Raw genomic sequence first — 113,797 nt, forward strand, 5'->3', positions numbered from 1 at the left:
CGCCCCGGTGGCCGTGCTGCTGCCGCCGCCAGGCGCCGCCGCCCCGCCGCGCGTGCTGCAGGCCGCGCCCCCGGCCGGCGGGGGGCGGCTGAACCTCGATGTCGTCGACTACGACGAGGCGGGGGCCATGCGCTTCGCCGGCACGGCGCCGCCGGGCGGCCGCCTGCGGCTGTATGTGGACCAGCACCACGCCGGCGACGCCGCGGCGGATGCCGCCGGGCGCTGGATGCTCAGCCCGCAGCCGGTGCCGGAGCCTGGCCGGCACACCCTGCGGGTGGACCAGATCGGGTCGCAGGGCAGGGTGCTGGCGCGGCTGGAGCTGCCGTTCCAGCGTGAGGCCGCCGGGGTGGCGGCCGTGGGCGCGGTGGGCCGCATGGTGGTGCAGCCCGGCCACAACCTGTGGCGCATCGCGCGGGAAACCTATGGGCGCGGCATCCGCTATACCGTCATCCAACAGGCCAACGCCGACCAGATCCGGGACCCGGCCCGGATCTATCCCGGCCAGGTCTTCGCGCTTCCCTCTCCCTGAACCGGGGGGCGGCACCGGTTGTTCCGGGGCCCGCCCCGGACCATAACCGGCGGTACCATGGCGTTTATCGAAAGCATCCGGCTTGTGCTGGCCAAGCCGCACCCGGCCGGAAAGCCCTTCATCTACGGCGGCGCGGGCGTCGCGGTGGCCGGCGGCATCGCCATCGGCACCTCGGTGTTCTGGCTGGCCGCGGCCTTCACCGCCTTCTGCCTGTTCTTCTTCCGGGACCCGGACCGCGTCACGCCCACCCGCGCCGGCACGCTGGTGGCGCCGGCGGATGGCCGCGTGGTCATGGTCGGCCCCGCCGCGCCGCCGGAGGAGCTGGGCCTCGGCCCCGCGCCGCGCTGGCGGGTGGCGATCTTTCTTTCGGTGTTCGACGTGCACGTCAACCGCAGCCCGTTCGAGGGCGTTGTGACGCGCGTGGCCTATCGCCCGGGGAAATTCCTGAATGCCAGCCTGGACAAGGCCAGCACCGACAACGAGCGCAACGCGCTGGCGCTCCGCCTGCCGGGCGGGCAGGAGATCGCGGTGGTGCAGATCGCCGGGCTGATCGCGCGCCGCATCCTGTGCGACAAGCGCGAAGGCGACCGGCTGGAGCGCGGCGAGCGCTTTGGCATGATCCGCTTCGGCAGCCGCGTCGACCTTTACCTGCCCGAAGGGGTGCGGCCCCTGGTCGCCGAGCACCAGATCATGGTGGGCGGCGAAACGGTGATCGCGGTCATGGACACCACTGAAACGGCACCGCCGGTGCTCAAGACCGATACGGGATTCTGATGAACGCTGCTTCTGGAACCTCTCGACGCCGCTTCCGCTTCTCGCCCCGGCGGCGCCCCCGTTTCCAGGGGCAGTCCTTCAACAAGCTGATCCCCAACATCATGACCATGCTCGGCCTGTGTGCCGGGCTGATGGCCATGCGCTTCGCGCTGGACGGGCGGTGGGAGCCGGCGGCGACCATGATCATGGTCGCCGCCGTGATCGACGGCCTGGACGGCCGGCTGGCCCGGCTGCTCAAGGCCACCAGCCGCTTCGGCGCCGAGTTCGACAGCCTGTCCGACTTTCTGTCCTTCGGCGTCGCGCCCTGCATGATCCTTTATATGTGGAGCATGGAGGCCTGGCGCGGGCTGGGTTTCGTGCCCTGCGTGCTGTTCGCGGTCTGCATGTCGCTGCGGCTGGCGCGGTTCAATGCCTCGCTGGATGTCGGGCTGGCGCCCAAGCCGGCCTACGCCCAAAGCTTCTTCACCGGCGTGCCGGCGCCGGCCGGCGCCGGGCTGGTGCTGTTTCCGCTGTTCCTGTCCATGGCGTTCCAGGGCTGGGGCTGGGTGCACATGGCGCAGGGCCTGCGCCATCCGGCCTTTGTGGGCCTGATCCTGGTGGTGGTGGCGCTGATGCTGGTCAGCACGCTGCCCACCTGGTCCTTCAAGAACTTCAAGGTGCGGCGGGAGGCGGTGCTGCCGCTGCTGATCTCCGTCGGCGCCTATGCCGCGCTGCTGGTGGGCGAGCCCTGGGCGGCGCTGGCCGCCGCCGGGCTGATCTACATGGGTATGCTGCCCTTTTCCGTGCGCTCCTACCTCCGCCTGAAGCGCGAGGCGGAGGAGCTGATGGAGCCGGTGCCGGATGCCGCTCCCCACGCTGACACGTCCGAAACTGCCGCGTCCGAGAAGACCACTGGCACGCCGCCGGCGGGCCCGCCCGTGTTCACGCCGTGAGCCGCCGCGCGGACACGGGCAGTTGAGCTTGGCTGTCCCTGGCGCCACGCGGCGCCGGGCGGCAGTATCCCGCCGGTCCGAACCGCCCGCAGCAGGTCTCATGCTTCCCGTTTCCCGTGCCGCCTTTCCGCCGCCGCCCGCCGCCAACGACCGCCAGGGGCTGGTGCGCTGGCGGCTGGAAGCTTGGCCGGAACCGACCTCGCCGGGGCGGCGAAAGGCCTCGGCACGCCCGGCTCTGCGCCGGGTGGCGCTGCGCGGTGCCCTGCTGGCCCTGGTGGCATCGCTGGTGCACTGGGCCTCGCACGGCGCTCCGCGGCGGCCGCCGGCGTGACGCCCCCCACCGCATGACCCTGCTGGTCGCCTGGATGCCGGCGGCGCTGCTGGCGCTGCTCGGGCTGCTGGCCGCGCTAGGGGCGGCCGGTCATGGTCGCGCGGTGCAGGCGGGCGTGGCGCTGGTGTCCGCCGGTTGTCTGGGCCTCGCGGTGGCCGTGCTGGCGGGTGGCCCCGCGCCGGCCGTGCTGCTGCCCTTTGGCCCGCCCTGGTCGCCGCTGAGCCTCGGGCTTGACGGGCTGGCCGCGTGGTTTCTGCTGCTGCTGGGGCTGGCCGGGCTGGCCGCCGCCCTGGCCAGCTGGGCCGCCGCCGACACCGCGCCGCGCCGCCTGATGCTGTGGCCGCTGCTGCTGGCCGGCCTGGCCCTGACCTTGTTCGCTGCCGACCTGTTCGGCCTTTTGCTGGGCTTCACGCTGGCCGGGCTGGCAGGCCATGCCCTGCTGTCCGCCGAGGGCGCCTGGGCCGAGGACGCCGCGCTGGCCCGGCTGGATTTTTCCGCCACGCTGCTGGCCGCTTCCGCCCTGGCCGTGGTGGCCGGGCTGCTGGCCGGCCTGACCGGCGACCTCAGCTTCGCCGGGCTGCGCGCGCTGCCGCCGGCGGGCGGCACGGCGCTGGCGGTGCTGCTGCTGGTGCTGCCGGCGGCGGCCGCGCGGGCGGTGCTGCCGCTCCTGGCGCCGCTGCGGCCCGGCCCGGCGCTGCTGCTGGTGGGCGGCGCCATGCCGCCGGTCGCGGTTTATCTGGCGGCGCGGCTGCTGCTGGATCTCGGCGGGCCGGCGCAACCGCTGTGGTGGGGGGCGCCGCTGCTGGCGGCCGGTGCCGTCGCCGCCGTGTGGGGCGCGCTCCGGGCGCTGGCCCGGCAGGAGCTGGCGCCGATCCTGGCGGGCGTGGCGCTGGCGCATCTCGGGCTGGTGGCCATGGCGCTGGGGCTGTCCGCCGCGCTGCGCGCCGCCGACCTCGGCACGCTGGCGGCGGTGGCGGCGGGGGCCGCGTTGCTGTTGCTGCTGGCGCAGGCCCTGTTTCTGGCCTCGCTGTGGCTGGCCGCCGCCCTGGTGACCGAGGGCACCGGCGGTGCCCGCCACCTGGACCGGCTGGGCGGGCTGGTGCATGCCATGCCGCGCGTCGCCTGGGCGGCGCTGGCCGCCGTCGGCGCCGCCGCGCTGCTGCCGCCGCTGTCCGGCTATGCCGGGGCCTGGATGCTGGCGCAGGCCTTGTTCGCCGCCTGGCGGGTGGGCGAGCCGCTGTTCCAGCTGCTGGCCGTCTTCGCCGTGGCGGCGCTGGGCCTGTCCGGCGCGGTGCTGGCGGCGGCTTTGCTGCGGCTCTGGGGCCTGACCTTTCTGGGCCGGCCGCGCACTCCGCGCACCCTGGGCTCGCCGGACGCCGCGCCGTTGCCGCTGGGCCTGTTGTTGGCTTTGGCCGCGCTGGGCCTGGTGGTGGGGCTGCTGCCGGGACTGCTGCTGCGCCTGGCGGCACCTGGGCTGCAGCTGCTGGCAGGCCATGCCGGCGCGCCGGAGCTGGGCCTGTACGAGTTGAGCGCCGGCCCCGCCGCCGCCGGCTACCTGCCCTTGGCCGTGGCGGTCGGGCTGGTGCTCGCGCTGGCGGTGCTGGGGGCCGTGCTGCACCACCTGTCGCCCCGCCCGGCCACCCGCGTGGCGCCGTGGGACGACGGCTTCATCGCGCCGCCGCCGCACCTGCCGTTCGGCGACCCGGCCACCCAGCCCGGCACGGCGGCCCTCGCCATCCCCATGCGCCCGCCCTTGCCGCGCCTGCGGCCCTGGCCGGGCTGGCCGGCCCTGCCGGGCGTGCTGCGCCTGCCGCCGCCGCGCCCCGGCACGGTCCGGCGCGCGCTGCGCCTGTGCCTTGGCACCGTGGCGGCGCTGCTGGTGCTGCTGGTGTGGCTGGGCGGCGGCGCATGACGCCCGACCCGCTGACCCCCGGGCCGATCCTGGCGCAGCTGCTGCACCTGCTGCTGATGCTGGCCGCCGCCGTGTTGCTGCCAGGCTTCATCGAACTGTTGCGCGCCCGGTTGCAGCGCCGCCAGGGCGCGCCCGCCTGGCAGCCGGCGCGCGACTGGCTGCGCCTGTTGCGCAAGCAGCCGGTGCTGGCCGAGCACGCCTCGCCCATTGCCGCGCTGGCGCCTTATGCCGGCTGCGCCGCGATGCTGGTGGCGGCCATGCTGGTGCCGGGCTTCGTGCATGGCATGGCCCTGTCCGGCGCGTCGGACCTGCTGCTGCTGGCCGGGCTGCTGGGGCTGGCGCGGCTGGCGCAGGCCCTGGCGGCGCTGGACGCCGGCACCGCCGCCGGCGGGCGCGCCGCCGCCCGCGCCATGGGGCAGGCGGGCTTCGCGCTGCCCGCGCTGCTGCTGGTGGCCATGGGCTGCTTCGTGATGTCCGGCACCACGGCGCCCGACGCCATTGGCAGCGCCCTGCAGGACGCCAGCGCCGCGCCGCGCCTGCCGCTGGCGCTGCTGCTGCCCGCCCTGGCCGCCGTGGCCCTGGCCGATGCCGGCCTGCTGGGCGAGCCGCTCGGCATCCCCGAGGCGTCCGGCCGCCATCTGGCGCTGTGGCAGGCCGAGGCCGCGCTGCGGCTGGTGGTGTGGCTGGCCCTGCTGGCCGGCCTGTTTCTACCCTTCGGCGTGGCGGGGGCCGGAGCCGGGCCGGCGGGCTGGGCGCTGTCCTTGCCGCTGTGGCTGTGCAAGCTGGTGGTGCTGGCCGGCTTTCTGGCCCTGGCCGGGGCGCGCATCGCCCGGCTGCGCGATGCCCGGTTGCTGGAGCTGCTGGGCGCCGGCGCGCTGCTGGCCCTGCTGGGCGTCGCCTGGCTGTTTCTGTCCGCGGGGGTGGCATGATCCCGGACCTGCCCGCCACCGTCGCCCCGCTGCTGGGCGGGCTGGTGCTGCTGCTGTCCTTCACGCTGGTGCTGCGCCGTCAGGTGGTGGGTGCGATCGACGCGCTGGCCGGGCAGGGCCTGCTGCTGGTGCTGATCGCGCTGTGCCATGCCTATGAGCGCAGCTCCGCCACCCTGGTGCTGGTGGCGGCGCTGCTGGCCGCCGGGCAGGCGCTGCTGTTGCCGCTGGCCCTGCGCGAATGGGTGCGCCGTCAGGGGCTGCGGCGCGAGCCCGGCGCCGGCCCGACCCGCCGCACCCTGCCGGGGCTGGTCGCCGCCGTCGGGCTGGTTTTGCTGGCCGCGCTGGCCTTGCGCCCCGTCACCGGCGGCGGCGCCATGCAACTGCGCGAAGGGCTGGTGCTGGCGCTGTCCGTGGTGCTGGTGGGCCTTTTGGCCATGGCCGCGCGCAAGGGCCCGCTGGGCCAGGCCATTGGCCTGTCGTCGCTGACCAACGGCGCCCTGCTGGGGGCCCTGGCGGTGCCAGACCTGCCGCTGCTGCCGGCCGTGGCCATTGTCGCCATGGCGGTGCCCTTTGCCGCCGTGGCGGGTTTTCTCACGCTGCGGCCACAGGCGGGGAGGGACCCGCAATGACCGGCATCGCGCTGTCGCCCGCCGTGCTGGACTGGCTGGCCTCGCCCTGGCCGCCCGTGCTGCTGCCGCTGGTGGGCGCGCTGCTGCTGGCCGCCATCGGCTCCGCCCGCCTCGGGGCACGCGTGGCGGTGGCCGTGGCGGCGCTCAGCCTGTGCGGCGTGGCGCTGCTGGGCTTCGTGCCGTTGCAGGGCGACCCGGGCCTGCTGCGCCCCGACCCGCTGAACATGTTGCTGCTGCTGCCCGCGGGGTTGGTGGCGCTGGGCGGCGCCGTGGCGGTGCTGCTGCTGCCGTTGCCCGAAGGCGCCGGCCGCGCCTGGAATGCCGCCACCCTGGCGCTGCTGGGGCTGACCAACCTGGCCCTGCTGGCCGATGACCTCGCCCTGGCCTGGATGGCGCTGGCCTTGTGCGGCCCGGTGCTGGCGCTGCTGGTGGCCATGAAGCGCGGCGCCCCCGCGCTGGCCGCCGCCTGGAAGCTGGTGCTACTGTGCGGCGCCGCTTCCGGCCTGGGGCTGCTGGGCGTGGTGGTCATCGCCATGGCGGCGCAGCCGGTGGCGGGCGAGGCCGCGCTGTCCTTCGAAACGCTGATGCGCGTGTCGCGCGAAGCCGAGCCCGGCCCGCTGCTGCTGGGCTTTCTGTTTATCCTCGCCGGGCACGGCACGCTGGCGGCGCTGGTGCCGGTGCACCTGTGGCTGCCCGCCGCCATGGCGGCGGCGCCGACCCCGCTGCTCGCCATCCCGGTGGCGCTGCTGGGCAATGCGGCGCTGCACGCTGTGCTGCGGGCCCGCGCCGTGGCCACGCTCAGCCCGTCCTGGCTGCCGCCGGGGGCGCTGCTGCTGGCGGCGGGCCTGGCCGGCATGGGCATGGCCGCCTGGATGCTGTGGCGGTCGCGCGACACCGGTCGTTTTCTGGCGGCCTGCGCCCTGGGCCAGACCGGCCTGGCGGCGGTGGCCTTTGGCCTGGGCGGGCCGGCGGTGATGGCGGGCGTGCTGCAGATGGCCGCCGCCCTGCTGGCGCTGGCCGCCGCCGCCTTGGGGCTGGACCGCGCCACCCGGCTGCGTGGCGGCCGCGGGCTGGCGCGCCTCGGCGGGCTGGCGTCCAGCGACCCGCGGCTGGCCTGGGCGCTGGCCGCGGCGCTGGGCGCCATGGCCGGCCTGCCGCCGCTGGCGCCGTTCGTGGCTGAGTTCCTGCTGGTGCAGCAGGCGGTGGCACGGTTGCCCTGGCTGGCCTTGCCGCTGGGCGTGGCGCTGGTGCTGCTGGCCGGTGCCACCTTGTCGCGCACCCGGCGCCTGTGCTTCGGGCCGCCGCCCGGCCATGCCGCCGTGGCAACCGGCGGCGGGGGGGTGCTGCTGCTGATACTGCTGCTTCTGCTCGCCTTGCTGGGCCTGGGCCTGTTTCTGCCGACACCCTTGGCCGCGCTGCTGGCCGAAGCCGCGCAGGTGGCGCCATGACCGCCGCCGGGCTGATCCGCGCCGCGCCGTTGGCCGGCCCGCAGCGCCACCAGCTGGACCCCGCCGACTGGGCCACGCTGGCCGAGGCATTGCGGCACGACCACGCCCTGGACTTCCTGGGCCTGTGGGGCAGCCCCGGCGCCGTGCATGCCGCGTTTCGCGAAGGCGCCGCCCTGCTGCTGACCAGCGTGCCCGCCCCGGACGGCCACTACGCCGCGCTGTCGCCCGCCCGGCCGGCCGCGAGCTGGCACGAACGCGCGGTGGCCGACCTGTTCGGGCTCTTGGCCGAAGGCGGCACCGACCACCGCCCCTGGCTGGACCACGGCCGCTGGCTGCTTGCCACGCCGATGGACGAGCGCCCGCGCCGCGCCGGTGGCGAGCCGCCGCAGCCCGAATGGCGCCCGCCCCCGGGCGAGGACCTGCACCAGTACCCGCTCGGCCCCGTGCTGCCCGGCTTCGGCCCGGCGCACCTGCGGCTGCACCTGCGGGGCGAGCGGGTGCAAACGCTGGAAGCCCTGCTGGGCTACGGCCATGTCGGCCTGCTGGGCGCCATGCTGGGCCGGTCGCCGCGTGCCGCCGCGCGGCTGGTGGGGCGCATCTCGGCCGATGCCGCCGTGGCGCATGGCTGGGCCTTTGCCCGCGCCGCCGAAGCCGCCACGGGCGCCGAGCCGCCGCCGCGCGCCGTGCTGCTGCGTGCCGTCATGGCCGAGCTGGAACGGCTGGCCTGCCACCTGTCGGATTGGGGGCACACCGTGGGCATGGCCGGGCTCGCGGTCGCGCGGTCGCGTTGCGTGATTCTGCGGGAAGGGCTTTTGCGGGCGCAGGAGGTGGCCTTCGGCAGCCGCCTGCTGCTGGATGCCGTGGTGCCCGGCGGCGTGGCCACCGACCTGTCGCCGGATGGCGAGGCCGCGCTGGCCCACGCCATGGCGGCGGTGGAACAGGCGCTGCCCATGCTGCAATCGCTGCAGGACCGCCATGTGGGGCTGCAGGACCGGCTGGCCGGCGCGGCACCCCTGGCAGGAGCCCGTGCCATGGCGCTGGCCACGGGCGGCATTGCCGGCCGCGCCGCCGGGCGTGACGTCGACCTGCGGCGGGACATGCCCTACGGGCCTTACCCGCGCTTCGCCTTTGCCATGCCCACCGCTACCATCGGCGACGCCGAGGCCCGGCTGCGGCTGCGGCTGCGCGAGATGCCGGAAAGCCTGGGGCTGATCCGTGCCGCCCTGGCCCGCCTGGAGCCGGGGGCGCTGCTGGCGCCGTTGCCGGTCGGCGCCGGCGAGGGGGCGGCCATGGTGGAAGGCCCGCGCGGCGACGTGCTGCACTGGCTGGCGTTGGACGACCAGGGGCTGATCGGCGCCGCCTTTCCGCGCGATGCTGCATGGGGCCACCTGCCGGTGCTGGAAAGCGTCATGGCCGGGCGGCCTTTCGGCGAATGGCCGGTCGCGCTGGCGTCGCTCAACCCCTGTCTGGAAGGCGCCGACCTGTGACCCTTCGCCTGGCGCCATCGCTGGACCCGGCCCCGGTGCCGCACCCCGACACGGTGGCGGCGCTGGCCGCGCGGGTGGAAGCCGCCGGCCGCATTCGCCTGGGGCGCAGTCTGGCGGTGATGCTGCTGCGCCCTGGCGGCTGCGCCGGCTGCGCGGGGGAAGGCCGCGCGCTGGCGGATGCCCCCTATGACATGGCGCGCTTCGGCCTGCGCTTTGTCGATTCGCCGCGCGAAGCCGACGTGCTGCTGGTGGCCGGGCCCGCCACCCGCAACATGACCGAGGCGCTGGGCCGCTGCTGGTCGGCCATGGCGGAGCCGCGCTGGGTGGTGGCGGTGGGCGATTGCGCCGCCGGCACCGGACCCTTCGAGGGTAGCTACGCGCTGGAAGCGGGCGGCGTCGGCGCGGTGCTGCCGCTAGACCTGGTGGTGCCCGGCTGCCCGCCGGCGCCGACCCTGATTCTGGAAGCGCTGCTGGCGCTGATGGAAGCCCAGGCCTGACGGAAGGGACGTGGCGGGGGAAGGCGTTCCGCGAAACGCCTTCCCCCGTCTCGTTTCCGGCTTAGTTCGAGAAGGCGGGCATTCCGGCAAAGGTGTTGCAGGCAGCCAGCTCACCCTTTTCCAGCCCGGTGCGGAACCAGCGGGCCCGTTCGGCCGAGGAGCCGTGGGTGAAGCTTTCCGGCCGCACCCGCTGCCCGGCTTCGCGCTGCAGCTTGTCGTCGCCCACGGCGGCGGCGGCGTTCATGCCTTCCTCGATGTCGCCCTGCTCCAGGATCCGCCGGGCATCATTGGCCTGCTTGGCCCAAAGCCCGGCAAAGCAATCGGCCTGCAGCTCGATCCTTACCTGCATGGCGTTGGCGTCAGGGCCACCGGCACCGTTCTCGACGCGCTGCGCCTGCTGCAGGATGCCCAGCTGGTTCTGCACGTGGTGGCCGACCTCGTGGGCGATGATGTAGGCCGCGGCGAAGTCGCCCTTGGCACCGAGCCGCTGCTGCAGCTGCGCCATGAAGTCGAGGTCGATGTAGACCTTGCGGTCGGACGGACAATAGAACGGGCCGACCTGCGCCTGGGCGCCGCCGCAGCCGGACTGCGTCGCGCCGCTGTACAGCACCAGCGTCGGGTCCTGGTACTGGCGCCCCAGCCGGCTGAACTGCGCGCGCCACACCTGTTCGGTTTCGCCCAGCACCTGGGCGGCGAAGCGGCGGCCGGCATCGGCGTCCGGCGCCGGGCGGCCCTGCTGGGTGGTTTGCTGCTGCTGCTGGGGCGCGGGGCTGCCGCCGCCGCCGCCCAGGATGATGGACGGGTCGACGCCAAGGAACAGGCAGACCAGCAGGATGGCGACGCCGCCGATGCCGCCGACCGCGATGCCGCCGCCACGGCGCCCGCCGCCAAAGCCGCCGCCCTGGCCGCGCCGGTCTTCGACGTTTCCGCTTTCTGGTCCATCCAGCCGCATCGCTTTGCCCTCCTGTGGCGATACCGGGCTCGCCCGGGCAGGGCGGCAACGCGGTGCCTCAGGTCAAGGTTGCGTCGCCGGGGCGGCCCCATGAAAAAGGGGCCGGCCGGATTGCTCCGGCCAGCCCCAGGTGCCGCCCTTCACGAGGAGGGGCGGCGATCGGCGGCGCGCCTGCCGGGAAGAGGCGGCCGCCGAATTCCGAAGTCAGCCCTGCGTCGCGGCGCGGTGCGCGCGGCGGGCGTGCGTGGCCTGGTGGCGGCGCGCCGGGGCGGGGTGCGCGCGGTGGTGGCGTGCGGCGCGGTGGGCGCGCGGCTGCGTCGTGCTGCTTTCGGCCACATCCGAACGGGCCGGCTGGGCGGCGGCGGGCGCGGCGGTCAGCGCCAGCGGCGCGCCCAGGGCGAGAACGGCAAGAAACAGGTGGATGGGGCGGAACATGCCGTGAATTCCTTGGTGGCGGGCGGCTCTGGGGATGGCGGCCACCGCACCACGCCACCATGCGGCCCGGCATCTCTCGCCGGCATGGGCCAGCGCTGAACTTATGGTAATTCTGCTGCGCTGAAGCCTATAAAAGGCACAGCAGCTGCAATTCCCGCCGCATCGCTTCCGGCATCAGCTCGGCGCCCGTGGCCTCGGCGCCGCCGCGCAGATCGGCCGGCGCGTCATCGACCGGCAGATAGCGCCAGCCCTGGAACGGCTTCATGCGCCGTGCTTCCACCGGCACCAGCGTGGGGTGCAGGATCAGCGCGCAACGCGGCGTGCCATCGGCGCCGGGCTGGCTTTGGATGTCCAGCAGCTGCTGGCGGGCGCACAGCAGGCCGGCGATCACCCAGAAGATGGAGCCGCCGTTCAGCAGCTCCTCCGCGCGCTTGGGCATCATCCGCGTCACGTGCCGCAGCGGCGGGTCGCTGCTGGCCCGTTGTTGCTGGATGGCGCGCAACGCCGCGAGGTCGCGCGGGCCGACGGACAGCTTGATGAGGTGCAGCACGGCGGGCATGTGCCGTCGCCCCCGCCGGCCCGCAAGAGCCCGCGCGTTTCACGACCGCTTAACCGCGCCGTGCGCAGGATGGCCTTCCTGACCGACGGAGTGCCGGATGCGCCTGTTCCTCAACCTGTCCGTGGGCATGAAGCTCGCCCTGTCCGCCGTTCTGGCGCTGCTGCTGCTGGGCGGGCTTGGCCTGCGAACGCAGGCGCGGATGCAGGAGGTGATCGCGCTGGATGCCGTGCAGCGCAGCACCGGCACCGCCGACGACGCGCTGCGCGACGCGCGGACCGAGGCGGTGCGGGCGGATGGCTACAGCCTGGCGGCCGTCAACGCGCAGGCGCCTGGGCCGGCGGCGCAGGCGAGCGCCGCGGCGGTGCGCCGGCTGGACGCCTTGCAGGACCTGGCCCGCCGCGCCGCCGCTCTGGCGCCGACGCCCGGGGCCCGCGCTTCCGTGGAAGCCTCGCTGCCGCTGGCGACACACTATGCCGAGGTGCAGGGGCAGGCGATGGCCGCGCGGCAGCGGCTGCTGGAACTGCGCGACGCCCGCTTCTTTCCGAGCCTCGGCGCCTATGACCAGCGCTTCGAGGGGGTGACCAACAGCCTGGTCTTCGAGGTGGAAGGCGCCGAGCGGCAGCAGGACCTGCGCGACCGGCTGATGGCCTTCCACGGTGCGGTGGGCGAGATGCGCACCGCGATCCAGCGCTTTCTGGCGACCGAGGAGCCCGACCAGGCCCGCCGCGTGCGCCGCGCCGCCGCGCAGTTCCGCGTGCATGGCCGCGGCGCCACCGCCGTGCCCATGTCCCCCCGCCTGCGCGAGGATCTGGACGCGCTGCTCAAGGCCGGCGACGCCATCGCCGCCGCGGCCGCCGAGCTGGTGACGCAGACCGAGGCGGCGGCGGTGCACCGCGCTGATGCGGTTGTGCCGGCGCGCGACGGGCTGGAGCAGGCGCTGGCCGCGGCGTCCGGCGAGATGGCGGAAGCGGCGGCGCAGGGGATGGACGCCGGCCGGCGCGCGCTGGCCAGCGTGCGGGACGAACTGCTGGTCGCCTCGGCCGCCATCGTGCTGCTGCTGTTGTTGTCGGCCTGGGCCACCACGCGGGCGGTGGGCGCGCCGCTGCGCCGCCTGGCGCCGCTGCTGGCGCGCATCGCCGGGGGCGACACCGCCATGCCCGTGCCCGACCGGAACCGGCGGGACGAGATCGGCCGCATCGCCCAGGCGGTGGAGGAGCTGCGCGGCCGGGTGGCGGAAGCCTTCGCGCAGAAGCAGATGATCGAGCAGATGCCGGTGGGCGTGATGCGCGCCGACCCCAAGGACGACTTCCGCATCGCCTTCATGAACCCCGAGATGCGGCGCATCCTGGACAGCGTGCCGCAGATCCTGCCCTGCCCGCCGGGCGAGGTGCTGGGGCAAAGCATCGACATCTTCCACCGCGACCCGTCCCACCAGCGCGCCCTGCTGGCCGACGGTTCCCGCCTGCCGTTCCGCGCCCGCATCACCGTGGCGGGCGAGGTGATGGACCTCAACGTGTCCGCCATCCGGGACGGGCAGGGCGCTTATGTGGGGCCGATGATGGTCTGGACCATGGTGACCGAGCAGGCGCGGCTGGCCGACACCTTCGAGGCCGAGCTGGGCGGCGCGGTCGGCGGGGTGGCCACGCAGACCGCGACGCTGCAGGACGCCGCCCGCCGGCTGGCCGAGGCGGCCGCGACCTCGGGCCGCGAGGCGATGCTGGTGGCGGATGCCGCCGGCCGGGCGGATGCGGACGTGCAGTCGGTGGCGGCGGCGGCCGAGCAGATGGCCGCCTCCATCACCGAGATCACCCGCCGCGTCGGCGAATCCGCCGAGGTGGCCGGCCGCGCGGTGCAGGAAGCCCAGGCGACGGACGAGACCATGCGCGGGCTGTCCGACAGCGCGGCGCGGATCGGCGACGTGGTGCGGCTGATCGGCGACATCGCGGGGCAAACCAACCTGCTGGCTCTGAACGCCACGATCGAGGCGGCGCGGGCGGGCGAGGCCGGCAAGGGCTTCGCCGTGGTGGCCAGCGAGGTCAAGAACCTGGCCGGGCAGACCGCCCGCGCGACGGAGGAGATCGGCCAGCAGATCGCCGGCATGCAGGCCGCGACCAGCCGCGCGGTGGAAGCGATCCGCGGCATCGGCAGCACGGTGGAGCGGACGGCGGAGATCGCCACCGCCATCGCCGCCGCCGTGGAGGAGCAGGGCGCCGCGACGCAGGAGATTGCCCGCAGCGCCGCGCAGGTGGCGGAGGCGACCGGCACGGTCAGCCAGCGCATCGGGCTGGTGCGCCAGGTGGCGGCCGACACGGGCGAGGCCGCCGGCGGCATGCTGGGCGCGGTGGAAGCGCTGGCCGGCCAGTCCGGCGTGCTGCGGGACCGTTCCGCGACCTTCCTCAAGGCGATCCGCGCCTGAGCGCGCGCTTGCCGGGCCCGGGCGCTTGGGGGTAGTGCCCCGGCACGCCCGGGCCGCGTGCCCGGCACGGAAAGGGATGCGCAGCATGGGCTACAAGGTCGCGGTCGTCGGCGCCACCGGCAATGTGGGGCGCGAGATGCTCAAGACGCTGGCGGAGCGGGCCTTCCCGGTGAGCGAGGTCGTGGCGCTGGCCTCGGGCCGCTCGGCGGGGCAGGAGATCTCCTTCGGCGAGAAGACGGTGCTCAAGGTCCAGAGCCTGGACAAGTTCGACTTCAAGGGCACCCACATCGCCCTGTTCTCGCCCGGGGCCTCCGTTTCGGCGATCCATGCGCCGCGCGCGGCGGCAGCGGGCTGCGTGGTGATCGACAACACTTCCCAGTTCCGCATGGACCACGACGTGCCGCTGGTGGTGCCGGAGGTGAACCCGCAGGCGCTGAGGCACTTCGCCAAGCGCCGCATCATCGCCAATCCGAACTGCTCCACCATCCAGATGGTGGTGGCGCTGAAGCCGTTGCACGACGTGGCGCGCATCAAGCGGGTGGTGGTCGCGACCTACCAGTCCGTGTCCGGCGCGGGCAAGGAGGCGATGGACGAGCTGTTCACCCAGACCCGCGGCATCTACGTCAACGACGCGGCGACGCCCGAGATCTTCACCAAGCCCATCGCCTTCAACTGCATCCCGCACATCGACCGGTTCATGGACGACGGCTTCACCAAGGAGGAGTGGAAGATGGCGGTCGAGACCCGCAAGATCCTCGACCCCGACATCCAGGTGGTGGCCACCGCCGTGCGCGTGCCAGCCTTTATCGGCCATGGCGAGGCGATCAACGTCGAGTTCGAGAGCGCCATCAGCGTGGAGCAGGCCTTCGAGGCGCTGCAGGACGCGCCGGGCCTGACCGTGCTCGACCGGCGCGAGGACGGCGGCTACGCCACCCAGGTGGACGTGGCGGGCGAGGACAGCGTCTTCGTGTCCCGCCTGCGCGCCGATCCCACGGTGCCGCACGGGCTGGCCTTCTGGTGCGTCGGCGACAACCTGCGCAAGGGCGCCGCGCTGAACGCCGTGCAGATCGCCGAGGAAATGGTGCGCCAGGGGCTGCTGGCTTCCGTGTCCGCCTGAACCGCCCCCCGGGGCCCGCTTTCGCCTGTGGTGCGCGGCGGGTCCCGGGCATCTTCGCGTGCCTGGATCGGGGCTTTCCGCCGTCAACTCGCGAAAGCGTGTAGAATTACGGCGCTAAAGCCTTGGTATGACCCCAATTTCTTCCGCATCCGCAGCCAAGGTTGTGGCGTTGACGGGGCGCACGGCTGAACAGCAGGCGTGAGCGACCGGCGTCACAGCAAGGGATGAGCGACATGCGGATCACGATGGGCAAACTCGGTACGGCGGCGGCGCTGGCGATGGTGCTGGGCACCGCGGCCTGCTCCAACCCCTATGACCCCGGCCAGCGCGCGGTGGGCGGCGGGCTGCTCGGCGCCGGTGCCGGTGCTGCGGTGTCCGGCATCACCGGCGGCAACGTCGGCACCGGGGCCCTGGTGGGTGGCGCGCTGGGCGCCGTCGGTGGCGCGGTGACCACGCCGTCCGCCCCGGCCTATGGCCCGAACGGCGGCTATCCGCCGCGTGGCTACCAGCGCGGCTACGGCTACTAAGTTCCCGCGCGCGGGGGAAAGGCCGGCCGGGGCACGCCCCGGCCGGCCTTTCTGCGTTGCGCCCGGCGCATTGCGGCACCGATCTTTGCCCCGCGCGCGTTGACGCTCGACGGCAACGCACCATAAAAGCCCTGTGACACTTCGCCGTCCGCCGCTGCCCCGGCGGGCCGGCCATGTGCCCCTGAATGAGGCGGAGCGGGATCGGTCCATGTCCAAAAGCAAAGATGCGCGCGAGGCCCTGATGACCGGCGTCCGCACCGACGGAACCCGGGTGGCGCGGCCCTTGTCGCCGCACCTGCAGGTCTACGACATGGTGCAGATGACCTCCGGCCTGTCCGTGCTGAACCGCGCCACCGGCATCGCCTGGACGGTGGGCATGGCGTTTCTGGTGTGGTGGCTGGCCGCCGCCGCCGCCGGGCCGCAGGCCTATGCCAACGCCGCCTGGTTCTTCGGCTCCTTTCTGGGCGTTATCGTCCTGGGCGGGCTGACCGCGGTGGCGTGGTTCCACACCTTCGCCGGCATCCGCCACATGTACTGGGACACCGGCTACGGCTTCGGGCTGCCCGAGATGCTGAAGACCGGCTGGGCCACCCTGATCGCCACCGGGGTCATGACCGCCCTGACGTGGCTCATCGCCCTGATCTCCTGGTAAGCGCGGAGCACCCGACCATGAGCGAACCCTCCGGCACCGTCCGCCTGCAATCCCCGCTCGGCCGCGTGCGCGGCCTGGGCTCCGCCAAGGGCGGCACGCACCACTGGTGGATGCAGCGCGTCACGGCCATGGCGCTGCTGCCGCTGACCCTCTGGTTTGTGCTGTCCGTGGCGCGCCACACGGGGTCCAGCCACGCGCAGATCGTGGAATGGATCGGCCGGCCGTTCAATGCGGTGTTGCTGCTGTCATTCGTCGCCATATCCTTCCAGCACGCCGCATCCGGCATGCAGGTGGTGCTGGAAGACTACGTGCGGGGCGAGGTTCCGCGCATGGTGTCCATCATGGTGGTGAAGGCGCTGTGCTGGATCCTGGGCCTGCTGGCCGTGCTGTCCGTGCTGCGCATCGCGCTGTGAGGCGTGGCCGGCCTGGGGCCGGCAAAGGCGATTGAAGATTCTCTGGTGGCGGCGCCCCCTGGCGCAGGCCGCCGCCTTGAAGTGAACGGATCGGGACCGATGAACGCGATCACCATGCCCTCCTCGGGCGCATACCGCATTGTCGACCATACCTACGACGTCGTCGTCGTGGGCGCGGGTGGCGCCGGTTTGCGCGCCACCTTCGGGATGGGCGCGGCGGGGCTGAAAACGGCCTGCATCACCAAGGTCTTCCCCACCCGCAGCCACACCGTGGCGGCGCAGGGCGGCGTCGGCGCCAGCCTTGGCAACATGGGCGAGGACAACTGGCGCTGGCACATGTACGACACCGTCAAGGGGTCGGACTGGCTGGGCGACCAGGACGCCATCGAATACATGTGCCGCGAGGCGGTGCCCGCGATCATCGAGCTGGAGCACTTCGGCGTGCCCTTCTCGCGCACCGAGGACGGCAAGATTTACCAGCGGCCCTTCGGCGGCCACATGCAGGACTATGGCAAGACGCCGGCGATGCGCGCCTGCGCCGCCGCCGACCGCACCGGCCATGCCATCCTGCACACGCTGTACCAGCAGAGCCTGAAGCATAACTGCGAGTTCTTCGTGGAATACTTCGCGCTCGACCTGATCATGGACGAGGACGGCGCTTGCCGCGGCGTCATGGCCTGGAACCTGGAAGACGGCACCATGCACCGCTTCCGGGCCCAGACGGTGGTGATGGCGACCGGCGGCTACGGCCGCGCCTACTTCTCCTGCACCTCGGCGCATACCTGCACGGGCGATGGCGGCGGCATGGTGCTGCGCGCCGGCCTGCCGCTGCAGGACAACGAGTTCGTGCAGTTCCACCCCACCGGCATCTACGGCTCCGGCTGCCTGGTGACCGAGGGCGCGCGCGGCGAAGGCGGCTACCTGACCAACTCGGAAGGTGAGCGCTTCATGGAGCGCTACGCCCCCACCGCCAAGGATCTGGCGTCGCGCGACGTCGTGTCCCGCGCCATGTCCATGGAGATCCGCGAGGGCCGCGGCGTCGGCCCGCACAAGGATCACATCCACCTGCACCTGGAGCACCTGGGCGGCGAGCTGCTGCACGAGCGGCTACCCGGCATTTCCGAGACGGCGAAGATCTTCGCCGGCGTGGACGTGACCAAGGAGCCGATCCCGATGCTGCCGACCGTGCACTACAACATGGGCGGCATCCCCACGAACATCCATTGCGAGGTTCTGCGCCCCACCGCGACCGACCAGGATGCCACCGTCCCCGGCCTGATGGCGGTGGGCGAGGCGGCCTGCGTGTCCGTGCACGGCGCCAACCGCCTGGGCACCAACTCGCTGCTCGACCTTGTGGTGTTCGGCCGCGCCGCCGCGCTGCGCGCCGCCGACACGCTGAAGCCCGGCGCCACGCAGCAGCCGCTGCCGGCCAAGGCGGGCGAGATGTCGCTGGACCGGCTGGACCGCGTGCGCCACGCCAAGGGCTCGACCTCGGTCGCGGAGCTGCGGCTGAACATGCAGCGCACCATGCAGACCCATGCCGCCGTGTTCCGCACCTCCGAGCTGCTGCAGGAGGGCGTGCAGAAGATGGACAAGGTCGCCGCCGGCTACAGCGACATCAGGATCGCCGACCGCTCGCTGATCTGGAACAGCGACCTGGCCGAGGCGATGGAGCTGGACAACCTGATCGGCAACGCGCTGACCACCGTGGTCGGTGCCGAGGCCCGCAAGGAAAGCCGCGGTGCCCACGCCCAGGAAGACTACCCCGAGCGCGACGACGCCAACTGGATGAAGCACACGCTCGCCAAGGTGGACGGCAACTACAAGGTCAGCCTCGACTACCGTGACGTGAAGATGCGGACCCTCACCAACGAGGTCCAGGTCTTCCCGCCCAAGCCGCGCGTTTACTGAGGAAGGAGCGGGACCATGGCCACTTTCACGCTGCCCAAGAACTCGACCATCGGCACCGGCCAGACCTACCGGGCCGAAGCCGGGGCCAAGAACGTCAAGTCGTTCAAGATCTACCGCTGGGACCCGGACACCGGCGAGAACCCGCGCTACGACACCTATGAGATCGACCTCGACAAGTGCGGGCCGATGGTCTTGGACGCGCTGATCAAGATCAAGAACGAGGTCGACACCACGCTGACCTTCCGTCGCTCCTGCCGCGAGGGCATCTGCGGTTCCTGCTCGATGAACATCGACGGCATGAACACGCTGGCCTGCCTGAAGCCGATCGAGGACGTCAAGAAGGCCGACGTGCGCATCACGCCGCTGCCGCACATGCCGGTGGTCAAGGACCTGGTACCGGACCTGTCGCAGATCTACGCGCAGCTCCGCTCCGTCGAGCCCTGGCTGAAGTCCGACACGGCGCCGCCGCCGGATGGCGAGCGCCTGCAGTCCAAGGAGGAGCGCGCCAAGCTCGACGGGCTGTGGGAATGCATCCTGTGCTTCTGCTGCTCCACCTCCTGCCCGTCCTACTGGTGGAATGGCGACCGCTACCTCGGCCCGGCCGTGCTGTTGCAGGCCTATCGCTGGATCGCCGATTCGCGCGACGAGGCGACGGGCGAGCGCCTGGACAACCTGGAAGATCCGTTCCGGCTGTACCGCTGCCACACCATCATGAACTGCACCGCCGCCTGCCCGAAGGGCCTCAACCCCGCCCAGGCGATCGGCTCCATCAAGCAGCTGATGGTCGAGCGCCAGGGCTGATTCGCCCGGCGTGACGGAACAGGGCCCGCCGGTGCGAACCGGCGGGCCTTTTTCGTGCCGGCGGCGCTTGGCGAAGCACCCTGGCACCGCCGCGGCCAATCCCATTTGGCTAACATCCTGTTCCGAAAAGAGAACGACCGCCGGGTTTGGGCCGGTTTCGGCACTGCGGCAAGCCGGGGCGTGGCTGCGATTCCTGAGGATTGGCAAGCACTTCCCGGGTGATCTTCAGCTCACACGGTTGCCCTGGCGGGTGTGAAAGGCTATGCCGCGAAGCCATGGACGGCTCCTCCACGCCCACCAAGACCGCCGAAGGCCCGTTGCCGGCCTATCGTGCCCGCGTGGCGTCGGGCGCGTTGCGCACTGACCCGGCGCAGGCGCTGGCGGCCGAAACCCTGCAGGACCTGTGGCGCCGCCTGCGCGGTTACGACCCGAATGTGGAGGAGGCCGCCAAGGCCAGCGGCGGCGGCGGCTTCATGGCCCGCTTTTTCCGCCGCAAGCCGGTGGACGAGGCGCCGGGCCACGCGCCCCAGGGCCTCTACATGGTCGGCGAGGTCGGTCGCGGAAAGTCCATGCTGATGGACCTGTTCTTCGATTGTGCCGACGTGCCGCGCAAGCGCCGCATCCACTTCCACCAGTTCATGCAGGACTGCCACGCCCGCATCCACGCGTGGCGCAAGGCGAACCCCGGTGAGACCGACCCCATCCCGCCGCTGGCCGAGGCCATCGCAGGCGAGGCCGCGCTGCTGTGCTTCGACGAGTTCCAGGTCCACGACATCACCGACGCGATGATCCTGGGGCGGCTGTTCGAGGCGCTGTTCGCGCGCGGCGTCGTGGTGGTCGCCACCTCCAACACCGCGCCGGCCGACCTGTTCAAGGGCAAGCCGGGGCGCGACGCCTTTCTGCCCTTCATTCACTTGATCCAGCAGAAGGTGGCCGTGCTGCACCTGCAGTCGGCGCAGGATTACCGGCGCGACCGCATCCATGGCCTGCCCACCTGGCACGTGCCGGCGGATGGCCGGGCCGAGCGGGCGCTGGACAGTGCCTTTCTGGAGCTGACCGGCCAGCGGCATGGCGAGCCACGGACGCTGGCGTTGCTGGGCCGTTCCATCAGCGTGCCGCAGGCCGTGGGCGGCGTGGCGCGGGCGGATTTCGACGCCTTGTGCGGCAAGCCGCTGGGGCCGGCCGACTACCTGGCGCTGTCCACGCATTTCCACACCCTGGTGCTGGATGGCGTGCCACGCCTCGGGCCCGACAATTTCGACAAGGCGCGACGCTTCATCACGCTGGTCGATACGCTTTACGAGCACCGCTGCAAGCTGGTGGCGTCGGCCGCCGCCGTGCCGGATCAGCTCTACGAACAGGGGGAGAACGCGGCGATGTTTCAGCGCACCGCCTCTCGCCTGGAAGAGATGCAGAGCCAGGATTACCTGCGCCTGCCGCACCTCACCTGAGGGGGTTGAGGGGCTGAGGGGGCGCGCCCGCCGGGGGGAAATCGGCTGGCGTGCCTGGTTTGGGGATTATTGGGGGAGTTTGTCATGCGTTTGATTCCGTTGGCCCTGCTGGGCCTGTTCGCCGTTGCCGCCGCTGTTCCGTCGGCCTCCGCCGCCAGCCCGCGCGACCGGGGCGCCGCCGCCAAGGTGGTGAAGCCCGCCGCGCGGGCCGCGGCACCCGTGGTGTCCCGCGGCACCACCGCCCGCGCCCCGGCGCCGCGCCTGGTGTCGCGCGCCGCCGCGGCGCCGGCGTTGCGCAACGGCCCCGTGGTGCGCGGCCGCACGGCCGTGACCGTGTCGTCCGGCTCTCGTGCCCGGCAAACCGCCAAGGCGACCGGCCGCAGCATCCAGCAGCAGCCGCAGGTGGCCCGCGGCAGCATCCGCGGCGGCGCCTATGAGGAGGTGGCCGAGGCGCCGGCGCGCTTCACCGGCCGTGGCGCCCGCTACACCTCCTGGCAGTCCGGCCTGCCGGCCGCCAGCGGCGACCAGCGCGACTGCCCGGCGGGCACCATGTCCACCCTGGCGCGCGGGCATGCTGACGTGGTCCGCTGCATGCCCCTCTGACCGGGGGAGCGGCGCCGCCAGCGGCGCCGTTTTCGCTGCACCGCACCGAATCGCGGTGCCCCCCGCCTTGTCGGGGCTGGCGGAGGGGAGTAGGAAGCCCGCGCGAGATTCCGGATTTCCGTCCTCTACCCCGCAAGTCCCGGGAAGGAAAAAGCCTATGGCCCGCAAGAAGATTGCGCTGATCGGCGCTGGCAACATCGGTGGCACGCTGGCCCACCTGATCGGCCTCAAGGAACTGGGCGACGTCGTGATGTTCGACGTGTTCGGCGGCGTCGCCGCCGGCAAGGCGCTCGACATCATGCAGTCCAGCCCAGTCGATGGCTTTGACAGCCACATGACGGGCGGCAGCGACTACGCCGCCATCGCGGGCGCCGACGTGGTGATCGTCACCGCCGGCTTCCCCCGCATGCCGGGCATGAGCCGCGACGACCTGCTCACCAAGAACGCCGGCGTGATGGGCCAGGTGGCCGAGGGCATCAAGCAGCATGCCCCGGACGCCTTCGTGATCTGCATCACCAACCCGCTGGACGTCATGGTCTGGGCGCTGCAGCAGAAGTCGGGCCTGCCCGCCAACAAGGTCGTCGGCATGGCCGGCGTGCTGGACAGCGCGCGCTTCCGCACCTTCCTGGCCGAGGAGTTCAAGGTCTCGGTCGAGGACGTCACCGCCTTCGTGCTGGGCGGCCACGGCGACACCATGGTGCCGCTGACGCGCTATTCCACGGTCGCCGGCATCCCGGTGCCGGACCTGATCAAGATGGGCTGGACCACGCAGGAGCGGATCGACGCCATCGTCAACCGCACCGCGAATGGCGGCGGCGAGATCGTCAAGCTGCTGGAAAAGGGCTCCGCCTTCTACGCGCCGGCCGCCTCGGCCGTGGCGATGGCCGAGAGCTACCTGAAGGACAAGAAGCGCGTCCTGCCCTGCGCCGTGATGCTGAACGGCGAATACGGCATGAACGACTTCTATGTCGGCGTGCCCGTCGTGATCGGCGCCGGCGGCGTGGAGAAGATCGTCGAGGTGGAGTTCACCGGCGACGAGAAGGCCGCCTTCGACAAGTCCTGCGACGCGGTGAAGAAGCTGGTGTCGGACTTCAAGGCGCTCGGCGTCTGACGCTCCCTGGGCCGGGGCGTTCGCGCCCCGGCCGGTTTTCCGGCCGGACACGCGGCCCCAGCTCCAGACAAAGGGTGAGCGGATGAATATCCATGAATATCAGGGCAAAGAGCTGCTGAAGCGCTACGGCGTCGCGGTGCTCGAAGGCCATGTCGCCTGGAATGCCGCCGAGGCGGAAGAGGCGGCAAAGAAGCTGCCCGGCCCGGTCTATGTGGTGAAGTCGCAGATCCACGCCGGTGGCCGCGGCGCCGGCCGCTTCAAGGAAGACCCGAACGGCAAGGGCGGCGTCCGCGTCGTCAAGTCGGTCGAGGACGTGAAGGCGGCCGCCGAGGCGATGATCGGCAAGACGCTGGTGACCAAGCAGACCGGCGAGGCCGGCAAGCAGGTGTCCCGCGTCTATGTCGAGGACGGCTGCGACATCAAGCGCGAGCTGTACCTGTCCCTCTTGGTCGACCGCGACACCTCGCGCATCGTCATCATGGCCTCGACCGAGGGTGGCATGGAGATCGAGGAGGTGGCCGAGAACCACCCCGAGAAGATCCTCAAGGCCGTGGTCGACCCGGCCTCCGGCGTGTCGGGCTTCCATGCCCGCAAGCTGGCCTTCGGGCTGGGCCTGGAAGGCAAGCAGGTCGCGTCCTTCACCAAGTTCGTCTTGGCGCTGTACAAGGCCTTCATCGAGCTGGACTGCGCCATCGTCGAGATCAACCCGATCGTCGTGACCGGCGCGGGCGAGATCATGGCGCTGGACGCCAAGGTCTCCTTCGACGACAGCGCGCTGTTCCGCCACAAGGACCTGGAGGCGCTCCGTGACGACACGGAGATGGACCCCAAGGAGCTGGAAGCGGTCAAGAACGACCTGAACTACGTGGCCCTCGACGGCGAGATCGGCTGCATGGTGAACGGCGCCGGGCTGGCGATGGCCACCATGGACATCATCAAGCTCTACGGCTCCTCGCCCGCCAACTTCCTGGACGTCGGCGGCACCGCGACTGCGGCCCGCGTCACCGAGGCGTTCCGGATCATCACCTCCGACAGCAACGTCAAGGCGATCCTGGTCAACATCTTCGGCGGCATCGCCAAGTGCGACATGATCGCCAACGGCATCGTGGAAGCCGCCAAGACGCTGACCCTGTCGGTGCCGCTGGTGGTGCGCCTGGAAGGCACCAACGTCGACCTCGGCAAGAAGATCCTGGCCGAGTCCGGCTTGGCCATCATCCCGGCCGACAACCTGGCCGACGCCGCCGAGAAGGTCGTCGCCGCCGTGAAGGGAGCCAAGTAAGATGGCCATCCTCGTCGACGCCAACACCAAGGTCATGACCCAGGGCTTCACCGGCTCGCAGGGCACCTTCCACGCCGAGCAGGGCATCGCTTACGGCTCGAACTATGTCGGCGGCGTGACGCCGGGCAAGGGTGGCCAGACCCACCTGAACCTGCCGGTCTTCGACACCGTCGCCGAATGCGTGGAGAAGACGGGCGCCAATGCCTCCGTCATCTACGTGCCGCCGCCCTTCGCCGCCGACTCCATCCTGGAGGCGATCGACGCCGAGGTGCCGCTGATCATCTGCATCACCGAGGGCATCCCGGTGATCGACATGATCAAGGTCAAGCGCGCGCTGTCGGGCTCCAAGTCCCGCCTGGTGGGTCCGAACTGCCCGGGCGTGATCACGCCCGGCGCTTGCAAGATCGGCATCATGCCGGGCCACATCCACAAGCCCGGCTCGGTCGGCATCGTGTCCCGCTCGGGCACGCTGACCTATGAGGCGGTGGCGCAGACCACGGCGGCCGGCCTCGGCCAGTCCACCTGCGTCGGCATCGGCGGCGACCCGGTGAAGGGCATGGACTTCACCGAAGTGCTGGAGATGTTCCTGGCCGACCCCGACACCAAGCAGATCGTGATGATCGGCGAGATCGGCGGCCAGAGCGAGATCCAGGCGGCCGAGTTCCTGGCCCGCGAGAACAAGAAGGGCTCCAGCACCTACAAGCCCGTGGTCGGCTTCATTGCCGGTGCGACCGCCCCTCCGGGCCGCCGCATGGGCCATGCCGGCGCCGTGATCTCGGGCGGCAAGGACACGGCCGAGGCCAAGATGTCGGCGATGCGCGAGGCCGGCGTGCACGTGGCCGACAGCCCGGCGGCGCTGGGCTCGACCATGGTCAAGGCCATCGCCGGCTGATGACCCTGGCGATGCGACATGGCGGCACCCCCGCCCGCCGGCCCTTCGGGGCCGCGCGATGCGGATTGCTGCCATGACGCCGCCATACATTCTATGTTCATGCACGCCGCCCCTATATCAGGGGCGGCGCTGCATTTTGTGACGTCCATGTTAGAGAAAGCCGCCCCGACCTGAAGGCAGGCGAGGCGAGGAGGAGCTGATGGCCGGTATCGATATCCTGGCGAGTGCGATGACGGGGGCGAACGCCACCTTCCTCGCCGATCTCTATGCCCGCTGGGTGGATCAGCCGGACAGCGTGGACGCCTCCTTCCAGGAGCTGTTCGCGGCGCTGAACGACGACGCCCGGGCCGTGATGCAGAACGCTTCCGGCGCCTCCTGGGCCCCGCGCCCGCGTGGCGGCTTCGCGCCCGAGCCCGAGGCGCCCAAGCCCGATCCCAAGGCCAAGCCGGGCGCCGCGCCCGCGGCCAAGCCCGCCGACCCCGCCGCCGGCCGCCAGCAGGTGCTGGATTCGATCCGCGCCCTGATGCTGATCCGCGCCTACCGCGTGCGCGGCCACCTGGAAGCGCAGCTCGACCCGCTGCACCTGCAGGTCGCCAAGCCGCATCCCGAGCTGGACCCCAAGACCTACGGCTTCTCGGACGCCGACCTCGACCGGCCGATCTTCATCGACCGCGTACTGGGCCGCGAATCCGCCACGCTGCGCGAGATCATCGCCACCTGCCGCGCCAGCTACTGCGGCTCGATCGGCGTCGAGTTCATGCACATCCAGGACCCCGAGCAGAAGGCCTGGATCCAGCAGAAGGTCGAGGGCGCGCCCTGGCTGCAGGGCTTCGACGGCGCCGCCAAGCGCGGCATCCTGCAGCAGCTGACCGAGGCCGAGGGCTTCGAGGCCTTCTGCGCCCGCAAGTATGTCGGCACCAAGCGCTTCGGCCTTGAAGGTGGCGAGGTCACCATTCCCGCCGTGCAGACGGTGATCGAGGCCGCGGCCAATGGCGGCGTGGGCGAGATCGTCATCGGCATGGCCCATCGTGGCCGGCTGAACGTGCTGGTGAATGTGGTGAAGAAGCCCTTCACCCGCATCTTCGCCGAGTTCAAGGGCATCTCCGCCAACCCGGACGACGTCCAGGGCTCGGGCGACGTGAAGTACCACCTCGGCACCTCCACGGACATCGAGATCAACGGCCGGCAGGTGCACCTGTCGCTGCAGCCCAACCCGTCGCACCTCGAGGTCGTGGACCCGGTGGTGGTGGGCAAGGTGCGCGCGCGCCAGGACATGTCGGGCGACACCAAGGGCCGCCGCAGCGTCATGGGCATCCTGCTGCACGGCGATGCCGCCTTCGCCGGCCAGGGCGTGGTCTACGAGACCCTGGCGATGAGCCAGCTCATCGGCTACCGCACCGGCGGCACGGTGCATGTGGTGACCAACAACCAGATCGGCTTCACCACCGTCCCCGCCCATGCCTATTCCGGCCTGTACTGCACCGACGTCGCCAAGTCCGTGCAGGCGCCGATCCTGCATGTGAACGGCGACGACCCCGAGGCGGTGGTGTTCTGCGCCCGCATGGCGGCCGAATACCGCATGCAATTCGCGTCCGACATCGTGCTCGACATCGTCTGCTACCGCCGCCACGGGCACAACGAGACGGACGAGCCGGCCTTCACCCAGCCGACCATGTACGCCCGCATCAAGGAAACCAAGACCACCCGCACCCTTTACGCGGAGCGTCTGGCGGCCTCGGGCGCCGTGCCGGCCGACGACAGCAAGGCCATGCTGGACAGCTTCAACGCCCAGTTGGAAGACGCCTACCAGGCCGCGCAGACCTTCAAGCCCAACAAGGCGGACTGGCTGGAAGGCCACTGGTCCGGCTTGAAGGCCGCGGGCTCGGAGGAAAGCGAGGTCGAGGACGGCACCGCCGTGGCGCTGGACACCCTGCGCGAGGTGGGCGCCGCGCTCGCCCGCGTGCCGGAAGGCTTCACCGCCAATTCCAAGATCGTCCGCCAGCTTGAAGCCAAGAAGAACGCCATCGAGACGGGCGAGGGCATCGACTGGGCGACCGGCGAGGCGCTAGCCTTCGGCACCCTGCTGCTGGAAGGCCACCGCATCCGCCTGTCGGGCGAGGACGTGCAGCGCGGCACCTTCTCGCACCGCCATTGCGTGCTGATCGACCAGCAGACGCAGGCGGAATACATGCCGCTGAACAACATCCGCGACGGCCAGAAGCGGATGGAAGCCTTCAACTCGCTGCTCAGCGAGATGGGCGTGCTGGGCTTCGACTACGGCTACACCCTGGCGGACCCGCAGACCCTGACGCTGTGGGAAGGCCAGTTCGGCGACTTCGCCAATGGTGCGCAGGTGGTGATCGACCAGTTCATCGCCTCGGCCGAGACGAAGTGGCTGCGTATGTCCGGGCTGGTGATGCTCTTGCCGCATGGCTACGAGGGGCAGGGGCCGGAGCATTCCTCCGCCCGCCTGGAGCGCTACCTGCAGCTTTGCGCCGAGCGCAACATGGCGGTCTGCAACTTCACGACGCCGGCGAACTACTATCACGCGCTGCGCCGCCAGCTGAAGCGCAACTACCGCAAGCCGCTGATCGTCATGACGCCCAAGTCGCTGCTGCGGCACAAGCTGGCGGTCAGCTCGCTGGCCGATTTCGCGCCCGGCAGCCACTTCCAGACCGTGATCCCCGAGGTAGACGCCATCGCGGCGCCGGAGCAGGTGAAGCGCGTCGTGCTGTGCACCGGCAAGGTCTACTACGACCTGCTGCAGGAGCGTCGCGACAAGGGCGTCAAGGACGTGGCGATCGTCCGCATGGAGCAGATGTATCCCTTCCCCAAGGCGACGCTGTCCCGCGTGCTAGCCGAGTACAAGAACGCCGAGGTGGTGTGGTGCCAGGAGGAGCCCGAGAACATGGGCGCCTGGACCTTCCTGGACCGGCGGATCGAGAAGGTCCTGCGCGACCTCGGCAACAAGGCGCAGCGGCCCGTGTATGTGGGCCGCGAGGAAGCGGCGAGCCCGGCCACCGGCTCCGCCAAGGTCCATCAGCAGCAGCAGGAAGCCCTGGTGCGCTCCGCGCTCGGCCTGTCCTAAAGTTCATCCGAGCAAGCACCCGGTAAAGAGGCGATACGATAGATGACTGAGATCCTGGTCCCCACCCTGGGCGAAAGCGTTTCCACGGCCACCGTGGCGAAGTGGATGAAGAAGGCCGGCGATGCCGTCGCCGCCGACGAGCCGCTGGTGGAGCTGGAAACCGACAAGGTGACGGTGGAGGTGAACGCCCCCGCCGCCGGCGTGCTGGAAGCCATCGCGGCGGATGAGGGCGCCGAGGTCGAGCCGGGCGCGCTGCTCGGCACCATCGCCGCCGGCAGCGGCGCGGGGGCTGCCAAGCCGGCCGCCGCGGCGCCCGCCGCCCCGGCCGCGCCCGCCGCCGCCCCGGCCCCCAAGGTGGAGGCGCCGCGCGCCGCCACCGGCCCCGTGTCGGTGCCGGGCGGTGGCCATGCGCCGCTGCCGGCGGCCGCCAAGATGATGGCGGAGAACAAGGTTTCGGCCGAGCAGGTCGGCACCGGCACCGCCAAGGATGGCCGCATCAGCAAGGGCGACGTGCAGGACTTCCTGGCCCGCCCGGCTTCCGCCGCCGCCGCCAAGCCCGCCGCCGCCAAGGCCCCCCGCGCGCTGGAAGGCGGCGAGGAGCGGGTGAAGATGACGCGCCTGCGCAAGGTCATCGCCACCCGGCTGAAGGAGGCGCAGAACACCGCCGCCATGCTGACCACCTTCAACGAGGTGGACATGACGGCCGTGATGGGCCTGCGCTCGGAATACAAGGACGCCTTCGAGAAGAAGCTGGGCGCCAAGCTCGGCTTCATGTCCTTCTTCGTGAAGGCCTGCGTGGCCGCGCTGAAGGAATACCCGGCGGTGAACGCCGAGATCGACGGCGACGACATCGTCTACAAGAACTTTGTGCACATGGGCATCGCCGTGGGCGGGCCGAATGGCCTGGTCGTGCCGGTGCTCAAGAACGCCGACCAGATGGGCTTCGCCGAGATCGAGAAGACCATCGCCGGCTTCGGCAAGAAGGCGCGTGACGGCCAGCTGAAGCTGGAGGAGCTGTCCGGCGGTTCCTTCACCATCACCAACGGCGGCATCTACGGCTCGCTGCTGTCCACCCCGATCCTGAACCCGCCGCAGTCGGGCATCCTGGGCATGCACTCCATCAAGGAGCGCGCCATGGTGGTGAACGGCAAGATCGAGGTGCGGCCGATGATGTACCTGGCGCTGTCCTACGATCACCGCATCGTCGACGGCAAGGAGGCGGTGTCCTTCCTGGTGCGCGTCAAGGAAAGCCTGGAAGACCCGCGGCGCCTGCTGCTGGACCTGTAAGGCCCACCTTCCTTCCCATGGAAGGCCAGGCGGCGAGGATCGCGCGACATGCGGTCCTCGCCGTTTTTTTGTTGCCGGGTCTCCTCCGGCTGGGGGCGGTCGTGCTGCTCCGGCCCGGTCAGGCGCCGGCGCTGGAACTCACGCCCGTGAACCTGCTGTTCGGTGCCCGGGTCGCCTGAGAAGCCTTTCACAAATGCCGCCGGCAGGGGCTCTGGACCAGCGCGGTGCTGCTGCTCGTCAGCTTGGCGCTGCCCGGGCTGGCCCTGCTGCAGGATGCTTGGGGCAGGCCGGAAGACCGCGCGGCACGGAGCCTGGTGCCCGAGGCGCTGGGCACCGTCGCCGGGCTGTGGTTGGTCGCCGCCCTGGGCGCGGTGCCCGCGGCGCGGGACGGGCGCCGCCGCCGCGCGGCCTGACCGCCGTGCCATGCCGGGCGCGCGACGCTTTTCCCGGCCCGCCGCGCGCCTCGCCCCTTGCCCCCCGGGCGTGACCGGGCCAGTTTCCCGGCGACCTCATCTGTCAGGCGGGAACACGTCCTCATGTCCGAAAGCTTCGACGTCATTGTCATCGGTGCCGGCCCCGGCGGCTATGTCTGCGCCATCCGCGCGGCGCAGCTGGGCCTCAAGGTCGCCTGCGTCGAGAAGCGGGAAACGCTGGGCGGCACCTGCCTGAACGTCGGCTGCATCCCCTCCAAGGCGCTGCTGCAGTCGTCCGAGGCCTTTGACGAGACCCAGCACAAGTTCGCCGACTTCGGCATCAAGCTGGAGGGCGTGACCCTGGACCTGGCCCGCATGCAGGCCCGCAAGGGCGAGGTGGTGACGGCCAACACCAAGGGCGTCGAGTTCCTGTTCAAGAAGAACAAGGTCACTTGGCTGAAGGGCGCGGCCAAGATCACCGCCCCGGGCAAGGTCGAGGTTGCCGGCCAGTCCTATGACGCCAAGAACATCGTCATCGCCACGGGCTCGGACAGCATGCCGCTCAAGGGTGTCGAGGTGGACGAGAAGCAGATCGTCACCTCCACCGGCGCGCTGGAAGTGGATGCGGTGCCCAAGCACCTCGTGGTCATCGGCGGCGGCGTGATCGGGCTGGAGCTGGGCTCCGTGTGGCGCCGGCTCGGCGCCGAGGTGACGGTGATCGAGTTCCTGGACCGCATCGTGCCGACCATGGACAACGAGGTCGGCAAGCAGTTCGAGCGCGTGCTGTCCAAGCAGGGCATCAAGTTCAAGCTGAAGTCCAAGGTCACCGCCGCCGCCAAGGGCGCCGATGGCGTGACCCTGACGGTGGAGCCCGCCGCCGGCGGTGCCGCCGAGGAGATCAAGGCCGACGTGGTGCTGCTGTCCATCGGCCGCCGCGCCTATACCGAGGGCCTGGGCCTGGATGCCGTTGGCGTCGCGGTGGATGAGCGCGGCCGGGTCAAGACGGACGCCCACTTCGCCACCAACGTGCCGGGCATCTACGCCATCGGCGACGTGATCACCGGCCCCATGCTCGCCCACAAGGCCGAGGACGAGGGCGTGGCGCTGGCCGAGATGCTGGTCGGCCAGCATGGCCACGTGAACTACGGTGTCATCCCGAGCATCGTCTACACCTGGCCGGAAGTGGCCTCGGTCGGCGAGACGGAGGAGGAGCTGAAGGCGCGCGGCCAGGAATACAAGTCCGGCAAGTTTCCCTTCATGGCCAATGGCCGCGCCCGCGCAATGGGCGACACGGACGGCTTCGTGAAGATCCTGGCCGACAAGGCGACCGACCGCGTGCTGGGCTGCCACATCATCGGGCCGGATGCCGGCACGCTGATCGCGGAAGTGGCGATCGCCATGGAGTTCGGCGCCAGCGCCGAGGACGTGGCCCGCACCTGCCACGCGCACCCGACGCTGAACGAGGCGGTCAAGGAAGCGGCCCTCGCGGTGGACGGGCGGGCGCTGCACGTCTGATGCGGGCCAGGGGGCGCCGCCCCCTGGACCCCCGCCGGGGTGGTTGAACCACCCCGGACCCCGGCGTCTGTTTTGTCTTTCCCCCGAGGGTCGATGACCCTCGGGGACTGGGCGTTCAGTTCCGGCGACTCTTTTTTAAGAAAACTCAGCGGGCGCCCCCGCTCATCCTGAAAGCCCGAAATCTGCTTTCAGATGCCGGGGTCCGGGGTGGCTCAGCCATCCCGGCGGGTGGGTCCAGGGAGGGCAGCGCCCTTCCTGGCCACGTCATCCACTTCGCGGATGCGCCTTCTGCCATGTCGCCAGCAGCCCCACCGCGTCCACCGAGGTGTAGCGCTGCGTGGTGGACAGGCTGGCATGCCCCAGCAGTTCCTGGATCGCCCGCAGGTCGGCGCCCGCTCCCAGCAGGTGCGTGGCGAAGGAATGCCGCAGGGCGTGCGGCGTGGCATGTTCCGGCAGCCCGGCGAGGCGGCGGTAGGTTTGCAGCGCCCGCTGTGCCACGGCGGCGTTCAGCCGGTCACCGCGAGCGCCGACGAACAGCGGCGCATCCGGCGTGGCGCCGCCACGGCTGCTGAGATAGGCGGCGATGGCCTCCGCCACCGCCGGCAGCACCGGCACAACGCGCTGCTTGCCACCCTTGCCCAGCACCCGCAGTCCGGTGCCGGCGGTGGGGGCATCGCGCACGTTCAAAGCCAGGGCTTCGGAGATGCGCAGGCCGCAGCCGTAGAGCAGGGTGAACAGGGCGGTGTCGCGCAGGGCCAGGCCGACGGTGTTCTCCACGTCGCCGGTATGGGCGGCGACGTCGCGGGCCTCGGCTTCGCGCAGCGCGCGTGGGGCGGGGGGCTTCAGGCGGGGGCCACGCAGGCCGGCGATGGCGTCCGGCCGGATGCCGTGGTGGCGGGACAGGAAGCGCAGAAAGGCCCGCACGGCGGAAAGCTGCCGGGCGCGGGTGGCATTGCCGGCGCCTACAAAAGCACGGGCGGCCAGGAACGCGCGCAGGTCGGCGGGGCGCAGCTCGTTCAGGCTGGCGAGATCCGCCTCGGCGCCATGGTGCCGCGCCAGGAACTGCAGCAGGTCGGTCAGGTCGGCGCCATAAGCGGCCAGGGTGTGCGGGCTGGCGCGGCGCTCTTTCTCCATCCAGGCCAGAAAGGCAGCGCGGGCCTCGAAGCCGGTCACGGGCGTGCCAGCCGGGCCGCCAGGGCGGCGGCCAGAAAGCGCAGGCTGGCGGCGCAGCCCTGGGGCAGCGCGGCGCCCGCGCGGGCGCCCAGCACCAGCAGGGCGGGCGGGCCGGGCAGGGGCAGCCGCGCCAGGGCGTCGCGGGCGATCAGCGCGGCGGCCTCGCCATGCAGCAGGGCGGCATCGGTGGGCGCGTCGCGCAAGGCGGTGTCGCGGCCGGGGGGCAGCAGGCGGGCGATGCTGCCGGCGGGCAGGGTCAGGCGGTGCCGGGCAGGGGTGTCCTCGCTGGCCAGCACGCAATGCTCCAGCCCCAGCAGGGCGGGCCATTCCTGGGCCACGGCCTCGGCGGCGTCGGGCGCGGCGATCAGGGCCAGCACCGCCTGCTGCGCGCGCTGGGCGAAGCCGCCGCCGGCGCGGGCGCTGGCGGCGAAGCTCTGGGTGGCGGCGCGCTCGGCCGCGATCATCGCGGCCATGTGGTCGGCCAGCCCTTCGCCATGGATGCGGCGAGGGGGGGTGAGCAGCCGGTACAGCTCCGGCCGCTCCGCCAGGAAGTCGGGGTTGGCGCGCAGCCAGGCGGCAACCTGCTCCGCGCCATCCATCACAGGATGGACTGGCCGGTCTTCTGCCAGTCGGCCAGGAAGGCCTCCAGGCCGCGGTCGGTCAGCGGGTGCTTGATCAACTGGCGGATCACCGAGGCGGGCAGGGTGGCGACGCCGGCGCCGAGCTTGGCGGCCTGCACCAGGTGCAGCGGGTGGCGGATGGAGGCCACCAGCACCTCGGTCTTGATGGCCGGGTAGTTGGCATAGATGGTGACGATGTCCTCGATCAGCATCATGCCGTCCTGCGCCAGGTCGTCCAGCCGGCCGACGAAGGGGGAGATGTAGGTGGCGCCCGCCTTGGCGGCCAGCAGTGCTTGGGCGGCCGAGAAGCACAGCGTGACGTTGACCGGCGTGCCTTCCTGGCTCAGCGCCCGGCAGGTGCGCAGCCCCGCCTCGGTCAGCGGCACCTTGACCGCGACGTTGGAGGCGATGGAGCGCAGGAACTTGCCTTCCGCCAGCATCCCGTCGAAATCGGTGGCCGTCACCTCGGCCGAGACATGGCCCGGGGTGATCTCACAGATCTCGGCGATCACCTCGGCCATCTTGCGGCCGGACTTGGCGATCAGCGACGGGTTGGTGGTGACGCCGTCGACCATGCCGAGTTCGGTGAGCGCGCGGATATCAGCCACTTCGGCGGTGTCGACGAAGAACTTCATGCCGGAATTCCTGGTGTTGCGGGGCATGCCGCCCCAATTGCATGGCGTGTGCTGGAGATCAGAGTAGCCGATGAGCGGCGCGAGGCGAAAGGCCGCAACCGAGATGTCACCGCTCAGGCCCCGCCTGCGCGTGCTGCTGCCCCTGCCCCTGGCGGGTGCCTATGACTACCGGGTGCCGCAGGGCATGGAGCCGCCGCCGCTGGGCGCCTTCGTGGTGGTGCCGCTGTCCGGCCGCGCGATGATCGGCGTGATCTGGGACGGCGACGCCGATCCCGCGCTGCCCGAGCGCAAGCTGCGCGACATCGAGCAGGTGCTGGACGTGCCGCCGATGACGGCGAGCCTGCGGAAGTTCGTCGACTGGGTGGCGGCCTACACCGTCAGCCCGCCGGGTGCCGTGCTGCGCATGGCGATGAGCAGCCCCTCGGCGCTGGAGCCGCCGGCGGCGCGCGCGGGCTGGCGCCTGTCCGCCGCCGGCCGCGCCACGCTGGAGCGGGGCGGCAAGGTCACCCCCACCCGGCAGCGGGTGCTGGAAGCCATGGCGGGCGAGCTGGACGGCGAGCCGCATCTGGCCTCCGCCATCGCCGCCGCCGCGGGCGTGTCCACCGGCGTGCTGCGCGGCATGGCCGATGCGGGGCTGCTGGAGCCCGCGCTGATCGCCCGCGCGGTGGAGTTCCTGCCGCCCGACCTGAAGCGCACCGGCCCGCAACTGGGCGAGGACCAGCAGGTGGCCGCGCGCGCCATGCGGGAAGGGGTGGCCAAGGGCGGCTTCGGCGTCACGCTGCTGTCCGGCGTCACCGGTTCGGGCAAGACCGAGGTTTATCTGGAGGCAGTGGCCGAGTGCCTCGCGCGCGGCCGGCAGGCGCTGGTGCTGCTGCCCGAGATCGCGCTTTCCGCCCAGTGGCTGGAGCGGTTCGAGGCGCGCTTCGGCGTGCCGCCCGCCATGTGGCATTCCGAGCTGGGCAGCAAGCGGCGGCGCGACACCTGGCGCGGCGTGGCGGAAGGCCGCGTGCAGGCGCTGGTCGGCGCCCGCTCGGCGCTGTTCCTGCCGTTCCCGGACCTCGGCCTCATCGTGGTGGACGAGGAGCATGAGACCGCCTTCAAGCAGGAAGAGGGCGTGGTCTACCACGCCCGCGACATGGCGGTGGTGCGCGCCCGGCTGAACGAGGCCGCCTGCGTGCTGGTGTCCGCCACCCCCAGCCTGGAAACGCTGACCAACGCCGAGAACGGCCGCTACAGCAGCCTGGACCTGCCCAACCGCCACGGCGGCGCCACCCTGCCCAGCGTGCAGGCGATCGACCAGCGGGTGACGCCGCCGGAACGCGGCCGCTTTCTGTCGCCCCCCCTGGTGCAGGCGATCAACGAGGCGATCGGGCGGGGTGAGCAGGCGATGCTGTTCCTGAACCGCCGCGGCTACGCGCCGCTGACGCTGTGCCGCACCTGTGGCCACCGCATGCGCTGCCCCAACTGCACCGCCTGGCTGGTGGAGCACCGCATCCAGAAGCGGTTGCAGTGCCACCACTGCGGCCATGCCGAGCCGATCCCGCCCGCCTGCCCGGAATGCGGCGCCGAAGGCAGCATGACCCCGCTCGGCCCCGGGGTGGAGCGGGTGCAGGAGGAGGCGGCCGAGCTGTTCCCCGACGCCCGCCGCCTGGTGATGGCCAGCGACACGCTGCCCGGCCCGGCGGCGGCGGCGGAAGCCGCGCGGGCCATCCAGGCGCGCGAGGTGGACCTGATCATCGGCACGCAGATCGTCGCCAAGGGTTGGCATTTCCCGCATCTGACGGTGGTCGGCGTGGTGGATGCCGACCTCGGCCTCGCGGGCGGCGACCTGCGGGCGGCGGAGCGCACGGTGCAGCTTTTGCACCAGGTGGCGGGCCGCGCCGGGCGGGCCGAGGCGCCGGGTCGGGTGCTGCTGCAATCCTGGAACCCGGAGCACCCGGTGATGCAGGCGCTGATTTCCGGCGACCTCGCGGGCTTCATGGCGGCCGAGGCCGACCAGCGCCGCCCCGGCCACTGGCCGCCCTTCGGCCGGCTGGCCGCGCTGATCGTGAGTTCCGAGGATGAGCGGGAAGCCGACCAGATCGCCCGCGACCTGGGGCTGGAAGCGCCCGGCGGGGAAGGGGTGGAGGTGCTGGGCCCGGCCCCCGCGCCGCTGGCCCTGTTGCGCGGCCGGCACCGCCGGCGGCTGCTGATCAAGGTGCGGCGGGACGTGGCGGTGCAGCCGATCCTGCGCGAATGGCTGAGCCGGGTGCGTGTGCCCAACTCGGTCAAGGTGCAGCTGGATGTGGACCCGGTGAGCTTTCTGTGACGCCCCTGGTATGCCGGGGCGGGCGCAAGGGGCTCTAAATTGAAGGTTCGGTAACGAATCAGGCGCGGACCCGTTGCCGCCCGCCGACCGGGCGTGTTAAGGCCGGGCCGCCGCGACGGAACGCTTTTCCGGACGCGTCGTCATTGCTGCCCGGGGCGGATTTCCCGTCCCAGGGGCAGCCAGGATAACAGAACGGGATTGTCCGTGGCCTCCGAAGCGCCCACCGCCTCGCCGAACACGTCTATCGCCTCTGGTCCCGCCGTTGGTCATGCCAGCGGCCTGGCCCAGCGCTACGCGCTGGCGCTGCTGGAACTCGCCAAGGACCGGAAGGAGGTCGACCGCGTGGCGACCGACCTCGACCGCCTGTTCGCGCTGTGGCGCGAGGATGCCGGCTTCCGCTCCTTCGTGCAGGACCCGCGCCTGGATGCGGGGTCGCAGCGCCGCGGCGCCTTTGCCATCCTGGAGCGCGCCGGCATCGCCGGCGAGGTGCGCAACCTGGTGGGCGTGCTGATCGCCAACCGCCGCCTGGGCGCCCTGCCGCAGGTCGCCAGCGCCTTCGGGCAGCTGCTTGCCGAGCAGCGCGGCCAGCAGACCGCCGAGGTCGCCACCGCCCATCCGCTGACCGACGTCCAGCGCACGCAGCTGACTGCGCGCCTGACCGAGGCCGGCTATTCCAACGTGAAGCTGGTCGAGCGCACCGACCCCTCCCTGCTGGGCGGGTTGGTTGTGCGTATCGGCGCCAAGCTTTTCGACAGTTCGATCAAGTCCAAGCTGCAGCGCATGCAGTATGCCATGAAGGGGGCCGCCTGATGGATATCCGTCCCGCCGAGATCTCGGAGATCCTGAAGCAGCAGATCGCCGGCTTCGACGCCGAAGCGAATGTTGCCGAAGTCGGCACCGTCTTGACCGTGGGCGACGGCATTGCCCGCGTCTACGGCTTGCAGAACGTCATGGCCGGTGAGCTGGTGGAGTTCCCCTCCGCCGGCCTCAAGGGCATGGCGCTGAACCTCGAAACCGACAACGTCGGCATCGTGCTGTTCGGCGACGACAAGAACGTCAAGGAAGGCGACACCGTGCAGCGCACGGGTGACATCGTCTCCGTGCCGACCGGCCGTGGCCTGCTGGGCCGCGTGGTCGATGGCCTGGGCAACCCGATCGACGGCAAGGGCCCGCTGGTCGACGTGACCCAGCAGCTCGTCGAGGTGAAGGCGCCGGGCATCATCCCGCGCAAGTCCGTGCACGAGCCGATGCAGACCGGCATCAAGGCGATCGACGCCCTGATCCCGATCGGCCGCGGCCAGCGCGAGCTGGTGATCGGTGACCGTCAGACCGGCAAGACCGCCGTCATCATCGACACCATCATCAACCAGAAGCCGATCAACCAGGGCACGGACGAGAGCAAGAAGCTCTACTGCATCTACGTCGCCATCGGGCAGAAGCGCTCGACGGTCGCGCAGCTGGTCCGCACGCTGGAAGAGAACGGCGCGATGGAATACTCCATCGTCGTCGCCGCCACGGCCTCCGACCCGGCGCCGATGCAGTTCCTGGCGCCCTACACCGGTTGCGCCATGGGCGAGTACTTCCGCGACAGCGGCAAGCACGCCGTCATCTTCTACGACGATCTGTCCAAGCAGGCCGTCGCCTACCGCCAGATGTCGCTGCTGCTGCGCCGTCCGCCGGGCCGCGAGGCCTACCCGGGCGACGTGTTCTACCTGCACTCCCGCCTCTTGGAGCGCGCGGCGAAGATGGGCGAGGCCGCCGGCCTCGGCTCGCTGACCGCGCTGCCGGTGATCGAGACGCAGGCGGGCGACGTGTCCGCCTACATCCCGACCAACGTGATCTCCATCACGGACGGCCAGATCTTCCTGGAGACCGAGCTGTTCTACAAGGGCATCCGCCCTGCCGTGAACGTCGGCCTGTCCGTGTCGCGCGTCGGCTCCGCCGCCCAGATCAAGGCGATGAAGCAGGTTGCCGGCAAGATCAAGCTGGAGCTGGCCCAGTACCGCGAGATGGCGGCCTTCGCCCAGTTCGCCTCGGACCTCGACGCCTCCACCCAGGCCCTGCTGGCCCGTGGCGCGCGCCTGACCGAGCTGTTGAAGCAGCCGCAGTTCCAGCCCGTGCCGGTGGAGGAGCAGGTGGTGTCCCTGTTCGCCGGCGTGCGCGGCTACCTGGACGCGATCCCGGTCAACAAGGTCGGTGCCTTCGAGCGGCAGCTGCTGTCGGGGGTCCGGTCCGAGAAGCCCGAGATCCTGGCCGGCATCCGCGACAAGAAGGAGCTGTCCAAGGACAACGAGGCCGCGCTGGTGTCGTTCCTGGACGGCTTCAGCAAGTCCTTCTCCTGAAGCGAGGCTAGGGGAGCACACCCATGGCCAACCTGAAGGACCTGCGGGGGCGCATCAACAGCGTCAAATCCACCCGCAAGATCACCCAGGCGATGAAGATGGTCGCGGCGGCGAAGCTCCGCCGCGCCCAGCAGCAGGCCGAGGCCGCGCGCCCCTATGCCGAGCGCATGGAGCGGATGCTGGCCTCGCTCGGTGCCGCCGTCGCCGGCAGCCCGGACGCGCCCAAGCTGCTGGTCGGCTCCGGCGCCGACAAGGTGCACCTGCTGGTCGTCGTCACCGCCGACCGCGGCCTGGCGGGCGCGTTCAACACCAACGTCAGCCGCTATGCGCGCAATCTGGTCCGTGACCTGGAAAGCCAGGGCAAGACGGTCAAGGTCATCACGGTGGGCCGCAAGGGCGCGGCCTATCTGAAGCGCGAGCTGGCGAGCCGGGTGGTCGAGGAGATCAACTACGTCGGCAAGAAGCGCGTGGGCTTCGAGGAGGCCGACACGCTGGCCACCCGCATCACCGCGATGCTGGAAGCCGGCGAGTTCGACGTCTGCACCCTGGTGTACAACCGCTTCCGCTCGGTGATCGCCCAGGTGCCGTCGGCGCAGCAGCTGATCCCGACCGTGCTGCCCGCGGCCCAGGCGACACCCGCCGACGGTGCCCAGGCGTGGTACGAGTACGAGCCGGACGAGGCCACCATCCTCGCCCAGCTGCTGCCCAAGAACCTGGCGATCCAGATCTATCGCGCCATGCTGGAAAACTCGGCCGGCTTCTTCGGCAGCCAGATGAACGCGATGGACAACGCCACCCGCAACGCGGGCGACATGATCAACAAGCTGACCCTGACCTACAACCGGACGCGTCAGGCCAACATCACCCGCGAGCTGATCGAGATCATCTCCGGTGCTGAAGCGCTCTGAGGGAATCACCGCCATGAAGAACAACGTCGGCAAGGTAACGCAGGTCCTCGGCGCCGTCGTGGACGTGCAGTTCCCCGAAGAGCTGCCCGGCATGCTGAACGCGCTGCAGCTGAAGATCGGCGACCGCACCCTGGTGCTGGAAGTCGCGCAGCACCTGGGCGAGCGCACCGTGCGCACCATCGCCATGGACACGACCGACGGCCTGGTGCGCGGCACCGAGGTGGTCGACACCGGCAAGGGCATCTCCGTGCCGGTGGGCGAGGGCACGCTCGGCCGCATCTTGAACGTCATCGGCGAGCCGATCGACGAGCGCGGCGCGGTGCCGCACGACAAGTCCTACACCATCCACCGCTCCGCCCCGCTGTTCGAGGACCAGGCCACCTCGGCCGAGATCCTGGTCACGGGCATCAAGGTCATCGACCTGCTGGCCCCCTACCTGAAGGGCGGCAAGATCGGCCTGTTCGGCGGCGCCGGCGTCGGCAAGACCGTGACCATCCAGGAGCTGATCAACAACATCGCCAAGGGCCATGGCGGCGTGTCGGTCTTCGCGGGCGTCGGTGAGCGCACCCGCGAGGGCAACGATCTCTATCACGAGATGATCGATGCCGGCGTCATCAAGCTGGGCGAGAACGGCTCCACCGAGGGTTCCAAGGTGGCGCTGGTCTATGGCCAGATGAACGAGCCGCCGGGCGCCCGCGCCCGCGTCGCGCTGTCCGGCCTGTCGATGGCGGAATACTTCCGCGACGAGCAGGGCCAGGACGTGCTCTTCTTCATCGACAACATCTTCCGCTTCACCCAGGCGGGTGCCGAGGTCTCGGCGCTGCTGGGCCGCATCCCCTCCGCGGTGGGCTACCAGCCGACGCTGGCCACCGACATGGGCGCGCTGCAGGAGCGGATCACCTCCACGAAGAAGGGCTCGATCACCTCGGTGCAGGCCATCTACGTGCCCGCCGACGACTTGACCGACCCGGCGCCCGCCACGTCCTTCGCCCACCTGGACGCGACCACCGTGCTGAACCGCTCGATCGCCGAGCTGGGCATCTTCCCGGCCGTCGATCCGCTGGACTCCACCTCCCGCGCGCTCGACCCCCGCGTGATCGGCGAGGAGCACTACAACACGGCGCGCGACGTGCAGCGCATCCTGCAGACCTACAAGTCCCTGCAGGACATCATCGCCATCCTGGGCATGGATGAGCTGTCGGAAGAGGACAAGCTGGTCGTGGCGCGCGCGCGCAAGATCCAGCGTTTCCTGTCCCAGCCCTTCCACGTGGCCGAGGTGTTCACGGGCTCGCCGGGCGTGTTCGTGAAGATCGAGGACACCGTCCGCTCCTTCGCCGCCATCGTGAAGGGCGAGTACGACCACCTGCCGGAAGCCGCCTTCTACATGGTCGGCGCCATCGAGGACGCGGTGAAGAAGGCCGAAGGCCTGAAGACCGCGGCCTGAGGATAGAACAGCACCATGGCGACCTTCGACCTTGAACTGGTGAGCCCGGAGAAGCTGCTGCTTTCCCGGCCCGTCGAGATGGCGATCATCCCGGCGGCCGAGGGCGACATGGGCATCCTGCCGGGCCATTCCCCGATGATCGTCGCCCTCAAGGGCGGCGTCATCGAGGTGCGCGGCGGCGGCTCGGCCACCGAGCGGCTGTTTGTCGCCGGCGGCTTCGCCGAGATCACGCCGACCCGCGTGACGGTGCTGGCCGACGAGGCCACCCCCGTCGCGCAGATCTCGCGCGCCGAGGCCGATGCCCGCGTGCGCGAGGCCGAGGCCACGTACCAGGCCCAGGCCAACGACGCGCCCGAGCTGCGCGAAAAGGCGATGGACCGCCTGCTCGCCGCGCGGGCAATGCGGGATGTCGCCGGCGCGGCCTGACGCGCCGTCATCCCCTTGAAACATGGCGCCGCGCACGGGACATTGTCCCCTGCGCGGCGTTGTCGTTTCAACGCTGCCACAACACAGGTCGGGAAGCACCATGAAGCATTGGCGTATCGAGCAGGTGGAATGGGACCGCTTCGATCCGTCGAAGATCGACCCTGGCATCATCCCGCTGGTCAAGGCGGCGGCCATGGTCGAGAAGAACGGCGTGGACTATGCGCAGTACCTCAAGGGCGTGTTCGTCGACGACCCCGACTTCCGCCAGGCCTCGGACAACTGGGCGGTGGAGGAGGTGCAGCACGGCGATGCCCTGGGCAAGTGGGCGATGCTGGCCGATCCGTCCTGGGACTTCGACGAAAGCTTCAAGCGCTACCGCGAAGGCTACAAGATCGACGTCAATGCCGACGCCTCCATCCGCGGCAGCCGCACCGGCGAGCTGATCGCGCGCTGCATGGTCGAGACCGGCACCTCCTCCTACTACACCGCGCTGGGCGAGGAGACGGAGGAGCCGGTGCTGAAGGAGATCTGCCGGCTGATCGCGGCGGATGAGTACCGCCACTTCAAGCTCTTCTACGACCACATGAAGCGCTACCTGGCGCGCGAGAAGCTGTCCTTCCTGCAGCGGCTCAAGGTCGCCGCCGGGCGCATCGGCGAGAGCGAGGACGACGAGCTGGCCTTCGCCTTCCACTGCGGCAACGACCCGGTGGGTGTGCCTTACGATCATAACCGTTGTATCGCTGGCTATATGAGCCGGGCCATGGGTTACTATCGCTACCGGCATATCGAGCGGGGCATGGGCATGGTCTTCAAGTCGATCGGGCTGCCGCCGCGCGGGCGGATGTCCACCATCGCGGCCAAGGGTGCGTGGCGGCTGCTGTGCTGGCGGCGCGACAAGTTCCAGCGCGACCTCGGCGGCGCGGCGAACGAGAACGCCGGCAACGCGGCGCGAGCCGCCTGATGCCCCCCCTGACCCGGCGGCTGTTGCTCGCGGCCGGGTCGGCCGGCGCGGCGCATGCCGCCCTGGCCCAGCCGGCCACCGCCGGGCTGGGGGAGATCGCCAAGGCCAACGGCATCACCTTCGGGGCCGCCGCGCAAGGCGGCCTGCTGGGCCGCGACCCGGCCTATGCCGCCGCCTTTCAGCGCGAATGCGCGCTGCTGGTGCCGGAATACGAGGGCAAGTGGGCGGCCCTGCAGCCCGCCGCCGGGCGCTTCGACTTCAAGCCGCTGGATTCGGTGCTGCGCTGGGCCCGCGCCAACGGCAAGGCGGTGCGCGGCCACACCCTGGTTTGGCACAAGGACCTGCCCCCCTGGGCGCAGGCCGCGCTGCTGGAAGGGCCCGAGCGGGCGCGTGCGGTGCTGGCCGCCCACATCAACGGCGTGCTGGACTACACCCGCGCGCAGCTGCGCGACTGGGACGTGGTCAACGAGGTGGTCGCCGACCCCGCCGGCTCCGACACCCCGCAGTCGGAGCCGGGCAACCTGCGAGCCTCGCCCTGGCTCGCGGCGCTGGGCCCCTCCTACATCGATACGGCGCTGCGGCTGGCCCGCGCGCGCGACGCCACCTTGCGGCTGACGCTGAACGAATACGGCATCGAGGAAGCCACCCCCGCCGCCGACGAGAAGCGCCGCCGCCTGCTGGCGCTGGTGCGCGGCCTTTTGGAGCGGGGCGTGCCGCTGGACGCGGTGGGGCTGCAATCGCACCTGCAGCTGGCCAAGCCCTTCGACCCCGCCGTGCTGACGGGCTTCATCACCGCGTTGCGCGACCTCGGGCTCGCGGTGCTGATCACCGAGCTGGACGTGCGCGAAAGCTGGGACGCGCCGCAGGAGCTGCCGGCGCGCGACGCTCTGGTGGCGGAACGCACGCATGCCTTCGTGTCCACCGCGCTGGCCGCCGGCGTGCGCAGCGTGCTGTGCTGGGGGCTGTCCACCGGCCATTCCTGGCTGAGCACGGAACCCGCCGTGGCAATGCCGGAAGGCCGCATCCACCGCGGCCTGCCGTTCGACGCGCAATGGCAGCGCCTGCCCATGTGGGACGCCCTGGCCCGCGCCTTCGCCGGACGCTAACCTCCGCCGCATCATGCGCTACATCTCCACCCGGGGTCAGGCCCCGGCTCGCGACTTCGAAGACGTGCTGCTGGCGGGGCTCGCCGAGGATGGCGGGCTGTTCCTGCCCGAAACCTGGCCGGTGCTGAGCGCCGGGGAATGGCGCGCCCTGCGCGGCCTGCCGTATGCCGAGCTGTCGGCCCGGCTGATGGCCCTGTTCACCGGCCCCGGCATCCCGGAAGCCGAGCTGCTGCGGATGACGCGGGCGGCCTATGGCGGCTTCGGCCACGCGGCCACCGCGCCGCTGGTGCAGATCGAGCCCAACCTGTTCTCGCTGGAGCTGTTCCACGGCCCGACGCTCGCCTTCAAGGACATGGCGATGCAGCTGCTGGGGCTGTTGTTCGACCACGTGCTGGAAAAGCGCGGCGAGCGCATCACCATCGTCGCCGCCACCTCCGGCGACACCGGCTCGGCCGCCATCGAGGCCTGCCGCGACCGCGCGGCGATCGACATGGTGGTTCTGCACCCGGAAGGCCGCACCAGCGAGGTGCAGCGCCGTCAGATGACCACGGTGCTGTCCTCCAACATCCACAACATCGCCGTGCAGGGCAGCTTCGACGACTGCCAGGACCTGGTGAAGGCCATGTTCGGCGACGTGCCCTTCCGGCAGGAGATGCGGCTGTCCGCCGTCAACTCCATCAACTGGGCGCGCATCGCGGCGCAGGTGCCGTACTACGCCTACGCCGCGCTGGCGCTGGGCGCGCCAGACCGGCCCGTGGCCTTTTCCGTGCCCACGGGCAATTTCGGCAACGTCCTGGCGGCCTGGGTGGCGCGCCGCATGGGCCTGCCGGTCGAGACGCTGATCGTCGGCGCCAACCGCAACGACATCCTGGCCCGCTTTCTGGTGTCCAACGACATGTCCATGCTGCCGGTGGAGCCGAGCCTGTCGCCCTCCATGGACATCCAGGTGTCGTCCAACTTCGAGCGGCTCCTGTTCGAGCTGCTGGGCCGCGACCCGGTGGCCACGGCCGACATCATGACCCGCTTCCGCGCCGAGGGCCGCATGCCGGTGCCGGATGCCGCCTGGAAGCAGGCGACCACCCTGTTCGCCGGCTTCACCCTGTCGGACGAGGGCACGCTGGAGGAGATCCGCCGCCTGTACGCCGAGAGCGCCTACCTGGCCGACCCGCACACCGCCATCGGCACCGCCGCCGCGCGAGCGCTGCGGCCGCAGGACTGTTCCATCCCGGTGGTGGTGGCCGCCACGGCGCATCCGGCCAAGTTTCCCGATGCGGTGGAGCAGGCCACCGGCTTCCGCCCGCCGCTGCCGGCCCGCCTGGCCGACCTGTACCAGCGCGAGGAGCGCTTCGCCGTCATGCCCGGCGCGCTGGCGGACATCGAGGCGGCGGTACGCGCCCACGCCCGGCGCAACGCCGCCTGACGCCAGCGGCTCAGCGCGGCCTGCGGCGGGCGCCCTGGGACGCGAGCAGCGCGGCGCCGCCCACCAGCAGCAACGACAGGCTGGTGGGCTTGCGGGCGTCATGGCCCTGGCTCTCGGTGGCCGGACGGTTGCGGGAGGTGACGGGGGTGGTGGCGTCGGCGCGGCAGAAGCCGGCGGGGCGAACCGTGGGCTCCGGATCAATCCGCGGGTCCCGGGCGATGGCGGGCTGAGTGGCGAGGCCGGCCGCGACGGCAACAAGGCCGAAGATGTGACGACGTATCATGAAGCAGGCTTGGCCTTTACGCGGAGTCAGGGCTGAACCAGCACATTACGTGCCACGAAATTTTCGCCATTGTTTGAGGGTCTTGCGCCGGTTTCCCCATCTTGGATGCGGAAAGCGTAAATATCGCCGACGCGCGATGGGCCAGTTGCAACGGTCCGGATGCCCTCGCGGTCCGAGGGTCCTGACGCGCCGGCGGGCTGGTTCGCTGATCGCCGGCAGATCAAGGTGCCCGGCTCGGGCACGGGGGCGTCGGTGGGGTTTGGCACCGCGCCATGGCACGTCGGGGCTGGCGTCGGGATGATGGCGAACACGATCGCCGCCTGTGCCGTGATGTATGCCGGTCCTGGCCTGGCATCAGCGCCAAGGGTGCATCTCCCATATGCCCCCCAACTACCGTGGAACCGGATTCGCAATGACGGATCCGCCCAGTGACCCGGCGAAACCAGTACTCAAGAGGATTTCTCGCGAAGTTTTTCCGCGTTGCGCAAAGTTGCCGGACATTGCGCCGCGCCGCCGCGCGCCGGGGTCGCACAGCCGGGCCGGCGGCCCTACATTGCAAGGCAGACGTTGCAACATCGCCCGCTGTCCGGCGGGCATCACCGGAAGTCCCACGAATGTCTGATGCGGTGCGGCTGACGCGCCTTTCCAACGGCCTGACCGTCGTCTCCGAGACGATGCCGCGGGTCGAGACCGTTTCCATCGGCGCCTATGTCCATGCCGGCACGCGCGACGAGGCGGCACCGGAAAACGGCGTGTCCCATTTCTTGGAGCACATGGCCTTTAAAGGCACGCAGAAGCGCGACGCCGCCGCCATCGCCCGCGAGATCGAGAACGTGGGCGGCCATCTGAACGCCTACACGGCGCGCGAGAACACCGCCTACTACGCCAAGGTGCTGAAGGAGGACATGCCGCTCGCCGCCGACATCCTCGGCGACATCCTGACGCATTCCACCTTCATCCCGGAGGAGCTGGAGCGCGAGCGCGGCGTGATCCTGCAGGAGATCGGCCAGGCGAACGACACGCCGGACGACATCGTCTTCGATCACTTCCAGGCCACCGCCTTCCCCGACCAGGCGATGGGCCGCCCGACGCTGGGCTCGGAAGAGATCATCGCCAAGATGCCGCGCGAGGTGCTGACCGGCTACATGCGCCACCACTACGGCGCCAGCCGAATGGTCGTCGCCGCCGCCGGCGCACTGGAGCACGACGACCTCGTGGCCCAGGTGAAGCGCCACTTCGGCGACCTGCCGGTCGTCGACCCCGCGCTGGGCGAGGCCGCCCGCTACCAGGGCGGCGAGTTCCGCGAGGAGCGCGACCTCGACCAGGTGCACGTGGTGCTGGGCTTCGAGGGCCCGGCGGTGGCCACCCAGTGGCATTACCCGACCATGCTGCTGTCCACCCTGCTGGGCGGCGGCATGTCCTCGCGCCTGTTCCAGGAGATCCGCGAGAAGCGCGGGCTGGTGTATTCCATCTATTCCTTCGCGCAGCCCTTCCGCGACGGCGGAGTCTTCTCGATCTACGCCGGCACCGGCGAGGAGCAGGCGGCCGAGCTGGTGCCCGTGACCCTGCAGGAGCTGAAGCGGGTGCAGCACGACGTCTCGGCCGACGAGCTGAACCGCGCCAAGGCGCAGTTGCGCGCCTCCGTGCTGATGTCGCTGGAATCCACCGGCAGCCGCTGCGAGCAGCTGGCCCGCCAGCTGCAGGTGCACGGCCGCATCATCGACCCGGAGGAAACCAAGCGGAAGATCGCCGCCGTGACCATCGAGGAGGTGCAGCAGGCGGCGGCCATGATCTTCCGCTCGCGCCCGACGCTGGCCGCCCTCGGCCCCGCCGGCAAGGTGCCCGGCCTGCCGGCGATCGTGGACCAGCTGGCGGCATGAACCGGCTGGAAACGCTCGCCGCCCTGGTGGCCGCCGCCCGCGCGGCGGGGGCCGACGCGGCCGATGCCATGCTGGTCCAGGGCACCTCGCTGTCCGTCGCCCGCCGGCTCGGCGCCATCGAGCAGCTGGAGCGGGCGGAGGGGCTGGACCTCGGCCTGCGGGTGTTCGTCGGCCGGCGGCAGGCGATCGTTTCCTCCACCGACCCGGACCACGGCGGCTTCGCCGCGCTCGCGGCGCGCGCCGTGGCCATGGCGCGCGCCGTGCCGGAGGACCGCTTTTCCGGACTGCCGGAGCGCGTGGCCACGCCGCCGCGCGACCTCGACCTCGACGACCCGTCCGAGCCCACGGCCGAGGCGCTGCTGGCCCGCGCGGCGGAAGCCGAGGAAGCGGCGCTGGCCACCGCCGGTGTCAGCAATAGCAACGGCGCGGAGGCGGGCTTCAGCCGTACCCGCGTGGCCTTGCTGGCGTCCAACGGCTTCGCGGGCGAATACAGCCGCACCAGCCATTCCACCTCCGTGTCCTGCCTGGCGGGCGAGGGGACGGCGATGGAACGGGACTACGACTATAGCTCCGCCGTCCACCTGTCGGATCTTGAGGATGCCGCGAGCCTTGGCCGCCGCGCGGGCGAGCGGGCGGTGCGCCGGCTGAACCCCACCCGCCCGGCCAGCCGGCGGCTGAGCGTGGTGTACGATCCGCGCGTGTCGGCCTCGTTGCTCGGCCACCTGTCGGCCGCCATCAACGGTGCGGCCGTGGCGCGCGGCACTTCTTTCCTGCGCGACAGCATGGGCCGGCAGGTGATGGCCGCCGGCCTGACGCTGCGCGACGACCCGCTGCGCCCGCGCGGCCTGCGCTCCCGCCCCTTCGACGGCGAGGGCATGCCCGGCGAGGCGCGTGCGCTGGTCGAGGACGGCATCCTCCGTTCCTGGGTGCTGGACTGGCGCAGCGCGCGGCAGCTCGGCCTGTCTTCCACCGGCCATGCCGGGCGGGGCGTTTCCGGACCGCCGTCGCCCGGCCCCACCAACCTGTGGCTGGAGCCGGGGAGCGTGTCGCCTGCCGAGCTGATGAGCGACATCGACGAGGGCTTCTACGTCACGGAGATGATGGGCAGCAGCATCAACGGCGTGACCGGCGACTACAGCCGCGGTGCCTCGGGCTTCATGATCCGCCGGGGCGAACTGGCGGAGCCGGTGGGCGGCGTCACCATCGCCGGCAACCTGCGCGAGATGTTCCTGCACCTCGCTTCCGCTGACGACCTGCGCTTCCGCCGCGGCACCGATGCCGCGACGCTGCGGGTGGATGGCATGACCCTGGCGGGCGCCTAGGTCAGGCCGGCCCGGGGCGCCGCCGCAACGCCGTAGATGTGGACGCGGGCGAAGCGGCTGTGCCGCAGCGCCTGCTGGAAGGGCAGTTCCACCCGGCGGTGCAGCAGCGCCGCGATGGGGATCAGCGCGGCCAGGAACAGCAGCAGCGCCGCCAGCGACGCCCCTGGCCCGAGCAGCCGCCCGATGTCCTGCCCCAGCAGCACCTGGCTGGCGGTCAGCGTCGCCTGCAGCAGCAGCATGTGCACGAGGTACAGCGAGTAGGAGATCTGGCCCAGCCGGAGAAAGGGCAGCCAGGACAGCGCCCGGCCGATGGTGCCCTCGTTGCGCGCCAGTGCCAGGATCAACAGCGCCATCAGCGGCGGCACCAGGATGTCCGGGATGTCGAAATGCAGGGTGCCCGCCACGGCCGCCAGCGCCAAGGCCGTCAGCCCGTCCCGCCGCAGCGGCAGCAGTTGCAGCGAGGCGTGGAGCCGGAACAGCGCCATGCCCGCCAGGAACTCGAACAGGCAGCGCAGCGCGCCGAGGTTGTAGGTGAGGTCCAGGTTCCGCCCGCCGCCGGAAATGACCGCGAGCCCCAGGATGCCCAGCCCCACGGGCAGCAGGCAGCGCCGGCCGCCGAAGCGCATCAGCGGCAGGGCCAGCAGCGGAAAAGCCAGGTAGCTCATCCATTCGGCGCCGATCGACCAGGCGGGGCCGTTCCAGGACAGCGTGCCCGCCAGGGCGGTGGTTTGCAGCAGGCCCAGGTTGAGCATCAGCAAATAGGGGCTCATGTCGAAGCTGAAGGGCCGCAGCGCCACCAGCCCCGCCGCGTGCAGCGGCACCCGCGCCAGCTCCAGCAGCAGGAAGCCCAGCAGCACGGCGACATGCAGCGGATAGATGCGCGCCAGCCGCGCGAAGGCGAACTGCTTGACGCTGGCCCAGCGCAGGCCGCCCGCGAACTGGTGGCCATAGGCGTAGCTGATGACAAAGCCGCTGAGCAGAAAGAAGAAGTCCACCCACAGGTAGCTCTTGCCCACGAAGGCGGTGTGCGGCGCGAAATCCAGGTTGGGCAGAAAGTCGCCCGAGTAATGGAAGATCACCACGAACAGCGCGGCGAAGCCGCGGAACGAGGTCAGGGCCTTGAATTCGGCTTTGCCGGCGGTGGTGGGCACGTGTTGCATCGGGGGGAGCTGTGTTCTCGGGCCGCGGGCCAGCGCGGCATGGGCGTGTCGGAAGGGAAGGCACGCGCATTCCCGGGCCGGAGAGGGCGCCGCCCCGGCCATGCTCACGCTAACGGGGAGGGAGGCGCATTGTTGCACGGGCTGATGGCGCGAGACCCGGCCCGGCGTTTTTCCATCCCGCTCCCGCTGCCGCTCCCCTAAGCTTCGCGGGAGACGGACAAGCGGCCGCCAAAGGCCGCGCGTGGAGGATACCCGCCCATGGACACCGCGACGGAACTGCACCGCGCATCGCCCCCCGACGCACCCCGGCGCCTGGCCCTGCTGCGCGCGCTGGAACGCAAGCTCTTGTGGCTGTCCGCCTGGACCATCCACCACGCCAACCATATCCGCCCCAGCCGCGACGGGCTGAAGGTGGGCGGGCACCAGGCCTCCTCCGCCTCCTGCGTGTCCATCATGACGGCGCTGTATTTCGACATCCTGCGGCCGCAGGACCGGGTGGCGGTGAAGCCGCATGCCGGGCCGGTGTTCCACGCCATCAACTACCTGCTGGGGCGGCAGCAGCGCGAGAAGCTGTCCACGCTGCGGCAGTTCGGCGGCATCCAGCCCTATCCCAGCCGGGTGAAGGACGGGGCGGAGGTCGATTTCTCCACCGGCTCCGTCGGCCTCGGCGTGGCACTGACCAGCTTCGCCTCTCTGGTGCAGGACTACGTGCATCTGCACGGGCTGGGCCGCGCCGGGCTGCCGCGCGGCCGGCACGTGGCGATCGTCGGCGATGCCGAGCTGGACGAGGGCAACATCTACGAGGCCCTGCTGGAAGGCTGGAAGCACGACGTGCGCGATGTCTGGTGGGTGATCGACTACAACCGCCAGAGCCTGGATTCCGTGGTGCCCGACCGGCTGTTCGGCCGCATCGAGGGCCTGTTCCGCGACATGGGCTGGAACGTCGTCACGCTGAAATACGGCCGCAAGCTGGAAGCCGCCTTCGCGCGCGAGGGCGGCGAGGCGCTGCGCCGCTGGATCGATGACTGCCCCAACAGTCTGTATTCCGCGCTGACCTTCCAGGGCGGCGCCGCGTGGCGCGCGGCGCTGCTGGCGGAGCTGGGGCGCGAGCCCGGCCTGCGCGCCATCATCGACCCGCTGGACGACGAGGAACTCGGCGCCCTGATGACCAACCTGGGCGGCCACGACATCGAAACGCTGACGGAAGCCTTCCGCGCCCAGGAAGCGGCGGGCGACCAGCCGACCTGCTTCATCGCCTATACCGTGAAGGGCATGGGCCTGCCCTTCGCCGGCCACAAGGACAACCATGCCGGGCTGATGACCAAGGAGCAGATGGAAGGCTTCCGCCGGGGCCACGCCATCCGCCCCGGCCATGAGTGGGACCGGTTCGAGGGGCTGGACCTGCCGGAAGCCGAGCTGGAAGCCTTCCTGGGCGAGGTGCCCTTCGCCGGGCGTGTGGCGCCGGAAGGCCGCAGCCTGTCCGCGCCGCCCGTGCCGGTGCCGGCCGCCCTGCCGGTGCCGCGCGTGGCCGCCGGCCGCACCCTGTCCACCCAGGCCGCCTTCGGCGAGCTGCTGGCGGAGATCGGCCGGGGCGGGAAGGGGGATGCGGAGGAATTCGCCTCGCGCATTGTCACCACCTCGCCGGACGTCACGGTGTCCACCAGCCTCGGCCCCTGGGTGAACCGGCGCGGCGTGTTCGACCGCCACCTGAAGAACGACGTGTTCCGCGATGCCAAGCTGGCCAGCGCCCAGCGCTGGGGCATGTCGCCCAAGGGCCAGCACATCGAGCTGGGCATCGCCGAGCAGAACCTGTTCCTGCTGCTGGGCGCCCTGGGGCTGGCGGACCGGCTGCACGGCGGGCGGCTGTTGCCGGTGGGCACGGTCTACGACCCCTTCGTGAACCGCGGCCTCGATGCGCTGATCTACGCCTGCTACCAGGATGCGCGCTTCCTGCTGGTCTCCACCCCCTCGGGCCTGACGCTGGCGCCGGAAGGCGGGCAGCACCAGAGCATCAACACGCCCCTGCTCGGCATCGCGCAGGACCGGCTGGCCAGCTACGAGCCGGCGCATGCGGACGAGCTGGCGATCCTGCTGCGCCACGCCTTCCACCACATGCAGCAGCCCGATGGCTCGGCGGTCTGGCTGCGGCTGTCCACGCGCGGGCTGGAGCAGCCGGAGCGGCGCCTCGACCCCGCAGCGGTGATCGCCGGCGGCTACTGGGCGGTGCCGCCGGCCGAGGGCGCGCGCATCGCCATCGCCTTCCAGGGGCCGGTGGCGCCGGAAGCCATGGCCGCCTTCCGGGAACTGCAGGCGGAGGAAGCGGGCGCCGGCCTGCTGGCCATCACCAGCCCCGACCGGCTGCATGCCGGCTGGCTGGATGCCCGCCGTGCCGCCCGCCAGGGGCCGGGCGCGCCGCCCTCGCATGTGGAGGCGCTGCTGGCGCCCCTGGCGCGCGACGCCGCCATCGTGTCCGTGCTGGACGGCCACCCGGCGGCGCATAGCTGGCTGGGGGCGGTGCGCGGCCAGCGAGTGGTGCCGCTGGGCGTGGACCATTTCGGCCAGTCCGGCGACATCCCGGACCTGTACCGCGAATACGGGCTGGACGAGAGCAGCATCCTGGACGCCTGCGCCCAGGCGTTGCTGGGGCGGTAACGGGCAACCAACGCGGCGCGCCGGCGGTTTTCCCCATGGAAAACAACAGGACAGCCAAGCCCATGCCCGACCGTATGCCGAGCCTTTCCCGCCGCGGCCTGGTGGGGGGCGCTTCGCTGCTCCTGGCCGCGGGGCCCGCCGCCGCCGCGGCACCGCCCCCCACGCCCGCCGATATCGGCAACGTGCAGGGCGGGCGCGTCACCTTTCCGAATTGGAAAGGAGAGGCCGACCGGCCCTCGCCGCCGCCGCCCAACCCCATGCCGCCGGGCGAGCGCGTCGGCTTCGCCATCGTCGGCCTGGGGCGGCTGAGCCTGGAAGAGCTGCTGCCCGCCTTTGCCGAATGCAAGCAGGCGCGGCCGGTGGCGCTGGTGTCCGGCACGCCCGACAAGCTCAAGGCCGTCGGCGCGCAATACGGCATCAAGCCCGAGGCGCTGTACAGCTACGCCGACTTCGACCGCATTGCCGAGAACCCGGAGGTCAAGGTCGTCTACATCGTGCTGCCCAACGGCCTGCACCACGAATACGTGCTGCGCGCCGCCCGCGCCGGCAAGCACGTGCTGTGCGAGAAGCCCATGGCCAACACCAGCGCCGAAGCGCGCGAGATGGTCGCTGCCTGCCGCGACGCCCGCGTCAAGCTGATGATCGCCTATCGCTGCCAGTACGAGCCCTACAACCGCCGCGCCACCGCCCTGCTGCGCGACGGCGGCCTGGGCGCGGCGCGCTTCATGGAAGCCAGCAACACCCAGGTGCAGGGCGAGGTGCCGCAATGGCGCTTCAGCAAGGCCCTGGCCGGCGGCGGCGCCCTGCCGGATATCGGCCTGTACTGCCTGAACGCCGCCCGCTTCTACAGCGGCGAGGAGCCGGTGGAGGTCTTCGCCCGCATCCACAACACCCCCGACGACCCCCGCTACCGCGAGGTGGAGGAAAGCATCGCGTTCATGCTGCGCTTTCCTTCCGGCCTGATGGCCAATTGCGCCGCCAGCTACGGCGCGCATGAAAGCAAGGACATGCGGGTGCGGCTGGAAAAAGGCTGGATCGACGTGGAAAACGCCTTCGCCTACCAGGGCCAGTCCATGCGCGTGGCGACGCGCGATGGCAAGGCCGAGGCGATCCGCGAATTGCGGCTGGGCCAGAAGAACCAGTTTGCCGCCGAGATCGACCACATGGCGCAATGCGTGCTGCAGGACCGGGTGCCCCGGACGCCAGGCGAGGAAGGGCTGCAGGACCAGGTGATCATGGAAGCGCTGTACCGCAGCGCCGAGACAGGGGCGGCGGTGGCGCTGCCTGCGGTGGAAGGGCGCGACACCACGCGGGGGCCGGCGCTGGAGGAGGAAGAATAGGAAGGCCGGGGAAAGAATTCCCCGGACCCCTTCTTTTCTTTTTTATCTGTTTTCGGGAGCGCGAGCGGGTCACGGGCGCTCCCTGATACGAGTCAGGAAAAAGATGGGGGACCGGGGGAATTCCTTCCCCCGGCCTTTCTTCTTCAGCCCCTGCGGAAGAACGCCGCCAGCCGCGCCATCGCCTGCTCCGCCAGTCCGGGCGAAATGGCGAAGCACAGCCGGATCTTGCCGTCGTCCTCGTCGCTGAAGGCGGTGCCGGGGGCCAGCCCGACCTTGGCCTCGCGCAGCAGGCGGATGGCCAGCGCGCGGCTGTCCGTCACGCCGTCCTGCGAGAACATCAGGTAGAAGCTGCCTTCCGGCGCCTGCACGCGGATGCCGGGCAGGGCGGCCAGGCCTTCCGAGAAGATGCGCCGGCTTTCGCGGCAGCGGGCGACCATGGTGCGGATGAAGTCGTCGCCCTGGTCCAGCGCCGCGATGCAGGCGTACTGGATGAAGGTGGGGATGGAGGTGGTGTTGTACTGGCACAGGCTGGCGAAGGTCTCGCCCATGCCTTCCGGCACCACGATCCAGCCGGCGCGCCAGCCGGTCATCGCCCAGTTCTTGGAGAAGGTGTTGGTCACCAGCAGCTTGTCGGTCGGCTCGGTGATCTCCAGGAAGGAGGGCGCGATGCTGTTGCCGTAGGTGAAGTGGTTGTACACCTCGTCCGACAGCAGCCACAGGTCGCGGGCGCGCAGCAGGTCGCGCAGCGCCAGCATCTCGCCCTTGGGCATCACCCAGCCGGTGGGGTTGGAGGGCGAATTGATCGCCACCATGCGGGTGCGGGGGGTAATCGCGGCCTCGATGTCCGCGAGGTTCAGGCTGAAGGCGCCGTCCGCCGCGCGGCGCAGGTTCACCGTCACCGGCACGCCACCGCAGACCCTTACCACAGCCGCCAAGTTGGGCCAGTGGGGGCCGGGAATGATCACCTCCTCGCCCGGCTCGATCACGGCCTGGATGGCCTGCATGATGGCGTTCATGCCGCCGGCGGTCACCGCGAAGCGGTCGGGCGCCACCGCCACGCCCCAGTGGCGCGCGTGGTAGTCGGCCAGCGCCTGGCGCAGCCGGGGCAGGCCCTGGGAATAGGTGTAGCGGGTCTGGCCGGCGCGCATGGCGGCCTCGGCCGCTTCCGTGACAAAGGGGGGCGTGGGCAGGTCGCCTTCGCCGATCCACAGCTTGATGACCTCCGGGTCCTCGCGCGCCAGGTCGGCGATCTCGGCGATCTGGTTGACCGAAAGGTCGCGGATGCGCGCGGGCAGCGAGGCGCGCGGGCTGGGGCGGGTATCGGCGGTGGCGCTCATGGGAACCTCGGACAGGGTCGTCTAGCTGTGCCGGGGCGGGGGCCGGGCCGCAAGGGGCCTGCTCCCCTTTCATTGCGGGCTGGGCTGCGCTAGATGCCGCCGCTCGTATGACGTGCCGGCGTCAAGCGCGCGGGCGTGGTGGAATTGGTAGACACGCTGGATTTAGGTTCCAGTGGCGCAAGCCATGGGGGTTCGAGTCCCTCCGCCCGCACCAACCAGCGCCGCCGGCAGACAGCAATCACGAGACTGAACAGTCAGTCAGGAGCAGGTGTGGCGACGATGCAGGTAACCGAGCAGGCGGCCGAAGGGCTGAAGCGCAGCTTCAACGTGGTGGTTCCCGCGGCCGATATCGCGGCGGCGCGCGACACGCGGCTGGCGGCGCTGTCCAAGGACATCCGCCTGCCGGGCTTCCGCCCGGGCAAGGTGCCCGCGTCCGTCGTGAAGCAGCGCTTCGGCGCGTCCATCATGGGCGAGGTGCTGGACGAGCAGGTGCAGTCCACCACCCGCAGCGTGATCGAGGAGCGCGGCCTGCGCCCCGCCATGCAGCCCAAGGTGGAGCTGGTGAAGTTCGAGGAGGGCTCCGACCTGGAGTTCAACATCGAGCTGGAGCAGCTGCCCGAGATCCCGCTGCCCGACTTCGCCGCCATCGCGCTGGAGAAGCCGGTGACCAAGGTGGGCGACGAGGAGATCACCAAAGCGCTGGACGGCATCGCGTCGCGCAACCGCGCGATGGAGGATGTCACCGAGGAACGCGCCGCCGAGCAGGGCGACGTGGTGGTGACCGACTTCGAGGGCCGGCTGGTCGATGAGGCGGCCGAGGGCGGGCTGGCCGAGCCGTTCCAGGGCGGCACCGGCAGCGACATGCCGGTGGAGATCGGCGGCGCGGGCTTCATCCCCGGCTTCGCCGAGGGGCTGATCGGCATCAAGGTCGGCGAAACGCGCGACGTGAAGGTGACCTTCCCGGCCGAGTACGGCGCGGCCGAGCTGGCCGGCAAGGACGCCGTGTTCAAGCTGACTGCCAAGAAGCTGCAGAAGCCCGCCGCGGCCACCGTGGACGACGACTTCGCCAAAAAGCTCGGCCTGGCCGACGTGGCCGAGCTGAAGACCCGCATCAGCGAGTCGCTGCAGCAGGAATACGACCAGATCTCGCGCCTCAACGTGAAGCGCAAGCTGCTGGACGCGCTGTCCGCCCAGGCCTCGTTCGAGGTGCCGGCCTCCATGGTCGACGCCGAGTTCGCCCAGATCTGGCAGCGCATCGAGGCCGACCAGAAGGCCGGCAAGCTGGACGACGAGGACAAGGGCAAGGACGAGGACACGCTGAAGTCCGAGTACCGCGCCATCGCCGAGCGCCGCATCCGCCTGGGCCTACTGCTGAGCGAGATCGGCCGCAGCAACAACATCCAGGTTTCCAACGAGGAACTGACCGGCGCCATGCGCGCCGAGGCGCAGCGCTACCCGGGCCAGGAGCGGCAGGTGCTGGAGTTCTTCCAGAAGAACCCCGCCGCGATCGAGAACCTGCGGGCGCCGCTGTTCGAGGAGAAGGTGGTCGACTTCATGCTGGAGCTGGCCAGCGTGACCGAGAAGGAAGTGCCGGCGGGCGAGCTGTCCGCCGAACCGGCCGAGGCCGCCGCCTGATCCAGGCGGGCTGAGGCTGGGTGGGCCACGGGCCGGGGCGGGACACCGCCCCGGCCCGTTCCCGTTTTGTTCGTTACCCTTTTGTTCCTGTGTTCGCTGATCTGTCGGACCCCCTCTTTCCCTGTTGCCCTGGCTGTCCCATGTTAACCGGAGCCAGTTTACAGTGACGGCGATCGGGGGCCGGCGCGGTCGCCAGGGGCAAGGGGCCTCCTGGGCGAGCAGGCGCCAGGGATTGCTGCGAGAGGATAGAGCATGCGTGACCGCGATCCGGTCGAAGTCTTCAACAACACGCTGGTCCCCATGGTCATCGAGCAGACCGCGCGGGGCGAGCGTTCGTTCGACATCTATTCGCGCCTGTTGAAGGAGCGGATCATCTTCCTGACGGGCCCGATCTTTGATCAGGTCTCGGCGCTGATCTGCGCCCAGCTGCTGTTCCTGGAAAGCGAGAATCCGAGCAAGGACATCGCCTTCTACATCAACAGCCCGGGCGGCGTGGTCACCGCCGGCCTCGCGATGTACGATACCATGCAGTACATCCGCGCCCCGGTGTCCACCGTGTGCCTGGGCATGGCGGCCTCGGCCGGCTCGCTGCTGCTGACGGCGGGCGAGAAGGGCAAGCGCTTCGCCCTGCCCAACAGCCAGGTGATGATCCACCAGCCCTCCGGCGGCGCCCAGGGCCAGGCCACCGACATCGCCATCCAGGCGCGCGAGATCCTGAAGACGCGCGAGCGCCTGAACAAGATCTACGTGCACCACACCGGCAAGCCGCTGGAGGAGATCGAGCGCGCCATGGAGCGCGACACCTACCTGACGGCCGAGGAAGCCCGCGACTTCGGGCTGATCGACCAGGTGGTGGAGCAGCGGCCCGGCGGCGTGCTGCCGGCGCCCGAGGCGCCCAAGGCGTGACAAGGCGGCGGCTGGCCCGGGCGCCGGGCCGGCGGCCGTTCCACTTCCCCCTGGATGACAGGGGGGCTACAGTCCTGTGCAGGTCCGCCGGCCCTCTTCCGGCGGGTCAGGAGCGCTCATGAGCAAGTCCGGCGATTCGAAGAATACCCTGTACTGCTCGTTCTGCGGCAAGTCGCAGCACGAGGTGCGCAAGCTCATCGCCGGCCCGACGGTCTTCATCTGCGACGAGTGCGTCGAGCTCTGCATGGATATCATCCGTGAAGAGCACAAGACGCACCTGGTGAAGTCCCGGGACGGGGTGCCGACGCCGCGCGAGATCTCCAAGGTCCTGGATGATTACGTGATCGGCCAGGAGCACGCCAAGCGCGTGCTGGCCGTGGCCGTGCACAATCATTACAAGCGCCTGGCGCATGGCGCCAAGGCGGGCGAGGTGGAGATCGCCAAGTCCAACATCATGCTGGTTGGCCCCACCGGGTCGGGCAAGACGCTGCTCGCGCAGACGCTGGCCCGCATCCTGGACGTGCCCTTCACCATGGCGGACGCCACCACGCTGACGGAAGCCGGCTACGTGGGCGAGGATGTGGAGAACATCATCCTCAAGCTCCTGCAGTCGGCCGACTACAACGTGGAGCGGGCACAGCGCGGCATTGTCTACATCGACGAGGTCGACAAGATCAGCCGCAAGTCCGACAACCCCTCCATCACCCGTGATGTGAGTGGCGAGGGCGTGCAGCAGGCGCTGCTGAAGATCATGGAGGGCACCGTGGCCTCCGTGCCGCCGCAGGGCGGGCGCAAGCATCCGCAGCAGGAATTCCTGCAGGTCGATACCTCCAACATCCTGTTCATCGTGGGCGGTGCCTTCGCGGGGCTGGAGAAGATCATCGCGGCCAAGGGCAAGGGTTCGGGAATTGGCTACGGCGCCGAGGTCCGCGGCCCGGACGAGCGCCGCGCCGGCGCCATCCTGCGCGAGGTGGAGCCCGAGGATCTGCTGAAGTTCGGCCTGATCCCCGAGTTCATCGGCCGCCTGCCGGTGATCGCGACGCTGGAGGACCTGGACGAGAAGGCTCTCATCGAGATCCTGACCAAGCCCAAGAACGCCCTGCTGAAGCAGTACCAGCGTTTGTTCGAGATGGAGGCCACCAAGCTTTCCTTCACGGACGACGCGCTGAAGTCGGTGGCGAACCGGGCGATCCAGCGCAAGACGGGCGCGCGTGGCCTGCGCTCGATCATGGAAAGCATCCTGCTGGGCACCATGTACGACCTGCCTGGCCTGGACGACGTGAATGAGGTCGTCGTGAACAAGGAGGTAGCCGAAGGCCGTGCCGCCCCACTGTTCATCTATGGTGAACGGGCGGCGGAGCAATCTTCCGCCTGAGCCGGGTGTTCCGGCGCCCGGCGCAGGGCAGGCCAGACCCGGCTTGCCCCGCACGGTCACCGGCACCATCTCCCGGAGTAACCCGTGGCGACGGGGCCGTGCCGATCCCGGGCGGACCCGTGCCGACTGTCCTGAGTGAGGTCCCCAATGGCGGATAAGAATCCGGAACTGCTGAGCGGCGAACTGCTTCCCGTGCTGCCGCTGCGCGATATCGTCGTTTTCCCGCACATGATCGTGCCGCTCTTTGTTGGCCGCGAGAAGAGCGTGCGGGCCCTGGAAGCCGTGATGAAGGACGACAAGCAGATCCTGCTGGTCGCCCAGAAGAACGCGGCGCAGGACGACCCCACCGCCGACGACCTGTATGAGGTCGGCACTGTGTCCACCGTGCTGCAGCTGCTGAAGCTGCCCGACGGCACCGTCAAGGTGCTGGTCGAGGGCGGCAAGCGCGCCCGCGTGACCGGCTTCAAGGAAACCGACCAGTATTTCGAGGCCTATGCGACGGGCATCGAGGAGCCGGCCGGCGAGGCGCCGGAGCTGGAAGCGCTGTCGCGCACCGTGGTCAGCCAGTTCGAGCAGTACATCAAGCTCAACAAGAAGATCGCGCCCGAGGTGCTGGTCTCGATCAACCAGATCGAGGACGCGGCCAAGCTGGCCGATACCGTCGCCAGCCACCTGAACTTGAAGATCAGCGAGAAGCAGGAGCTGCTCGACACGCCGGGCGTGTCCGCCCGCCTGGAGCGCGTTTTCGCGCACATGGAAAGCGAGATCGGCGTCCTGCAGGTCGAGAAGCGCATCCGCAACCGCGTTAAGCGGCAGATGGAGAAGACCCAGCGCGAGTACTACCTGAATGAGCAGATGAAGGCCATTCAGAAGGAGCTGGGCGAAGGCGAGGACGGCAAGGACGAGGCCGCCGAGCTGGAGGAGCGCATCAAGGCCACCAAGCTCTCGCCCGAGGCGCGTGACAAGGCGATGGCGGAGCTGAAGAAGCTGCGCTCCATGTCGCCGATGAGCGCCGAGGCGACGGTGGTGCGCAACTATCTCGACTGGATCCTGTCGATCCCCTGGAAGAAGAAGTCCAAGGTCAAGAACGACCTGGACAAGGCCGAGCAGGTGCTCGACGCCGATCACTACGGGCTGGACAAGATCAAGGAGCGCATCCTCGAGTACCTGGCCGTGCAGTCGCGCAGCCCGAAGATCCGCGGGCCCATCCTGTGCCTGGTCGGCCCCCCGGGCGTCGGCAAGACCTCGCTGGGCAAGAGCATCGCCAAGGCGACCAACCGCAACTTCGTGCGGATGAGCCTGGGCGGCGTGCGGGACGAGGCCGAGGTGCGCGGCCACCGGCGGACCTATATCGGCTCCATGCCGGGCAAGGTCATCCAGGGCATGAAGAAGGCCAAGACCTCCAACCCGCTGTTCCTGCTGGACGAGATCGACAAGCTGGGCGCCGACTGGCGCGGCGACCCGTCCTCGGCCCTGCTGGAGGTGCTGGACCCGGAGCAGAACTCGACCTTCGCGGACCATTACCTGGAGGTCGACTACGACCTGTCCGACGTGATGTTCGTCACCACGGCCAACAGCCTGCGCATGCCGCAGCCGCTGCTGGACCGCATGGAGATCATCCGCATCCCCGGCTACACCGAGGATGAGAAGGTGCAGATCGCCCGCCGCCACCTGCTGCCCAAGGTCACCGAGGCCAATGGGCTGAAGGACGGCGAGTGGAGCGTGACGGACGAGGCTCTGCTGGACCTGGTGCGCTACTACACGCGCGAGGCCGGCGTGCGGAACCTGGAGCGCGAGGTCGGCGGGCTGGCCCGCAAGTCGGTCAAGGAGATCGTCTCCAAGAAGGCCAAGAAGGTCGCGATCACCCGCAAGAACCTCGACAAGTATGCCGGGGTGCGGAAGTTCTCCTTCGGCGAGACCGAGGCCGAGGACATGGTGGGCGTCGTCACCGGCCTGGCCTGGACGGAGGTGGGCGGCGAGATCCTGACCATCGAGTCGGTCATGGTGCCGGGCAAGGGCAAGGTGCAGACCACCGGCAAGCTGGGCGACGTGATGCAGGAAAGCGTCTCGGCCGCGCTCAGCTACGTCCGCAGCCGCGCCGTGACCTTCGGCATCAAGCCGACGATCTTCGACCGGCGGGACATCCACGTGCACGTGCCGGAAGGCGCCACGCCCAAGGACGGGCCGTCCGCCGGCATCGCCATGGCGACGTCCATCGTGTCCGTGCTCACCGGCATTCCGGTGCGCCGCGACGTGGCCATGACGGGCGAGATCACGCTGCGCGGCCGGGTGCTGCCGATCGGCGGGCTGAAGGAGAAGCTGCTGGCGGCGCTGCGTGCCGGCATCACCACCGCCTTCATCCCCAAGGACAACGAGAAGGATCTGGCCGAGATCCCGGACAACGTGAAGAAGGCCATCACGATCATCCCCGTCGCCCATGTGGACGAGGTGATCGGCCAGGCCCTGACGCGTAAGCCGGAAGCGATCAACTGGACGGAGCCCGAGGACCCGCCGCCGGCCGCGGTGCCGCAGCAGGCCCCGCAGGCCAACCTGCCGCACTAGGCGGCGATGGCGGTCTGACCAGGGTGCGCGGAGCGATCCGCGCACCCTTTTTCATGCCCTCCCCCCGTCTGGTGGGGCAGGCGTGCAACACCCGCGCGCATCACATGGCCCGGCTGCAACGTGGCGTTGACGCGGCAAAAACTCGCTGCGTAGTGTCGCGGGAAGCCCATCCCCGTCCGGCCTGGACCGGGCCAATCCCCCGCGCAAAAGGAATCTCCATGAACAAGCAGGATCTGGTGAGCGTCGTCGCCGAAACCGGGGAGCTGTCCAAGGCCAAGGCCGGCGAAGTGGTGGATGCGATGTTCGACGCCATCAGCGGCGCGTTGAAGAAGAAAGAGGAGGTGCGCCTGGTGGGGTTCGGCAGCTTCTCCATCTCGCAGCGCAAGGCCGGCAAGGGGCGTAATCCGCGCACGGGCGAGGAGATCGCCATTGCGGCCAGCACCACAGTGCGCTTCAAGGCTGGCAAGAGCCTGAAGGACGACGTGAACTGACAGGCTCCAAGGGCGCTTAGCTCAGCGGTAGAGCGCCTCGTTTACACCGAGGATGCCGGGGGTTCGAATCCCTCAGCGCCCATTCCATTCAACCGGCGGAATGATCGCGAAAAGGCGATTTGGGCCGGTTGACACCAGGGGGCAGGGGCCGTATTTCCCGCCCCACGCCGCAAGCGGGTGTAGCTCAGTTGGTTAGAGCGCCGGCCTGTCACGCCGGAGGTCGCGGGTTCGAGCCCCGTCACTCGCGCCACTGCGGTGGTCCATCCAAAAACGCCGCCCTGAAGCTTCAGGGCGGCGTTTTTGCTGTTTACCCTCTCCGTTATTCAATGTTCTGCAATGCGCCTGACCCTATGGCGAAGGACGCGGGGCGGGAGTAATGTCCGCCCGGCGTTGCGCTGCGGCATGCCCCGCGGCGCGGCATGGCCGTGCGCTCCCCCGTGCATGGCCCGATGGGGCCCCTGGCCCAAGGGACGGAATGCATCATGACCCAGCCCCTGCTGGCGAACTATTTCCCGATCCTGGTCTTCCTGGCGATCGCGGCGGGTATTTCCATCGCGATGGTCGGCGGCTCGGTGCTGGCGGCGCGGCAAAAACCGTACGCGGAAAAACTCTCGACCTATGAATGCGGCTTCGAGCCGTTCGAGGACACGCGCCACCGCTTCGACGTGCGGTTCTACCTGGTCGCGATCCTGTTCATCATCTTCGACCTGGAAGTGGCCTTCCTGTTCCCCTGGGCGGTGACGCTGGGGCAGATCGGCTGGATGGGCTTCCTGTCCATGATGGGCTTCCTCGGCGTGCTGACGGTCGGCTTCATCTATGAATGGCGCAAGGGCGCCCTGGACTGGGAGTGAGCGACCGATGAGCAGCACCAACCAACCGGTCGCCTGGAACCAGCAGGCGCTGCCGCCCGGCGCCGGCCAGAAGGCCGTGATCGACAGCGTCACCGGCGAGATCGAGGACAAGGGCTTTGTCATCGCCAACCTGGACAAGGTGGTGAACTGGGCCCGCACCGGCAGCCTGTGGCCCATGACCTTCGGCCTGGCCTGCTGCGCCGTGCCGATGATCCATGCCTACATGCCGCGCTATGACCTCGACCGCTTTGGCGTGATCCCGCGCGGTTCGCCGCGTCAGTCGGACGTGATGATCGTGGCCGGCACGCTGACCAACAAGATGGCCCCCGCGCTGCGCAAGGTCTACGACCAGATGAGCGAGCCGCGCTACGTCATCTCCATGGGCAGCTGCGCCAATGGCGGCGGCTACTACCACTACAGCTACAGCGTGGTGCGTGGCTGCGACCGCGTGGTGCCGGTGGACGTCTACGTGCCCGGCTGTCCGCCGACGGCCGAGGCCCTGGTCTACGGCATCCTGCAGCTGCAGAAGAAGATCCGCCGGACGGGGAGTATCCTCCGTGGCTGAAGACCTTTCGACCGAGACCGTCGCCGCCGCGCCGCTGACCCCGTTGGAGCAGCTGGTCGCCGATGTGATGGCCGCCGTGCCCGCGGGCGTGATCAGCCAAGGCCGCGTGGTGCGCGGCATGGAGGCCGAGATCGTCGCGGCGCGCGACGCCCTGCCGGCGCTGATGACCATGCTGCGGGACGACCCGCGCTTCGCGTTCAACCTGTGCGTCGACCTGTGCGGCGTGGACTGGCCGATGCGCGCCGAGCGCTTCGAGGTGGTCTACAACCTCTTGTCGATGACGCTGAACCACCGGCTGCGCGTGATCGTTTCCACCAATGCCGAGACGCCGGTGCCGAGCCTCGTTTCCGTGTGGCCCAGCGTCACGTGGTACGAGCGCGAAACCTGGGACATGTACGGCATCGTCTTCGACGGCCAGCCCGACCTGCGCCGCCTGCTGACGGACTATGGCTTTGAAGGCCATCCGCTGCGCAAGGACTTCCCGCTCACCGGCTTTGTCGAGGTCCGCTACGACCCCGAGCGGCAGGCCGTGGTGTATGAGCCGGTCAAGCTGCAGCAGGATTTCCGCAACTTCGATTTCCTTTCGCCCTGGGAAGGCATGACCACGCTGCCCGGCGACGAGAAGGTGCATCTCAACCGGATCACCAACGAATGAGCGCTACGCAGGATCCCGTCGACGCCGGCCGTCGCACGGTCGAGATCGAGAGCCACCACATCAACTTCGGCCCACAGCACCCGGCGGCGCACGGCGTGCTGCGCCTGATCCTGGAGCTGCAGGGCGAGGTGGTGGAGCGGGCGGACCCGCATATCGGCCTGTTGCACCGCGGCACCGAGAAGCTGATCGAGTACAAGACCTACCTCCAGGCGCTGCCGTATTTCGACCGGCTCGACTACGTGTCGCCCATGGCGCAGGAGCACGGCTTCGCGCTGGCGACGGAGCGGCTTCTCGGCATCGAGCCGCCGCCACGGGCGCAGTTCATCCGGGTGATGTTCGCGGAAATCACCCGCGTGCTGAACCACATCCTGAACATCACCACCTACGCGCTGGACGTCGGCGCCACCACGCCGAGCCTGTGGGGCTTCGAGCAGCGCGAGATCCTGCTGGAAATCTACGAGGCGGCGTCGGGTTCGCACTACCACGCCAACTACGTGCGCCCGGGCGGCGTGTCGCGCGACCTGCCGGCCGGCCTGCTGGAGAAGATCGAGCTTTGGGCCGAGAAGTTCCCGAAGTTCGTCGATGACATCGAGCGGCTGCTGACCGGCAACCGCATCTTCAAGCAGCGCACCGTGGACATCGGCGTGATGTCGGCCGAGCAGGCGATGGAATGGGGCTTCAGCGGCCCCTGCATCCGCGCTTCCGGCTGCGCCTGGGACCTGCGTCGCAGCCAGCCCTACGACATCTATGACCAGCTCGATTTCGAGATCCCGGTTGGCAGCCATGGCGACTGCTACGAGCGCTACCTGGTGCGCATCGCGGAGATGCGCGAAAGCCACAAGATGATCCGCCAGTGCATCAAGATGATGCCGGGCGGCCCCGTCAAGGTGGCGGACAACAAGATCACGCCGCCGAAGCGGGCCGAGATGAAGCGCTCGATGGAAGCGCTGATCCACCACTTCAAGCTGTACACGGAGGGCTACCACGTGCCCGAAGGCAGCACCTATTCGGTGGTGGAGGCCCCCAAGGGCGAGTTCGGCGTGTACATGGTGGCCGACGGCACCAACAAGCCCTACCGCTGCCACATCCGCGCGCCCGGCTTCGCGCATCTGCAGGCCATGGAAGTGCTGTGCAAGGGCCACATGCTGGCCGACGCCGTGTCCGTGATCGGCAGCCTGGATATCGTGTTCGGAGAGATCGACCGGTGAGCGCGCAGCATCACGAGGAGCCCAAGAGCTTCTCCTTCGACGCGGACAGCATCGCGCAGATCGACCGCATCGTCGCACGCTACCCCGAGGGCAAGCAGGCCAGCGCGGTGATCCCGCTGCTCTACGTCGCGCAGAAGCAGATGGGCCGCCTGACCGGCAGCGCCTGGGTGCCGCGCGTGGCGATGGACGCGGTGGCCGTGCGCCTGGGCATGGCGCCGATCCGCGTCTACGAGGTCGCCACCTTCTACTTCATGTTCAACACCAAGCCGATCGGCCGCTTCCACCTGCAGGTCTGCGGCACGACCCCCTGCTGGCTGCGCGGCTCGGACGAGGTGCTGCGCGCCTGCAAGGACGCCGGTCACCTGAAGGGCTACGGCGACAGCAGCGAAGACGGCTTGTTCACGCTGACCGAGGTGGAATGCCTCGGCGCCTGCGTCAACGCGCCGATCCTGCAGGTCGACGACGACTACTACGAAGACCTGACCTACGAGACCACGGTGCAGCTGATCGAGGCGCTGAAGCGCGGCGAGCGGCCCAAGCCCGGCAGCGTCATCGGCCGGCAGACCAGCGCCCCCGCGGGCGGGCCGGACACGCTGCTCGACATCCCCATGATGGAGGTGAAGTGACGCCATGGCGCTGAGCGACAAGGACCGCATCTTCACCAACCTCTACGGGTTGCACCCCTGGGGCCTGAAGGATGCCCGGCGGCGCGGCAACTGGGACGGCACTGCGGCGATCATCGCCAAGGGCCGCGACTGGATCATCGAGGAACTGAAGCAGTCCGGCCTGCGCGGCCGCGGCGGCGCCGGCTTCCCGACTGGCATGAAGTGGAGCTTCATGCCCAAGTCCAACCCGGACGGGCGCCCTTCCTACCTCGTGGTCAATTGCGACGAGTCCGAGCCCGGCACCTGCAAGGACCGCGACATCATCCGCCACGATCCGCACACGCTGATCGAGGGCTGCCTGATCGCGGGCGTCGGCATGGGGGCCCATGCCGGCTACATCTATGTGCGCGGCGAGTACTACAACGAGCACCTGGTGCTGCAGGCGGCGATCGACGAGGCCTATGAGGCCGGTCTGCTCGGCGCCAACGCGGCGGGCTCGGGCTGGGACTTCGACCTCTACGTGCACCGCGGCGCCGGCGCTTATATCTGCGGCGAGGAAACCGCGCTGATCGAGAGCCTGGAAGGCAAGAAGGGCATGCCGCGGCTGAAGCCGCCATTTCCCGCCGCCGTCGGCCTCTACGGCTGCCCGACCACGGTCAACAACGTCGAGACCATCGCCGTGGTGCCGGAGATCCTGCGGCGCGGCGCATCCTGGTTCGCCTCCTTCGGCCGGCCCAAGAACAGCGGCACCAAGGTGTTCTGCATCCAGGGCCACGTGAACAAGCCCTGCAACGTGGAAGCCGAGATGAGCATCCCGCTGCGCGAGCTGATCGACCGCTACGCGGGCGGCGTGCGCGGCGGCTGGGACAACTTGCTGGCCGTGATCCCGGGCGGCTCCTCCACGCCGATGATCCCCAAGGCCGTCTGCGACGACGTGCTGATGGATTTCGACGCGCTGCGCGAGCACAAGACCGGCCTCGGCACCGCCGGCGTCATCGTCATGGACAAGTCCACCGACCTGATCAAGGCGATCGCGCGTCTCGCGCAGTTCTACAAGCATGAGAGCTGCGGCCAGTGCACCCCCTGCCGCGAGGGCATGGGCTGGCAGAAGCGCCTGATGGACCGCATGGTCGAGGGCCGCGCCGAGATCGCCGAGATCGACGTGCTGGAAAGCGTGACGCGGCAGATCGAGGGGCACACCATCTGCGCGCTCGCCGATGGCGGCGTCTGGCCGGTGCAGGGGCTGATCCGCCACTTCCGGCCGATGATGGAAGAGCGCATCCAGCAATATCACGCGAAGAAGAACGGCGGCGTGATGCCGCTGGCGGCGGAGTAACGCGCCATGGCGAAGGTCACGATCGACGGGATCGAGGTGGAGGTGCCCAACGGCTCCTCCGTGCTGCAGGCCTGCGAGGCCGCCGGCAAGGAGATCCCGCGCTTCTGCTACCATGAGCGGCTGTCCGTCGCCGGCAACTGCCGCATGTGCCTGGTGGAAGTGGAGAAGGCGCCCAAGCCCGTCGCCTCCTGCGCCTACCCGGTCGCCGACGGCATGAAGGTCTTCACGGACAGCGCGCTGGTGCGGAACGCCCGGCGCAACGTCATGGAATTCCTGCTGATCAACCACCCGCTGGATTGCCCGATCTGCGACCAGGGCGGCGAGTGCGACCTGCAGGACCAGGCGGTGGGCTACGGCCGCGACGCCAGCCGCTACCGCGAAGGCAAGCGGGCGGTGAAGGACAAGTACCTGGGCCCGCTGGTCAAGACGATCATGACCCGCTGCATCCAGTGCACCCGCTGCGTGCGCTTCGCGACCGAGGTCGCGGGCGTGCCGGAACTGGGGGCCACGGGCCGCGGCGAGGACATGCAGATCGGCACCTATGTGGAGCGGGCGCTGACCACGGAGCTGTCGGGCAATCTGATCGACATCTGCCCGGTGGGCGCGCTGACCAGCCGGCCTTACGCCTTCGTGTCCCGCCCGTGGGAGCTGCGCAAGACCGACAGCATCGACGTGCTGGACGCCCAGGGCGTCAACATCCGCGTCGATGCCCGCGGCCCCGAGGTGCTGCGCATCCTGCCTCGCGTCAACGAGGACGTGAACGAGGAGTGGATGGCCGACCGTGGCCGCTTCTCCTTCGACGGGCTGAAGCGCCGCCGGCTGGACCGCCCCTGGATCCGCCGCGACGGCAAGCTGGCGCCCGCCACCTGGCAGGAAGCGCTGGAGCATGTGGCGGCCAAGCTGAAGTCCATCCCGGGCGAGCGCATCGGCGCCGTGGCCGGAGACCTGGTGGACGTGGAAAGCGTCTTCGCGCTCAAGGCGCTGATGCAGGGCCTCGGCTCGCGCAACCTGGACTGCCGCCAGGACGGGGCGAAGATCGACGGCACGCGCCGCGAGCACTACCTGTTCAACAGCGGCATCGCCGGCATCGACGAAGCGGACGCGCTGCTGATCATCGGCAGCGACCCGCGCAAGGAAGCGCCGGTGCTCAACGCGCGCATCCGCAAGCGCTGGGCGTCCGGCCTGATGCCGGTGGCGCATGTCGGGCCACGCGACATCGACCTGACCTACAACGCCGAGCACCTGGGGGAGGGCGCCGGCGTCCTCAACGCCCTGCTGGATGGCAGCAACGCCTTCGGCAAGGTGCTGACCGAAGCCAAGAAGCCCATGATCATCCTGGGCCGCGGCGCGGTGGCGCGGGAAGACGGCGCGGCCGTGCTGGCCGCCGCCTGGGCGCTGGCCAACCAGGTCGGCGCGCTGACGGCGGACTGGCATGGCTTCAACATGCTGCACCTGTTCGGTGGGCAGGTCGGCGCGCTGGACGCCGGCTTCCTGCCGGGCGAGGGCGGGCACGACCTGGCGGGCATGCTCAGCGGCGGCGTGGACGCGCTGTGGCTGCTAGGCGCGGACGGCTTCGAGCCGGCCTTCATCGCGCCCGGCACCTTCGTGGTCTACCAGGGCCACCATGGCGACCGCGCGGCGGGCCGCGCCGACGTCATCCTGCCCGGTGCCGCCTATACCGAGAAGGAAGGCACCTACGTCAGCACCGAGGGGCGGGTGCAGCGCGGCCGGCTGGCCGTGTTCCCGCCCGGCGAGGCGAAGGAGGACTGGCGCATCATCCGCGCCGCCGCCGCGCTGCTGGGCGTCGGCCTGCCCTTCGACACGCTGGACGACCTGCGCGCCCGCATGGTGGACGCCAACCCGGTGTTCGGGCTGGTGGACGGCCGCATCAGCGGCGGCGCGCAGAGCCTGGCCGGCCCGCAGGCCGGCGGCACGCTGAGCGACACGCCGTTCAAGGCCAACCTGTCGGACTACTGGCTGGCGGACCCGATCAGCCGCGCGTCCGAGACGATGGCCGAATGCAGCCGCATCTACAACGCGCCGCCCATGCCGGTCGCGGCGGAGTAAGGGACCGATGGACGCCTTTCTCAATTCCTCCATCGGCATCCTGGCCATCACCATCGCCCAGACGCTGGCGATGCTGGTGCCGCTGCTGATCGCCGTCGCCTACATGACCTATGCCGAGCGCAAGATCATGGCGGCGATGCAGATGCGCGTCGGCCCCAACATGGTGGGCCCGCTCGGCCTGCTGCAGCCCTTCGCCGATGCCGCGAAGATGCTGATGAAGGAGACGATCATCCCCTCCGGCGCCAGCCGCGGGCTGTTCATCTTCGCGCCGATGCTGACCTTCCTGCTGGCCATGATCGCCTGGGCGGTGATCCCGGTGGCTGAAGGCTGGGCGATCGCCGACATCAACGTCGGCATCCTCTACCTCTTCGCCATCTCCTCGCTCGGCGTCTACGGCATCATCATCGCGGGCTGGGCGTCGAATTCGAAATACGCCTTCCTGGGCGCGCTGCGCTCGGCGGCGCAGATGGTGTCCTACGAAGTCTCCATGGGCTTCGTGATCGTCACCGTGCTGCTGTGCGTGGGCAGCCTGAACCTGACGGCCATCGTGCTGGCGCAGAAGACCGTGTGGTTCTTCATCCCGCTGTTCCCGATGTTCATCATCTTCTTCATCTCGACGCTGGCGGAAACCAACCGGCCGCCGTTCGACCTGGCGGAAGGTGAGTCGGAGCTCGTCGCGGGCTTCATGGTGGAATATTCCTCCATGACCTACGCGCTGTTCTTCCTCGGCGAATACGCCAACATGTTCCTGATGTCGGCGATGACGACCACGCTGTTCCTGGGCGGCTGGCTGCCGCCGGTGGACGTGGCGCCGCTGAACTGGGTGCCGGGGCCGCTGTGGTTCATCCTGAAGGTGTGCCTGTGCATGTTCACCTTCGTCTGGGTGCGCGCCACCTTCCCGCGCTACCGCTACGACCAGCTGATGCGCCTGGGCTGGAAGGTGTTCCTGCCGATCAGCCTGGTGTGGCTGGTGCTGACCGCTTTCGTGCTGAAGCTGGCCGGGTGGCTGCCGGCATGATCCACCTTCCGAACACGGAAAGCGCGGGCCCCGCCCGCGCCACGAGGTAACAGATGGCGACGCTCGACCGCGCGGCCTACAGCCTGCTGATGGCGGAGCTGGTGTCCGGCATGGCGCTGACGCTGAAGTACTTCTTCATGCCGAAGGCCACGATCAAGTACCCCAACGAGAAGATGTCGCTGTCGCCGCGCTTCCGCGGCGAGCACGCGCTGCGCCGCTACCCCAACGGGGAAGAGCGCTGCATCGCCTGCAAGCTGTGCGAGGCGGTGTGCCCGGCGCTGGCCATCACCATCGAGGCCGAGCCGCGCGACGACGGCTCGCGCCGCACCACGCGCTACGACATCGACATGACCAAGTGCATCTACTGCGGCATGTGCGAGGAAGCCTGCCCGGTGGACGCCATCGTCGAGGGTCCGAACCTGGAGTTCTCGACCGAAACGCGTGAGGAGCTGATCTACAACAAGGACAAGCTCCTTTCGAACGGCGACCGCTGGGAGCCGGTGCTCGCCAAGCGCCTCGAGCAGGACGCGCCTTACCGGTGAGCCCGCAGCGGAGGGGGGCCGGCCGCGCCCCTCCGCATCCCGACTTGCGGCCCCGCCCCCAGCCCGGGCGGTTCTCTGTCTTCTGGAACGGTGCCATGACGCTGCAACAGCGCGGGGGTGGGGTGCGATGATCGCGGCTCTGGCCTTCTATGTCTTCGCGGCCATCCTGATCGCGAGCGCGGTCATGGTGGTGACCAGCCGCAATCCCGTCCACAGCGTGCTTTTCCTGATCCTGGCGTTCTTCAACGCCGCGGCGCTGTTCCTGCTGGCGGGGGCCGAGTTCCTGGCGATGATCCTGGTGATCGTCTACGTGGGCGCGGTCGCGGTGCTGTTCCTGTTCGTGGTGATGATGCTGGACATCGACTTCGCGCGGCTGCGCGAGGGCTTCCAGCGCTACCTGCCGATCGGCGGCATCATCGGCGGCATCCTGTTCCTGGAGCTGCTGTTCGTGTTCGGCTCGTGGCAGTTCGCCGACGATGCCGAGGGGCTGCGGCTCAACGCCGTGCCGGCGGACCCCGGCCTGACCAACACCCAGGCGATCGGCCGCATCCTGTACACGGACTACGTGTTCCTGTTCCAGGCATCGGGGCTGATCCTGCTGGTGGCCATGATCGGCGCCATCGTGCTGACGCTGCGCGAAAAGCGGACGGACAGCCGGCGCCAGAACATCGCGGTGCAGGTGGCGCGCACGGAGGCGGTGTCCATGCAGAACGTCCCGCCGCGCCAGGGCCTCGGCACGCTGGGCATCATCCGCCGCCCGCTGCCCGCGCCGCCCAAGCCGAAGGCGGTGGCGCATGACGACCACGGGCATGGGGGACACCACTGAGATGCTGACCATCGGCTTGGCGCACTACCTGACGGTCAGTGCCATCCTCTTCGTGCTCGGCGTGCTGGGCATCTTCCTGAACCGCAAGAACATCATCGTCATCCTGATGTCGGTGGAGCTGATCCTGCTGTCGGTGAACCTCAACTTCGTGGCCTTCTCGGCCACGCTGCAGGACCTCACGGGCCAGATCTTCGCGATGTTCGTGCTGACGGTCGCCGCCGCCGAGGCCGCCATCGGCCTCGCCATCCTGGTGATCTACTTCCGCAACCGCGGCAGCATCGAGGTGGACAACGTGTCCACGCTGAAGGGCTAGGCGCATGTATCTCGGTGCCATCTTCTTTCCCGCCATCGGCGCCATCATCGCTGGCCTGTTCGGCCGGCTGATCGGCGACAAGGCGGCGCAGTGGACCACGGTGTTCTTCATGGCGCTGGCCGCGGTCTGCGGCCTGGCCAACTTCGCCAACGTCGCGCTCGGCCACGCGCCGACGACCATCGACCTCGGCACCTGGATCAACGTGGGCGGGCTGCAGTTCAACTGGTCGCTGCGCTACGACACGCTGTCGGCCGTGATGATCGGCATGGTCACGCTGATCTCGACCATGATCCACGTCTATTCCGTCGGCTACATGTCGCATGACCCGACGACGCCGCGCTTCTTCTCCTACCTGTCGCTCTTCACCTTCATGATGCTGATGCTGGTGACGGCCGACAACCTCGCCCAGCTGTTCTTTGGCTGGGAAGGCATCGGCCTCGCGAGCTACCTGCTGATCGGCTACTGGTATGAGAAGGAAAGCGCCAACCGCGCGGCGATGAAGGCCTTCATCGTCAACCGCGTGGGCGACGTCTTCTTCATGCTCGGCATCGCGCTGACCTTCTGGACCTTCGGCACCATCGAGTTCGATGGCATCTTCCAGGGTGTCGCGGCCGCGCAGGCGCGCACCATCGGCGGCTATCCGGCGCTGGAGGTGATCGCCCTGCTGCTGTTCCTGGGCGCCATGGGCAAGTCGGCGCAGATCGGCCTGCACACCTGGCTGCCGGACGCGATGGAAGGCCCCACCCCGGTATCCGCGCTCATCCACGCGGCGACGCTGGTCACCGCCGGCGTGTTCCTGATGGCGCGCATGTCGCCGGTCGTGGAATACGCGCCGCACGTGCTGGGCTTCATCACCTTCATCGGCGCCACCACGGCCTTCTTCGCGGCGACGATCGGCTGCGTGCAGAACGACATCAAGCGCGTGATCGCTTATTCGACCTGCTCGCAGCTCGGCTACATGTTCTTCGCGCTGGGCGTCGGCGCCTACCAGGGCGCCATCTTTCATCTGTTCACCCATGCCTTCTTCAAGGCGCTGCTGTTCCTGTCCGCCGGCTCCGTGATCCACGCGATGTCGGACGAGCAGGACATCCGCAAGATGGGCGGCATCTGGAAGAAGATTCCGCTGACCTACGCGATGTTCTGGATCGGCTCGCTGGCCCTGGCCGGCATGCCCTTCTTCGCCGGCTACTATTCCAAGGACTTCGTGCTGGAAGCCGCCTGGGCCGGCCATGGCTGGACCGCCAGCTACGCCTGGATCATGGGCATGATCGCGGCACTGCTGACCGCCTTCTACTCCTGGCGCCTGATCATCATGACCTTCCACGGCACCCCGCGCGCCGACCATCACACGATGGAGCATGTGCACGAGAGCCCGGCGGTCATGACCCTGCCGCTGCTGGTGCTGGCCGCTGGCGCCCTGTTCGCCGGCGCCGTCTTCGCGCCCTACTTCACCGGCCACGACTGGCTGGAGTTCTGGAACGGCTCCATCGTCAACCAGCCGGGCAACCACATTATGCACGACGCGCATGAGGTGCCGGAGTGGGTGGCGCTGGCGCCGACCGTGATCGGCCTGATCGGCATCGCCATCGGCTACGTGTTCTACATGTTCGCGCCGGCCATCCCGGCCCGCCTGGCCGCGGCCTTCCCGGGCGTGTACCGCTTCCTGCTCAACAAGTGGTACTTCGACGAGCTGTACGACTTTCTGTTCGTCCGCCCGGCGCGCCGCGCCGCGATGTGGCTGTGGAAGGTGGGCGACGCCAAGGTGATCGACGGCATGCCGAACGGCGCCGCGGCGCTGACGGCCAGCGCCGCCGGCCGCGTCACCCGCTTCCAGACCGGGCGCGTGGCCAACTACGCCTTCACCATGATCGTGGGCCTCGTCCTCTTCGTGAGCATCTTCCTGTTCGGGATCGGCCGATGAACGCCGCGGGTTTCCCCCTCCTTTCGCTGCTCACCTTCCTGCCGCTGGTGGGCGCGGGCGTCCTGCTGTTCATCCGGGGGGAGGAGGCGGTGGTCGCCGCCAACGCCCGCTGGACGGCGCTGTGGACCAGCCTGATCGTCTTCGGCCTATCGCTGATCCTGTGGTTCGCCTTCGACAAGTCGACGGCCGACTACCAGTTCGTCGAGCAGTTGGCCTGGATGCCGGACTTCGGCCTGGAATACCACATGGGCGTGGACGGCATTTCCGTGCTGTTCGTGCTGCTGGCCACGCTGCTGACGCCCATCTGCATCCTCGCCTCCTGGGAAGCGGTGCAGACGCGGGTGCGCGAATACATGATCGCCTTCCTGGTGCTGGAAGCGATGATGGTCGGCATGTTCAGCTCGCTGGACATCCTGATGTTCTACATCTTCTTTGAAGGCGTGCTGATCCCGATGTTCCTGATCATCGGGGTGTGGGGCGGCGCGCGGCGGGTCTACGCCGCCTACAAGCTGTTCCTCTACACGCTGCTCGGCTCACTGCTGATGCTGCTGGCCATCCTGACGCTGTGGTACATGGCGGGCACCACCTCCATCCCGGCGCTGATGCGGCTGCAGATCGCGCCCAGCCTGCAGGTCTGGCTGTTCCTGGCCTTCTTCGCTTCCTTCGCCGTGAAGGTGCCGATGTGGCCGGTGCACACCTGGCTGCCGGACGCGCACGTCGAGGCGCCGACGGCGGGCTCGGTCATCCTGGCCGGCGTCCTGCTGAAGATGGGTGCCTACGGCTTCCTGCGCTTCAGCCTGCCGCTCTTGCCGCAGGCCACCGAGTGGTTCGCGCCCTTCATCTTCGCGCTGTCCATCGTCGCTATCATCTACACCTCGCTGGTGGCGATGGCGCAGGAGGACATGAAGAAGCTGATCGCCTATTCCTCCGTCGCCCATATGGGCATCGTGACGCTGGGCATCTTCGCGCTGAACCACCAGGGCATCTCGGGCGCCATCTTCCAGATGCTGAGCCATGGCGTCGTGTCCGGCGCGCTGTTCCTGTGCGTCGGCGTCGTCTACGACCGGGTGCACTCGCGGGAGATCGCGCGCTACGGCGGCGTCGCCAAGGTGATGCCGTCCTACGCCATCGTCTTCATGCTGTTCACCATGGCTTCCATCGGCCTGCCGGGCCTCGCCGGCTTCCCGGGCGAGATGCTGGTGATCGTCGGCGCCTGGCGCGCCAACCCCTGGGTGGCGCTGCTGGGGGCTACCGGCATGGTGCTGGGTGCCGCCTACATGCTGTGGCTGTACCGCCGCGTGCTGTTCAGCCGCATCAGCAAGGACGAGATCCGCGCGCTGCTGGACCTCAGCCCGCGCGAATACGTCACCTTCGCGCCGCTGATCCTGCTGACCCTCTGGATGGGCCTCTACCCGTCTTCCTTCTTCTCTTTCTTCGAAGTCAGCGTCTCGGCGTTGCTGCAGCGGCATGAAGCCGCCATGGCCCTGCCGCGCATGGCGGGGATGTGACCATGGATAGCTGGACCCTCGTCCTGCCCGAGCTGGTGCTGGCGCTGTGCGGCCTGCTGGCCCTGGCCGCCGGCGTGATCCCGAAGCGCGACACCAGCCACGCCGTCAACATGGGCGTCTTCGGCGCCCTGCTGCTGGCCGGCGTGCTGGTGCTGATGCAGCCGGAAGGCACCGCCTATGCCGGGCAATACGCGGTCGACGCCTTCAGCAAGTTCACCAAGCTGCTGGTGATCGCCGGCGCCGCGCTGGGCGTGCTGCTGGCGCTGGACTGGAACGTCAAGGAAGGCCTCGCCAAGTTCGAGTACCCCGTGCTGCTGCTGTTCAGCACGGTGGGCATGATGATCATGCTCTCGGCCAACGACCTGATGGCGCTCTACATCGGGCTGGAGCTGCTGTCCCTGTCGCTCTACGTTGTCGCGGCCTTTGACCGCGACAACGCGCGTTCCTCGGAAGCGGGGCTCAAGTACTTCGTGCTGGGCGCGCTGGCCTCGGGCCTGCTGCTGTACGGCTCGTCGCTGGTCTACGGCTTCGCCGGCTCCACCAACTTCGACCGCATCGCCGATGCCGTCGGCACCACCGAGGGCGCGCCCTTCGGCCTGGTGGTGGGCCTGGTCTTCGTGCTGGCGGCGCTGGCCTTCAAGGTCTCCGCCGTGCCCTTCCACATGTGGACGCCCGATGTCTACGAAGGCGCGCCCACCCCGGTCACCGCCTTTTTCGCCACTGCCCCCAAGGTCGCCGCCATCGGGCTGCTGACGCGCGTGGCGGCCGGGCCGTTCGGGGATGTCGCGGCGCAGTGGCAGCAGGTGATCATCCTGTGCTCGCTGGGTTCCATGATCCTCGGCGCGCTGGCCGCCATCGGGCAGAAGAACATCAAGCGCCTAATGGCCTATTCCTCCATCGGCCATGTCGGCTACGCGCTGATCGGCCTGGCGGTGGGCACCGAGCTCGGTGTGCGGGCGCTGCTGGTCTACATGGCCATCTACGTCTTCACCAATGTCGGCGCCTTCGCGGTGCTGGCGTCCATGCGCCGCCAGGGCCGTGCCCTGGAAGGCGTGGACGACCTCGCGGGCCTTGGCCGCACGGACCCCGCCATGGCCCTGGCCATGACGGTGTTCATGTTCTCCATGGCCGGCATCCCGCCGCTGGCGGGCTTCTTCGGCAAGTACTTCGTGATCGGCGCGGCCATCCAGGGCGGCTACACCACGCTGGCCGTGGTGGCGGTGCTGACCTCGGCCGTGTCCGCCTACTACTATCTGCGCGTCATCAAGGTGATGTGGTTCGACACCGGCATCGGCGCGCTGGACCCGCGCCCGGCCAGCCTGTCCGTGGTGCTCGCAGGCACCGGGCTGTTCACGGTGTTCTTTTTCGCCTTCCCGGCGCCGTTCCTCGCCGCCGCCCAGGCCGCCGTCGCGGCGCTGGTGGGGTGAGCGATCCGGCCGGGTGGCGGCTCGCCATCCATGCTGAACTGGCCAGCACGCAGGACAGCGTGCTGGCCGCCGCCGAAGCCGGGGAAGCCGAGGGGCTCGCCGTGCTGGCCCGCCGGCAATCCGCCGGCCGCGGCACCCAGGGCCGGCCCTGGGCCTCGCCCGCCGGCAACCTGTTTCTGTCCGTGCTGCTGCGCCCGGGCGGCCCCGCGCGCCTGCTGCCGCAATGGAGCCTGCTGGCCGGCGTGGCCCTGGCCGGCACCCTGGCGCCGCTCCTGCCGGACCCCGCGGCGCTGCGCCTGAAATGGCCCAACGACGTGCTGCTGAACGGCGCCAAATGCGCCGGCATCCTGTGCCAGGGCGGGGTGGACGCGGCCGGGCACATCGAATGGCTGGTGTTCGGCATCGGCGCCAACCTGGCCGTCGCGCCCGAGTTGCCGGACCGCCCCACCACCAGCATCGCCGCCGCCGCCGGCCACGCGCCCGCGCCCGAGCAGGTCGCGCGGCGGTTGCTGGAAGCGATCAGCCATTGGCGCGCCCAAGGGCTGGACGCGGTGCGGCAGGCCTGGGCCGCGCGCGGCCCCGCGCTGGACACGCCGCTGCGCCTGCGCCACGCCGGCACCCCGCGCGAAGGCCGCTTCGCCGGGCTGGACGCGGAAGGGCGGCTGCTGCTGGCCACGCCCGCCGGGCTCTTGCCCGTGGCGAGCGGCGAAGTCCTCGGTTGAAACGATACGCCCGGTCAACGGGTTAGCACACAACCCCAGGGGAGGGGTCTGCCATGCTGCTCGCCGTCGATGCCGGCAACACCAACGTCGTCTTCGCCATCCATGACGGCACCGAATGGCGCGGCCGCTGGCGCATCGCGACGCGCGCGGACCGCACCAGCGACGAATACGCCGTGTGGCTGCTGGCGTTGCTGGCGCATTCCGGCATCCGCCCGGTGGAGATCGAGCGCTGCGTGATCGGCACCGTGGTGCCGGCGGCGCTGTACAACCTGCGCCGCCTGTGCCGCGAATGGTTCACCTGCGAGCCGCTGGTGGCCCGCTCCAACCTCGACTGGGGCTTCCACATCCGCGTGGACAACCCGGAGGAGGTGGGGGCCGACCGCCTGCTGAACGCGCTCGCCGCGCACCACCACTACCGGGGCCCCCTGGTGGTGATCGACTTCGGCACCGCCACCACCTTCGACATGGTGGATGCCGACGGCGCCTACCTGGGCGGCGTGATCGCCCCCGGCCTGCAACTTTCGATCGAGGCGCTGCACCGGGCGGCGGCGCGGCTGCCGCGCATCGGCATCGGCCGGCCGCAGTCGGTGATCGGGCGTTCCACCGTGCCGGCCATGCAGTCCGGCATCTTCTGGGGCTATGTGGGGCTGGTGGAGGGCATCGTCACGCGGCTGCGGGCCGAGTACGGTGCGCCGCTCAAGGTCATCGGCACCGGCGGGCTGGCCCCGTTGCTGGCGGAGGGCACGCCGGTGATGGAATTCACCGACCCCGATATCACGCTGGAAGGGCTACGCCTGTTGGCGGATCGCAATCCCGTCCCCATTTTCCATAAAACGAGCCTGCCGGAACTGCGGGCCGAAACAGATTGAGACACCCGGCCGGATGCCGCGCCACAGCGTTGCGCGCCCGCCCGGGGGTCTCCTTGAGATCGACGACTATCAACGCTGACTGTGAGAATACATGAACACGATCACTGGCGACCTGGCCTTCATCCCGCTCGGCGGGGCGGGGGAAATCGGCATGAACCTGAATGCCTACCGCTGCGACGGGCAGTTCCTGGCCATCGACTGCGGCATCGGCTTCGGGGGCAACGACAACCCCGAGGCCGAGGTGATGACCCCCGACCCCGCCTGGCTGGCGCAGCGCCGCGACAAGCTGCTGGGCATCGTCATCACCCACGCGCATGAGGACCATATCGGCGCGGTCGCGCATCTCTGGCCGCAGCTGCGCTGCCCGGTCTATGCCGGGCCCTTCGCCGCGTCCGTGCTGCGCCGCAAGCTGGGCGAGGCGAACCTCCTGCACCAGGTGCCGCTGCACACCATCCCGCTGGGCGGCAGCTTCACCGTCGGGCCCTTCGACCTCAGCTTCATCCGCGTCACCCATTCGGTGCCGGAGTCGCAGTCCATCGCCATCCGCACCCGCTACGGCACCGTGCTGCACACCGGCGACTGGAAGTTTGACCCCGACCCGCTGATCGGCGAGCCGGCGGACCTGGAGGCCTTCGCCAAGCTGGGCGAGGAAGGCGTGCTGGCCATGGTGTGCGACAGCACCAATGCCATGGTGGAAGGCCATTCGGGCAGCGAGGCGGAGGTGCGCCGCAACCTGGTGCCGATCCTGCGCCCGCTGCGTGGCCGCGTCGCCATCACCTGCTTCGCCACCAACGTGGCGCGCGTTGAATCCATCGCGCTCGCCGCCAAGCAGGTGGGCCGCAAGGTCGCGCTGTTCGGCCGCAGCCTGCGCAATGCCGAGGCCTCGGCGCGCGAATGCGGCTACCTGCGCAACGTCGGCCCCTTTATCAGCGAGGACGAGGCGGACGACCTGCCCGACCACGAGTTGCTGATCATCTGCACCGGCAGCCAGGGCGAGCAGCGCTCGGCGATGAGCAAGATCGCGGCCGACGTGCACCCGCGCATCTCGCTCGGCACCGGCGACACCGTGATCTTCTCCTCGCGCATGATCCCGGGCAACGAGAAGGCCGTGCTGCGCATGCAGGACGAGCTGACCCGCGGCGGCTGCAAGGTGATGACGGCCGAGGACCACATGGTCCACGTCACCGGCCACGCCTGCCGCGATGAGCTGAAGAAGCTGTATTCCCTGGTCAAGCCGCGCTTCGCTGTGCCGGTGCATGGCGAATGGCGCCACCTGCAGGAGCACGCTTCCCTGGCGCGCGAGATGGGCAGCACGCCGATCCTGGTCGAGGACGGCGACGTGCTGCGCATCGGCCCCGTGTCCGGCAACGAGAAGCCCGAGGTGGTGGAAGGCGTGCCGACCGGCCGCATGGTGATCGACGGCGAGCGGCTGGTGCCGCTGGACGGCGGCGTCATGGGCGCGCGGCGCAAGATGCTGTTCAACGGCATCGTCGTCGCTTCCCTGGCGGTGGACCAGTCGGGCCGCGTGATGGGCACGCCGCAGGTCTCGGCCCCCGGGTTGTTTGAGATGACGGACCAGGAGCCGGGGCAGATCGCCGCCGAACTGGCCCGCAGCGTCACGGACCTGCCGGCCAACCTGCGGCGCGAGGATGACAGCCTGCGCGAAGCGGCCCGCGCCGCGCTGCGCAAGGCCGTCGGCCGCCGCCTGCGCAAGCGCCCGACGGTGGAGGTGCATCTGCTGCGGGTGTGAATCCACTGCGCCAGATGAAATCTCGGTAAGATTGGCGCCACGCTTCTCACTTTCCTGGGGAGAACCCCTTGGCGGGCGTGGCGCCGTATTGCCGAGTACACGCATCGCGCGCATAGCTGGGGCAGACTTCTCTGGCTGCCCTGCCCGGCGGCGCGCCCCGTGCCTTTGCTTGAACACGACGTGTCGCTGGACCGGTCCTGCCCTGCCTGCAAGGAACGGTGATGCCTGTGACCACCCGACGCCAGTTGCTGGCCGCGACAGCGTTGATCGGCCTTTCCGCCGGCGATGCCGTCGCGCGGACCTATACCAACCGCCCGCCCATGCGGCCGGGCGAGGCCTACCCGCCCACTGACGCCTTCCGCCCCGGCGGCTGGCTGTTCCTGTCGCCGGCCGAGGCGGCGACGCTGGACGCCATCGTCGATCGGCTGATCCCGGCCGACGAGCTGGGCGCCGGCGGCAAGGAGGCGGGCTGCACCACCTTTATCGACCGCCAGCTGGCCGGGCCCTATGGCAGCTACGAGTGGCTGTACATGAAGGGCCCGTTCTCGGCCAAGCCGCTGCCCTTCCAGGGCATCCAGTCGCCGTTGACGCCGCGCGAGCAGTACCGCGCCGGCCTCGCCGCGCTGGCGCAGCACTGCCGCGACACCATGGGCGGCAAGACCTTCGAGCAGTTGGCCGGCCCCGACCAGGACAAGCTGCTGATCGCCATGGAAAAGGGCGAGGTCAGCCTGCCCGGCCTGGTGGCGCCGCGTCAGGACACCAAGGGCTTCTTCGCCCTGCTGCTGCAGAACACCATGGAAGGCTACTTCGCCGACCCGATCTATGGCGGCAACAAGAACATGGTGGGTTGGCGCATGCTCAACTTCCCCGGCGTCCGATACGATTTCCGCGATGTGCTGGACAAGCCCGGCCAACGCTACACCAAGCCGCCGGTGGCCATGATGGGCCGGCCCGAGTGGAACGGGAGGCCCGCATGAGCAAGTTGCCCAAAAAGGACGTGGTGATCGTCGGTCTCGGCTGGACCGGCTCCATCATGGCCTACGAGCTGTCCAAGGCCGGCCTGGACGTGGTGGCGATCGAGCGTGGCCCCTGGCGCGACACGGCGGCCGACTACAACCTGGCCACGGCGCCGGACGAGCTGCGCTACGCCATCCGCCAGGACATTTTCCTGCGCCCGGCGCAGGAAACGCAGACCGCCCGCAACACGCGCGACCAGGAAGCGCTGCCGATCCGCAAGTACGGCTCCTACCTGCCGGGCAACGGCGTGGGCGGCGCGGGCGTGCACTGGAACGGCCACACCTGGCGCTTTCTGCCGACCGACTTCAACCTGCGCAGCCACCTGACCGGCCGCTACGGCGCCGCCGCCATCCCGCAGGATTCCACCATCCAGGACTGGCCCGTCTCCTATGACGAGCTGGAGCCGCATTACGACTTCTTCGAGAAGGTCTGCGGCATCTCCGGCAAGGCCGGCAACATCAAGGGCGCCATCCAGGCCGGCGGCAACCCCTTCGAGGGCTGGCGCTCGGACGAGTACCCGACCAAGCCGCTGCGCATGAACCTGGCGCAGAACATGTTCCAGAAGGCGGCGACCGACCTCGGGCTGCATCCGTTCCCGCTGCCCTCGGGCAACATCTCGGAAGCCTATACCAACCCTTATGGCGTGCGGCTCGCGCCCTGCACCTATTGCGGCTTCTGCGAATGGTTCGGCTGCGCCAACTATTCCAAGTCCACGCCGCAGACCTGCGTGCTGCCGGCGCTGATGCGCCAAACGAACTTCGAGGCCCGCACGCTGTGCGAGGTCACCAAGGTCAACATGAGCGCCGACGGCAAGACCGCCACCGGCGTGACCTACGTGGACTCCGACGGCCGTGAGTGGGAGCAGCCGGCCGATCTGGTGCTGCTGTGCGCCTACCAGCTGTTCAACGTGCGGCTGCTGATGGTGTCGGGCATCGGCAAGCAATACGACCCGGCGACGGGCGAGGGGACGCTGGGCCGCAACTACGCCTACCAGACCAACGTCGGCACCGTGGGCTACTTTGACAAGGACGTGAACTTCAACCCCTTCGCGGGTGCCGGCTCGCTCGGCATGATGGCCGACGACTACAACGGCGACGTGTTCGACCATTCGGGGCTGGGCTTCATCGGCGGCGCCAACCTGAACTGCACCACCACCAACGGCCGGCCCATCAGCAACCGCCCGACGCCGCCCGGCACGCCCCGCTGGGGCGCGCAGTGGAAGAAGGCGACGGCCGAGACCTATGGCCACACCACCAGCGTCGGCAGCCAGGGCAGCTGCTATTCCTACCGCGACAACTACCTGGACCTGGACCCGACCTACACGGACCGCCTGGGCCGCCCGCTGATGCGCATGACGTTCCAGTACAAGCCGAACGAGGTGAAGATGGCGGCCTACATCGCCGACCGCACCGCCGAGGTGATGCGCGCCATGGGCCCCAAGCAGATGGTCAAGGGCAACAAGGGCGCGCTGTGGGACGTCGTGCCCTACCAGACCACCCACAACACCGGCGGCACCGTGATGAGCAGCACCCCCGTGGACGGCGTGGTCAATCGCTACACCCAGCACTGGGACGTGCCCAACCTGTTTGTCGCCGGCGCCAGCCTGTTCCCGCAGAACGCCGGCTACAACCCGACCGGCACGGTGGGCGCGCTGGCTTATTGGGCGCTGGACGCCATCAAGAACCAGTACCTGAAGAACCCCGGCCAGCCGCTGGTGCAGGCGTGATGCGCGCGCATCTCCTGGCCGCCGCGCTGCTGACGGCCGGCCTGCTGGGCGGCCATGGCGCCAAGGCCGACCCGGACAACTTCACGGAAGTGGAGCGCGGCCGCTACCTGGCCACCGCCGGCGACTGCATGGCCTGCCACATCGGCGCGGACGGCAAGTCCATGGCCGGCGGGCACCGGCTGGAAACGCCCTTCGGCGCCATCGCCGTGCCCAACCTGACGCCGGACGACGAGACCGGCATCGGCCGCTGGACCTCCAACCAGTTCTGGCGGGCCATGCACGAGGGCATCGGCGCGCATGGCGAGCGGCTGTACCCGGCCTTCCCCTACACCGCCTTCACCAAGATGCCGCGCGAGGATGTGGACGCCGTCTACGCCTATCTCCGCACGCTGGAGCCGGTGCGCAACGCGGTGGACCGGGACACGCTGCCGTTTCCGTTCAACATCCGCCTGCTGATGGCCGGCTGGAACATGCTGAACTTCACCCCCGGCGTGTTCCAGCCCGACCCGGCCAAGTCGGCCGAGTTCAACCGCGGCGCCTATCTGGTGGAAGGCCCGGGCCATTGCGGGCTGTGCCACACGCCGCGCAACCTGATCGGTGGCGACAAGTCCGGCGCCCACCTGCAGGGCGGCGAGCTGCAGGGCTGGTTCGCGCCCAACATCACGGCCGACAAGCGCCAGGGCATCGGCGACTGGTCGGATGCCGAGATGGTGGAATACCTGCGCACCGGCCGCAACGCCCGCACCGCCGCCAGCGGTCCGATGGCCGAGGTGGTGGCCTATTCCACCAGCGCCATGACGGATGCCGACCTCAAGGCCATCGCGGTCTACCTGCGCGAGCGCGGCGCCGCCGGCGACCCGGCGCCCGCCGCGCTGGCCGCCGGCGACGCGCACATGACCACGGGTGCCGCCGTGTTCCAGGACAGCTGCTCCGCCTGCCATGTCGGCAATGGCGAGGGCGTGGCCGGCATGTTCCCGCGCCTCGCCAACAGCCAGGTGGTGCAGCAAACCAACCCGACCACGGTGATCCGCGTGATCCTGGACGGCGCGCAGTCGGTGGCCACCCCCACCGCCGTCACCGCCCCCGCCATGCCCGCCTTCCACTGGCGCATGACGGACCAGCAGGTGGCCGACGTGTCCACCTACATCCGCAACAGCTGGGGCAATGCCGCACCGGCCGTGACGGTGGACCAGGTTCGCAAGGTGCGCGAGGAACTCGGCGAGCGCTGATCAGCGCCGCCGCGACGAAAAAGGGCCGGGGGAAGCCATTCCCCCGGCCCTTTTTCGTTATCAGCCCAGCAGCTCCACGTAGCGCGCGGCCGATCGCGCCACCACGCCCGGCGCGTCCTCCGCCACCTCCTGCCCCTGGAAGGCGCCCAGGATGCGGCGGTATTGCAGCGGCGCCAGCCGCGCGGCGACGGCGCGGATCTCCCCGGCCGGCAGCGGCATCATGTTGGGGTAGCTCCACATGAAGGACACCCGCCGCCCGCCCGGCGCCACCTGCACGATGTCGCCGGTCAGCAGCGTGTCGCCCCAGTGCAGCACGCTGCCGCCAGGGAAATGCCCGCCGATGCGGTGCAGGACAACGCCCGGCAGCGCCTCCAGCCTGTCGCCCTCCCAGAAGCGCAGCGCGGGGGAAGGCTGCATCACCCAGTCGCGGTCGGCCGCGTGCAGGTGGACCGGGCAGCCGAAGGCCGCCGCCCAGTCCTGCATGGTGGTGTAGTAGTGCGGGTGGCTGATGGCGATGCCGTGCAGCCCGCCCAGCCCCCGCACCAGCGCCAGGGTGGCCTCGTCCAGCAGGGCGATGCAGTCCCACAGGATGTTGCCGGCGGGCGTGCGCAGCAGAAAGGCGCGCTGGTTGATGGCGAAGGCCGGCACGGTCTGGAGGGTCAGCAGCCCGGGCGCCGCCTGCTGCCAGGCGTTGCGGTGCCCGGCGGCCAGCTTGGCGGGGGTGGTCCAGCTTTGCCCGGCGGCGGGCACGTATTGCCGCTCGTCCTCGCACACGGGGCAGCCGGTGGGCGGCGCCCCGGCCGCGGCGTAGGCGGTGCCGCAGGCCGTGCAGATCCAGCTCATGCGGCGGGCAGCAGCGGCCTCGGGTCCACCGCCGTGCTGAACCAGCTGACGCCGAGGTGCAGGTGCGGCCCCGTCACGCGCCCCGTGGCACCGGTCAGGCCGATTCGCTGGCCCTGGCGCACGCCGGCACCCTCCGCCACCTCGATGGCCGACAGGTGGGCGTAGAGGCTGGTCAGACCGTGGCCATGCTGGATGATCACGGTGTTGCCGGTGAAGTAGAGGTCGGCCGCCAGGGCCACCCGCCCGCCGCCCATGCTGCTGCAGGGCGTGCCGGTGGGGGTGGCGATGTCCAGCCCCAGATGCGCCGCGCGCGGCTCCCCGTTCAGGATGCGCTGGCTGCCGTAGACGCCGCTGATGCGGCCGCGCGCCGGCCAGGCGAAGGGCTCGGCGAAGAACGGCATCTCGCTGTCATCGGCGCGGGCGGCGTTGATGCGCTTCTGCTCCGCCTGGATGCGCGCCAGCTGCTGCGCGTTGGGCGAGACCATGGCCGGCGGCAGCCCGTTCAGCCGCTGGATGTCCCAGTCCCGCTTGGCGATGGCCAGCTCGCGCGTTTCGCTGCCGCCGGGGCCGCTGACGGCCAGCCGCGCCACCGGCCCCGCGTCCCGCGCGAAGCCGACGATGAAGCGCCCGTCCGGCGCCACGCGCACCGCCCGGCCATCCAGCGTCACGCGGCTGCCGGGGGCCGCCTGTCCCAGCGCCAACCCGCCCTGGCTCAGCCCCTCCGGCCCGATGCTCAGGCCGCGCGGCGTGGCCGTGGCGGCGGCGGGCTGCGCCTCAGCGGCGGGCTGGCGGGCGCAGCCGGCGGCGGCCAGCAGCAGGGTGGCGGCGGCGCGACGGGAAATGATCATAGGAGCGATCCCTGTTCGGGCTTGGGGGCGGGGCGGGGGCGCTTTTGCGGTGCGCTGCCGTCGGCGGTGGCGTGCAACGTGCCGTCCCGCAGCGTGATGGCGAGGCGCGCACCGGCCGGAACCTCGCCGGCGGCGGTGACGGGCGGCCCGTCCTCCAGGCGCACCAGCGCGAAGCCGCGCGCCAGCACGCCCTGGTAGGACGCGCCCTCCAGCCGCGCGGCGAGGCCGGACAGCGTCAGCCGTGCCTCGCGCAGCGAGGCCGCCACGCGGGTGCCGGGGTCCGGCAGGCGGTGCAGCCGGGCCTGCTGCTGCTCCAGCACGCGCCGCAGCGCCTGCCCGGCATCCGGAATGCGCGCCAGTGCCGCGTGCCGCTGGTCCACCATGCGGCGCAGCGCATTGGCCGGGTCCGGCACGCGGGCGAGGCGCGCGTGGCTCTGGTCGGTCAGGCGCTGCAGGGCGGCGGTGGCGCGCGTCGCGGCCTGGGCCACGGCGTGGCGGTGCCCGGCCAGGGTTTCGCGCGGGTGGGGCAGGCGGGGGGCCAGCGCGTCCAGCGCCGCGCGCTTGCGGGCGAGCAGCGCGGCGGGGGCCAGCACCAGCCGCTCCGCCCGGTCGTCCAGCCGTTGCCGCGCGGCGCCGACGATGCCCGGCAGGTCTGGCATCCGCGCCTCGGTGCGGCTCAGGCGCAGGCGCGCGTGGTTCAGCGCCGCCTGGCCCGATTGCAGCAGCCGGGCGGAGCGCTGCGCCAGCGCCGCCAGCAGCTCCGCCCGCGCCGGCACCGCCAGCTCGGCGGCGGCGGTGGGGGTGGGCGCGCGGCGGTCGGAGGCGAAGTCGACCAGGGTGGTGTCCGTTTCGTGCCCCACGGCCGAGATGACCGGGATGGGGCAGGCGGCCACGGCGCGGATGACGGCCTCGTCGTTGAAGGCCATCAGGTCCTCCAGGCTGCCGCCGCCGCGCGCCACGATCAGCACGTCTGGGCGCGGCATGCCGGCCGGCAGGCGGGAAAAGCCATGGATGGCGGCGGCGATCTGCTCCGCCGCGCCCTGGCCCTGCACCGGCACCGGCCACAGCAGGATGTGGCTCGGGAAGCGCCGGGCGATGGTGGTGCGGATGTCCTGGATCACCGCGCCCTTTTCGGAGGACACGACGCCGATCACGCGCGGCAGCCGGGGCAGGGGCTTCTTGCGCGCCTCGTCGAACAGCCCCTCGGCGCCCAGCTTCTTGCGCAGCGCCTCGATGCGCGCCAGCAGGGCGCCCTCGCCGGCATATTCCAGGCGGTCGATGATGAGCTGGTAGTCCGACCGCTCGCCATAGGCCGAGACCTTGCCGGTGGCGATGACCTCCACCCCGTTCTCCGGCTTCAGGCTCAGCTTGGGCACCGCGAAGCGCCAGATGATGGCGCGGATCTTCGCGCCCTCGTCCTTCAGCGCCAGGTAGATGTGGCCGGAGGGATAGGCCTTCAGCTCCGTGATCTCGCCGCGCACGCGCACGCGGCCGAACTCGCCTTCCAGCGTGCGCTTGATGGCGCCGCTGATCTCGGACACGGTGAATTCGGGGGCATTGGTGCGGGCGGGGGTGTCGGTGTCCATCGCCGCCCATCATGCGCCGGGCGGGCGTTTCTGGCTATCGGGGCGGTGCGGTGGCCGGCCCGGGCGCGGCGCCTGCATCCCGTCCGAAAGGGTGACGCCACGCCCCCGCCATGCTAGCCCGCCGCCAGTTTCAGCAGCGGCGGGGATTGGCGCGATGAAGGTGCTTCTGGTGGGCGGCGGCGGGCGCGAGCACGCGCTGGCCTGGGCGCTGTCCGCGTCCCCCATGCTGACCAAGCTCTGGTGCGCCCCCGGCAACGCGGGCATCGCCGAGCTGGCCGAATGCGTGGCCATCGGCGCCGAGGACGTGGCCGCCCTGGTCGCCTTCGCGCGCGACAAGGCCGTGGACCTCGTGGTGGTCGGTCCGGAAGCGCCGCTCACGCTGGGGCTGGCCGATGCCTGCGCCGCCGCCGGCCTGCGCTGCTTCGGTCCTTCCGCCGCCGCCGCGCAACTGGAAGGCAGCAAGGTCTTCACCCGCGAGGTGACCACCGCCGCCGGCGTGCCCGGCGCCGAATGGGCGCAGTTCACCGACCCCGGTGCCGCCCGCGCCTACCTGCGGGACAAGGGTGCCCCCATCGTGGTCAAGGCCGATGGCCTCGCCGCCGGCAAGGGCGTGGTGGTCGCCATGACGGTGGAGGAGGCCGAGGCCGCCATCACCGACATCATGGAAAGCCGCGTGCATGGCGAGGCCGGCGCCTCCATCCTGCTGGAAGAATGCCTGATGGGGCAGGAGGTCTCCTTTTTCGCGCTGTGCGACGGCACCACCGCCCTGCCCATGGCCGCCGCCCAGGACCACAAGCGCGTGGGTGATGGCGACACCGGCCCCAACACCGGCGGCATGGGCGCCTATTCCCCGCCGCCCGCCTTCACCCCGGCGCTGGAGGCGGAGGTGATGGAGCGCATCGTGCGCCCCTCTCTCGCCGAGATGGCCCGGCGCGGCACGCCCTTCCGCGGCGTGCTGTTCGTGGGCCTGATGCTGACGGAGCAGGGGCCGAAGCTGATCGAGTTCAACGTGCGTTTCGGCGACCCGGAATGCCAGGTGCTGATGCTGCGCCTGCAATCCGACCTGCTGACCGCGCTGCTCGCCGCCTGCGACGGCGAGCTGGACCGCTTCTCGCTCCGCTGGTCGGACGAGGCTGCGATGGTGGTGGTCATGGCCGCCCGCGGCTACCCCGGCGCCTACGCGAAGAACACCGCGATCGAGGGGCTGGAGGATGCCGCCCGCATCCCCGGCGCGCAGGTGTTCCACGCCGGCACGACGCGGGCAGAAGACGGCGCGCTGGTGTCCACCGGTGGCCGGGTGCTGGGCGTGGCCGGCACCGGCGCCACGCTGCAGGCGGCGCGTGACGCGGCCTATCAGGCGGTGGATGCCATCCGCTGGCCGGAAGGCTTTTGCCGCCGCGACATCGGCTGGCGAGCCTTGTGATCGTCTTTCTCGACTTCGAGGCCAGCAGCCTGGCCAAGCGCGGCTATCCCATCGAAGTCGGCTGGGCAGCCGAGGACGGCAGCGGCGAGGGCCACCTGATCCGCCCCGCCCCGGACTGGGTGGATTGGAGCGCCGAGGCCGAAGCCATCCACGGCATCACCCGCCACACCCTGCTGCGCGATGGCACGCCGCACGACGTTGTCGCCCGCCGCATGGTCGAGGCGCTAACCGGGCACGACCTCTACGCCTCGGCCCCCTCCTGGGACGGCAAGTGGCTCAGCGCCCTGCTGCGCGCCGCCGGCCTGCCGCGACACGCGCTCCGCCTGCGCGACACGGAGGAGGCGCACCGCGCGGTGCTGCTGGCCGCCGGCCTGCCGCCGGAACAGGCGGAGGCACTGCTGCCGGACGAGCCACCCGCGCACCGCGCGCTGGAGGATGCGCGGCGGGAACTGCGGCGGTGGCGAGGGTTGCGGGAAAAGGTCGGGGGAAAGAATTCCCCCGAACCCCCATCTTCTTTTTGATCTGATTTCGGGAGTGGACGTGACAGGTGGAGCGATAAGTCTGCTGGCCTGAGCTGGTATTTTTAAGATCACTACTGCGGCCGCAGCGCACCGCCACCACGGCCGCCTCGGAAAAACAGCCAGAAAGAGAAGAAGGGGTCCGGGGAATTCTTTCCCCGGCCTTCTCGCCCATCAGAACAGCGCCAGCTGCGTCGCCTCGCCCGGCCGGTGCGGCACGCTGAACAGGTCCGTCCGCAGCCCGGTGACGCCGGTGTGCCCCTGCATGGTGGGGTCCAGCCCCAGCCGCTTCACCGCCACCGAGAAGCGGCGGGCCAGCATCTCGGCATAGGGTCCGCTGCCGGTCTGGCGCTGGCCGAAGCGGCTGTCATAGGTCTGGCCGCCGCGCGTCTGGCGCACCAGGGCCATCACCTTGGCGGCGCGCTCGGGCATGTGGGTGTGCAGCCAGGCCTCGAAGATCTCGCCGATCTCCAGCGGCAGGCGCAGCAGCACGTAGCCGGCGCGGGTGGCGCCGTGGCTGGCGCCGCGTTCCAGGATGCGCTCCAGCTCCATGTCGTTGACGGCCGGGATCATCGGCGCGGCCAGCACCGCCACGGGGATGCCGGCGGCGGCCAGCTTCTCCACCGCGTCCAGCCGCCGCTCCGGCGTCGCCGCGCGGGGTTCCAGGATGCGCGCCAGCCCGCGGTCCAGCGTGGTGACGGACAGGCACACCCGCGCCAGCCCGCGTTCCGCCATGCGCCCCAGGATGTCGATGTCGCGCACCACGTTGGCCGATTTGGTGACCACGGCGACGGGGTGGTTGAAGCGGTCCAGCACCTCCAGCACCGCGCGCGTCAGCTTCAGCGTGCGTTCCACCGGCTGGTAGGGGTCGGTATTGCTGCCGAGCGCGATGGTGGCGGGCTGGTAGCCCGGCTTGCGCAGCTGCGCTTCCAGGAGCTCGGCGATCTGCGGCTTGAACAGGAGCTTGGTTTCGAAGTCGAGCCCCGGCGAGAAGCCGAGATAGGCATGCGTCGGCCGCGCGAAGCAATACACGCAGCCATGCTCGCAGCCCCGGTACGGGTTGATGGAGCGGTCGAAGCCGAGGTCCGGGGAGTTGTTGCGCGCCAGCGCCGTGCGGCTGCTGTCCTTGATCAGCGTGGTGGCCAGCGGCGGCAGGTCCGCCTGTTCCTCTTCCCAGCTGTCCCAGCCGTCGTCGAAGGCCACGGTGCTGTGGCGGTCGAAGCGGATGGCGGGGTTGGTGGTGGCGCCGCGCCCGCGCCGGGCGCCGTGCAGCAGGGCCGAGGCATCGTGGATGCTACCTTCCGGCATGCTGGCGTTCCCCCTTCGTTCGGCCTCACCCTGTCCGATCGGAGCTGACAGAGTCAAGAACATCAATAGAACGATTGGTTAACAACCCAGGCGCGAGGCCCGCGTCACCGGCTGAGCGCCAGCTTCACCCCGAAGCCGATGAACACGCCGCCTGTCAGCCGGTCCAGCCACCGCACCACCGCCGGCCGGCGCAGGACGCGGCCCAGCGGCCGGGTGGCGCCGATCAGCAGCGCGCACCACAGCAGCCCCATCAGCACGTGCAGGCAGGCCAGCCCGAAGGTCCAGGCGCCCGGCGCCATGCCCGCCGGCACGAACTGCGGCAGAAAGGACACGTAGAACACGCCGATCTTGGGGTTCAGCAGGTTGCCCAGCAGACCGCGCAGAAACCAGGCGCGGCCGCTGGCCGCGGCGGCCTCCGCGCCGTGCTGCATGCTGCTGCGCGGCCGCAGCAGCATGCGCAGCCCGAGCCAGCACAGATAAGCCGCGCCCGCCCAGCTCAGCAGCGCATAGGCCAGCGGCGCCGAGTTCAGCAGCGCCGCCAGCCCCACCGCCACCGCCGCCCCCCACACCAGGCAGCCGAGGCCGATGCCCAGCGCCGCCAGCGCCGCGCGGCGGGTGCCTTCCACCGTGGCGGCGCGCAGCACCAGCGCGGTGTCCACCCCCGGCGTCACGGTCAGCAGCCCGGCGGCCAGCACAAAGGCGAGCAGCGAGGCCGCCACGGCGCTCAGCCCGCCGCCTTCAGGTGTTCCTGCAGCCGCGGCATCAGCTCCACCAGGTTGCAGGGCTTGTGCCGGGCGTCGAGCTGAAAGCGCAGGATGTCGTCCCACGCGTCCCGCACCGCGCCGGAGGAGCCGGGCAGGGCGAACAGATAGGTGCCGCCCGCGACCCCGCCCAGCGCGCGCGACTGCATGGTGCTGGTGCCGATCTTGGCGTAGCTCAGCATGCGGAACAGCTCGCCAAAGCCGCCGATCTCCTTGTCCAGCACGCGGGCAAAGGCCTCGGGCGTCACGTCGCGGCCGGTGATGCCGGTGCCGCCGGTGGTGATGCCCACGTCCACCGCCGGGTCCGCCACCCAGCGGCGCAGCACCGCCTCGATCGCATCCGCCTCGTCGCGCACGATGCGGCGGGACTGCACGTTGTGGCCGGCCGCCGCGATGCGGTCGGCCAGCAGCTGGCCGGACTTGTCCGTGGACAGGTCGCGCGTGTCGGACACGGTCAGCACGGCGATGTTGACCGGCACGAAGGGCAGGCTCTCGTCGATCGGCATGGGAAGGCTCCTCCTGTCACGGGGGAGATTCGCCCGCCCGGCCCGGATGTCGAGAGGTTTCTTGGCGCGGCGCGCGGCTCAGCCCGGCCCGCGCACCTGATTCCGCCCCGCCCGCTTGGCGGCGTAGAGCCCGGCATCGGCCGCGGCGATCAGCGCCTCGGCCTCGGCATGCGCGCCGCTGCCGGCGACGCCCGCGCTGAAATGCACGCGGAACGGCGCCTCCGCCCCCGCGAAGGGCGTTTCGCCGAAGCGCTCGCGGACGCGGTCCAGCCGCGTGGCGGCGGCCTCGGGCGGGGTGTTGGGCAGCAGCACGGCGAATTCCTCGCCACCGTAGCGGCCGATCACGTCCGTGCGGCGGAGCTGCTTCTGCAACGCCCGCGCCAGGCCGCGGATCACCCGGTCCCCCACCAAGTGGCCGTGCGTGTCGTTGACCGACTTGAAGTGGTCGAGGTCGATGATGCCGAGGCTCAGCACGCTGCCTTCCCGCGCCGCGCGCTCCAGCTCCAGCGCCAGGCGTTCCTTGAAGCGGGCGTGGTTCAGCAGGCCGGTCAGGCTGTCGCTTTCCATCACCGCGCGCAGCGCCCGCGCGCGCTCGGCGCGCAGCCGCACCAGCGTCACCAGCCGGTCCAGCTCCACGGGCTTGGGGATGAAGTCGTCGCCGCCCAGGCGGCGGGCCATGATCTGCCGGCCGCTGTCCTGCTCGGCGGACAGGAACACGATGGGTACGGACAGGTGCCGCCGCGTTTGCCGGATCACCCGCGCCAGCTCGATGCCGTCCACCTCCGGCATCTGCACGTCCATCAGGATCAGGTCCGGGTGGGCGGCGGACAGCGCCTCCATGGCGCGGGATGGGTCGCTCACCACCGTCACCACCATGCCGGCACGGCGCAGCGCCAGGGCATAGGCCTCGGCCAGCAGCGGGTCGTCATCCACCACCAGGATGGAAAAGCGCGCCTCGTCGCCGCGCGCGGCGAAGTGGTCCAGCCAGTCGGCCAGCTCGTTCACCGCCAGCGGCTTGGCCACCACGGCGGCCACGCCGGCACGCGCCGCCGCCAGCCGCGCCGCGAAGCCGCCTTCCTGCGCCAGCAGGATCACCGGGCAGCGGCCGGCCAGGGCGGCGCAGATCGCCGCGGCATCGGGCAGGGCGTCGTCCACCACCGCGGCGGTCAGGCGCCCGGGGGGCAGGTCCTCCAGCGCGTCGCCGTCGCGTGCCAGGTGCAGCGGGTAGCCGAGGTTGCCGATGATGGCCGCCAGCTCCGCCTGCTCCTCCGGCACCGCGAACAGGTAGATGCCCTCGGCCCCCTCGGCCGTGTCGGTGGCCGCGGCGTCCGGCTCGGCGCCGCCGCCCGCCTCGGGGCCGCCGGCCCAGGCGTCGCGCACGGCATCCACGAAGCGCGTGGTCTGGCTGCGCCGGTCGGCGCCGGGCGCCTCGGCCTCGGCCAGCCCCAGCAGCATCACCTCCAGCGGCGCGGCGGCGGCCGAGATGCCGGGAAAGCCGAAGGTGCCGCCGGCGCCGGCCAGCCGGTGCGCGCTGGCGGCCAGCGCCCGCGCGTCCTGCCGCGCGGCGGCGCCCCAGCCCGGCAACGCGGCCAGGCGGGACCAGCCTTCCACCACCTCCGCCACCCGCTCGCCCAGGCGCTGCACGCCCTCGGCCCGCAGGCGGCGCAGCGCGTCGCGGATCTCGCCCTCGGGGCTGCCGGTCGTGTCCATGCCGTCAGGCATCCTCCCGCCGCTCCCAGATGCCGCGCACGGTGGCCGACAGCGTCATCGGGTCGAAGGGCTTGGAAATCACGTCCAGGCTGCCGAGCGAGCGGTAGTGCGACACCTCGTGCGGCTGCACCTTGGCGGTCATGAACACCGCCGGCGTGCTGGCCGTCGCTTCCAGCTGGCGCAGCCGCGCCAGGGTGGTCGGGCCGTCCATGCCGGGCATCATCACGTCCAGCAGCAGCAGCTGCGGCGCGAAAAGCTCGGCCTTGCTCAGCGCTTCCTCGCCGGAGGCGCAGGCTTCCACGGTGAACTTGCCCACCATCTTGAGCGCGAAGGTGGCGACTTTGCGCACGTCGGCATCGTCCTCGACATAGAGGATGCGGGCGAGGGGGGTGGTCATGCGGTCGGTGTCTCCGTTGCCGGCGGCAGGCTCTCGATCAGGTGGCGGATGGTGTTGTGCAGCTCGCGGTTCTCCGTGCGGCTCTTGACCAGCGAGGCGGCGACATGGCGCGCCGTGCCCGGGTCGTAGTCGCTGGCCGAGAAGATCAGCACCGGCGGCGGCTTGGGCAGGTGGCGCAGCTCTCCCAGCAGGTCGAGCCCGCTGCCGTCCGGCAGCCCGACATCGACGATCACCAGCGCGAAGTGCGGGTCGGCGGCCAGGATCGCGCGCGCGTCGGCCAGGCTGCGGGCAGGCACGATCTCCGCCTCGTCGCCCATCACGGCCGCCACCACGCGGACGATGTCGTGGTCGTCCTCCACGTGCAGGATGCGCGCGCCGCCGTCGCTGCTGTGCAGCGCATGGCGCAGCGCGTCGCGCAGGCGGGACTGGTCGATCGGCTTGTCCAGCCAGTCCACCACGCCCACCGCGTCGCCGTTCAGCTGCACCCGCCCCTGGTCGGCGATGGCGGAAATCACGATCACCGGCAGCGCCCGCCCGTCCGGCCGCTGGCGCAGGCGGCGGAACAGCGACAGCCCGTCCTCGTCCGGCAGCATCAGGTCCAGGGTCAGCGCGTCGAAATGGCTGCGGTCCAGGCTTTCAAAGGCCTCGCTGGCGTCGCGCGCCACCTCGCTGTCCCAGCCATGCTGGCCCAGGATGCGGCCGAGCAGCAGCGCCACGTCGGCGTCGTCCTCCACCACCAGGGCGCGGCGGCGCGGCTGCTCGCGCCCGTCGGCCGCGGGGCCGGCGGCGGGGGCGGGGCGGATCACCCGCTCGGCCAGGCGCGGCAGGCTGAACCAGAACAGCGTGCCGCCCCCCGGCGCGTCCTCGAAGCCGATGGCGCCGCCATGGTGCTCGACGATCGCCTTGCTGATGGACAGGCCCAGCCCGGTGCCGCCCTTCTGCCGCACGTCGGAACTGTCGGCCTGGGCGAAGCGCTGGAAGATGCGGTTGCGGAACTCGGCCGGGATGCCGCGCCCGTGGTCGCGCACCCGGAACACGACGTCGCCCGCTTCCACCGTCACGCCGGCCTCCACCGTGCCGCCGGGGGGCGAGAACTTGGCGGCGTTGGACAGCAGGTTGGCCAGTACCTGCTGGATGCGGGCCGCATCGGCGTAGACGGCCGCCTCCGCCGCGCCTTCGCGCGGCAGCAGGCGGAAGTCCACGCCGAACTGCGCCCCATAGGCGCGGTTGGATTCCACCGCCTGCTCCAGCAGCCGCGCGGCCGGCTGCCGCTCGCGGCGGAACTCCAGGCGGCCGCTTTCGATCTTCTCCATGTCCAGGATGTCGTTGACCAGCAGCACCAGCCGCTCGCTGTTGTTGTGCGCGATCTCCAGCAGCTCGCGCACGTCCTCCGACACCTCGCCCGCCACGCCGCCGACCACCAGGCCGAGCGAGGCGCGGATGGAGGTCAGCGGCGTGCGCAGCTCGTGGCTGACGGTGGACACGAACTCGCTTTTCAGCTGCTCCAGCCGCCGCCGCTCCGTCACGTCGCGCAGCACGCAGACGGAGGCATCGCCCCCCGCCTCGCTGTAGCGGCCGATGGAGATCTCGGCCGGAAAGCTGCTGCCGTCGGCGCGCAGCGCCAGCACCTCGCGGCCGTGGCTGCCATAGGCCGGCACGAAGTCCAGAATGGGGCGGCCCACCATGTCGGCGGCGGGCAGGCCGAACTGCTCCGCGGCGGCGGCGTTGGACACCGCCACCCGGCCGCCGTCGCGCACCAGCAGGATGGGGTCGCGCGCGTGGTCCAGGATGGATTGCAACCGCTCCTGGCTTTCCGCCAGCGCGGCATTGGCGGCCTCGGCCGCGCGCTGCGAGCGGGCGAGGTCGTCATAGCGGGCGGCGGAGCCGCGCAGGTGGCGGTACAGCGCCCACAGCCCCAGACCGCTGGACAGCACGGCGCAGCCCAGCAGCACCACGAACAGCAGCGACAGCCGGTCCGCCACCTCGTCGGCGCTGCGCAGCCGCTCGTCCAGCAGGCGGCGCTCGGCGGCGGTCACGTCGCCGGTCAGCGCCAGAAGGCTGCGGCGCAGCGTTCCCGCCTCGCGCACCAGCCCCGGCAGGTCGGGGGCCAGCACGCGCTCGCGCCGCACCAGACTGTCGCGCAGCCGGTTGTCCAGCTGGCGGAAGCCGGCCAGCAGCGCCTGGGCGCGGCGCTGCTGCGTCGGGTTGTCGGTGGTCAGCGCCACCAGGTCGGCCGCCGCCTGGTCGCCGCGCACCAGGGCGGCATCCATGGCCGCCACCTGCCGCGCCTCGCCGCCGGTCAGCGCCTGGTTCCGCTCGGCGATGGCTTCCAGCATGCTGGCCTCGGCGGCCTGGGCGGTTTCGATCACCTGGTGGGTGTGGTCCACCAGCGCCCGCTGGCGCACGCCATCGCGCAGCACCCACCAGCCCGTGGCGCCGCCCGCCACGAACAGCAGGATCAGCAGCCCGGCGGCGACGGCCGTGGCGGCGCGGATGTTGATGGATTGGATCGGCATGCCGTCGTGGCCCCTTGCAGCGCCCCGGGCAGCCGATGGCGGCTTTGAGGGGTATCGGGCGGGACTATGCACGCGGACAGCGACGCCGCAACATGTTTGCACGCATGAAGTGCAATCATGTTACCTCTGGAGAAAATTTCTTACGATTCAGCGTGGTGGCCGGCGGGCGCCGCAGCGCCCGCCAGCTAGCTCACCGGGCGGCCGCGCGGCGCAGGCCCGGCGGGTCGCCACGCCCGGCCACCGCCGTCGCGGCGTCGGGGTGGAAGCGCGGAAAGGCACCGCTGGCCAGGGCATCCAGGCTGGGCGCCGGCAGGCCCAGCCGGCTGGCATAGATCCAGGAATACGCCAGCACGCGCTGCACATAGGCCCGCGTCTCGCCCACCGGGATCGCCTCGATGAACATGAACGGGTCGCCGCGATAGGTGGCGGCGGGCGACCAGCGCGCCACGTTGCCCGGCCCGTTGTTGTAGGCCGCCAGCGCCTTGATCAGGTCGCCGTCCACCGTGTCGGTGGACACCAGGTGGTGCAGGTAGCGCTGCGCCATTTCCAGCGAAAAGGCGGGGTCGTTGAGCCGCCCCACGCCGGCGCCGCGCAGGCTGGGGTCGCCCGCGATAAAGGCGGCGGTGGCGGGCATGATCTGCATCAGCCCGCGCGCGCCCGCGGGCGAGACGGCGCGCGCATCGAAGCGCGATTCCTGCAGCGCCAAGGCGTAAAGCAGCGCGGGGTCGATGCTGAAGCCGCCGGACGGCTTCAGCGCCGGCAGCGGAAAGCGGTCGAAGTCGCGCGGCCGGCCGTCGCTGGTCTGCGCCAGGCCGGCCACCTGCGCGGTCAGGTCCGTCATGCCCGCCGCGCGGGCCACGGCCAGCATGGCGCGCTGCAGGCTGGGGTTGTTCTGCGCCACGGGCCACAGGCGGCGCAGCTCGCCTTCCGCGCGGTCCTTCTGGCCGATCTGCAGCAGCGCCAGCGCGCGCCAGCCGGCGGCGGTTTCGGCCAGCGCCACGCCCTCGGCCTCGCCGGCAATCTCGCGTTCCCAGGCGAAGCCGGGCGCGAGGCCCAGCACCCGCCGCGCGATCAGCCCGTAGAAGGTGCGCGGCTCCTGCGCCGCCTGCAGCATCCAGGGCACGTAGAGCTGCGGGCGGCGGGTGCGCACGGCGGCGCGCGCCGTCCAGAAGGCGGCCGCCGCGCGCAAGGCGGGCGGGCCGATCTCGGCGCGGGCCGCGGCCTCGAACTGCGGCAGCGCGCGGTCCGGGCGGCCCAGGCCCCAGGCGGCCAGCCCGGCCACGAAGGCGGGGTGGGCGATGGTGGGGTTCTGCCGCGCCACTTCGGCCGCCAGGCCATAGGCCTCCTCGTCGCGCGACTTGTGGAACAGCGCCAGCGCCACCTCGCCGCGCAGCAGCGCGGCATAGGTGCCGGTGGCGCCCTTCGAGATCGCGGCCAGCGCGCCATCGGCGTCGCCGTCATAGGCGCGGGCGCGCACCAGGCGGTCCAGCCGCGCATCGCGCTCGATGCCGCGGCTGGCGGGGTCGCGCTCCTCGGGCACCGCGTCGGCGTCCGGCGACAGGGCGTTGTCGATCGGCGCCGGCGGCTGCGGCGCGCCCTGCGGCAGGCGGCGGCGCAGCGCCGCGTGCATCTGCAGCGCGTCCGGGTGGTCGGCGTATTCGGCCAGCCAGCCGGACAGCTCGGGCAGCGTCGGCTCGGCGCCGCCCGGGCGCAGCCAGCGGTCGGCCAGCACGTGGCCCATCAGCCGGCGGTCGTCCAGCCGCTCGGCTTCACGGATGGCCGTTGAAATCTCTCCCCGCGCCTGGAGATCGAAGATGCGGCCCAGCCGGGCTGCATCGGACGGGGCCAGGACCTGCGGCACGCCCGCCACCCCGCGAGGGGAGGTGGGGCGCGGCAGGCTCATCGCCCGTTCGGCGGGGGCGAACTCTGCGGCCCCTTGCGACCACGCCGGTGCCTGAACACCGAGGGTGGACGTCGCCACCACGCCGAGGCCGAGCAGGGCCAGGGCGGGGCGGCGCAGGGCCATGGGGCAGATCGCTTGCATGGCGGGGCAGCGTTACCCACCGGAGCCCGGTGGGCGCAATGCCGAACAGCGAGGCAAATCCCGCGCCATGAGACGAGGCGCGCATTAACAGGGGCGTAGGGGCCGACGTTCCTTCACGAATTCGTTATTCTTTGGGTGGCGCGGGCTGCCGGGCGGCGTCCAACTGGCGACGCAGCAGCAGCAGGTCGGCCCAGGAGTCGCGCTTGGCGGCCGGGTTGCGCAACAGGTAGGCCGGGTGCCAGCTCGGCAGCGCCGGCAGGGGGCCGGCCTCGCCCTGCAGCTCGTGCCAGCGCCCGCGCAGCCGCGTGATGCCTTCCTTGGTGCGCAGCAGCGCCTTGGCCGACACGCCGCCCAGCAGCAGCACGTGGCGCGGCCGCGCCAGGGCGATGTGGCGCAGCACAAAGGGCAGAAACAGGGCCACCTCGGCGTCCGTCGGGTTGCGGTTGCCGGGCGGGCGCCAGGGCAGGATGTTGGTGATGTAGAAGGCGCCGTCCGGCTCCCCGGCCTTCCGGTCCAGGCCGATGCTGGCCAGCATGCGGTCCAGCAACTGGCCGGACACGCCCACGAAGGGTTTGCCCTGCCGGTCCTCGTCCGCGCCCGGCGCCTCGCCGATGATCATCACCGGCGCACCGGCCATGCCGTCGGAAAACACCAGGTTGGTGGCGGTTTCCCGCAACGGGGTGTCCACCTGGGCGATGGCCTCGCGCAGCGCGTCCAGGCTGTCGGCCGCGGCGGCCAGGCTGGCGGCGGCCGGGGCGGCCGGCTGCAAGGGCCGCGCGGCGGGGCGGCGTGGCCGGGCCGCGCTGGCGGCGGGCGCGGCGGGTGCCTCGGCCGGCGGCGGGGCGGGGCGGGGGGGCGGCGCGGCGAGGCGGTCCAGCGGCGCCTCGCCCAGCGCCTCGTCCACGCCCCAGTCCAGCTGCAGCCGCAGCGCCGCCAGCAGGGCGGCGGCCTCGGGGCCGGGGGCGGGGGGCGGGGCGTTCATGCCGCTGATATCGGTCCACGCCAGGGTTCCGCGCAACCCATGAACCGGTTAAGCCCTGTGCGGCGGGAACGAACCGGGAAGGACAGCGCATGAGCGAACGGGAAAGCATGGAATTCGACGTGCTGGTGGTGGGCGCCGGCCCGTCCGGGCTGGCCGCCGCGATCCGCCTCAAGCAGGTGTCGCCGGACCTGTCCGTTTGCGTGGTGGAAAAGGGCTCCGAGGTCGGCGCGCATATCCTGTCCGGCGCGGTGATCGAGCCGCGCGCGCTGGACGAGCTGCTGCCCGGCTGGCGCGACGCCCCGCCCGCCCTGGCCACGCCCGCCGGCGACGACAGCTTCATGTTCCTGACGGAAACCCGCGCCTTCAAGCTGCCCACCCCGCCGCAGATGCACAACCACGGCAACTACGTGGTCAGCCTGGGCAACGTGTGCCGCTGGCTGGGCGAACAGGCCGAGGCGCTGGGCGTCGAGATCTACCCCGGCTTCGCGGCGTCCGAGACCATCATCGAGGACGGCCGGGTGCGCGGCGTGGTGGCCGGCGTCATGGGCATCGAGAAGAACGGCGAGCCGGGCCCCAACTTCCAGCCCGGCATGGAGCTGCGCGCCACCTACACCCTGTTCGGCGAGGGCTGCCGCGGCTCGCTGACCAAGCGCCTGGAAGCCGAGTTCAACCTGCGCGACGGCGTGCAGCCGCAGACCTACGCGCTCGGCATCAAGGAGCTGTGGGAGATCCCGGCCGCCGCGCACACGCCTGGCAAGGTGTGGCATTCCGTCGGATGGCCGCTGAAGTCGGACACCTATGGCGGCGCCTGGCTTTACATGTTCGGCGAGAACCTGGTGTCCATCGGCTTCGTGGTCGGGCTGGACTACCCCAACACCTTTCTCTCGCCCTTCGACGAGTTCCAGCGCTTCAAGACCCACCCCGAGGTCCGCAAGATGCTGGAAGGCGGCAAGCGCGTCGCCTACGGCGCCCGCGCGCTGAACGAAGGCGGCCTGCAATCCATCCCGAAGCTGGTGTTCCCGGGTGGCGCGCTGATCGGCGACACGGCGGGCTTCCTGAACGTGCCCAAGATCAAGGGCACCCACACCGCCATGAAGACCGGCATGCTGGCCGCCGAGGCCGCCGCCGCCGCCCTGGCGCAGGGTGAGGCCGCGCCCGCCGTGCTGGACGGCTATCCCGCCGCGCTGCGCGACAGCTGGGTGTGGAGCGAGCTGCAGGCGGTGCGCAACATCCGCCCCGGCTTCGCCAAGTGGGGTCTGTATGGCGGCATGCTGAACGCGGCGGCCGAGACCTACCTGTTCCGCGGCAAGGCGCCCTGGACCATGGGTCACCACACCGATTACGGCGCCACCAAGCCCGCTGACCAGTGCGCGCCGATCAGCTACCCCAAGCCGGACGGCAAGCTGACCTTCGACCGCCTGTCCTCGGTGTTTCTGAGCAACACCAACCACGAGGAAGACCAGCCGGCGCACCTGAAGCTGCGCGACCCTGCGCTGTGGAAGCCGGAGAACTGGGACCGCTACCGCTCGCCCGAAAGCCGCTATTGCCCGGCCGGCGTGTATGAGGCGGTGGGCGTGGAGGAAGGCGAGCCGCGCCTGGTGATCAACGCGCAGAACTGCGTGCACTGCAAGACCTGCGACATCAAGGACCCGCGCCAGAACATCGACTGGTGCACGCCCGAAGGCGGCGGCGGGCCGAACTACATCGGCGGCATGTAGCCGCCGCCCGGCTCAGGGCCAGGGGATCTCGGAGCGGCCGCAGGCGGAGATGTTGCGCCGCTCCTGGATCCGCCCGGCGCCCAGCACCACGCGGATGTCCACCTCGCAGCCGCCGGTGACGCTGACCGGGCGGCTGGCGCCGGCGGCCAGGGTGTCGCGCCCCAGCCGGTCGCGGCCCCAGTTGTCGTCGCTGCTGGACGACACATAGAGCTCCTGGATCGTCTCGCCCGTGCGGTTGACGAAGCGGAAGGAGGCGTTGCCCGCCCGCCCGCTGCCGCCCCCTTGCACGCTGCCGCCGGAGCCGCCGCCGGAACGGGGCGGCGGCGCGTCGTCGCCCCGGCTGACGCTGCCGCCGGCACCGCCATCGGCCGTCTCGATCGTGCCGCCGGCGCCGCCGCCGCGGTCGGCGCGGCCATTGGGGTTGGTGAAGATGACGCGGTCGGTGCGGCAGGCGTTGACCTTCATCTTCTCCTCTTCCTGCCCGCCCTCGTAGGTCACCTTGATATCCAGCTCGCAGTCGCGCGCGGCGGGGGTGACGCGCACTTGGTCGCCGGCCGACAGCGTGGTGCGGCCCAGGATGTCGCTGCCCCAGTCGGACAGGCGCGACGGCGAGACATAGGCCCGCTCGATGGTCAGGCCGGAGTTGTTGACCAGCCAGAAGCGGTTCTGCGCCATGGCGGGCGCGGCTGACAGCGCGCTGCCGGCGAGCATCAGGGCCAGGACAGTCAGGATCGAACGCACGGAACTCTCCTTGAGAGCGGGTGGGGGGCGCGAGGCACGGCAAGCGGCCCGGAACCGGGGGATCGGGCCTGGCTTCGTGTAACATCATGCGGCGAAGCCACCGCTGCGGGGAAGGGGGCGCGCGGTGCCAAGCGCGCGAGTCCGGCGGTTTCCCATGGGCGTTTCCAGAGCGGGCGAAATGGCCCTAACCTCCTGTCCATGGTCGTTCTCCTCCTCCCCCGCCGTGCCGCCCTTCTCGCCGCCGCCCTGCTGGCCGGCTGTGCCGCGGGCGGTGCCCCGGATTCCGGTGCCCCCGGCGGCCGGGCCCCGGGGCGGATGAGCGCCTCGGGCGCCTATCTGGCCGGCAGCTACGCCGTCAGCGAAACCGACACCGCCGCCGCCGCCGACCTGCTGCTGGAAGCGCTGCGGCAGGCGCCCGAGCAGCCCGAGGTGATCAACAAGGCCTTTCTGGCCACCGTGCTGGACGGCCGGCCCGAGGCCACCCGCGTGGCCCGCCAGCTGCCCGACAACGAGCTGGCGGCGCTGCTGCTGGCCGGCGCCGACGCCCAGGCCGGGCGCTGGGAGCGGGCCGAGACCCGGCTGCGCGCCATGCCGCGCCAGGGCGCGGGCGCCGTGCTGTCGCCGCTGCTGCTGGCCTGGGCGCAGGCCGGCCGCGGCAACACCGACACGGCGCTGGCCACCCTGAAGCCGCAGGTGGAAGGCTCGCGCCTGTCTGGCCTGGCCGCGCTGCACGCCGCCATGATCGCCGACCTGGGCAACCGCCCGCGCGAGGCGGACCGGCTGATCCGCGTGGCGCTGGCCAACACGCCCGAGGTCAACCTGCGGCTGGTGCAGATTTCCGCCGGCATCCTGGGCCGCGCCGGCAAGGAAGCGGAAGCCATGAAGCTGGTGGAAAGCATCTCCACCGGCAGCGACGATCTGGCCATGCTGGGCACCCCCGAAACCCGCCGCCGCATGCTGACCGAGCGCGCCGTGGCCTCCCCCGTGGAAGGCATGGCGGAAGCCGAGCTGGCGCTGGCCGCGGCGCTGCGCGGCCAGGGCGGGCCGGAACTGTCGCTGATCCTGGCGCGGCTCGCCTTGCGGCTGCGGCCCGACTTCACCCCCGCCAAGCTGGTCGCCGCCGAGGCCCTGGCCGACCAGAAGCATGCCGAGAACGCCCTGGCGCTGCTGCAGGACATCCCGCGCGACGACGTGCTGCTGCCGGCCGTGATGCTGCGCCGCGCGACCCTGCTGGACCGCCTGAACCGGCCGGACGAGGCAATCGCGGTGCTGCGGGAGCTGTCGGCCCAGCGCCCCGCCGCGCCGCAGCCCGCCGCCCGCCTGGGCGACCTGCTGCGCGTCCGCGGCCGCTTTCCCGAGGCGGTGCAGGCCTACGACCAGGCGCTGAGCCGCGCCGGCGACCAGACGCCCGCCAGCTGGCCGCTGCTGTATGCCCGCGGCATCGCGCTGGAGCGCTCGGGCCAGTGGCCGCGCGCCGAGGCCGACTTCCAGCGCGCCCTGCAACTGGTGCCGGAACAGCCCTACGTGCTGAACTACCTGGGCTACACCTGGGTGGAGCGTGGCGAGCACCTGGCCGAGGCGCGCGGCATGCTGGAACGCGCCATGGCGCTGCGCCCGCAGGACGGCAACATCGCCGACAGCCTGGGCTGGGCCCTGTTCAAGCTGGGCGACCTGCCCAACGCCACCAAGTGGCTGGAAAAGGCGGCCGAGCTGGAATCGCGCAACGCCACCATCAACGACCATCTGGGCGACGCCTACTGGGCGGCCGGGCGGCGGCGCGAAGCGGTGTTCCAATGGCGCCGCGCCCTGACGCTCGACCCCGAGCCCGCCGAATCGCCGCGCATCGAGGCCAAGCTGCGCGAACGGGAAGCCATCCCGGCGTCCCGCTGAGCATCCCGCCGTGCTGCAAGCCGCGCCGGCCAAGGTGAACCTGTTTCTGCACGTCACCGGCCGCCGCGCCGATGGCTATCACCTGCTGGATTCGCTGGTGGTGTTCCTCGCCGCCGCCGATTCGCTGCACTGGGCGGAGGCGCCGGCGCTGTCGCTGTCGCTGGACGGGCCGGAAGGCGGCGCCCTGCGGGCGGAGCCGGACAACCTGGTGCTGCGCGCCGCCCGCCTGCTGGCCGAGGCCACCGGCGTTTCGCCGCGCGGCTTCCTGCGGCTCGACAAGCACCTGCCCGTCGCGTCGGGCATCGGCGGCGGCTCGGCGGATGCCGCGGCGGCGCTGCGGCTGTTGTGCCGCGCCTGGAACGTGGCGGTGCCGCCGGATGCCATGGCGGCGCTGGCGCTGCGGCTCGGGGCCGACGTGCCGGTGTGCCTGGCCAGCCGGCCCGCGCGCATGGAGGGGGTGGGGGAACTGCTGGGCCCGGCGCCGGCGCTGCCACCCGGCCTCGGCATGGTGCTGGCCAACCCGCGCGTCGCCCTGGCCACCCCGGCGGTGTTCCGCGCCCGCGCCGGCGGCTTTTCCCCCCGCGCCGCGCTGCCCCCCGGCTGGGCCGACGCGGCGGCCATGGCGCGCGACCTGTCGGCCTGCCGCAACGACCTGGAAGCCCCCGCCATCGGCCTGTGCCCGGCGGTGGGCGAGGTGCTGGCGGCCCTTCGCGCCTTGCCCGGCTGCCTTTTGGCGCGGATGAGCGGCTCCGGCGCCACCTGCTTCGCGCTGCTGCCCGACGCCGCCGCGGCCACCGCCGCCGCCACGCTGCTGCCGCCGGAATGGTGGCGTTGGGGAGGGGGGCTTTACGAAACCCCCGCCTGACGCTTATTCAGCGGCAGCCGGTGGGGCGTAGCCAAGCGGTAAGGCAGCGGTTTTTGGTACCGCCATTCCCAGGTTCGAATCCTGGCGCCCCAACCAGCGCTCCGGCGCTGATCCCGCTGAAAGCCATGCCCCATGTTCGAACTGCGCGCTTCCACCGCCACCGATGCCGCCACGCTGCATGAGGAGCTGGCCGGGATGCTGTCGGCCCTGCTGGCCGGCGAGCGCGACCCGGTCGCCAATGCCGCCAACACCTCGGCCCTGCTGTTCCAGATGTTGCCGGACCTGAACTGGGCCGGGTTCTATTTCCTGCGCTACGGGGGCGAGCTGGTGCTGGGCCCCTTCCAGGGCAAACCGGCCTGCGTGCGCATCGCCTTCGGGCGCGGCGTCTGCGGGGCCGCGGTGGCGCGCAAGCAGTCCATGCTGGTGGAGGACGTGCACAGCTTTCCAGGCCACATCGCCTGCGACGCCGCGTCCCGCTCCGAACTCGTGGTGCCGCTGCTGCGGGACGGTGAGGTGCTGGGCGTGATCGACCTGGACAGCCCGCGACCGGCCCGCTTCACCCCCGCCGACCAGGCGGGGCTGGAGCGGGTCGCGGCCCTCTACGTGGCGGCGTCCGCCACGCCCTGATGCCCGTCAGATGAACTGGCTGCGCAGAAAGCCCAGCGCCGGCAGCGGCTTCCAGGCCCGCGGCAGGTCCGCCCGGCGGATGGCCGACACGCTGTAGTTTGGCATAGGCATGGCGGAGGAGCGCAGGAACCCCGCATAGGCGCGCACCTGCTGTTCGCGCCATTGCCGGTCGGCATCCGCCGCGGCGCGGTTGGCATAGATCTCGGCGATGCGGTTTCGGCGGCCGACCGAGGCCACCACCGCCCAGAGCTTGGCTTCGCGCGAACCTTCCAGGCTCACGACCTTGTCGGAAAAGCCTTCGGCGGGCGCCTGGCTCATCTGCGGGTGTCCTTCCGCCCGGCGCTGCCGGTGTGGTGGTCGGCTGTCGCATCCATCCGGCAAATCTGTGCCCGCCCCCCGCGCCATGCAAGGGCGGAGTGCCGGCCGGCGCGCCTGGCGCCGGCCGGGCCAGGGGAAAGGCCAGGGGAAAGGCCAGGGGGTCAGGCCAGGAACACGTCGTCGTAGCTGGCGTGGTCGCCGGTGCCGAGCTGCACGGCGTTGCGCAGCCGCTTGTCGGTGACGGTGGGGTAGTTCACCTCCACCACCCACAGCAGCGGCATCTCGTCCACCAGGATCTTCTGCACCTCCGAGAAGGCGCTCCGCCGGGCCGCCTCCGTGGCGCCGGTGCGGGCGGCGGCGAACAACTCGTCCACCCTGGGGTTGGAATAGCCGGCGGTGTTGGTGAACAGGATCTTCTGGATGTTGGAGGACACGTAGGAACGCTCCACCCCCAGCGTCGGGTCGCCGTATTGGTACAGCACGTTGGAGGTCGATTCGTAGTCCCAGTTGGCGATGCGCGACGCCCAGGTGCCCGCATCGGTCGATTCCAGCGTGACGTCGAAGCCGACCTGGCGCATCGCCTGGCGGAAATACTCGCCCATCCGGTTCCAGATCTCGCCATAAGGCGGGATCACGTATTTGAAGCTGCCGCGGATGCCCTGGGCATTGGCGCGCACCCCCGCCTCGTCCAGCAGTGCGCGCGCCTTCGCCACGTCGAAGGGCGCCAGCTTGGCGTCCGCGTCATGGAAGCGGGTGGTGGAGCTGACCGGGCCGGTGGCCGGCTTGCCCAGGCCGAACCACAGCCGGTTGACAATGAAGTTGCGGTCCAGCGCCATGCTCATCGCCTGCCGCACGCGCTTGTCGTCGAACGGCTTCACGCGGTGGTTCAGCTCGAACCAGAACAGCGGGGAGAAGTATTCCCAGCCCTTGGTGGTGACGTCGAGGTTGGGCGCCTGGCGCAGCGCCGGGATGTCGAAGGGCTCGATGTCGGTGGCCGTGCTCATCTGCACCTGCCCGCCCTCGATCGCCAGCCGCCGGCTTTGCCCGTCCGGGATCACCCGCCACAGGATGCCGTCCAGGTAGGGCTGACCCGGTTTCCAGTAGTCGGCGAAGCGCTCCATGCGCAGGAAGTTGCCGCGCTGCCATTCCACAAAGCGGAACGGCCCGGTGCCCACCGGCTTCAGGTTGGCCGGGTTGGTGCGGATGTCCGTGCCGTCGTAGACGTGCTTGGCGACGATCGGCAGCGCCGTGGCGTCGAAGCACAGCAGGAACGGCTGGAACGCCTGCTTCAGTACGAAGCGCACGGTCAGCGGGTCCGGCGCCGTGGCTTCCGCGATGCCCGCCAGCACGCCGCGCAGGCGGGGCGCGATCTCGCGGTTGAAAGTGGTCACGGAATAGATCACGTCATCCGCCGTGAAGGGGCGACCGTCGTGCCACTTCACGTTCTCCTGCAGCTTGAACACGTATTCCAGCCCGTCGGGGCTGACGGTCCAGCTTTTCGCCAGCTCCGGCAGCGGTTCCAGGCTGGGCGAGAACTTCAACAGCCCCTGCGTCATCTTGGTGCCGCAGATCAGCGTCGGCGTCTGGTTGTTGACGCCGATCTGCAGGATCGGCGGCTCGGGGTTCAGGATGACGTTGAGCACCCCGCCGCGCTTGGGCTGGATGCCCTGGGCCATCGCGGCCGTGGCAGACAGGAGCACCGGGGCGGTGGCGGCTCCGGCAAGCAGGTGGCGGCGCGTCATGGGCATGGCGGCATCTCCGGCTGCGATGGAACCGTTGACGCTACGCATCATTCCGCGCTGCGGCAAACATTGTTGTACGGCGCTCCGGGGCCGGGGCGGGGCGCGCTTGACCGCCCGGCGGGGCGCTGCCTAGCCTCGCCGGCGGCGGCAGCGAAGGGACGGGGATGACGGCAGCGGTGGGCCGCAGGGCACTGACCCTGGGGGGCTTCCTGGCCCTGGGCGCGACGGCCGCGCGGGCCGCGCGGCCGGTGCGGCTGGTGGTGCCCTATGCGCCCGGCGACGGGCCGGACCTGTTCGCGCGCCGCTTCGCGCAGGGCATGGCCGAGCGCATCGGCCTGCCGGTGGTGGTCGACAACCGCCCCGGCGCCGCCACCATGATCGGCACGGAATACGTGGCGTCCGCGGTGCCCGATGGCCTGACCCTGCTGCTGGCCACCTCCACCACCTTTGCCGCCAACCCGCACCTGTTCCGCCAGCTCAACTATTCCATCGCGCAGTTCCAGCCCATCACCCTGCTGGTCCGCGTGCGCCTGGCGCTTTACGCCAGCACCGGCTTCGGGGCGCGCGGCATGGCGGCGGTGCTGGCCGGCGCGCGGGCGGCGCCGGACCCGCTGCAATACGGCATCACCGCGCGCGGCGATGCCACCCACCTGGCGGGCGAGGCGCTGCAGCAGGCCGCCGGCATCGTCCTGCAGGACGTGCCCTACCGCGGCACCGCCCTGATGCAGCAGGGGCTGCTGCGCGACGACATCCCGCTGGCGATCGACGGCATCGGCGCCTACCTGAACCTGCTGGGCAAGGGCCGGGTGAATGCCATCGCCGTCACCGGCGCGGCGCGCGTGGCGGTGCTGCCGGACACGCCCACCTTCGCCGAGGCGGGCATCGCCGAGCTGGGGCGGCAGCCCTGGTACGGGCTGCTGGCGCCGGCCGGGCTGGACCCCGAGGTGCTGGCCGACCTGAATGCCGCCGCCGTCGACACCATGCGCGCCGCCGGCCTGCGCGACGCGCTGGCGCGGCAGGGGGCGGCGGTGGAAACCCAGTCCCCCGCCGCGTTCGCCACGCTGATCGCCGAGGAAACCGAGGCCTGGGGCGCCATCATCCGCCGCGTTGGGCTAAGCATGGATTGAGGTTGCCGACGTGGTCACCACGGCACGCGAAGGTTGCAATGCCGGGGCCTGGGACCTGTCATGTGGCGCCTGAGGCACAAACCAGTTTCATAGCTTTGCACCTGCCTTGAAAAAACTCTATGAGAGGTGATCCTGTCGGTGGTCCGGCCCAGCGCTGCGCCGGTCGCTGACGTGTCGGCCCGTGGCGTCCGTGCGAACCAAGGAACTGCGTAGTATGGCCCATCGGCGGACACGGCATGATGCCACGCATCGATGCGCGGCATGGCTGCCGCGGCGTGTACGCGGAGCGTTCCCTTGCCGCTGATCGCCATCATCGACGACCAGAGCACCAACCGCCGCATCTACAGCATGCTGGTCCGCTCCTGCGGGCCGGACATGGAGGTGCGCGACTTCGCGGACCCGCTGCTGGCGCTGGAATGGATGGCGTCGAGCCGCCCCGACCTGATCATCACGGACTACCGCATGCCTGGCATGGACGGTGCCGACATGGCGCAGGCCGTGCGCTCCATCCCGCACTGCCTGCACACGCCGGTGATCGTGATCACCGCCTATGACGAGCCGAACTTCCGCCTGCGGGCGCTGGAAGCCGGCGCCAGCGACTTCGTGCAGACGCCGATCCGCCATTCCGACTTCCAGGGCCGCGTGCGCGCCATGCTGGACGGCCAGGTGGCGCCGCCGCCGCCGCCGCTGCCCGTGCCGGAGGCGCCGCGCCCCGGCCTGCCGCCGGCCGCCTTTCCCCTGATGCAGGTGGACGGGCTGATGCAGGTGATCGGCACCATCCCGGCGCTGATCTCCGTGTCCGACCTGCAGGGCGTCTGCCAGTTCGCCAACGCCGCCTTCGCCAAGCATGTCGGGCTATCCGCCGCCGAATGCGTCGGCCGCCCGGTGGTGGAGCTGATCCGCGACCAGGAAGGCCGGCGCGTGGCGCTGAACCGCCTGGTGATGGAGCGCGGCGAACAGCTGCCGAGCTACGAGGAAAGCGTGGCCGACCCGGACGGCGTGCCGCTGACGCTGCTCACCACCAAGTCGCCGCTGCGCGACGCCGAGGGCGCGGTGGTCGCCATCCTGACCACCTCCATCGACATCACCGACCAGAAGAACGCGCAGTGGCACCTGCAGCACCTGGCCGGGCATGACGCGCTGACCGGCCTGCCCAACCGCTCGCTGCTGACGCGGCGGATCGAGAGCAGCCTGGCCCAGGCGGCCCAGGCGGGGGAGCAGGGGGCGCTGCTGTTTCTCGACCTCGACCACTTCAAGACCGTGAACGACTCCCTCGGCCACGTGTTCGGCGACCAGCTGCTGGTGGCCGTGGCCCGCATCCTGCGCGACAACGTCGGCCCGCGCGACACCGTGGCCCGCCTGGGCGGCGACGAGTTCGCCATCCTGCAGGAAGGCATCAACGGGCCGGGCGACGCGGCGGCGCTGGCCGGGCAGATCGGCCACGCGCTGAGCCAGCCGCTGAACCTGCGCGGGCACAGCATCAACATCAGCTCGTCCATCGGCATCACCATGTTTCCGCAGGACGCCAACGGCAGCGACGAGCTGTTGAAGAACGCCGACCTCGCGATGTACGGCGCCAAGGCCGAGGGCCGGCACGGCCACCGCTTCTTTTCCATCGAGCAGCGCCGCAAGGTGGAACACGCCCAGTCGCTGGACACGGGGCTGCGCGAAGGGCTGCGGGCCAACGAGTTCCTGCTGCACTACCAGCCGCAGTTCCACCTGGGGAGCGGCCGCGCCACCAGCGTCGAGGCGCTGATCCGCTGGCAGCGCCCGGGCCACGGGCTGGTTTCCCCCGGCACCTTTCTGCGCGCGGCCGAGGACAGCGGCTTTATCGTGCAGATCACCGAATGGGTGGTGCGCCAGGCCTGCGCGCAGATGCGCGCCTGGATGCAGCGCGGCATCGCGCCCGACCGGGTGGCGATCAACGTCTCGCCCACGCTGTTCCGCCGCCTCGACATGCACCGGCTGGTGACGGAAGCCGCCCGCACCGCCGGCGTGCCGCTGTCCATGCTGGAGCTGGAGCTGACCGAGGGGGTGATGATGGACCGCTCGGCCGCCACGCTGGAAACGCTGCACGCCCTGCGGCGCGACGGCGTCAGCCTGGCGCTAGACGACTTCGGCACCGGCTTCTCCTCGCTCGACTACCTGCGGCGCTTCAAGGTCAACCGCATCAAGATCGACCAGTCCTTCGTGCGCAACCTGCCGCAGAACGGGGAGGACGCGTCCATCGTGCGCACCATCATCGGCCTGACCCACGGGCTCGGCCTCCTGGTGGTGGCCGAGGGGGTGGAAACACAGGAGGCGCTGGACTTCCTCCGGGCCGAGGGTTGCGACGAGGTGCAGGGCTTCCACCTCGGCCGCCCCTGCGGCCCGGACGACTGCGCGCAGAATTTCCTTGTCCTGCGCCGGGCCGCCGGCTAGCGCCGGAGGGTTCGGGCAAGGCCTGGCACCAGAGCCGGGCCGCCTGGCGGGATATCTGGTGCGATGCTGAGGAAAGCCGTTCAGCGGTTCGCGGCGCGCCTGCGGGCGCGGCCCGACAAGGAACACGAGATCACCCTCAACCGGCTGGTGATCGCGCTGGTCGTCGGCTTCTACCTGTTCCTGCTGCTGCCGGCCGACCCGGCGCTGGACACCGCGCGCCTGCTGTGCGCCGCCTTCGTGCTGGGCGCCATCGGCCTGTCCGCGCATCTGGCGTGGCGGCCCGGCGTGTCCGTGCCGCGGCGCATCTGCGGCATGCTGCTGGACCTCGGCGTGCTCACCGCCGGCATGGCCGTGGCGGCGCCGGTGATCGCGGCGCTGTACCCGCTCTACCTGTGGGTGATCCTGGGCTACGGCTTCCGCTACGGGCTGCGCTACCTGTTCGCGGCGGCGGGGCTGTCGGTCGGGCTGTTCGGCGGCATCGTCCACCTGACGGACTACTGGCAGCAGAACTACCCGCTCGGCATCGGGCTGCTGCTGGGGCTGGTGATCCTGCCGCTCTACGCCGCCAGCCTGGTGCGCAAGCTGTCCCACGCGCGCGACGTGGCCCAGCAGGCCAACGAGGCCAAGAGCCTGTTTCTGGCCAGCGTCAGCCACGAGCTGCGCACGCCGCTCAACGCCGTCAGCGGCATGAGCGACCTGTTGCGCAATTCCGGCCTGAACCCGGCGCAGCTCGACATGCTGCGCACCATCCGCGCCTCCACCGGCCGGCTGGTGTCGCTGATCGACGACCTGCTCAACGTGTCGCGCATCGATGCCGGCCACGTGACCTTCGAGGCGACGCTGCTGGACCCGGTGGAGGTGCTGCGCGACACCATGCGGCTGGTGGCGCCGCAGGCGCTGGAAAAGGGCCTGCGGCTGTACCTGCACGTGACGCCGCGCACCGCCCGCGCCGTGCTGGCCGACCGCCGGCGGCTGGGCGAGATCACGCTGAACCTGCTGGCCAACGCCGTGAAGTTCACCCGCCAGGGCGCCGTCACCGTGTTGCTGGACGTGGAGGACGGCGGCGCGCAGCGCGGCCCCGTGCTGCGGGTGGAGGTGGAGGACACCGGCATCGGCATCGCGCCCGCCGCGCAGGAGCGGATCTTCGACACCTTCACCCAGGCCGACAAGACCATCGCCAACGACTTCGGCGGCACCGGGCTCGGCCTCGCCATCTCGCGCCGGCTGGTGCGGCTGCAGGGCGGCGACATCGGCGTGCGCAGCCAGCCGGGGCGGGGCAGCACCTTCTGGTTCACCCTGCCGGCACCGCTGGGCGCCGCGCCGGCGCTGCCGATCGGGCGCTGGCACGTGGTGCTGCAGGGCATGGAGCCGGAGGACCGGGCTGCCGTCGGCGCCGTGCTGGCGGCGGAGGGGCTGGAATTCACCGAAACGAATTGGGGCACACCGCTGCCGCCATCCCTGCCGCGCGACGTGGTATTGATGCGCTCCGCCGCGCCGCCCGCCACCAACGAACCCGAGGAAGACTCCGCCGACATGCCGCTGCTGCTCGTTGAATCCCGCAGAAACGGAGCCGAGCTTCCGGGGCTGCCGGCGGCCGGCCAGCGCGGCCGCGCCTTCGCCACCCTGGCCGCGTCCCGCCTGCGGGCCGAGCTGCCGGCGGCATTCCGCGCGCTGACCACGGCGCGCCAGGCCGCCAACGACGACGACGTGCCGATGATCCGCCGGCGGGACAACGGCCGGCGCATCCTGGTGGTGGACGACAACCAGGTGAACCGCATGGTCATCTCGCGCATCCTGGAAGCGGGCGGCCACCACGTGACGCTCGCCAGCGACGGCGAGCAGGCGCTGGACCGGCTGGAGGATGGCGCCTTCGACCTGGTGGCGATGGACCTCAACATGCCGGTGATGGACGGGATCGAGGCCACCAAGCTGTACCGCATGGCCTCGCTCGACCGCCCGCACCTGCCGATCGTGGCGCTGACCGCCGATGCCACCGCCTATGCGCGGGAGCGGGCGCTGGACGCCGGGATGGATGCCTGCGTCACCAAGCCGGTGGACGCCGTGGCGCTGCTGGAGCTGGTGGACAGCCTGGTGGAAGGCCGCCCCGCCGTGCTGCCCCGGGTGGTGGTGGCGCCGGCCCCGCCGCCGCCGGCCGCCGCCGCGCCGCAGCGCGCCGCCGGCGTGCTGAACCTGCGCATGCTGGACGACCTGATGCTGCTGGGCGGCAGCGAGTTCGTGTCGGACGTGATCGCCACCTTCATCAGCGACTCCGCCCGGCACCTGCAGGCCCTGCAGCAGGACGCCGTGCGGGTCGATGCGCGGGCGTTCCGCGATAGCCTGCACGCGCTCCGCTCCGTCGCCTCCAATGTCGGCGCCGTGGCGCTGGCGGACCTGTGCGGCACCTGGCAGGGGATCGAGGCCCCCGCCATCCAGGCCAACGGCCCGCAGATGACCGAACAGGTGAGCGAGGCGGTGCAGGCGGCGCGGGCGGCGCTGCTGCGCTGGCAGTCGCCGCCCCCGGTGCTGGTGTCCCGCAGCGGCTGAGCGGCCCGCGCCCAGCCGTGCCACGGGTGCCGCCGCCGTTCATTCGGCGGCCATGATCATGCTGGACGACCGGTCGCGCCGCCGGTCCTGCGCCGCCGCCAGCCGCTCCATCTTGCGCAGGTCGGGCGCTTCCAGCCGCATTGCGGTGTCCACCCACACGTCCACGATGTCGCGCAGTTCCTGCAGCGTGACGGGGGTGGCCAGGTTGCGCGCCTTGTGCACGGCGGCCATGGAGACATGGCGGCGGCCCTGCTTGCGGATCCAGGCCTGCAGCTCGGACACGCCCTGGCCCGGGGTCAGCAGCAGGTCCACCAGCCCGATCTCATGCAGTTCCTCGGCGGTGTAGATGCGGCCGCTCATGATCATGCGCTCGGCCTGCACGGCACCGATGCGGCGGGCGATCAGGCTATAGGCGCCCATGCCGGGGAACAGGTTGAACAGCACCTCCGGCAGGCCGAACTTGGTGCCGCGCTCGGCCGCGATCATGCCGCAGGACAGCGCCGTCTCGAAGCCGCCGCCCAGCGCGTCGCCCTGCACCAGCGCGATGGTGACCAGCGGCTGGTGATAGCAGGTGAGGTTGTTGTGCACGACCTCCACGCAGCGGTAGGCGTATTGCTGCAGCAGCGAACGATGCCCCTGGCGGACGGATTCCGCGAACAGCCGCAGGTCGCCGCCCAGGTTGAACACGCCCGGGATGTTGGACGCGACCACGAAATGGTCGAAGGGGCGGGACTCATCGTTGGCGCCGGCCATCCAGCGGGTCAGGTCGGACTGCATGGTGCTCAGGTCGCGCAGCACGCTGGGGGACACGCAGGGGCGGCCGGTGGGCTGCAGGTTGCACCAGAAGGTGCGCTCGGCACTGTCCAGGTGAACGCTGATATCCGTGAAGTTGCGGTCGAATACCTGAGTCGGCGCCAATGCGCGCGAGTGATTGACAGAAGACGCCGCAGTGGCTTCAGAAACGGCGAAGAAGGGGGGGATTTGCGTCATAGGAAATCTCCGTTGCATGGCGGTCGTTTCGACACGGACGC

At 70.7% G+C, this 113,797-nt stretch carries 97 protein-coding genes and 4 tRNA genes (1 of these 101 cut by a window edge); 77 read left to right on the forward strand and 24 right to left on the reverse strand.

Annotation, left to right across the window (positions count from 1 at the left end; all coding sequences use genetic code 11):
- The 10 genes from IAI59_RS08495 to IAI59_RS08540 all read left to right on the forward strand — a co-directional run.
- Positions 1-529: the 3' portion of an Ig-like domain-containing protein gene (locus IAI59_RS08495; protein ID WP_207416115.1), read on the forward strand. Its footprint begins 446 nt before the window's first position; only the last 529 of its 975 coding nucleotides appear in the window; its start codon lies off the left edge, out of view; the stop codon is at positions 527-529.
- 57 nt (positions 530-586) lie between these two features.
- Positions 587-1,303 (forward strand): phosphatidylserine decarboxylase, encoded by a 717-nt coding sequence (locus IAI59_RS08500; RefSeq protein ID WP_207416116.1) that lies wholly within the window; start codon positions 587-589, stop codon positions 1,301-1,303.
- Positions 1,303-2,235 carry a CDP-alcohol phosphatidyltransferase family protein gene (locus IAI59_RS08505; protein ID WP_207416117.1) on the forward strand — a complete coding sequence of 311 codons (933 nt, stop codon included), beginning with the start codon at positions 1,303-1,305 and terminating at the stop codon, positions 2,233-2,235. Before IAI59_RS08500 ends, IAI59_RS08505 begins: the two co-directional genes overlap by 1 nt.
- Before the next feature lie 100 nt (positions 2,236-2,335).
- Positions 2,336-2,566 carry a hypothetical protein gene (locus tag IAI59_RS08510; protein WP_207416118.1) on the forward strand — a complete coding sequence of 77 codons (231 nt, stop codon included), beginning with the start codon at positions 2,336-2,338 and terminating at the stop codon, positions 2,564-2,566.
- A gap of 13 nt (positions 2,567-2,579) precedes the next feature.
- Positions 2,580-4,478: a proton-conducting transporter transmembrane domain-containing protein gene (locus tag IAI59_RS08515; protein WP_207416119.1), complete on the forward strand. Its 1,899-nt coding sequence runs from the start codon at positions 2,580-2,582 to the stop codon at positions 4,476-4,478.
- Positions 4,475-5,407, forward strand: a complete 933-nt coding sequence (locus IAI59_RS08520) for an NADH-quinone oxidoreductase subunit H (RefSeq protein WP_207416120.1) — start codon at positions 4,475-4,477, stop codon at positions 5,405-5,407. Before IAI59_RS08515 ends, IAI59_RS08520 begins: the two co-directional genes overlap by 4 nt.
- On the forward strand, positions 5,404-6,036 hold the full coding sequence (locus tag IAI59_RS08525) for a hypothetical protein (RefSeq protein ID WP_207416121.1): 633 nt from the start codon (positions 5,404-5,406) through the stop codon (positions 6,034-6,036). Before IAI59_RS08520 ends, IAI59_RS08525 begins: the two co-directional genes overlap by 4 nt.
- Entirely contained in the window at positions 6,033-7,484 is a 1,452-nt protein-coding gene (locus tag IAI59_RS08530; protein WP_207416122.1) for a proton-conducting transporter transmembrane domain-containing protein, read from the forward strand. The genes IAI59_RS08525 and IAI59_RS08530 overlap by 4 nt, the downstream gene beginning before the upstream one ends.
- Positions 7,481-8,971: a hydrogenase large subunit gene (locus IAI59_RS08535; RefSeq protein WP_207416123.1), complete on the forward strand. Its 1,491-nt coding sequence runs from the start codon at positions 7,481-7,483 to the stop codon at positions 8,969-8,971. Before IAI59_RS08530 ends, IAI59_RS08535 begins: the two co-directional genes overlap by 4 nt.
- Entirely contained in the window at positions 8,968-9,468 is a 501-nt protein-coding gene (locus IAI59_RS08540; RefSeq protein WP_237181216.1) for an NADH-quinone oxidoreductase subunit B family protein, read from the forward strand. Before IAI59_RS08535 ends, IAI59_RS08540 begins: the two co-directional genes overlap by 4 nt.
- Positions 9,469-9,529: 61 nt before the next feature.
- On the opposite strand, the gene ypfJ is transcribed toward IAI59_RS08540, so the two are convergent.
- The 3 genes from ypfJ to IAI59_RS08555 all read right to left on the reverse strand — a co-directional run bounded on the left by ypfJ (position 9,530) and on the right by IAI59_RS08555 (position 11,414).
- Entirely contained in the window at positions 9,530-10,420 is an 891-nt protein-coding gene (gene ypfJ / locus IAI59_RS08545; protein ID WP_207416125.1) for a KPN_02809 family neutral zinc metallopeptidase, read from the reverse strand.
- Positions 10,421-10,624: 204 nt separating this feature from the next.
- Entirely contained in the window at positions 10,625-10,855 is a 231-nt protein-coding gene (locus IAI59_RS08550; RefSeq protein WP_207416126.1) for a hypothetical protein, read from the reverse strand.
- Between the two features lie 127 nt (positions 10,856-10,982).
- Positions 10,983-11,414 carry a DUF1489 family protein gene (locus IAI59_RS08555; RefSeq protein WP_207416127.1) on the reverse strand — a complete coding sequence of 144 codons (432 nt, stop codon included), beginning with the start codon at positions 11,412-11,414 and terminating at the stop codon, positions 10,983-10,985.
- A 97-nt stretch (positions 11,415-11,511) separates the two neighbouring features.
- Between IAI59_RS08555 and IAI59_RS08560 the strand changes: the two genes are divergently transcribed.
- The 16 genes from IAI59_RS08560 (at position 11,512) to lpdA (ending at position 30,890) form a co-directional block, all read left to right on the forward strand.
- Positions 11,512-13,830 (forward strand): methyl-accepting chemotaxis protein, encoded by a 2,319-nt coding sequence (locus tag IAI59_RS08560; RefSeq protein ID WP_207416128.1) that lies wholly within the window; start codon positions 11,512-11,514, stop codon positions 13,828-13,830.
- A gap of 85 nt (positions 13,831-13,915) precedes the next feature.
- Positions 13,916-14,947, forward strand: coding sequence for an aspartate-semialdehyde dehydrogenase (locus IAI59_RS08565; RefSeq protein ID WP_207416129.1), 1,032 nt, complete (start codon positions 13,916-13,918; stop codon positions 14,945-14,947).
- Between the two features lie 233 nt (positions 14,948-15,180).
- Complete coding sequence (locus IAI59_RS08570; protein ID WP_237180551.1) at positions 15,181-15,474, forward strand: hypothetical protein; 294 nt, start codon at positions 15,181-15,183, stop codon at positions 15,472-15,474.
- A 208-nt stretch (positions 15,475-15,682) separates the two neighbouring features.
- A complete protein-coding gene (gene sdhC, locus IAI59_RS08575) occupies positions 15,683-16,126 on the forward strand; it encodes a succinate dehydrogenase, cytochrome b556 subunit (protein WP_207416130.1) in 444 nt (147 codons plus the stop codon).
- A 17-nt stretch (positions 16,127-16,143) separates the two neighbouring features.
- Complete coding sequence (sdhD, locus tag IAI59_RS08580) at positions 16,144-16,539, forward strand: succinate dehydrogenase, hydrophobic membrane anchor protein (RefSeq protein ID WP_207416131.1); 396 nt, start codon at positions 16,144-16,146, stop codon at positions 16,537-16,539.
- A 99-nt stretch (positions 16,540-16,638) separates the two neighbouring features.
- A complete protein-coding gene (gene sdhA, locus IAI59_RS08585; RefSeq protein WP_207416132.1) occupies positions 16,639-18,450 on the forward strand; it encodes a succinate dehydrogenase flavoprotein subunit in 1,812 nt (603 codons plus the stop codon).
- Positions 18,451-18,465: 15 nt separating this feature from the next.
- Positions 18,466-19,251 carry a succinate dehydrogenase iron-sulfur subunit gene (locus tag IAI59_RS08590; RefSeq protein WP_207416133.1) on the forward strand — a complete coding sequence of 262 codons (786 nt, stop codon included), beginning with the start codon at positions 18,466-18,468 and terminating at the stop codon, positions 19,249-19,251.
- Between the two features lie 275 nt (positions 19,252-19,526).
- Positions 19,527-20,702, forward strand: coding sequence for a cell division protein ZapE (gene zapE, locus IAI59_RS08595; RefSeq protein ID WP_207416134.1), 1,176 nt, complete (start codon positions 19,527-19,529; stop codon positions 20,700-20,702).
- 84 nt (positions 20,703-20,786) lie between these two features.
- A complete protein-coding gene (locus IAI59_RS08600; protein WP_207416135.1) occupies positions 20,787-21,305 on the forward strand; it encodes a hypothetical protein in 519 nt (172 codons plus the stop codon).
- Positions 21,306-21,462: 157 nt separating this feature from the next.
- Entirely contained in the window at positions 21,463-22,416 is a 954-nt protein-coding gene (mdh, locus tag IAI59_RS08605; protein WP_207416136.1) for a malate dehydrogenase, read from the forward strand.
- 82 nt (positions 22,417-22,498) lie between these two features.
- Complete coding sequence (sucC, locus tag IAI59_RS08610) at positions 22,499-23,695, forward strand: ADP-forming succinate--CoA ligase subunit beta (protein WP_207416137.1); 1,197 nt, start codon at positions 22,499-22,501, stop codon at positions 23,693-23,695.
- A gap of 1 nt (position 23,696) precedes the next feature.
- The gene (gene sucD / locus IAI59_RS08615) at positions 23,697-24,587 is read left to right on the forward strand and encodes a succinate--CoA ligase subunit alpha (RefSeq protein WP_207416138.1); all 891 of its coding nucleotides are present in this window, start codon (positions 23,697-23,699) and stop codon (positions 24,585-24,587) included.
- Between the two features lie 199 nt (positions 24,588-24,786).
- The gene (locus IAI59_RS08620) at positions 24,787-27,675 is read left to right on the forward strand and encodes a 2-oxoglutarate dehydrogenase E1 component (RefSeq protein WP_207416139.1); all 2,889 of its coding nucleotides are present in this window, start codon (positions 24,787-24,789) and stop codon (positions 27,673-27,675) included.
- Positions 27,676-27,717: 42 nt separating this feature from the next.
- Entirely contained in the window at positions 27,718-28,962 is a 1,245-nt protein-coding gene (odhB, locus tag IAI59_RS08625; protein WP_207416140.1) for a 2-oxoglutarate dehydrogenase complex dihydrolipoyllysine-residue succinyltransferase, read from the forward strand.
- 224 nt (positions 28,963-29,186) lie between these two features.
- Entirely contained in the window at positions 29,187-29,375 is a 189-nt protein-coding gene (locus tag IAI59_RS08630) for a hypothetical protein (RefSeq protein ID WP_207416142.1), read from the forward strand.
- A 123-nt stretch (positions 29,376-29,498) separates the two neighbouring features.
- Entirely contained in the window at positions 29,499-30,890 is a 1,392-nt protein-coding gene (gene lpdA, locus IAI59_RS08635) for a dihydrolipoyl dehydrogenase (RefSeq protein ID WP_207416143.1), read from the forward strand.
- A 264-nt stretch (positions 30,891-31,154) separates the two neighbouring features.
- On the opposite strand, the gene IAI59_RS08640 is transcribed toward lpdA, so the two are convergent.
- Genes IAI59_RS08640 through fsa form a run of 3 tightly spaced genes read right to left on the reverse strand, consistent with a single transcriptional unit; the run spans position 31,155 to position 33,318 of the window.
- On the reverse strand, positions 31,155-32,063 hold the full coding sequence (locus tag IAI59_RS08640) for a tyrosine recombinase XerC (RefSeq protein WP_237181217.1): 909 nt from the start codon (positions 32,061-32,063) through the stop codon (positions 31,155-31,157).
- On the reverse strand, positions 32,060-32,662 hold the full coding sequence (locus IAI59_RS08645; protein WP_207416144.1) for a hypothetical protein: 603 nt from the start codon (positions 32,660-32,662) through the stop codon (positions 32,060-32,062). The genes IAI59_RS08640 and IAI59_RS08645 overlap by 4 nt, the downstream gene beginning before the upstream one ends.
- On the reverse strand, positions 32,662-33,318 hold the full coding sequence (gene fsa / locus IAI59_RS08650) for a fructose-6-phosphate aldolase (protein WP_207416145.1): 657 nt from the start codon (positions 33,316-33,318) through the stop codon (positions 32,662-32,664). The genes IAI59_RS08645 and fsa overlap by 1 nt, the downstream gene beginning before the upstream one ends.
- Before the next feature lie 103 nt (positions 33,319-33,421).
- On the opposite strand from fsa, the gene IAI59_RS08655 reads away from it, so the two are divergent.
- From IAI59_RS08655 to thrC, 9 genes are all read left to right on the forward strand, one after another.
- A complete protein-coding gene (locus IAI59_RS08655) occupies positions 33,422-35,626 on the forward strand; it encodes a primosomal protein N' (RefSeq protein WP_237180552.1) in 2,205 nt (734 codons plus the stop codon).
- Between the two features lie 204 nt (positions 35,627-35,830).
- On the forward strand, positions 35,831-36,436 hold the full coding sequence (locus tag IAI59_RS08660; protein WP_237181218.1) for a F0F1 ATP synthase subunit delta: 606 nt from the start codon (positions 35,831-35,833) through the stop codon (positions 36,434-36,436).
- Positions 36,436-37,968 carry a F0F1 ATP synthase subunit alpha gene (gene atpA / locus IAI59_RS08665; RefSeq protein WP_207416148.1) on the forward strand — a complete coding sequence of 511 codons (1,533 nt, stop codon included), beginning with the start codon at positions 36,436-36,438 and terminating at the stop codon, positions 37,966-37,968. The genes IAI59_RS08660 and atpA overlap by 1 nt, the downstream gene beginning before the upstream one ends.
- A gap of 23 nt (positions 37,969-37,991) precedes the next feature.
- Complete coding sequence (locus tag IAI59_RS08670) at positions 37,992-38,876, forward strand: F0F1 ATP synthase subunit gamma (protein WP_207416149.1); 885 nt, start codon at positions 37,992-37,994, stop codon at positions 38,874-38,876.
- Between the two features lie 13 nt (positions 38,877-38,889).
- Positions 38,890-40,320: a F0F1 ATP synthase subunit beta gene (gene atpD / locus IAI59_RS08675; protein WP_207416150.1), complete on the forward strand. Its 1,431-nt coding sequence runs from the start codon at positions 38,890-38,892 to the stop codon at positions 40,318-40,320.
- 15 nt (positions 40,321-40,335) lie between these two features.
- On the forward strand, positions 40,336-40,746 hold the full coding sequence (gene atpC, locus IAI59_RS08680; RefSeq protein ID WP_207416151.1) for an ATP synthase F1 subunit epsilon: 411 nt from the start codon (positions 40,336-40,338) through the stop codon (positions 40,744-40,746).
- Positions 40,747-40,846: 100 nt separating this feature from the next.
- Positions 40,847-41,707 (forward strand): acyl-ACP desaturase, encoded by an 861-nt coding sequence (locus IAI59_RS08685; protein ID WP_207416152.1) that lies wholly within the window; start codon positions 40,847-40,849, stop codon positions 41,705-41,707.
- The gene (locus tag IAI59_RS08690) at positions 41,707-42,813 is read left to right on the forward strand and encodes an endo-1,4-beta-xylanase (protein WP_207416153.1); all 1,107 of its coding nucleotides are present in this window, start codon (positions 41,707-41,709) and stop codon (positions 42,811-42,813) included. The genes IAI59_RS08685 and IAI59_RS08690 overlap by 1 nt, the downstream gene beginning before the upstream one ends.
- 13 nt (positions 42,814-42,826) lie before the next feature.
- Positions 42,827-44,233: a threonine synthase gene (gene thrC / locus IAI59_RS08695; protein WP_207416154.1), complete on the forward strand. Its 1,407-nt coding sequence runs from the start codon at positions 42,827-42,829 to the stop codon at positions 44,231-44,233.
- Between the two features lie 10 nt (positions 44,234-44,243).
- Here the strand turns inward: thrC and IAI59_RS08700 are convergent, their stop codons facing one another.
- Complete coding sequence (locus IAI59_RS08700) at positions 44,244-44,516, reverse strand: hypothetical protein (RefSeq protein ID WP_207416155.1); 273 nt, start codon at positions 44,514-44,516, stop codon at positions 44,244-44,246.
- A 614-nt stretch (positions 44,517-45,130) separates the two neighbouring features.
- Here IAI59_RS08700 and IAI59_RS08705 point away from each other — a divergent pair.
- On the forward strand, positions 45,131-46,396 hold the full coding sequence (locus IAI59_RS08705) for a M16 family metallopeptidase (protein ID WP_207416156.1): 1,266 nt from the start codon (positions 45,131-45,133) through the stop codon (positions 46,394-46,396).
- Entirely contained in the window at positions 46,393-47,718 is a 1,326-nt protein-coding gene (locus IAI59_RS08710) for a TldD/PmbA family protein (RefSeq protein ID WP_207416157.1), read from the forward strand. The genes IAI59_RS08705 and IAI59_RS08710 overlap by 4 nt, the downstream gene beginning before the upstream one ends.
- Here IAI59_RS08710 and IAI59_RS08715 read toward each other — a convergent pair.
- On the reverse strand, positions 47,715-48,869 hold the full coding sequence (locus IAI59_RS08715; RefSeq protein WP_207443850.1) for an acyltransferase family protein: 1,155 nt from the start codon (positions 48,867-48,869) through the stop codon (positions 47,715-47,717). The genes IAI59_RS08710 and IAI59_RS08715 overlap by 4 nt on opposite strands.
- A gap of 267 nt (positions 48,870-49,136) precedes the next feature.
- On the opposite strand from IAI59_RS08715, the gene IAI59_RS08720 reads away from it, so the two are divergent.
- Positions 49,137-51,530, forward strand: a complete 2,394-nt coding sequence (locus tag IAI59_RS08720; protein WP_237180553.1) for a 1-deoxy-D-xylulose-5-phosphate synthase N-terminal domain-containing protein — start codon at positions 49,137-49,139, stop codon at positions 51,528-51,530.
- A gap of 62 nt (positions 51,531-51,592) precedes the next feature.
- Positions 51,593-52,870 carry a Gfo/Idh/MocA family protein gene (locus IAI59_RS08725; protein WP_237180554.1) on the forward strand — a complete coding sequence of 426 codons (1,278 nt, stop codon included), beginning with the start codon at positions 51,593-51,595 and terminating at the stop codon, positions 52,868-52,870.
- Between the two features lie 143 nt (positions 52,871-53,013).
- Here IAI59_RS08725 and IAI59_RS08730 read toward each other — a convergent pair whose 3' ends face one another.
- The gene (locus tag IAI59_RS08730) at positions 53,014-54,207 is read right to left on the reverse strand and encodes a pyridoxal phosphate-dependent aminotransferase (RefSeq protein ID WP_207416159.1); all 1,194 of its coding nucleotides are present in this window, start codon (positions 54,205-54,207) and stop codon (positions 53,014-53,016) included.
- 129 nt (positions 54,208-54,336) lie between these two features.
- Between IAI59_RS08730 and IAI59_RS08735 the strand changes: the two genes are divergently transcribed.
- The 28 genes from IAI59_RS08735 to IAI59_RS08870 all read left to right on the forward strand — a co-directional run bounded on the left by IAI59_RS08735 (position 54,337) and on the right by IAI59_RS08870 (position 83,331).
- Positions 54,337-54,421: transfer RNA gene (locus tag IAI59_RS08735), tRNA-Leu, on the forward strand.
- A gap of 65 nt (positions 54,422-54,486) precedes the next feature.
- Positions 54,487-55,842, forward strand: coding sequence for a trigger factor (gene tig, locus IAI59_RS08740; protein WP_207416160.1), 1,356 nt, complete (start codon positions 54,487-54,489; stop codon positions 55,840-55,842).
- A gap of 252 nt (positions 55,843-56,094) precedes the next feature.
- On the forward strand, positions 56,095-56,748 hold the full coding sequence (locus IAI59_RS08745; protein ID WP_207416161.1) for an ATP-dependent Clp protease proteolytic subunit: 654 nt from the start codon (positions 56,095-56,097) through the stop codon (positions 56,746-56,748).
- 118 nt (positions 56,749-56,866) lie between these two features.
- Positions 56,867-58,123: an ATP-dependent Clp protease ATP-binding subunit ClpX gene (clpX, locus tag IAI59_RS08750; protein WP_207416162.1), complete on the forward strand. Its 1,257-nt coding sequence runs from the start codon at positions 56,867-56,869 to the stop codon at positions 58,121-58,123.
- Positions 58,124-58,270: 147 nt separating this feature from the next.
- Positions 58,271-60,685, forward strand: a complete 2,415-nt coding sequence (gene lon, locus IAI59_RS08755) for an endopeptidase La (RefSeq protein ID WP_207416163.1) — start codon at positions 58,271-58,273, stop codon at positions 60,683-60,685.
- 218 nt (positions 60,686-60,903) lie between these two features.
- Positions 60,904-61,176: an HU family DNA-binding protein gene (locus IAI59_RS08760; RefSeq protein WP_207416164.1), complete on the forward strand. Its 273-nt coding sequence runs from the start codon at positions 60,904-60,906 to the stop codon at positions 61,174-61,176.
- A gap of 10 nt (positions 61,177-61,186) precedes the next feature.
- A tRNA-Val gene (locus IAI59_RS08765) sits at positions 61,187-61,258 on the forward strand.
- A gap of 91 nt (positions 61,259-61,349) precedes the next feature.
- Positions 61,350-61,426, forward strand: a tRNA-Asp gene (locus IAI59_RS08770).
- A 232-nt stretch (positions 61,427-61,658) separates the two neighbouring features.
- On the forward strand, positions 61,659-62,027 hold the full coding sequence (locus IAI59_RS08775) for an NADH-quinone oxidoreductase subunit A (RefSeq protein ID WP_207416165.1): 369 nt from the start codon (positions 61,659-61,661) through the stop codon (positions 62,025-62,027).
- Between the two features lie 7 nt (positions 62,028-62,034).
- Positions 62,035-62,592 carry a NuoB/complex I 20 kDa subunit family protein gene (locus tag IAI59_RS08780; RefSeq protein WP_207416166.1) on the forward strand — a complete coding sequence of 186 codons (558 nt, stop codon included), beginning with the start codon at positions 62,035-62,037 and terminating at the stop codon, positions 62,590-62,592.
- Positions 62,585-63,247, forward strand: coding sequence for an NADH-quinone oxidoreductase subunit C (locus IAI59_RS08785; RefSeq protein ID WP_207416167.1), 663 nt, complete (start codon positions 62,585-62,587; stop codon positions 63,245-63,247). The genes IAI59_RS08780 and IAI59_RS08785 overlap by 8 nt, the downstream gene beginning before the upstream one ends.
- The gene (locus IAI59_RS08790) at positions 63,244-64,455 is read left to right on the forward strand and encodes an NADH-quinone oxidoreductase subunit D (RefSeq protein WP_207416168.1); all 1,212 of its coding nucleotides are present in this window, start codon (positions 63,244-63,246) and stop codon (positions 64,453-64,455) included. The genes IAI59_RS08785 and IAI59_RS08790 overlap by 4 nt, the downstream gene beginning before the upstream one ends.
- Entirely contained in the window at positions 64,452-65,081 is a 630-nt protein-coding gene (locus IAI59_RS08795; RefSeq protein WP_207416169.1) for a complex I 24 kDa subunit family protein, read from the forward strand. Before IAI59_RS08790 ends, IAI59_RS08795 begins: the two co-directional genes overlap by 4 nt.
- 4 nt (positions 65,082-65,085) lie before the next feature.
- On the forward strand, positions 65,086-66,396 hold the full coding sequence (gene nuoF, locus IAI59_RS08800) for an NADH-quinone oxidoreductase subunit NuoF (protein WP_207416170.1): 1,311 nt from the start codon (positions 65,086-65,088) through the stop codon (positions 66,394-66,396).
- 6 nt (positions 66,397-66,402) lie between these two features.
- Positions 66,403-68,463 carry an NADH-quinone oxidoreductase subunit NuoG gene (gene nuoG / locus IAI59_RS08805; protein ID WP_207416171.1) on the forward strand — a complete coding sequence of 687 codons (2,061 nt, stop codon included), beginning with the start codon at positions 66,403-66,405 and terminating at the stop codon, positions 68,461-68,463.
- A gap of 7 nt (positions 68,464-68,470) precedes the next feature.
- Positions 68,471-69,481: an NADH-quinone oxidoreductase subunit NuoH gene (gene nuoH / locus IAI59_RS08810; RefSeq protein WP_207416172.1), complete on the forward strand. Its 1,011-nt coding sequence runs from the start codon at positions 68,471-68,473 to the stop codon at positions 69,479-69,481.
- Positions 69,482-69,534: 53 nt separating this feature from the next.
- Positions 69,535-70,023, forward strand: a complete 489-nt coding sequence (nuoI, locus tag IAI59_RS08815) for an NADH-quinone oxidoreductase subunit NuoI (protein WP_207416173.1) — start codon at positions 69,535-69,537, stop codon at positions 70,021-70,023.
- Positions 70,024-70,150: 127 nt separating this feature from the next.
- Positions 70,151-70,849 (forward strand): NADH-quinone oxidoreductase subunit J, encoded by a 699-nt coding sequence (locus tag IAI59_RS08820; protein ID WP_207416174.1) that lies wholly within the window; start codon positions 70,151-70,153, stop codon positions 70,847-70,849.
- Between the two features lies 1 nt (position 70,850).
- Positions 70,851-71,162 carry an NADH-quinone oxidoreductase subunit NuoK gene (nuoK, locus tag IAI59_RS08825; RefSeq protein WP_207416575.1) on the forward strand — a complete coding sequence of 104 codons (312 nt, stop codon included), beginning with the start codon at positions 70,851-70,853 and terminating at the stop codon, positions 71,160-71,162.
- Between the two features lie 4 nt (positions 71,163-71,166).
- On the forward strand, positions 71,167-73,083 hold the full coding sequence (gene nuoL, locus IAI59_RS08830) for an NADH-quinone oxidoreductase subunit L (RefSeq protein WP_207416175.1): 1,917 nt from the start codon (positions 71,167-71,169) through the stop codon (positions 73,081-73,083).
- Complete coding sequence (locus IAI59_RS08835; RefSeq protein ID WP_207416176.1) at positions 73,080-74,591, forward strand: NADH-quinone oxidoreductase subunit M; 1,512 nt, start codon at positions 73,080-73,082, stop codon at positions 74,589-74,591. The genes nuoL and IAI59_RS08835 overlap by 4 nt, the downstream gene beginning before the upstream one ends.
- Before the next feature lie 2 nt (positions 74,592-74,593).
- Positions 74,594-76,018 (forward strand): NADH-quinone oxidoreductase subunit NuoN, encoded by a 1,425-nt coding sequence (gene nuoN / locus IAI59_RS08840; protein WP_207416177.1) that lies wholly within the window; start codon positions 74,594-74,596, stop codon positions 76,016-76,018.
- The gene (locus IAI59_RS08845; protein ID WP_207416178.1) at positions 76,015-76,740 is read left to right on the forward strand and encodes a biotin--[acetyl-CoA-carboxylase] ligase; all 726 of its coding nucleotides are present in this window, start codon (positions 76,015-76,017) and stop codon (positions 76,738-76,740) included. Before nuoN ends, IAI59_RS08845 begins: the two co-directional genes overlap by 4 nt.
- A 53-nt stretch (positions 76,741-76,793) precedes the next feature.
- Positions 76,794-77,609 carry a type III pantothenate kinase gene (locus IAI59_RS08850; protein ID WP_207416179.1) on the forward strand — a complete coding sequence of 272 codons (816 nt, stop codon included), beginning with the start codon at positions 76,794-76,796 and terminating at the stop codon, positions 77,607-77,609.
- 91 nt (positions 77,610-77,700) lie between these two features.
- The gene (locus IAI59_RS08855; RefSeq protein WP_207416180.1) at positions 77,701-79,359 is read left to right on the forward strand and encodes a ribonuclease J; all 1,659 of its coding nucleotides are present in this window, start codon (positions 77,701-77,703) and stop codon (positions 79,357-79,359) included.
- A 221-nt stretch (positions 79,360-79,580) separates the two neighbouring features.
- Positions 79,581-80,336 carry a gluconate 2-dehydrogenase subunit 3 family protein gene (locus tag IAI59_RS08860; protein ID WP_207416181.1) on the forward strand — a complete coding sequence of 252 codons (756 nt, stop codon included), beginning with the start codon at positions 79,581-79,583 and terminating at the stop codon, positions 80,334-80,336.
- Complete coding sequence (locus IAI59_RS08865) at positions 80,333-82,102, forward strand: GMC family oxidoreductase (protein ID WP_207416182.1); 1,770 nt, start codon at positions 80,333-80,335, stop codon at positions 82,100-82,102. Before IAI59_RS08860 ends, IAI59_RS08865 begins: the two co-directional genes overlap by 4 nt.
- On the forward strand, positions 82,102-83,331 hold the full coding sequence (locus IAI59_RS08870; protein ID WP_207416183.1) for a cytochrome c: 1,230 nt from the start codon (positions 82,102-82,104) through the stop codon (positions 83,329-83,331). Before IAI59_RS08865 ends, IAI59_RS08870 begins: the two co-directional genes overlap by 1 nt.
- Positions 83,332-83,391: 60 nt before the next feature.
- Here the strand turns inward: IAI59_RS08870 and IAI59_RS08875 are convergent, their stop codons facing one another.
- From IAI59_RS08875 to xseA, 3 genes are read right to left on the reverse strand one after another with little or no spacing between them, the layout of a single operon-like run.
- Positions 83,392-84,174, reverse strand: a complete 783-nt coding sequence (locus tag IAI59_RS08875; RefSeq protein ID WP_207416184.1) for an MBL fold metallo-hydrolase — start codon at positions 84,172-84,174, stop codon at positions 83,392-83,394.
- Positions 84,171-85,022, reverse strand: coding sequence for a M23 family metallopeptidase (locus IAI59_RS08880; RefSeq protein ID WP_207416185.1), 852 nt, complete (start codon positions 85,020-85,022; stop codon positions 84,171-84,173). The genes IAI59_RS08875 and IAI59_RS08880 overlap by 4 nt, the downstream gene beginning before the upstream one ends.
- A complete protein-coding gene (gene xseA / locus IAI59_RS08885; protein ID WP_207416186.1) occupies positions 85,019-86,608 on the reverse strand; it encodes an exodeoxyribonuclease VII large subunit in 1,590 nt (529 codons plus the stop codon). The genes IAI59_RS08880 and xseA overlap by 4 nt, the downstream gene beginning before the upstream one ends.
- Before the next feature lie 154 nt (positions 86,609-86,762).
- Between xseA and purD the strand changes: the two genes are divergently transcribed.
- Positions 86,763-88,031 carry a phosphoribosylamine--glycine ligase gene (gene purD, locus IAI59_RS08890; RefSeq protein WP_207416187.1) on the forward strand — a complete coding sequence of 423 codons (1,269 nt, stop codon included), beginning with the start codon at positions 86,763-86,765 and terminating at the stop codon, positions 88,029-88,031.
- A complete protein-coding gene (locus tag IAI59_RS08895) occupies positions 88,028-88,552 on the forward strand; it encodes a 3'-5' exonuclease (protein WP_207416188.1) in 525 nt (174 codons plus the stop codon). The genes purD and IAI59_RS08895 overlap by 4 nt, the downstream gene beginning before the upstream one ends.
- Positions 88,553-88,723: 171 nt before the next feature.
- On the opposite strand, the gene IAI59_RS08900 is transcribed toward IAI59_RS08895, so the two are convergent.
- From IAI59_RS08900 to IAI59_RS08935, 8 genes are all read right to left on the reverse strand, one after another.
- On the reverse strand, positions 88,724-89,857 hold the full coding sequence (locus IAI59_RS08900) for a PA0069 family radical SAM protein (RefSeq protein WP_207416189.1): 1,134 nt from the start codon (positions 89,855-89,857) through the stop codon (positions 88,724-88,726).
- A gap of 104 nt (positions 89,858-89,961) precedes the next feature.
- Positions 89,962-90,576, reverse strand: coding sequence for a LysE family translocator (locus IAI59_RS08905; protein WP_237181096.1), 615 nt, complete (start codon positions 90,574-90,576; stop codon positions 89,962-89,964).
- 5 nt (positions 90,577-90,581) lie between these two features.
- Positions 90,582-91,124, reverse strand: a complete 543-nt coding sequence (gene moaB / locus IAI59_RS08910) for a molybdenum cofactor biosynthesis protein B (RefSeq protein ID WP_207416190.1) — start codon at positions 91,122-91,124, stop codon at positions 90,582-90,584.
- Positions 91,125-91,202: 78 nt separating this feature from the next.
- The gene (locus tag IAI59_RS08915) at positions 91,203-92,834 is read right to left on the reverse strand and encodes a diguanylate cyclase (protein WP_207416191.1); all 1,632 of its coding nucleotides are present in this window, start codon (positions 92,832-92,834) and stop codon (positions 91,203-91,205) included.
- 4 nt (positions 92,835-92,838) lie between these two features.
- The gene (locus IAI59_RS08920; RefSeq protein WP_207416192.1) at positions 92,839-93,231 is read right to left on the reverse strand and encodes a response regulator; all 393 of its coding nucleotides are present in this window, start codon (positions 93,229-93,231) and stop codon (positions 92,839-92,841) included.
- On the reverse strand, positions 93,228-95,747 hold the full coding sequence (locus IAI59_RS08925; protein ID WP_207416193.1) for an ATP-binding protein: 2,520 nt from the start codon (positions 95,745-95,747) through the stop codon (positions 93,228-93,230). The genes IAI59_RS08920 and IAI59_RS08925 overlap by 4 nt, the downstream gene beginning before the upstream one ends.
- 190 nt (positions 95,748-95,937) lie before the next feature.
- A complete protein-coding gene (locus IAI59_RS08930) occupies positions 95,938-97,773 on the reverse strand; it encodes a lytic transglycosylase domain-containing protein (RefSeq protein WP_207416577.1) in 1,836 nt (611 codons plus the stop codon).
- A 142-nt stretch (positions 97,774-97,915) separates the two neighbouring features.
- The gene (locus tag IAI59_RS08935) at positions 97,916-98,773 is read right to left on the reverse strand and encodes a uracil-DNA glycosylase (RefSeq protein ID WP_207416194.1); all 858 of its coding nucleotides are present in this window, start codon (positions 98,771-98,773) and stop codon (positions 97,916-97,918) included.
- 89 nt (positions 98,774-98,862) lie between these two features.
- Between IAI59_RS08935 and IAI59_RS08940 the strand changes: the two genes are divergently transcribed.
- Positions 98,863-100,491, forward strand: a complete 1,629-nt coding sequence (locus IAI59_RS08940) for an electron transfer flavoprotein-ubiquinone oxidoreductase (protein WP_207416195.1) — start codon at positions 98,863-98,865, stop codon at positions 100,489-100,491.
- A 12-nt stretch (positions 100,492-100,503) separates the two neighbouring features.
- On the opposite strand, the gene IAI59_RS08945 is transcribed toward IAI59_RS08940, so the two are convergent.
- The gene (locus tag IAI59_RS08945) at positions 100,504-101,232 is read right to left on the reverse strand and encodes a Tat pathway signal protein (protein ID WP_207416196.1); all 729 of its coding nucleotides are present in this window, start codon (positions 101,230-101,232) and stop codon (positions 100,504-100,506) included.
- Positions 101,233-101,430: 198 nt separating this feature from the next.
- On the opposite strand from IAI59_RS08945, the gene IAI59_RS08950 reads away from it, so the two are divergent.
- The 4 genes from IAI59_RS08950 (at position 101,431) to IAI59_RS08965 (ending at position 104,614) form a co-directional block, all read left to right on the forward strand.
- Positions 101,431-103,122: a tetratricopeptide repeat protein gene (locus tag IAI59_RS08950; RefSeq protein WP_237180556.1), complete on the forward strand. Its 1,692-nt coding sequence runs from the start codon at positions 101,431-101,433 to the stop codon at positions 103,120-103,122.
- Positions 103,123-103,132: 10 nt separating this feature from the next.
- Positions 103,133-103,987 carry a 4-(cytidine 5'-diphospho)-2-C-methyl-D-erythritol kinase gene (locus tag IAI59_RS08955; RefSeq protein ID WP_207416197.1) on the forward strand — a complete coding sequence of 285 codons (855 nt, stop codon included), beginning with the start codon at positions 103,133-103,135 and terminating at the stop codon, positions 103,985-103,987.
- Positions 103,988-104,008: 21 nt separating this feature from the next.
- Positions 104,009-104,083, forward strand: a tRNA-Gln gene (locus tag IAI59_RS08960).
- 36 nt (positions 104,084-104,119) lie between these two features.
- Positions 104,120-104,614, forward strand: a complete 495-nt coding sequence (locus IAI59_RS08965; RefSeq protein WP_207416198.1) for a GAF domain-containing protein — start codon at positions 104,120-104,122, stop codon at positions 104,612-104,614.
- A gap of 6 nt (positions 104,615-104,620) precedes the next feature.
- Here the strand turns inward: IAI59_RS08965 and IAI59_RS08970 are convergent, their stop codons facing one another.
- Complete coding sequence (locus IAI59_RS08970; RefSeq protein WP_207416199.1) at positions 104,621-104,932, reverse strand: hypothetical protein; 312 nt, start codon at positions 104,930-104,932, stop codon at positions 104,621-104,623.
- Positions 104,933-105,093: 161 nt separating this feature from the next.
- Positions 105,094-106,680 (reverse strand): ABC transporter substrate-binding protein, encoded by a 1,587-nt coding sequence (locus IAI59_RS08975; protein ID WP_207416200.1) that lies wholly within the window; start codon positions 106,678-106,680, stop codon positions 105,094-105,096.
- 158 nt (positions 106,681-106,838) lie between these two features.
- Here IAI59_RS08975 and IAI59_RS08980 point away from each other — a divergent pair, with 158 nt between their 5' ends.
- From IAI59_RS08980 to IAI59_RS08990, 3 genes are all read left to right on the forward strand, one after another.
- Positions 106,839-107,801 carry a tripartite tricarboxylate transporter substrate-binding protein gene (locus IAI59_RS08980; RefSeq protein ID WP_207416201.1) on the forward strand — a complete coding sequence of 321 codons (963 nt, stop codon included), beginning with the start codon at positions 106,839-106,841 and terminating at the stop codon, positions 107,799-107,801.
- Positions 107,802-108,095: 294 nt separating this feature from the next.
- Complete coding sequence (locus IAI59_RS08985; protein ID WP_207416202.1) at positions 108,096-110,222, forward strand: putative bifunctional diguanylate cyclase/phosphodiesterase; 2,127 nt, start codon at positions 108,096-108,098, stop codon at positions 110,220-110,222.
- A 63-nt stretch (positions 110,223-110,285) separates the two neighbouring features.
- Positions 110,286-112,766, forward strand: a complete 2,481-nt coding sequence (locus tag IAI59_RS08990) for a hybrid sensor histidine kinase/response regulator (RefSeq protein ID WP_207416203.1) — start codon at positions 110,286-110,288, stop codon at positions 112,764-112,766.
- Positions 112,767-112,805: 39 nt separating this feature from the next.
- Here IAI59_RS08990 and IAI59_RS08995 read toward each other — a convergent pair whose 3' ends face one another.
- The gene (locus IAI59_RS08995; RefSeq protein ID WP_237180557.1) at positions 112,806-113,684 is read right to left on the reverse strand and encodes a crotonase/enoyl-CoA hydratase family protein; all 879 of its coding nucleotides are present in this window, start codon (positions 113,682-113,684) and stop codon (positions 112,806-112,808) included.
- Between the last annotated feature and the right edge of the window lie 113 nt (positions 113,685-113,797).

The organism is Roseomonas haemaphysalidis (genome assembly GCF_017355405.1).
Taxonomy (GTDB): domain Bacteria; phylum Pseudomonadota; class Alphaproteobacteria; order Acetobacterales; family Acetobacteraceae; genus Pseudoroseomonas; species Pseudoroseomonas haemaphysalidis.

Coding starts and splice junctions, on each gene's coding strand:
- moaB (WP_207416190.1), bottom strand. CDS start 91,124: ATGCCGATCGACGAGAGCCTGCCCTTCGTGCCGGTCAACATCGCCGTG.
- IAI59_RS08745 (WP_207416161.1), top strand. CDS start 56,095: ATGCGTGACCGCGATCCGGTCGAAGTCTTCAACAACACGCTGGTCCCC.
- sdhD (WP_207416131.1), top strand. CDS start 16,144: ATGAGCGAACCCTCCGGCACCGTCCGCCTGCAATCCCCGCTCGGCCGC.
- lpdA (WP_207416143.1), top strand. CDS start 29,499: ATGTCCGAAAGCTTCGACGTCATTGTCATCGGTGCCGGCCCCGGCGGC.
- IAI59_RS08850 (WP_207416179.1), top strand. CDS start 76,794: ATGCTGCTCGCCGTCGATGCCGGCAACACCAACGTCGTCTTCGCCATC.
- atpD (WP_207416150.1), top strand. CDS start 38,890: ATGAAGAACAACGTCGGCAAGGTAACGCAGGTCCTCGGCGCCGTCGTG.
- IAI59_RS08670 (WP_207416149.1), top strand. CDS start 37,992: ATGGCCAACCTGAAGGACCTGCGGGGGCGCATCAACAGCGTCAAATCC.
- nuoK (WP_207416575.1), top strand. CDS start 70,851: ATGCTGACCATCGGCTTGGCGCACTACCTGACGGTCAGTGCCATCCTC.
- tig (WP_207416160.1), top strand. CDS start 54,487: ATGCAGGTAACCGAGCAGGCGGCCGAAGGGCTGAAGCGCAGCTTCAAC.
- IAI59_RS08655 (WP_237180552.1), top strand. CDS start 33,422: ATGTCACCGCTCAGGCCCCGCCTGCGCGTGCTGCTGCCCCTGCCCCTG.
- nuoI (WP_207416173.1), top strand. CDS start 69,535: ATGGCGACGCTCGACCGCGCGGCCTACAGCCTGCTGATGGCGGAGCTG.
- IAI59_RS08725 (WP_237180554.1), top strand. CDS start 51,593: ATGCCCGACCGTATGCCGAGCCTTTCCCGCCGCGGCCTGGTGGGGGGC.
- atpC (WP_207416151.1), top strand. CDS start 40,336: ATGGCGACCTTCGACCTTGAACTGGTGAGCCCGGAGAAGCTGCTGCTT.
- zapE (WP_207416134.1), top strand. CDS start 19,527: ATGGACGGCTCCTCCACGCCCACCAAGACCGCCGAAGGCCCGTTGCCG.
- IAI59_RS08525 (WP_207416121.1), top strand. CDS start 5,404: ATGATCCCGGACCTGCCCGCCACCGTCGCCCCGCTGCTGGGCGGGCTG.
- sdhA (WP_207416132.1), top strand. CDS start 16,639: ATGAACGCGATCACCATGCCCTCCTCGGGCGCATACCGCATTGTCGAC.
- thrC (WP_207416154.1), top strand. CDS start 42,827: ATGCGCTACATCTCCACCCGGGGTCAGGCCCCGGCTCGCGACTTCGAA.
- IAI59_RS08705 (WP_207416156.1), top strand. CDS start 45,131: ATGTCTGATGCGGTGCGGCTGACGCGCCTTTCCAACGGCCTGACCGTC.
- IAI59_RS08970 (WP_207416199.1), bottom strand. CDS start 104,932: ATGAGCCAGGCGCCCGCCGAAGGCTTTTCCGACAAGGTCGTGAGCCTG.
- IAI59_RS08515 (WP_207416119.1), top strand. CDS start 2,580: ATGACCCTGCTGGTCGCCTGGATGCCGGCGGCGCTGCTGGCGCTGCTC.
- IAI59_RS08870 (WP_207416183.1), top strand. CDS start 82,102: ATGCGCGCGCATCTCCTGGCCGCCGCGCTGCTGACGGCCGGCCTGCTG.
- IAI59_RS08560 (WP_207416128.1), top strand. CDS start 11,512: ATGCGCCTGTTCCTCAACCTGTCCGTGGGCATGAAGCTCGCCCTGTCC.
- IAI59_RS08880 (WP_207416185.1), bottom strand. CDS start 85,022: ATGATCATTTCCCGTCGCGCCGCCGCCACCCTGCTGCTGGCCGCCGCC.
- nuoH (WP_207416172.1), top strand. CDS start 68,471: ATGGACGCCTTTCTCAATTCCTCCATCGGCATCCTGGCCATCACCATC.
- IAI59_RS08510 (WP_207416118.1), top strand. CDS start 2,336: ATGCTTCCCGTTTCCCGTGCCGCCTTTCCGCCGCCGCCCGCCGCCAAC.
- IAI59_RS08865 (WP_207416182.1), top strand. CDS start 80,333: ATGAGCAAGTTGCCCAAAAAGGACGTGGTGATCGTCGGTCTCGGCTGG.
- IAI59_RS08500 (WP_207416116.1), top strand. CDS start 587: ATGGCGTTTATCGAAAGCATCCGGCTTGTGCTGGCCAAGCCGCACCCG.
- IAI59_RS08620 (WP_207416139.1), top strand. CDS start 24,787: ATGGCCGGTATCGATATCCTGGCGAGTGCGATGACGGGGGCGAACGCC.
- IAI59_RS08990 (WP_207416203.1), top strand. CDS start 110,286: ATGCTGAGGAAAGCCGTTCAGCGGTTCGCGGCGCGCCTGCGGGCGCGG.
- IAI59_RS08720 (WP_237180553.1), top strand. CDS start 49,137: ATGGACACCGCGACGGAACTGCACCGCGCATCGCCCCCCGACGCACCC.
- mdh (WP_207416136.1), top strand. CDS start 21,463: ATGGCCCGCAAGAAGATTGCGCTGATCGGCGCTGGCAACATCGGTGGC.
- sucD (WP_207416138.1), top strand. CDS start 23,697: ATGGCCATCCTCGTCGACGCCAACACCAAGGTCATGACCCAGGGCTTC.
- IAI59_RS08590 (WP_207416133.1), top strand. CDS start 18,466: ATGGCCACTTTCACGCTGCCCAAGAACTCGACCATCGGCACCGGCCAG.
- IAI59_RS08780 (WP_207416166.1), top strand. CDS start 62,035: ATGAGCAGCACCAACCAACCGGTCGCCTGGAACCAGCAGGCGCTGCCG.
- nuoG (WP_207416171.1), top strand. CDS start 66,403: ATGGCGAAGGTCACGATCGACGGGATCGAGGTGGAGGTGCCCAACGGC.
- purD (WP_207416187.1), top strand. CDS start 86,763: ATGAAGGTGCTTCTGGTGGGCGGCGGCGGGCGCGAGCACGCGCTGGCC.
- xseA (WP_207416186.1), bottom strand. CDS start 86,608: ATGGACACCGACACCCCCGCCCGCACCAATGCCCCCGAATTCACCGTG.
- clpX (WP_207416162.1), top strand. CDS start 56,867: ATGAGCAAGTCCGGCGATTCGAAGAATACCCTGTACTGCTCGTTCTGC.
- lon (WP_207416163.1), top strand. CDS start 58,271: ATGGCGGATAAGAATCCGGAACTGCTGAGCGGCGAACTGCTTCCCGTG.
- IAI59_RS08550 (WP_207416126.1), bottom strand. CDS start 10,855: ATGTTCCGCCCCATCCACCTGTTTCTTGCCGTTCTCGCCCTGGGCGCG.
- IAI59_RS08820 (WP_207416174.1), top strand. CDS start 70,151: ATGATCGCGGCTCTGGCCTTCTATGTCTTCGCGGCCATCCTGATCGCG.
- IAI59_RS08915 (WP_207416191.1), bottom strand. CDS start 92,834: ATGGACACGACCGGCAGCCCCGAGGGCGAGATCCGCGACGCGCTGCGC.
- odhB (WP_207416140.1), top strand. CDS start 27,718: ATGACTGAGATCCTGGTCCCCACCCTGGGCGAAAGCGTTTCCACGGCC.
- IAI59_RS08700 (WP_207416155.1), bottom strand. CDS start 44,516: ATGATACGTCGTCACATCTTCGGCCTTGTTGCCGTCGCGGCCGGCCTC.
- IAI59_RS08950 (WP_237180556.1), top strand. CDS start 101,431: ATGGTCGTTCTCCTCCTCCCCCGCCGTGCCGCCCTTCTCGCCGCCGCC.
- IAI59_RS08530 (WP_207416122.1), top strand. CDS start 6,033: ATGACCGGCATCGCGCTGTCGCCCGCCGTGCTGGACTGGCTGGCCTCG.
- ypfJ (WP_207416125.1), bottom strand. CDS start 10,420: ATGCGGCTGGATGGACCAGAAAGCGGAAACGTCGAAGACCGGCGCGGC.
- IAI59_RS08565 (WP_207416129.1), top strand. CDS start 13,916: ATGGGCTACAAGGTCGCGGTCGTCGGCGCCACCGGCAATGTGGGGCGC.
- IAI59_RS08940 (WP_207416195.1), top strand. CDS start 98,863: ATGAGCGAACGGGAAAGCATGGAATTCGACGTGCTGGTGGTGGGCGCC.
- IAI59_RS08685 (WP_207416152.1), top strand. CDS start 40,847: ATGAAGCATTGGCGTATCGAGCAGGTGGAATGGGACCGCTTCGATCCG.
- sucC (WP_207416137.1), top strand. CDS start 22,499: ATGAATATCCATGAATATCAGGGCAAAGAGCTGCTGAAGCGCTACGGC.
- IAI59_RS08900 (WP_207416189.1), bottom strand. CDS start 89,857: ATGCCGGAAGGTAGCATCCACGATGCCTCGGCCCTGCTGCACGGCGCC.
- IAI59_RS08600 (WP_207416135.1), top strand. CDS start 20,787: ATGCGTTTGATTCCGTTGGCCCTGCTGGGCCTGTTCGCCGTTGCCGCC.
- IAI59_RS08835 (WP_207416176.1), top strand. CDS start 73,080: ATGAACGCCGCGGGTTTCCCCCTCCTTTCGCTGCTCACCTTCCTGCCG.
- IAI59_RS08860 (WP_207416181.1), top strand. CDS start 79,581: ATGCCTGTGACCACCCGACGCCAGTTGCTGGCCGCGACAGCGTTGATC.
- IAI59_RS08935 (WP_207416194.1), bottom strand. CDS start 98,773: ATGAACGCCCCGCCCCCCGCCCCCGGCCCCGAGGCCGCCGCCCTGCTG.
- IAI59_RS08690 (WP_207416153.1), top strand. CDS start 41,707: ATGCCCCCCCTGACCCGGCGGCTGTTGCTCGCGGCCGGGTCGGCCGGC.
- IAI59_RS08965 (WP_207416198.1), top strand. CDS start 104,120: ATGTTCGAACTGCGCGCTTCCACCGCCACCGATGCCGCCACGCTGCAT.
- IAI59_RS08925 (WP_207416193.1), bottom strand. CDS start 95,747: ATGCCGATCCAATCCATCAACATCCGCGCCGCCACGGCCGTCGCCGCC.
- IAI59_RS08975 (WP_207416200.1), bottom strand. CDS start 106,680: ATGCCCATGACGCGCCGCCACCTGCTTGCCGGAGCCGCCACCGCCCCG.
- nuoN (WP_207416177.1), top strand. CDS start 74,594: ATGGATAGCTGGACCCTCGTCCTGCCCGAGCTGGTGCTGGCGCTGTGC.
- sdhC (WP_207416130.1), top strand. CDS start 15,683: ATGTCCAAAAGCAAAGATGCGCGCGAGGCCCTGATGACCGGCGTCCGC.
- IAI59_RS08520 (WP_207416120.1), top strand. CDS start 4,475: ATGACGCCCGACCCGCTGACCCCCGGGCCGATCCTGGCGCAGCTGCTG.
- IAI59_RS08555 (WP_207416127.1), bottom strand. CDS start 11,414: ATGCCCGCCGTGCTGCACCTCATCAAGCTGTCCGTCGGCCCGCGCGAC.
- IAI59_RS08570 (WP_237180551.1), top strand. CDS start 15,181: ATGCGGATCACGATGGGCAAACTCGGTACGGCGGCGGCGCTGGCGATG.
- IAI59_RS08760 (WP_207416164.1), top strand. CDS start 60,904: ATGAACAAGCAGGATCTGGTGAGCGTCGTCGCCGAAACCGGGGAGCTG.
- nuoL (WP_207416175.1), top strand. CDS start 71,167: ATGTATCTCGGTGCCATCTTCTTTCCCGCCATCGGCGCCATCATCGCT.
- IAI59_RS08505 (WP_207416117.1), top strand. CDS start 1,303: ATGAACGCTGCTTCTGGAACCTCTCGACGCCGCTTCCGCTTCTCGCCC.
- fsa (WP_207416145.1), bottom strand. CDS start 33,318: ATGAAGTTCTTCGTCGACACCGCCGAAGTGGCTGATATCCGCGCGCTC.
- IAI59_RS08535 (WP_207416123.1), top strand. CDS start 7,481: ATGACCGCCGCCGGGCTGATCCGCGCCGCGCCGTTGGCCGGCCCGCAG.
- IAI59_RS08710 (WP_207416157.1), top strand. CDS start 46,393: ATGAACCGGCTGGAAACGCTCGCCGCCCTGGTGGCCGCCGCCCGCGCG.
- nuoF (WP_207416170.1), top strand. CDS start 65,086: ATGGCGCTGAGCGACAAGGACCGCATCTTCACCAACCTCTACGGGTTG.
- IAI59_RS08920 (WP_207416192.1), bottom strand. CDS start 93,231: ATGACCACCCCCCTCGCCCGCATCCTCTATGTCGAGGACGATGCCGAC.
- atpA (WP_207416148.1), top strand. CDS start 36,436: ATGGATATCCGTCCCGCCGAGATCTCGGAGATCCTGAAGCAGCAGATC.
- IAI59_RS08645 (WP_207416144.1), bottom strand. CDS start 32,662: ATGGATGGCGCGGAGCAGGTTGCCGCCTGGCTGCGCGCCAACCCCGAC.
- IAI59_RS08855 (WP_207416180.1), top strand. CDS start 77,701: ATGAACACGATCACTGGCGACCTGGCCTTCATCCCGCTCGGCGGGGCG.
- IAI59_RS08980 (WP_207416201.1), top strand. CDS start 106,839: ATGACGGCAGCGGTGGGCCGCAGGGCACTGACCCTGGGGGGCTTCCTG.
- IAI59_RS08930 (WP_207416577.1), bottom strand. CDS start 97,773: ATGGCCCTGCGCCGCCCCGCCCTGGCCCTGCTCGGCCTCGGCGTGGTG.
- IAI59_RS08775 (WP_207416165.1), top strand. CDS start 61,659: ATGACCCAGCCCCTGCTGGCGAACTATTTCCCGATCCTGGTCTTCCTG.
- IAI59_RS08730 (WP_207416159.1), bottom strand. CDS start 54,207: ATGAGCGCCACCGCCGATACCCGCCCCAGCCCGCGCGCCTCGCTGCCC.
- IAI59_RS08875 (WP_207416184.1), bottom strand. CDS start 84,174: ATGAGCTGGATCTGCACGGCCTGCGGCACCGCCTACGCCGCGGCCGGG.
- IAI59_RS08790 (WP_207416168.1), top strand. CDS start 63,244: ATGAGCGCTACGCAGGATCCCGTCGACGCCGGCCGTCGCACGGTCGAG.